Origin of the sequence: Trujillonella endophytica, assembly GCF_900110555.1 — a bacterium.
GTDB classification, from domain to species: domain Bacteria; phylum Actinomycetota; class Actinomycetes; order Mycobacteriales; family Geodermatophilaceae; genus Trujillonella; species Trujillonella endophytica.
This window is the reverse complement of record NZ_FOEE01000008.1, coordinates 1-113,562: the sequence shown is the minus strand read 5'-3', so window position 1 is coordinate 113,562 and position 113,562 is coordinate 1. Positions and strand designations below refer to the sequence as shown.

Annotated in this window: 107 protein-coding genes and 2 riboswitches (1 of these 109 only partly in view); of the genes, 45 read left to right on the top strand and 62 right to left on the bottom strand. The window is 75.3% G+C overall.

All coding sequences use genetic code 11. The features are described 5' to 3' along the window. A protein-coding gene (locus tag BMY88_RS13835) for a C40 family peptidase (protein WP_091944289.1) crosses the window boundary here: on the bottom strand, window positions 1-1,074 show its 5' portion. 30 nt of this gene lie to the left of the window's left edge; only the first 1,074 of its 1,104 coding nucleotides appear in the window; the start codon lies at window positions 1,072-1,074; the stop codon falls past the left edge of the window. A gap of 16 nt (window positions 1,075-1,090) precedes the next feature. After that, a riboswitch (cyclic di-AMP (ydaO/yuaA leader) is annotated at window positions 1,091-1,235 on the bottom strand. Window positions 1,236-1,614: 379 nt separating this feature from the next. On the opposite strand from BMY88_RS13835, the gene BMY88_RS13830 reads away from it, so the two are divergent. After that, the gene (locus tag BMY88_RS13830; protein WP_244524689.1) at window positions 1,615-2,559 is read left to right on the top strand and encodes a YhjD/YihY/BrkB family envelope integrity protein; all 945 of its coding nucleotides are present in this window, start codon (window positions 1,615-1,617) and stop codon (window positions 2,557-2,559) included. Here the strand turns inward: BMY88_RS13830 and BMY88_RS13825 are convergent. The 5 genes from BMY88_RS13825 to BMY88_RS13805 all read right to left on the bottom strand — a co-directional run bounded on the left by BMY88_RS13825 (window position 2,504) and on the right by BMY88_RS13805 (window position 7,713). Beyond that, complete coding sequence (locus tag BMY88_RS13825; RefSeq protein WP_091944286.1) at window positions 2,504-4,591, bottom strand: HelD family protein; 2,088 nt, start codon at window positions 4,589-4,591, stop codon at window positions 2,504-2,506. The two genes, BMY88_RS13830 and BMY88_RS13825, sit on opposite strands and share 56 nt — an antisense overlap. A 211-nt stretch (window positions 4,592-4,802) precedes the next feature. Next, entirely contained in the window at window positions 4,803-5,465 is a 663-nt protein-coding gene (locus BMY88_RS13820; RefSeq protein WP_091944283.1) for an acVLRF1 family peptidyl-tRNA hydrolase, read from the bottom strand. A 40-nt stretch (window positions 5,466-5,505) separates the two neighbouring features. Further along, window positions 5,506-6,675, bottom strand: coding sequence for an MFS transporter (locus BMY88_RS13815; RefSeq protein ID WP_091944280.1), 1,170 nt, complete (start codon window positions 6,673-6,675; stop codon window positions 5,506-5,508). A gap of 196 nt (window positions 6,676-6,871) precedes the next feature. Further along, entirely contained in the window at window positions 6,872-7,387 is a 516-nt protein-coding gene (locus tag BMY88_RS13810) for an SRPBCC family protein (RefSeq protein ID WP_091944277.1), read from the bottom strand. Continuing rightward, window positions 7,384-7,713 carry an ArsR/SmtB family transcription factor gene (locus BMY88_RS13805; RefSeq protein WP_211435644.1) on the bottom strand — a complete coding sequence of 110 codons (330 nt, stop codon included), beginning with the start codon at window positions 7,711-7,713 and terminating at the stop codon, window positions 7,384-7,386. Before BMY88_RS13805 ends, BMY88_RS13810 begins: the two co-directional genes overlap by 4 nt. Before the next feature lie 227 nt (window positions 7,714-7,940). Between BMY88_RS13805 and BMY88_RS13800 the strand changes: the two genes are divergently transcribed. Continuing rightward, window positions 7,941-8,897 (top strand): NAD(P)H-dependent flavin oxidoreductase, encoded by a 957-nt coding sequence (locus BMY88_RS13800; RefSeq protein ID WP_091944713.1) that lies wholly within the window; start codon window positions 7,941-7,943, stop codon window positions 8,895-8,897. Window positions 8,898-8,904: 7 nt separating this feature from the next. On the opposite strand, the gene BMY88_RS13795 is transcribed toward BMY88_RS13800, so the two are convergent. The 3 genes from BMY88_RS13795 to BMY88_RS23870 all read right to left on the bottom strand — a co-directional run bounded on the left by BMY88_RS13795 (window position 8,905) and on the right by BMY88_RS23870 (window position 10,668). Next, entirely contained in the window at window positions 8,905-9,597 is a 693-nt protein-coding gene (locus tag BMY88_RS13795) for a DsbA family oxidoreductase (RefSeq protein ID WP_091944275.1), read from the bottom strand. A gap of 83 nt (window positions 9,598-9,680) precedes the next feature. Further along, window positions 9,681-10,058, bottom strand: coding sequence for an FKBP-type peptidyl-prolyl cis-trans isomerase (locus BMY88_RS13790; protein WP_091944272.1), 378 nt, complete (start codon window positions 10,056-10,058; stop codon window positions 9,681-9,683). A 109-nt stretch (window positions 10,059-10,167) separates the two neighbouring features. Further along, complete coding sequence (locus tag BMY88_RS23870) at window positions 10,168-10,668, bottom strand: hypothetical protein (RefSeq protein ID WP_091944269.1); 501 nt, start codon at window positions 10,666-10,668, stop codon at window positions 10,168-10,170. A 168-nt stretch (window positions 10,669-10,836) separates the two neighbouring features. Between BMY88_RS23870 and BMY88_RS13780 the strand changes: the two genes are divergently transcribed. Beyond that, window positions 10,837-12,561 (top strand): glycoside hydrolase family 13 protein, encoded by a 1,725-nt coding sequence (locus tag BMY88_RS13780; protein ID WP_091944266.1) that lies wholly within the window; start codon window positions 10,837-10,839, stop codon window positions 12,559-12,561. Between the two features lie 49 nt (window positions 12,562-12,610). Here the strand turns inward: BMY88_RS13780 and BMY88_RS13775 are convergent, their stop codons facing one another. From BMY88_RS13775 to BMY88_RS13765, 3 genes are all read right to left on the bottom strand, one after another. Then, a complete protein-coding gene (locus BMY88_RS13775; protein WP_091944263.1) occupies window positions 12,611-13,528 on the bottom strand; it encodes an alpha/beta fold hydrolase in 918 nt (305 codons plus the stop codon). Window positions 13,529-13,642: 114 nt separating this feature from the next. Further along, the gene (locus tag BMY88_RS13770) at window positions 13,643-14,917 is read right to left on the bottom strand and encodes an acyl-CoA dehydrogenase family protein (protein WP_091944260.1); all 1,275 of its coding nucleotides are present in this window, start codon (window positions 14,915-14,917) and stop codon (window positions 13,643-13,645) included. Window positions 14,918-15,056: 139 nt separating this feature from the next. Next, complete coding sequence (locus BMY88_RS13765) at window positions 15,057-17,072, bottom strand: acetoacetate--CoA ligase (protein WP_091944257.1); 2,016 nt, start codon at window positions 17,070-17,072, stop codon at window positions 15,057-15,059. 200 nt (window positions 17,073-17,272) lie between these two features. On the opposite strand from BMY88_RS13765, the gene BMY88_RS23865 reads away from it, so the two are divergent. From BMY88_RS23865 to BMY88_RS13750, 3 genes are all read left to right on the top strand, one after another. Beyond that, complete coding sequence (locus BMY88_RS23865) at window positions 17,273-18,139, top strand: hypothetical protein (protein WP_091944254.1); 867 nt, start codon at window positions 17,273-17,275, stop codon at window positions 18,137-18,139. A gap of 89 nt (window positions 18,140-18,228) precedes the next feature. After that, a complete protein-coding gene (locus tag BMY88_RS13755; RefSeq protein WP_091944251.1) occupies window positions 18,229-19,407 on the top strand; it encodes a hypothetical protein in 1,179 nt (392 codons plus the stop codon). A 133-nt stretch (window positions 19,408-19,540) separates the two neighbouring features. Then, on the top strand, window positions 19,541-19,942 hold the full coding sequence (locus BMY88_RS13750; RefSeq protein WP_091944247.1) for a DUF2237 family protein: 402 nt from the start codon (window positions 19,541-19,543) through the stop codon (window positions 19,940-19,942). Between the two features lie 116 nt (window positions 19,943-20,058). Here BMY88_RS13750 and BMY88_RS13745 read toward each other — a convergent pair whose 3' ends face one another. The 3 genes from BMY88_RS13745 to BMY88_RS13735 all read right to left on the bottom strand — a co-directional run bounded on the left by BMY88_RS13745 (window position 20,059) and on the right by BMY88_RS13735 (window position 23,314). Then, a complete protein-coding gene (locus tag BMY88_RS13745) occupies window positions 20,059-21,282 on the bottom strand; it encodes an HNH endonuclease (protein ID WP_244524688.1) in 1,224 nt (407 codons plus the stop codon). Window positions 21,283-21,467: 185 nt separating this feature from the next. Next, window positions 21,468-21,722 carry a DUF167 domain-containing protein gene (locus BMY88_RS13740; protein WP_091944241.1) on the bottom strand — a complete coding sequence of 85 codons (255 nt, stop codon included), beginning with the start codon at window positions 21,720-21,722 and terminating at the stop codon, window positions 21,468-21,470. After that, the gene (locus tag BMY88_RS13735) at window positions 21,719-23,314 is read right to left on the bottom strand and encodes an APC family permease (protein WP_244524687.1); all 1,596 of its coding nucleotides are present in this window, start codon (window positions 23,312-23,314) and stop codon (window positions 21,719-21,721) included. Before BMY88_RS13735 ends, BMY88_RS13740 begins: the two co-directional genes overlap by 4 nt. A 203-nt stretch (window positions 23,315-23,517) precedes the next feature. Between BMY88_RS13735 and BMY88_RS13730 the strand changes: the two genes are divergently transcribed. The 3 genes from BMY88_RS13730 (at window position 23,518) to BMY88_RS13720 (ending at window position 26,668) form a co-directional block, all read left to right on the top strand. After that, window positions 23,518-24,630, top strand: a complete 1,113-nt coding sequence (locus BMY88_RS13730; protein WP_244524686.1) for a FecCD family ABC transporter permease — start codon at window positions 23,518-23,520, stop codon at window positions 24,628-24,630. 77 nt (window positions 24,631-24,707) lie between these two features. Beyond that, window positions 24,708-25,799: a FecCD family ABC transporter permease gene (locus BMY88_RS13725; protein ID WP_091944707.1), complete on the top strand. Its 1,092-nt coding sequence runs from the start codon at window positions 24,708-24,710 to the stop codon at window positions 25,797-25,799. Then, window positions 25,796-26,668 (top strand): ABC transporter ATP-binding protein, encoded by an 873-nt coding sequence (locus tag BMY88_RS13720; RefSeq protein WP_170861105.1) that lies wholly within the window; start codon window positions 25,796-25,798, stop codon window positions 26,666-26,668. Before BMY88_RS13725 ends, BMY88_RS13720 begins: the two co-directional genes overlap by 4 nt. 60 nt (window positions 26,669-26,728) lie before the next feature. On the opposite strand, the gene BMY88_RS13715 is transcribed toward BMY88_RS13720, so the two are convergent. Then, window positions 26,729-27,670, bottom strand: coding sequence for a siderophore-interacting protein (locus BMY88_RS13715; RefSeq protein ID WP_244524685.1), 942 nt, complete (start codon window positions 27,668-27,670; stop codon window positions 26,729-26,731). An 87-nt stretch (window positions 27,671-27,757) separates the two neighbouring features. Then, on the bottom strand, window positions 27,758-28,714 hold the full coding sequence (locus BMY88_RS13710; RefSeq protein ID WP_244524684.1) for an EamA family transporter: 957 nt from the start codon (window positions 28,712-28,714) through the stop codon (window positions 27,758-27,760). A gap of 135 nt (window positions 28,715-28,849) precedes the next feature. Here BMY88_RS13710 and BMY88_RS13705 point away from each other — a divergent pair, with 135 nt between their 5' ends. The 10 genes from BMY88_RS13705 (at window position 28,850) to BMY88_RS13660 (ending at window position 38,390) form a co-directional block, all read left to right on the top strand. Further along, window positions 28,850-29,230 (top strand): hypothetical protein, encoded by a 381-nt coding sequence (locus BMY88_RS13705; protein ID WP_091944232.1) that lies wholly within the window; start codon window positions 28,850-28,852, stop codon window positions 29,228-29,230. An 87-nt stretch (window positions 29,231-29,317) separates the two neighbouring features. Next, window positions 29,318-30,199 (top strand): mechanosensitive ion channel family protein, encoded by an 882-nt coding sequence (locus tag BMY88_RS13700; protein WP_091944699.1) that lies wholly within the window; start codon window positions 29,318-29,320, stop codon window positions 30,197-30,199. Then, window positions 30,196-30,726 carry an Rv3103c transmembrane domain-containing protein gene (locus BMY88_RS13695; protein WP_091944228.1) on the top strand — a complete coding sequence of 177 codons (531 nt, stop codon included), beginning with the start codon at window positions 30,196-30,198 and terminating at the stop codon, window positions 30,724-30,726. Before BMY88_RS13700 ends, BMY88_RS13695 begins: the two co-directional genes overlap by 4 nt. A gap of 64 nt (window positions 30,727-30,790) precedes the next feature. Then, a riboswitch (SAM riboswitch) is annotated at window positions 30,791-30,905 on the top strand. 41 nt (window positions 30,906-30,946) lie between these two features. Beyond that, on the top strand, window positions 30,947-32,239 hold the full coding sequence (locus BMY88_RS13690) for a bifunctional o-acetylhomoserine/o-acetylserine sulfhydrylase (protein WP_091944225.1): 1,293 nt from the start codon (window positions 30,947-30,949) through the stop codon (window positions 32,237-32,239). 1 nt (window position 32,240) lies between these two features. Next, entirely contained in the window at window positions 32,241-33,377 is a 1,137-nt protein-coding gene (metX, locus tag BMY88_RS13685) for a homoserine O-acetyltransferase MetX (protein ID WP_091944221.1), read from the top strand. Window positions 33,378-33,553: 176 nt separating this feature from the next. Further along, window positions 33,554-34,528, top strand: a complete 975-nt coding sequence (locus BMY88_RS13680; protein ID WP_091944695.1) for an isopenicillin N synthase family dioxygenase — start codon at window positions 33,554-33,556, stop codon at window positions 34,526-34,528. Between the two features lie 46 nt (window positions 34,529-34,574). Beyond that, the gene (locus tag BMY88_RS13675) at window positions 34,575-35,165 is read left to right on the top strand and encodes a helix-turn-helix domain-containing protein (protein WP_091944219.1); all 591 of its coding nucleotides are present in this window, start codon (window positions 34,575-34,577) and stop codon (window positions 35,163-35,165) included. 75 nt (window positions 35,166-35,240) lie between these two features. Further along, complete coding sequence (locus tag BMY88_RS13670; protein WP_091944216.1) at window positions 35,241-36,410, top strand: substrate-binding domain-containing protein; 1,170 nt, start codon at window positions 35,241-35,243, stop codon at window positions 36,408-36,410. Further along, the gene (locus BMY88_RS13665; protein ID WP_091944213.1) at window positions 36,407-37,519 is read left to right on the top strand and encodes a mandelate racemase/muconate lactonizing enzyme family protein; all 1,113 of its coding nucleotides are present in this window, start codon (window positions 36,407-36,409) and stop codon (window positions 37,517-37,519) included. Before BMY88_RS13670 ends, BMY88_RS13665 begins: the two co-directional genes overlap by 4 nt. 1 nt (window position 37,520) lies before the next feature. After that, window positions 37,521-38,390 (top strand): NAD-dependent epimerase/dehydratase family protein, encoded by an 870-nt coding sequence (locus tag BMY88_RS13660; RefSeq protein ID WP_244524683.1) that lies wholly within the window; start codon window positions 37,521-37,523, stop codon window positions 38,388-38,390. Window positions 38,391-38,408: 18 nt separating this feature from the next. Here the strand turns inward: BMY88_RS13660 and gdhA are convergent, their stop codons facing one another. Then, a complete protein-coding gene (gene gdhA, locus BMY88_RS13655; protein WP_091944210.1) occupies window positions 38,409-39,758 on the bottom strand; it encodes an NADP-specific glutamate dehydrogenase in 1,350 nt (449 codons plus the stop codon). 95 nt (window positions 39,759-39,853) lie between these two features. Continuing rightward, the gene (locus tag BMY88_RS13650) at window positions 39,854-40,435 is read right to left on the bottom strand and encodes a gamma carbonic anhydrase family protein (RefSeq protein ID WP_091944207.1); all 582 of its coding nucleotides are present in this window, start codon (window positions 40,433-40,435) and stop codon (window positions 39,854-39,856) included. Window positions 40,436-40,491: 56 nt separating this feature from the next. Between BMY88_RS13650 and BMY88_RS13645 the strand changes: the two genes are divergently transcribed. Continuing rightward, the gene (locus BMY88_RS13645) at window positions 40,492-41,055 is read left to right on the top strand and encodes a YdeI/OmpD-associated family protein (RefSeq protein WP_091944203.1); all 564 of its coding nucleotides are present in this window, start codon (window positions 40,492-40,494) and stop codon (window positions 41,053-41,055) included. Here BMY88_RS13645 and BMY88_RS13640 read toward each other — a convergent pair whose 3' ends face one another. The 6 genes from BMY88_RS13640 to BMY88_RS13615 form a co-directional block, all read right to left on the bottom strand. Further along, window positions 41,056-42,063, bottom strand: a complete 1,008-nt coding sequence (locus BMY88_RS13640; RefSeq protein ID WP_091944200.1) for a C40 family peptidase — start codon at window positions 42,061-42,063, stop codon at window positions 41,056-41,058. Between the two features lie 429 nt (window positions 42,064-42,492). Next, window positions 42,493-42,795, bottom strand: coding sequence for a hypothetical protein (locus BMY88_RS13635; protein WP_091944197.1), 303 nt, complete (start codon window positions 42,793-42,795; stop codon window positions 42,493-42,495). Window positions 42,796-42,981: 186 nt separating this feature from the next. Beyond that, window positions 42,982-44,370 carry a metallopeptidase TldD-related protein gene (locus BMY88_RS13630; protein ID WP_091944194.1) on the bottom strand — a complete coding sequence of 463 codons (1,389 nt, stop codon included), beginning with the start codon at window positions 44,368-44,370 and terminating at the stop codon, window positions 42,982-42,984. 103 nt (window positions 44,371-44,473) lie between these two features. Then, window positions 44,474-45,988 carry a TldD/PmbA family protein gene (locus tag BMY88_RS13625; RefSeq protein WP_091944191.1) on the bottom strand — a complete coding sequence of 505 codons (1,515 nt, stop codon included), beginning with the start codon at window positions 45,986-45,988 and terminating at the stop codon, window positions 44,474-44,476. A gap of 138 nt (window positions 45,989-46,126) precedes the next feature. Next, a complete protein-coding gene (locus BMY88_RS13620) occupies window positions 46,127-47,056 on the bottom strand; it encodes a DUF559 domain-containing protein (RefSeq protein ID WP_091944187.1) in 930 nt (309 codons plus the stop codon). A gap of 145 nt (window positions 47,057-47,201) precedes the next feature. After that, window positions 47,202-48,500 (bottom strand): amidohydrolase family protein, encoded by a 1,299-nt coding sequence (locus BMY88_RS13615; RefSeq protein WP_091944184.1) that lies wholly within the window; start codon window positions 48,498-48,500, stop codon window positions 47,202-47,204. Window positions 48,501-48,570: 70 nt separating this feature from the next. On the opposite strand from BMY88_RS13615, the gene BMY88_RS13610 reads away from it, so the two are divergent. The 3 genes from BMY88_RS13610 to BMY88_RS13600 are packed head-to-tail and all read left to right on the top strand — an operon-like array spanning window position 48,571 to window position 50,539. Further along, window positions 48,571-49,245 (top strand): DedA family protein, encoded by a 675-nt coding sequence (locus BMY88_RS13610; protein ID WP_091944181.1) that lies wholly within the window; start codon window positions 48,571-48,573, stop codon window positions 49,243-49,245. After that, a complete protein-coding gene (locus BMY88_RS13605) occupies window positions 49,242-49,913 on the top strand; it encodes an HAD-IA family hydrolase (protein WP_091944177.1) in 672 nt (223 codons plus the stop codon). The genes BMY88_RS13610 and BMY88_RS13605 overlap by 4 nt, the downstream gene beginning before the upstream one ends. Beyond that, the gene (locus BMY88_RS13600) at window positions 49,910-50,539 is read left to right on the top strand and encodes an alpha/beta hydrolase family protein (protein WP_244524682.1); all 630 of its coding nucleotides are present in this window, start codon (window positions 49,910-49,912) and stop codon (window positions 50,537-50,539) included. Before BMY88_RS13605 ends, BMY88_RS13600 begins: the two co-directional genes overlap by 4 nt. Window positions 50,540-50,591: 52 nt before the next feature. On the opposite strand, the gene BMY88_RS13595 is transcribed toward BMY88_RS13600, so the two are convergent. From BMY88_RS13595 to mftF, 7 genes are all read right to left on the bottom strand, one after another. Further along, window positions 50,592-51,602 carry an SRPBCC family protein gene (locus BMY88_RS13595; protein WP_091944174.1) on the bottom strand — a complete coding sequence of 337 codons (1,011 nt, stop codon included), beginning with the start codon at window positions 51,600-51,602 and terminating at the stop codon, window positions 50,592-50,594. Window positions 51,603-51,700: 98 nt separating this feature from the next. Next, window positions 51,701-52,558, bottom strand: coding sequence for an FAD binding domain-containing protein (locus BMY88_RS13590; protein WP_091944171.1), 858 nt, complete (start codon window positions 52,556-52,558; stop codon window positions 51,701-51,703). Beyond that, window positions 52,555-55,047 (bottom strand): xanthine dehydrogenase family protein molybdopterin-binding subunit, encoded by a 2,493-nt coding sequence (locus tag BMY88_RS13585; RefSeq protein WP_091944168.1) that lies wholly within the window; start codon window positions 55,045-55,047, stop codon window positions 52,555-52,557. Before BMY88_RS13585 ends, BMY88_RS13590 begins: the two co-directional genes overlap by 4 nt. Continuing rightward, window positions 55,044-55,532 carry a (2Fe-2S)-binding protein gene (locus BMY88_RS13580; RefSeq protein WP_170861104.1) on the bottom strand — a complete coding sequence of 163 codons (489 nt, stop codon included), beginning with the start codon at window positions 55,530-55,532 and terminating at the stop codon, window positions 55,044-55,046. The genes BMY88_RS13585 and BMY88_RS13580 overlap by 4 nt, the downstream gene beginning before the upstream one ends. Window positions 55,533-55,689: 157 nt before the next feature. Continuing rightward, window positions 55,690-56,961 carry an MFS transporter gene (locus BMY88_RS13575; RefSeq protein WP_244524681.1) on the bottom strand — a complete coding sequence of 424 codons (1,272 nt, stop codon included), beginning with the start codon at window positions 56,959-56,961 and terminating at the stop codon, window positions 55,690-55,692. 75 nt (window positions 56,962-57,036) lie between these two features. Then, a complete protein-coding gene (locus BMY88_RS13570) occupies window positions 57,037-58,347 on the bottom strand; it encodes a GAF domain-containing protein (RefSeq protein ID WP_091944163.1) in 1,311 nt (436 codons plus the stop codon). An 80-nt stretch (window positions 58,348-58,427) separates the two neighbouring features. Further along, window positions 58,428-59,810, bottom strand: a complete 1,383-nt coding sequence (gene mftF, locus BMY88_RS13565) for a mycofactocin biosynthesis glycosyltransferase MftF (protein WP_244524680.1) — start codon at window positions 59,808-59,810, stop codon at window positions 58,428-58,430. Between the two features lie 213 nt (window positions 59,811-60,023). Here mftF and BMY88_RS13560 point away from each other — a divergent pair, with 213 nt between their 5' ends. Further along, window positions 60,024-61,031, top strand: a complete 1,008-nt coding sequence (locus BMY88_RS13560) for an iron-siderophore ABC transporter substrate-binding protein (protein WP_091944158.1) — start codon at window positions 60,024-60,026, stop codon at window positions 61,029-61,031. 112 nt (window positions 61,032-61,143) lie between these two features. Here the strand turns inward: BMY88_RS13560 and mftE are convergent, their stop codons facing one another. After that, window positions 61,144-61,839, bottom strand: coding sequence for a mycofactocin biosynthesis peptidyl-dipeptidase MftE (gene mftE, locus BMY88_RS13555; protein WP_091944155.1), 696 nt, complete (start codon window positions 61,837-61,839; stop codon window positions 61,144-61,146). A gap of 90 nt (window positions 61,840-61,929) precedes the next feature. Then, complete coding sequence (locus BMY88_RS13550; RefSeq protein WP_170861103.1) at window positions 61,930-63,240, bottom strand: multidrug effflux MFS transporter; 1,311 nt, start codon at window positions 63,238-63,240, stop codon at window positions 61,930-61,932. A 221-nt stretch (window positions 63,241-63,461) separates the two neighbouring features. Between BMY88_RS13550 and BMY88_RS13545 the strand changes: the two genes are divergently transcribed. Continuing rightward, entirely contained in the window at window positions 63,462-63,941 is a 480-nt protein-coding gene (locus BMY88_RS13545) for a pyridoxamine 5'-phosphate oxidase family protein (protein ID WP_091944152.1), read from the top strand. Between the two features lie 38 nt (window positions 63,942-63,979). Here the strand turns inward: BMY88_RS13545 and BMY88_RS13540 are convergent, their stop codons facing one another. The 5 genes from BMY88_RS13540 to mftA all read right to left on the bottom strand — a co-directional run bounded on the left by BMY88_RS13540 (window position 63,980) and on the right by mftA (window position 67,445). Beyond that, entirely contained in the window at window positions 63,980-64,813 is an 834-nt protein-coding gene (locus tag BMY88_RS13540; RefSeq protein WP_091944149.1) for a mycofactocin-coupled SDR family oxidoreductase, read from the bottom strand. A 10-nt stretch (window positions 64,814-64,823) separates the two neighbouring features. Next, window positions 64,824-65,639, bottom strand: a complete 816-nt coding sequence (locus tag BMY88_RS13535; protein ID WP_091944146.1) for a mycofactocin-coupled SDR family oxidoreductase — start codon at window positions 65,637-65,639, stop codon at window positions 64,824-64,826. Window positions 65,640-65,756: 117 nt separating this feature from the next. Next, entirely contained in the window at window positions 65,757-66,995 is a 1,239-nt protein-coding gene (gene mftC, locus BMY88_RS13530; protein WP_091944143.1) for a mycofactocin radical SAM maturase, read from the bottom strand. Next, window positions 66,992-67,315, bottom strand: coding sequence for a mycofactocin biosynthesis chaperone MftB (gene mftB, locus BMY88_RS13525; RefSeq protein ID WP_091944140.1), 324 nt, complete (start codon window positions 67,313-67,315; stop codon window positions 66,992-66,994). Before mftB ends, mftC begins: the two co-directional genes overlap by 4 nt. A 10-nt stretch (window positions 67,316-67,325) precedes the next feature. After that, the gene (gene mftA / locus BMY88_RS13520; protein WP_091944137.1) at window positions 67,326-67,445 is read right to left on the bottom strand and encodes a mycofactocin precursor MftA; all 120 of its coding nucleotides are present in this window, start codon (window positions 67,443-67,445) and stop codon (window positions 67,326-67,328) included. A 127-nt stretch (window positions 67,446-67,572) separates the two neighbouring features. On the opposite strand from mftA, the gene mftR reads away from it, so the two are divergent. Beyond that, window positions 67,573-68,178 carry a mycofactocin system transcriptional regulator MftR gene (mftR, locus tag BMY88_RS13515; RefSeq protein WP_091944134.1) on the top strand — a complete coding sequence of 202 codons (606 nt, stop codon included), beginning with the start codon at window positions 67,573-67,575 and terminating at the stop codon, window positions 68,176-68,178. A gap of 162 nt (window positions 68,179-68,340) precedes the next feature. On the opposite strand, the gene BMY88_RS13510 is transcribed toward mftR, so the two are convergent. The 3 genes from BMY88_RS13510 to BMY88_RS13500 form a co-directional block, all read right to left on the bottom strand. Continuing rightward, window positions 68,341-69,558, bottom strand: a complete 1,218-nt coding sequence (locus BMY88_RS13510) for a cysteine desulfurase-like protein (RefSeq protein WP_091944680.1) — start codon at window positions 69,556-69,558, stop codon at window positions 68,341-68,343. Window positions 69,559-69,697: 139 nt separating this feature from the next. After that, a complete protein-coding gene (locus tag BMY88_RS13505; RefSeq protein WP_091944130.1) occupies window positions 69,698-69,901 on the bottom strand; it encodes a hypothetical protein in 204 nt (67 codons plus the stop codon). A gap of 35 nt (window positions 69,902-69,936) precedes the next feature. Continuing rightward, window positions 69,937-71,349 carry a bifunctional 3-(3-hydroxy-phenyl)propionate/3-hydroxycinnamic acid hydroxylase gene (locus BMY88_RS13500; RefSeq protein ID WP_091944127.1) on the bottom strand — a complete coding sequence of 471 codons (1,413 nt, stop codon included), beginning with the start codon at window positions 71,347-71,349 and terminating at the stop codon, window positions 69,937-69,939. A gap of 157 nt (window positions 71,350-71,506) precedes the next feature. Between BMY88_RS13500 and BMY88_RS13495 the strand changes: the two genes are divergently transcribed. Beyond that, the gene (locus BMY88_RS13495) at window positions 71,507-72,634 is read left to right on the top strand and encodes an NDMA-dependent alcohol dehydrogenase (RefSeq protein ID WP_091944123.1); all 1,128 of its coding nucleotides are present in this window, start codon (window positions 71,507-71,509) and stop codon (window positions 72,632-72,634) included. A gap of 62 nt (window positions 72,635-72,696) precedes the next feature. Here BMY88_RS13495 and BMY88_RS13490 read toward each other — a convergent pair whose 3' ends face one another. Continuing rightward, window positions 72,697-74,397 carry an AMP-binding protein gene (locus BMY88_RS13490; protein WP_091944120.1) on the bottom strand — a complete coding sequence of 567 codons (1,701 nt, stop codon included), beginning with the start codon at window positions 74,395-74,397 and terminating at the stop codon, window positions 72,697-72,699. Window positions 74,398-74,545: 148 nt separating this feature from the next. Here BMY88_RS13490 and BMY88_RS13485 point away from each other — a divergent pair, with 148 nt between their 5' ends. After that, complete coding sequence (locus tag BMY88_RS13485; protein WP_244524679.1) at window positions 74,546-75,415, top strand: LuxR C-terminal-related transcriptional regulator; 870 nt, start codon at window positions 74,546-74,548, stop codon at window positions 75,413-75,415. Window positions 75,416-75,490: 75 nt separating this feature from the next. Here BMY88_RS13485 and BMY88_RS24150 read toward each other — a convergent pair whose 3' ends face one another. From BMY88_RS24150 to BMY88_RS13445, 8 genes are all read right to left on the bottom strand, one after another. Further along, window positions 75,491-77,392 carry an AAA family ATPase gene (locus tag BMY88_RS24150; RefSeq protein ID WP_244524678.1) on the bottom strand — a complete coding sequence of 634 codons (1,902 nt, stop codon included), beginning with the start codon at window positions 77,390-77,392 and terminating at the stop codon, window positions 75,491-75,493. Between the two features lie 85 nt (window positions 77,393-77,477). Further along, entirely contained in the window at window positions 77,478-78,617 is a 1,140-nt protein-coding gene (locus tag BMY88_RS13475) for an NDMA-dependent alcohol dehydrogenase (protein ID WP_091944117.1), read from the bottom strand. A gap of 150 nt (window positions 78,618-78,767) precedes the next feature. Continuing rightward, window positions 78,768-79,478, bottom strand: a complete 711-nt coding sequence (locus tag BMY88_RS13470; protein ID WP_091944114.1) for a hypothetical protein — start codon at window positions 79,476-79,478, stop codon at window positions 78,768-78,770. A gap of 130 nt (window positions 79,479-79,608) precedes the next feature. Further along, window positions 79,609-80,235: an MOSC domain-containing protein gene (locus BMY88_RS13465; RefSeq protein ID WP_244524677.1), complete on the bottom strand. Its 627-nt coding sequence runs from the start codon at window positions 80,233-80,235 to the stop codon at window positions 79,609-79,611. A gap of 51 nt (window positions 80,236-80,286) precedes the next feature. After that, window positions 80,287-81,408, bottom strand: a complete 1,122-nt coding sequence (locus BMY88_RS13460; RefSeq protein ID WP_091944110.1) for an XdhC family protein — start codon at window positions 81,406-81,408, stop codon at window positions 80,287-80,289. Window positions 81,409-81,506: 98 nt separating this feature from the next. Next, window positions 81,507-82,589 carry a vWA domain-containing protein gene (locus BMY88_RS13455; protein WP_244524676.1) on the bottom strand — a complete coding sequence of 361 codons (1,083 nt, stop codon included), beginning with the start codon at window positions 82,587-82,589 and terminating at the stop codon, window positions 81,507-81,509. A gap of 91 nt (window positions 82,590-82,680) precedes the next feature. Next, complete coding sequence (locus BMY88_RS13450) at window positions 82,681-83,592, bottom strand: AAA family ATPase (protein WP_211435642.1); 912 nt, start codon at window positions 83,590-83,592, stop codon at window positions 82,681-82,683. A 137-nt stretch (window positions 83,593-83,729) separates the two neighbouring features. Beyond that, entirely contained in the window at window positions 83,730-84,653 is a 924-nt protein-coding gene (locus tag BMY88_RS13445; RefSeq protein ID WP_091944104.1) for a DUF2382 domain-containing protein, read from the bottom strand. A gap of 367 nt (window positions 84,654-85,020) precedes the next feature. Between BMY88_RS13445 and BMY88_RS13440 the strand changes: the two genes are divergently transcribed. Together BMY88_RS13440 and BMY88_RS13435 are read left to right on the top strand one after the other, a co-directional pair. Continuing rightward, a complete protein-coding gene (locus BMY88_RS13440; protein ID WP_091944101.1) occupies window positions 85,021-85,830 on the top strand; it encodes a DUF3097 domain-containing protein in 810 nt (269 codons plus the stop codon). 60 nt (window positions 85,831-85,890) lie between these two features. Then, window positions 85,891-87,336, top strand: coding sequence for a hypothetical protein (locus BMY88_RS13435; protein ID WP_139220472.1), 1,446 nt, complete (start codon window positions 85,891-85,893; stop codon window positions 87,334-87,336). 47 nt (window positions 87,337-87,383) lie between these two features. On the opposite strand, the gene BMY88_RS13430 is transcribed toward BMY88_RS13435, so the two are convergent. Then, window positions 87,384-88,214 (bottom strand): aldo/keto reductase, encoded by an 831-nt coding sequence (locus tag BMY88_RS13430; RefSeq protein WP_428978320.1) that lies wholly within the window; start codon window positions 88,212-88,214, stop codon window positions 87,384-87,386. A gap of 75 nt (window positions 88,215-88,289) precedes the next feature. Continuing rightward, window positions 88,290-89,570: an MFS transporter gene (locus BMY88_RS13425; protein WP_091944664.1), complete on the bottom strand. Its 1,281-nt coding sequence runs from the start codon at window positions 89,568-89,570 to the stop codon at window positions 88,290-88,292. Window positions 89,571-89,733: 163 nt separating this feature from the next. Here BMY88_RS13425 and moaA point away from each other — a divergent pair, with 163 nt between their 5' ends. The 4 genes from moaA to BMY88_RS13405 all read left to right on the top strand — a co-directional run bounded on the left by moaA (window position 89,734) and on the right by BMY88_RS13405 (window position 91,900). Beyond that, on the top strand, window positions 89,734-90,777 hold the full coding sequence (gene moaA / locus BMY88_RS13420; RefSeq protein WP_211435641.1) for a GTP 3',8-cyclase MoaA: 1,044 nt from the start codon (window positions 89,734-89,736) through the stop codon (window positions 90,775-90,777). A gap of 1 nt (window position 90,778) precedes the next feature. Next, the gene (locus BMY88_RS13415) at window positions 90,779-91,030 is read left to right on the top strand and encodes a MoaD/ThiS family protein (RefSeq protein WP_091944091.1); all 252 of its coding nucleotides are present in this window, start codon (window positions 90,779-90,781) and stop codon (window positions 91,028-91,030) included. A gap of 83 nt (window positions 91,031-91,113) precedes the next feature. Then, window positions 91,114-91,314 (top strand): hypothetical protein, encoded by a 201-nt coding sequence (locus BMY88_RS13410; RefSeq protein WP_091944087.1) that lies wholly within the window; start codon window positions 91,114-91,116, stop codon window positions 91,312-91,314. 94 nt (window positions 91,315-91,408) lie between these two features. Further along, on the top strand, window positions 91,409-91,900 hold the full coding sequence (locus BMY88_RS13405; RefSeq protein ID WP_244524675.1) for a GAF domain-containing protein: 492 nt from the start codon (window positions 91,409-91,411) through the stop codon (window positions 91,898-91,900). Here the strand turns inward: BMY88_RS13405 and BMY88_RS13400 are convergent. From BMY88_RS13400 to BMY88_RS13375, 6 genes are read right to left on the bottom strand one after another with little or no spacing between them, the layout of a single operon-like run. Beyond that, entirely contained in the window at window positions 91,897-92,307 is a 411-nt protein-coding gene (locus BMY88_RS13400) for a molybdenum cofactor biosynthesis protein MoaE (protein ID WP_091944080.1), read from the bottom strand. The genes BMY88_RS13405 and BMY88_RS13400 overlap by 4 nt on opposite strands. Continuing rightward, the gene (locus BMY88_RS13395) at window positions 92,304-92,882 is read right to left on the bottom strand and encodes a nucleotidyltransferase family protein (protein WP_091944077.1); all 579 of its coding nucleotides are present in this window, start codon (window positions 92,880-92,882) and stop codon (window positions 92,304-92,306) included. The genes BMY88_RS13400 and BMY88_RS13395 overlap by 4 nt, the downstream gene beginning before the upstream one ends. Before the next feature lie 12 nt (window positions 92,883-92,894). Next, window positions 92,895-93,947 carry an ABC transporter ATP-binding protein gene (locus tag BMY88_RS13390; RefSeq protein ID WP_091944075.1) on the bottom strand — a complete coding sequence of 351 codons (1,053 nt, stop codon included), beginning with the start codon at window positions 93,945-93,947 and terminating at the stop codon, window positions 92,895-92,897. Then, window positions 93,944-94,753 (bottom strand): ABC transporter permease, encoded by an 810-nt coding sequence (locus tag BMY88_RS13385; RefSeq protein WP_091944072.1) that lies wholly within the window; start codon window positions 94,751-94,753, stop codon window positions 93,944-93,946. Before BMY88_RS13385 ends, BMY88_RS13390 begins: the two co-directional genes overlap by 4 nt. Further along, a complete protein-coding gene (modA, locus tag BMY88_RS13380; protein WP_091944069.1) occupies window positions 94,750-95,529 on the bottom strand; it encodes a molybdate ABC transporter substrate-binding protein in 780 nt (259 codons plus the stop codon). The genes BMY88_RS13385 and modA overlap by 4 nt, the downstream gene beginning before the upstream one ends. 44 nt (window positions 95,530-95,573) lie before the next feature. Then, window positions 95,574-95,966: a TOBE domain-containing protein gene (locus tag BMY88_RS13375; protein ID WP_244524674.1), complete on the bottom strand. Its 393-nt coding sequence runs from the start codon at window positions 95,964-95,966 to the stop codon at window positions 95,574-95,576. A gap of 145 nt (window positions 95,967-96,111) precedes the next feature. On the opposite strand from BMY88_RS13375, the gene BMY88_RS13370 reads away from it, so the two are divergent. From BMY88_RS13370 to BMY88_RS13355, 4 genes are all read left to right on the top strand, one after another. Further along, complete coding sequence (locus BMY88_RS13370; RefSeq protein WP_091944063.1) at window positions 96,112-97,218, top strand: DUF2786 domain-containing protein; 1,107 nt, start codon at window positions 96,112-96,114, stop codon at window positions 97,216-97,218. A 62-nt stretch (window positions 97,219-97,280) separates the two neighbouring features. Beyond that, window positions 97,281-98,981, top strand: a complete 1,701-nt coding sequence (locus tag BMY88_RS13365; RefSeq protein ID WP_244524673.1) for a RecQ family ATP-dependent DNA helicase — start codon at window positions 97,281-97,283, stop codon at window positions 98,979-98,981. A 94-nt stretch (window positions 98,982-99,075) separates the two neighbouring features. After that, a complete protein-coding gene (locus BMY88_RS13360; protein WP_091944055.1) occupies window positions 99,076-100,722 on the top strand; it encodes a carbamoyltransferase family protein in 1,647 nt (548 codons plus the stop codon). Window positions 100,723-100,771: 49 nt separating this feature from the next. Further along, window positions 100,772-101,983: an acyl-CoA dehydrogenase family protein gene (locus tag BMY88_RS13355; RefSeq protein WP_091944052.1), complete on the top strand. Its 1,212-nt coding sequence runs from the start codon at window positions 100,772-100,774 to the stop codon at window positions 101,981-101,983. A gap of 49 nt (window positions 101,984-102,032) precedes the next feature. Here BMY88_RS13355 and BMY88_RS13350 read toward each other — a convergent pair whose 3' ends face one another. Then, a complete protein-coding gene (locus tag BMY88_RS13350) occupies window positions 102,033-102,227 on the bottom strand; it encodes a hypothetical protein (RefSeq protein ID WP_091944049.1) in 195 nt (64 codons plus the stop codon). A gap of 191 nt (window positions 102,228-102,418) precedes the next feature. On the opposite strand from BMY88_RS13350, the gene BMY88_RS23860 reads away from it, so the two are divergent. Continuing rightward, on the top strand, window positions 102,419-103,621 hold the full coding sequence (locus tag BMY88_RS23860) for a fibronectin type III domain-containing protein (protein ID WP_091944046.1): 1,203 nt from the start codon (window positions 102,419-102,421) through the stop codon (window positions 103,619-103,621). Between the two features lie 7 nt (window positions 103,622-103,628). Here BMY88_RS23860 and BMY88_RS13340 read toward each other — a convergent pair whose 3' ends face one another. After that, the gene (locus BMY88_RS13340) at window positions 103,629-105,242 is read right to left on the bottom strand and encodes an LCP family protein (protein WP_091944044.1); all 1,614 of its coding nucleotides are present in this window, start codon (window positions 105,240-105,242) and stop codon (window positions 103,629-103,631) included. A gap of 244 nt (window positions 105,243-105,486) precedes the next feature. Here BMY88_RS13340 and BMY88_RS13335 point away from each other — a divergent pair, with 244 nt between their 5' ends. From BMY88_RS13335 to BMY88_RS13320, 4 genes are all read left to right on the top strand, one after another. Next, window positions 105,487-106,413, top strand: a complete 927-nt coding sequence (locus tag BMY88_RS13335) for an acyl-ACP desaturase (RefSeq protein WP_091944041.1) — start codon at window positions 105,487-105,489, stop codon at window positions 106,411-106,413. 67 nt (window positions 106,414-106,480) lie between these two features. After that, on the top strand, window positions 106,481-107,281 hold the full coding sequence (locus BMY88_RS13330) for an exodeoxyribonuclease III (protein WP_091944039.1): 801 nt from the start codon (window positions 106,481-106,483) through the stop codon (window positions 107,279-107,281). Between the two features lie 8 nt (window positions 107,282-107,289). Then, window positions 107,290-108,054 carry a peroxide stress protein YaaA gene (yaaA, locus tag BMY88_RS13325; RefSeq protein WP_091944036.1) on the top strand — a complete coding sequence of 255 codons (765 nt, stop codon included), beginning with the start codon at window positions 107,290-107,292 and terminating at the stop codon, window positions 108,052-108,054. Window positions 108,055-108,213: 159 nt separating this feature from the next. Next, window positions 108,214-110,835, top strand: coding sequence for a SpoIIE family protein phosphatase (locus BMY88_RS13320; protein WP_342008934.1), 2,622 nt, complete (start codon window positions 108,214-108,216; stop codon window positions 110,833-110,835). 12 nt (window positions 110,836-110,847) lie between these two features. On the opposite strand, the gene BMY88_RS13315 is transcribed toward BMY88_RS13320, so the two are convergent. Next, complete coding sequence (locus tag BMY88_RS13315; RefSeq protein ID WP_091944033.1) at window positions 110,848-111,504, bottom strand: FMN-dependent NADH-azoreductase; 657 nt, start codon at window positions 111,502-111,504, stop codon at window positions 110,848-110,850. A gap of 115 nt (window positions 111,505-111,619) precedes the next feature. Between BMY88_RS13315 and BMY88_RS13310 the strand changes: the two genes are divergently transcribed. Both BMY88_RS13310 and BMY88_RS13305 read left to right on the top strand, forming a co-directional pair. After that, the gene (locus tag BMY88_RS13310; RefSeq protein ID WP_091944031.1) at window positions 111,620-111,985 is read left to right on the top strand and encodes a winged helix-turn-helix transcriptional regulator; all 366 of its coding nucleotides are present in this window, start codon (window positions 111,620-111,622) and stop codon (window positions 111,983-111,985) included. 17 nt (window positions 111,986-112,002) lie between these two features. After that, window positions 112,003-113,412, top strand: a complete 1,410-nt coding sequence (locus BMY88_RS13305; RefSeq protein WP_091944653.1) for an amidase — start codon at window positions 112,003-112,005, stop codon at window positions 113,410-113,412. Window positions 113,413-113,562: the final 150 nt, after the last annotated feature.

Genomic DNA, 113,562 nt, shown 5'->3' with positions numbered 1-113,562 from the left:
GCCGCCCATCGCGTCGACGGGGGCGACCTTGACGACGTCCCCGGACGTCGGCGCGTGCACCATCTGGCCGTTGCCGATGTAGATGCCCACATGGCTGACCGGGCTGTAGAAGAAGACCAGGTCACCGGGCTGCAGGTTCGCCCGGGAGACCGCCTGGCCCATCTGCGCCTGCAGGCGGCTGGAGTGCGGAAGGCTGATCCCGGCGGCCCGGAAGGCGTACTGGGTCAGGCCGGAGCAGTCGAAGGCGCGCGGCCCGCCGGCGGCCCACACGTACGGCTTGCCCCGCTGCGCCATCGCGGTGTCCAGGACCGTCTGGACGGCTCCGCTGCCCCCGACCACCGGGCCGGACGGTGCCGCGGCCGCCGGCGCGGGCTCCTCGCGCTCGTCTCGGCTGGCCGCGGTCTCGGCGTGCGCGGCGGCGGCGGCCGCGAGGGCGGTCTGCCGCTCGGCGGCGCTGAGCCGGTCGAAGTCCGCGCGGTACTCGGCGATCTCGGCCTCGAGCGCGGCCTGCTGGCCCGCGACCGCGTCGTAGGTCTGCTGCGCCAGGGCCGCGGCCTGGTCGGCGGTGGCCCGGGCGGCGGCCGCGGCCTCGCTGGTCGCGACCGCACCGGCGAGGATGCCGTTCTGGTGGTCGGCCACCATGTCGAGGACGCTGACCCGGTCGACGAACTCGTCGGCGGAGTCGCTGGTCAGCAGCGCCTGCAGGGACCCGCCGCTCTGGCCGGTCCACGCGCTGCGGGCGACGCCCCGCACCTGCTGCTGGGCGCCGGCCACCTGCGCCTGTGCCTGGTCGGCGGCGGCCGCCGCCTCGGCCGCCTGCGCCTGCAGGGCCGCCAGCTGCTCGCGCGCCTCGTTGAACTGCTCGGTGACGACCTCGAGGTCGTGCCCGCGGGCCGCCATGAGCTCGGCGGCCTCGGAGGCCGTGGCCGGCTCCTCGGCGGCAGCGGAGCCGGGGACGAGTGCCACGCCGAGGGCGACCCCCACCGACGTGGCGAGCAGCACCGCCCGGCGGAGGACGGCGGCGGGGCCGGGGCGGTGGGCGCGCGCGGGGAAGGCGCGAACAGGGGTCGCCATGGTGCGGGCGGCACTCTCTTTCTCCGACGGCCGCCTACCGGGTTAGCTGACGGGTTCGGGCGGGAGTTCGCCCGGCGCCCGCGGCGGACCGCGTGCGCTACACCCCGGGACTACCTGGGTCCCCGGCCCGGCGTTCCCCGAAGGGTCGGCCGGCTCGACGGCGTCCGGAGGGTGTCACCCATGTCAGTGACGCAGCGCCCCCTCGGACACACAGACCGTAAGGGCCGTTATGGCGACGTGACAATCACCAGCGTGTAATTCGTTCGCTCACCGTGAGCGACCGACCCCGGGTGGCCATGGGGGCTGGTCAGACGGCACGGCGCTGACCAGCACGGACGGCGCACTCGCCGCGCACGACCCCGGTCCGGCCGCGCGATCCTCTCGGGTGACGCTCGCCACCGGTCGCGGAAACCGGCACGCGCGTTTGCCGGGCCGGTCCGGCGCGCACCCAGCGGTCATGCGCATCCCGCGGAGGACGCCGGCCCGCGCCCTCGTCCCGGCGCGCTCCGGAACGGGCGGGCCGCCCTTCCCGACCCCCGGGTGCGACGGCTGAGCGGCCCGCTTCCCGCCGCCCCGGCTCCGCCGCCCGCGCGGACCCCCTGGTCCCGCGCCCGGGTCGCCGCGGAGACCGGGTACCTCGCGGCGTCCGTGCAGCGCCGGCTGCGTGGCCGCGACCTCGCGCTGATCGCCGCGGGACTGACCTTCTACGCCGGCATCGCCGTCGTCCCCCTGCTGCTGGTCGCCGTGCGGCTGACCGGCTGGGTCGCCGGGGCCGACGAGGTCTCCCGGCGGACCGACGGCCTCACCGCGATCCTGCCGTCGCAGCTGGGCGCCCCCGGGGTGGTGCGCGACCTGGTCGACGCCGGCCTCGGCATGGACGTCCTCGGCCTCCTGCTCGCCGTCCTCCCCCTGTCGCTGTACGGCGAGGGGCTGCGGCGGGCCCTGCTGCGCTTCTCGTCCCGCCGCGACACCCTGACCGGCTGGCGCGGCCGGCTGCTGGGGCTGCCGCTGGTCCTCGTCACCCCCCTGCTGCTGTATCCGGTGCTGCTGGCGGCCGACGGGATGGCGTCGCTGGCCGAGCAGCCCGGAGCCGGCGCGGCGATCGGGCGGTTCGCCCTGGGCTACTACTCGGTTCTGTTCGCGCTCACCGTGCCGCTCGCCTGGGGCTACCGGGTCGTGGCGGCGGGCCGGCTGGGGTGGACGGCGCTGGCCTGCGGGGCGCTGTTCACGGCCGCCTGCCTGTCCGGATTCCTCCAGGGGCTGGTGCTCTTCCTGTCGCTGCCGCTGGACCTGGGCGCGCCGTTCGGCGGCCTTACCCCGGTGGGCGCGGCGGTCGCCATCGCGCTCTGGCTGTTCCTGCTGCACCTGGTGCTGCTCGGCGGCTGGCTGGTCACCCAGGCCCTCGACGAGCGGATCACCGCCGGACGGCTCAGCTCGCCAGCGGCTCCGGCAGGTCTCCCCGGTGCAGCACCACCAGGCGGCTGACCGCCCGCGTGAGGACGACGTAGAGCCGCTGCAGCCCCCGTGGCTCGGCGGCCACGATCGCCGCCGGATCGACCACCACCACGGCGTCGAACTCCAGCCCCTTGGCCAGGCCGGCCGGGACGACGGCGAGCCGGCCGGCCGCGGCGCCGTCGTCGGCCAGGGGCTCCGCGGGCAGCCCGGCGGCGCACAGCCCGGCGGTCACCTCCGCCACGGCCGCGTCGCCGCAGACGACGCCGACCGAGCCCGGCGCGGCCACCAGCTCGCGGACGACGTCGGCGAGCGGGCCGGCCAGGTCCGCCACCGGCCGCAGCGCGAGCGCGCCCGGGTCCCGGCGCACCGCGGTCGCCGCCGGCAGCCCCGGCGCGATCACCGGCAGCAGCCGGTTGGCGAAGTCGAGCACCTCCCCGGGGACCCGGTAGCCACGCGTCAGCGGCCGGACCGCGGTGCCCGGCCGGCCGAGACCCCGCAGGGTCGGCGCCCAGTCCCCCGTCGCCCCCGGGCCGGTCGCCTGCGCGAGGTCGCCCAGCACGGTCAGCGATCCCGCGGCCAGGCGGCGGGCGATCGCGCGGCACTGCATCGCCGACAGGTCCTGCGCCTCGTCGACGACGACGTGCCCGTAGCCCCCGGTCCGCTCCAGCAGGCCCGCCACCTCGTCGACCAGCACCGCGTCGGCGGGCGACCAGGGCGCCGTCCGCACCGAGCGCGGCGCCACCGGCCACCGCAGCGCCGCCTGCTCGGCCTCGTCGAGCACGCCGCGCGCGGCCCGGGCGAGCAGCGCGGGATCGGCCAGGAGCTCGCAGACGAGCGCCGCGGCGTCGCGGGCCGGCCAGACCGCGTCGCAGAACGCCCGCACCTCGGGGCTGCGGGCCGCCCGGGCCGTCTCGGCGTCGGTCGGGCTGCCGCCCGCCTCCTCCTTCTGCCGGCGGGCGTCCTCGGCCAGGGTCAGCGCCAGCCGCTCCCGGCCGGCCGCGTAGTGCAGGACCAGCTGGTCGTCGTCCCCACGGCCGCGCCGGCGCAGGTCGTCGACGTAGCGCTTGAGCCGCTCCACCGGTACCCGGTAGCGGCGCCCGGCGAGCGGCACCTGGACGTCGTCGGCCGGCTTGGCGATCGCTCCCCACAGCGCCCGGTGCAGCACGGCGGCCATCCGCTCGTCGCCCTTGAGCGCGGCCACCGGGTCCGGATCCGCCGCGCGCACCGGCACCCGGGCGGTCAGGTCGGCGACCGTCGTCTGCTCGACGTCCACCTCGCCGAGGGTCGGCAGCACCTGCTCGATGTAGCGGAGGAACGCCCGGTTGGGGCCGACGACGAGCACGCCCGTGCGGGCCAGCTGCCCGGCGTGCGTGTAGAGCAGGTACGCGGCCCGGTGCAGGCCGACCGCCGTCTTGCCGGTGCCCGGGGCGCCCTGGACGCAGACCGACTCGGTCAGCGGCGCGCGCACGATCTCGTCCTGCTCGGGCTGGATGGTGGCCACGATGTCGCGCATCGGGCCGCTGCGCGGGCGCTCGATCTCCTCCCGCAGCAGCCGACCGCCGCCCTCCTCGCCGGCCCCGAGCAGCTCGTCCTCGAAGCCGGTCAGCTCCCCGCCGTCGAAGCCGAAGCGACGGCGGCGCACCAGGCCCTGCGGATCGGCGACCGTGGCCCGGTAGAACGGCCGGCTCATCGGCGCGCGCCAGTCGATGACCACCGGCTCGCCGGCCGCGTCGCGGACGTGCCGTCGGCCGATGTGGAAGGTCTCGACGCCGCCGGCGGAAACCTGGCTGTCGCTGCGGGAGCCGTCGGTGCGGGAGCCGCCGGTGCGGGAGCCGTCCGTGCGGGAGCCGTCCGTGCGGCCGAAGAACGCCGGGACGCCCGGGTCCTCCGCCAGGGCGCGCAACCGCTCGGCGCGCGCCGCGCCCAGCCGCTCCGAGGCCCACGCGTCCCCGCCGGCGTCGACCACGGCCGCGGCGGCGGCGCGCATCCCGGTCAGGCAGGCGGCGGCGCGGTGGAGGTGAGCGCGCTCGGCGGCGAGGACGGAGTCGGGCGTCACGGTCACGCCCTCGTCCTACCGGACGCACCGCCCCGGCGCGTCCCCCCGCCCCCCATCCCGGTGCAATTCCGCGCTTCTGCCCGGTGCAATTTCGCGCTTCCGCGCGGTGCAATTCCGCGCTTCCGCCCCGGTGCAATGTCGCACTTCCGCGCGGTGCAATTCCGCGCTTCCGCGCGGTGCAGAAGCGCGGAATTGCCCGGGGGGACGGGAGCGGGGATCAGGTGTCGCCGGGCTCGCGGATGTGGACGGCGACCGCGCGGAACTGCTGCGGGGTCTCGAGCAGCACCGCCTTCGTCGGCTCCCCGACCTCCAGCGGGGCGAGGCGGGGCAGCGCGGCCAGGGCGCGCAGGCGGGGGTCGGCGAGCACGTCGTCGACGAGGCCGCGGTCGCCGCCGGGGGCCACCGCGTCGAGTCCGGCCGCGTGCGGGAGCAGCACCCGCGCGGCGGTGTCCGCGGCGGAGGACACCACGGCGGCCGTCTGGTTGTCCCGCCGCCGGGCGAAGCGCTGCTGCGACCAGCCACCGGCCGCCGTCCGGCCCTGCACGAGCCGGCTGTCGACCTTGGAGACGACGAGCTCCGGGCCGGCGAACACGCCCACCGCCCAGCGCCCGCGCCGCACCAGCAGGACCGCCACCCGCCGCGGACGCCCGGCCGCCGCGGTGAACGACGCCAGCAGCGGCGCCTCGGGCACCCAGCCGAACGGGGCGCGCAGCGTGACCGCGGTGCCGTCCGCGCAGGCCACCGCGAGCGCGTCCCCGTCGGCGTGGACGTCGGTGAACGCCCCGTGCCGGGTCGCCACGCCGTCCAGCCACCGCCCGAGCCGCTCGGGCGGAACCCCCAGCCGGCGACCCCCACCCGCGGCGGGACGGGCGCGCGTCATCCGCGGCCGCGGACCCCGGGGACCGGCTCCGCCGCCCTGCTCATCCGGCCAACACGGACGGCGCCTCGGCGGCCTCCGCGGGCACCACCAGCAGCCGCTGGAACGCCGCGACGACGCCGGCCGCCACGGCCGCCGGGACGATCGCCACCAGGAAGGAGGCGTTGGCCCCGAACTCGTCGACGACGAGGCCGGCCAGCGAGGCACCCACCGCCACCCCGAGCCCCAGCGACGTGCCGATCCAGGTGAACGCCTCGGTCACCGCCGACGGCGGCACGAGCAGCTCGGCCAGCGTGAAGGAACTGATCAGCGACGGGGACAGCGAGATCCCGGCGACGACGACGAACGGCACCATCACCCACACGTTCTGGATGAACAGCAGCGGGACGATCAGCAGCGTCAGCACGACGAGCACCACGGCGAGCCGGCGGTTCAGCGGCGTCCGCCAGTGCACGGTGCCCCAGCCGATGCCGCTGACCATCGAGCCGACCGCCAGCCCGGCGATGAGCACGCCGGACAGCGACATGGCCTCCTGCTCGTCGGCGAACGCGACGAGCGCGATCTCCAGGGTGCCGAGGATGGCGCCGACCGCCGCGCCGACGACGAACAGCACCCGCAGACCGGGCGTCCGGATGGCCGCGGGGCCGTTGCTGCTGACGTGCCCGTGCGGCGGCGGCTCGGTGCGCCGCTGCGCGCTGAACAGCAGGCTGCCGACGACGGCGAGGACGAACGCGGTGACGACGCCGGAGGTGGCGTGGCCGGTCGTGGACAGGAAGGTCACGAGCACCGGGCCGACGATGAAGACGAACTCGTCGACCACCGACTCCATGGCCAGGGCCGCGGGTAGCCGCGCGGTGCCGCGCAGCAGGTGCGTCCAGCGGACGCGGATCATCGACGACACCGGCGGGATGCAGGCACCGGCCAGCCCGGCGAAGACGAACACCGTCCAGGCCGGCCAGTCCTGCTTCACGGCCGCGAGGAAGGCCACCCCGGACGCGGCGAACACCGCCGTCACCGGCAGCAGGATGCGGCGCTGCCCGAAGGTGTCGGCCAGCCGGCCCAGCCATGGCCCTGCGGCCGCCGTCGTCACGGCCCCGGCCGCGGCGACGGCGCCGCCGAAGCCGTAGGAACCGGTCTCCGCCGCGACCAGGAGCACGCAGCCCAGCCCCACCATCGACAGGGGGAGCCTGCCGATGAAGGCGGCCAGAACCATGGGGACGGCATGCGGTGTCCGCAGGACGTGCAGGTAGGGAGACACGCGCAGGAACCCGTCGTGTTCAAGGGGAAGGGATCCCCGCCACGCTAACCCACGCGCCCCGTCGGGGCCGCCGGACACGGGCGGTGCCGGACGCCCCGGAACCGGAACCAGAGGTGCCCGGCGCCGTGCCGGACGCCCGGCCCGCTGCCGGTCAGCTGCCCTGGACGGCGTACCCCGGGCCGACCGCGGCGAGGAACGCGTCCCAGTCGGCCGGCACCTCGGCCCCGGTGAGGACGCCGTGCAGCCGGTCGAGGTACCAGTGCCAGCCGGCGGCGACGTCGGTGAGGAAGCCGGCGTCGGTGTCGGCCGGCAGGACCTGGGTGAAGGTCAGCGTCGTCGTCCCGCCGTCCTCGGCGAGGTCCAGCTCCACCCGCCAGCCCATCCCGTCGAGCCACTGCAGGACCAGCCGGCGCGGCGGGTCGCACTCCTCGATGCGGACCGGCTGGCTCGGCGCACCCTCCTCGGCGTCCATGCTGAACGCCCCCTCGGCGCCGGGCCCCGTCCCGCCCTCGTAGCGACCGATCCACCGGGCCGTGCGCTCCGGCTCGGTCAGCGCGGCCCACACGTCCGCCGCCGGGTCCGGCCACGAGCGGCGGAAGACCAGCCGCCGCCGCCCGTCGGGGTCGGTGCTGATCCGGCCTCGACGCTCGTCGGGCACTGCGGTCATCGGGTCTCCTCCCGGGTCGCCGCCCGCCGTCCGCGGGCGATCTCGGTGTCCAGTGCGTCCAGCCGTCGCGCCCACAGGTCCCGGTAGGGCTCCAGCCAGGCGTCGAGCTCGCGCAGCGGCGCCGTCTCCAGGGCGTAGAGGTGGCGCCGCCCCTCGACCCGGGCGCTGACCAGACCGGCCTCACGCAGCACCCGCAGGTGCCGGCTGACCGCCGGCCGGCTCACGGGGAACCGGCGGGCCAGGTCGCCGGCCGCGATCTCCCCGCCCGCCAGCAGGGCGACGATCTCCCGCCGGGTGGGGTCGGCGAGGGCGCCCAGCGTCTGCACGACCCGATGTGTAACACATCGCTGACACGTTCGGCTCGCGCGGTCGCCCCGCGACGGCCCCGGGAAGGGAGCGGCCATGACCGTCACCGATCCCGACGTGCCCGACCCGCTCGACGACCCCCGCACCCTGTAGGCCGACCCCCGGCGCGCTGCGTGACGGATCGATCCGTCCGCCTCTGCGGCCGCCGACGGCTTCCCGGGTGCGGCCGTACGCCACGATGGGCGGCGTGATCCAGACCTCGCTCACCCGCTCGTTCGGTCTCACCACGCCGGTCGTCGGGGCACCGATGGCCGGCGTGGCCGGGGGCGCGCTCGCCCGCGCGGTGTCGGCCGCCGGCGGGCTCGGGATGATCGGCGTCAGCGGCGCGGTCCCGACCGAGTACGTGACCGAGCAGTGCGCGATCGCCGCCGGCCTGCCGTTCGGCGTGGGCCTCATGGCCTGGGTCCTGCCCGATCGCCCGGACCTGCTCGACGCGACGATCGCCGCCCGCCCGGCCCTGGTGTCGGTGTCCTTCGGCGACCCCTCCCCCTGGGCGGACCGCCTGCACGCCGCCGGCATCCCCGTCGCCGTCCAGGTCAACACCACCGCCGACGTGCACCGGGCCGTCGCCGCAGGCGCCGACCTCCTGGTCGCCCAGGGCACCGAGGCCGGCGGCCACACCGGACACCGCGCCACCCTGCCGCTGCTGCAGGAGGCGCTCACCCTCACCGACCGGCCGGTGCTCGCCGCGGGCGGCATCGCGACCGGTTCCGGCATGGCGGCCGCGCTCGTCGCCGGGGCGGCCGGGGTGTGGATCGGGACCGCCCTGCTCGCGTGCCCGGAGGGGCTGGGCACCCCCGCGGCCCGGGCGCGGGTCTGCGGGGCGTCCGGCGACGACACCGTGCTGACCCGCGCCTTCGACGTCGCCCAGCGGCTGGCCTGGCCGCAGCGCTGGCCGGGGCGGGCGCTGACCAACGTCTTCAGCCGGACCTGGCACGGCCGGGAGGACGAGTTGCTGGCCGACGACGCCGCCTCGCAGCGGGTCGTGCAGGCGCGGATCAGCGGCGACCTCGACCAGGCGCCGGTCTACGCGGGCGAGGCGGTCGGGCTGGTCACCGCGGAGCGCTCGGCGTCCGACGTCGTCCGGGAGCTCGACGCCGGGGCGCAGCGGGCGCTGCGCGCGGCGGCGGACCTGCTGGCCTGAGCGGCGGTCAGACCGCGCAGGTGCCGTCCGCGCAGCCCTCGGCGGCGGGAACGGTGGCGAGCGGGTGCGCCTCGGCCCAGGCCCGGTCGAGCAGTTGCAGCAGCAGCTCGGCCGGCTGCGCGCCCGCGGCGCCGTAGCGGCGGTCCACGACGAAGAACGGCACGCCGGTCGCGCCGAGCGCCCGGGCCGTGGCGATGTCCTCCTGCACGGCGGCGCGATGGCGGGAGTCGGCCAGCGCAGCGCGGACCTCGGCGTCGTCCAGGCCGACCTCGACGGCCAGGGCCGCCAGCGAGTCGACGTCGAAGACCGAGCGGCCCTGCTCGAAGTGGGCGTGCAGCAGCCGCTCCTTCATCGCGGCCTGCAGCCCGTGCTCCGCGGCCAGGTGCAGCAGCTCGTGGGCGAGGAGCGTGTTGCCGCTGACGCCGTCGGCCAGGTCGTAGTGCAGGCCCTCACCGGCGGCGGTCTCCTCGACGTGCCGCATGGTGACGCGCATCTCCTCGACGCTGCGGCCGTACTTGGCGGCCAGCGCCGGCAGCGTCGCGTGCGTCTCGCCCTCGGGCACGTTCGGGTCCAGCTGGAACGACCGCCACACGACCTCGACCTCGTCGCGGTGGGCGAACCGCTCCAGGGCGGTCTCCAGCCGGCGCTTGCCGATGTAGCACCACGGACAGACGACGTCGCTCCACACCTCTACGCGCACCCCGCGGCCAACCACGACCGCGGCCCCGTCATTCCGGGCCGGACCGCCGGGGGACGACCCTCGTCGTCCCCCGGCGGCTGCGGTCAGCGGACGCCGACGAGGTCCACCACGAACACCAGGGTGGCGCCGGGCTTGATGACCCCGCCGGCCCCGCGGTCGCCGTAGGCCTTGTGCGCGGGGATGGTCAGCCGGCGCCGGCCGCCCACCCGCATCCCCTGCATGCCCTCGTCCCAGCCCTGGATGACCATGCCGACGCCCAGCCGGAACTCCAGCGGGTCGCCGCGGTCCCAGGAGGCGTCGAAGGTCTCGCCGGCGTCGTGGGTCACGCCGACGTAGTGGGCGCTCACCAGGCTGCCGGGCGTGGCCTCGGGTCCGTCGCCGACGACGATGTCCTCGACGACCAGGTCGGCCGGGGCCGGGCCCGTGGGTGGGTCGACGTCCGGTCGGGTCAGCTCGGCCACGGTTCTCCCTCCTGTACCGGGGAGGTCCCGGCACCGCGCTCCATCCAAGCAGCGCCGGCCCGAGCCGGCAGGTGGGCACCGAGGGAGATCCGTGCCCGCGGCCGCTGCGTCAGCCGTCGGTGGCGAGCACCAGGCTGAAGCCGCCGTCCTCGGACTCGATCTGCCAGTACAGCTCCCCGCTCTGCCCGGCCAGGATGGGCTCGCCCAGCCCGTCCTCCGTGCGCTCCGCGGCGTATCCGGCGGGCAGGTTCTCCTCGTAGTAGGCGAAGAGCTCCTCCTCGCCCAGCGGGGAGGCGTAGTTCGCGTACTCCTGGCCGCCGTTGCCGGTGCCGCCGGTCTCGCAGAGGGTGGAGTCCGCGGGCGGCTCGGGGAAGTCATCGGGCAGGAGCTCGACGTCGGCGATGTCGGCCACCCCGAACGCGGTCGGGAAGGCCTCGGCGCACTCCTCGGGCGCGCCGGTGTCCGTGCCGGTCCCGCCGTCGTCGACCGCGCCGACGCCCCCGCCGGAGGCGCCGGTGCTGTCGTCGTCGTCCGATCCGCAACCGGTCAGCAGGAGGGCGGCGGCGAACAGGCCGGCCGGCAGGGCACGGCGCAGGGCAGGGCGGGACATGGATCTCCTCGGTACGGCTGGTCCCCGCGGGCGATCGCGCGCGGGGCGGAACGTCGGTCCGACATTCGGACCGGCGGGAACGTAGTGGGGGTCGCGGACGGCGTCACCCCCTTCGCGCGCGGATCGGGCGCGGATGCGACGGGCTGCCGGGCGTGCTGGGCTGGGGGCATGACCGGCGAGCAGCAGCGGGAGGGCCGGGAGCCGGCGTGGTGGACCAGCGCCGTCGTCTACCAGGTCTATCCGCGGTCGTTCATGGACTCCGACGGGGACGGCGTCGGCGATCTGGGCGGCGTCCTGCAGCGGCTGGACCACCTGGCCGACCTCGGGGTCGACGTCCTCTGGCTCTCCCCCGTCTATCCGTCGCCGCAGGCCGACAACGGCTACGACATCAGCGACTACACCGCCGTCGACCCGCTCTTCGGCGACCTGGCGACGTTCGACCGGCTGGTGGCCGACCTGCACGCCCGCGGGATGAAGCTGCTGATGGACCTGGTGGTCAACCACACCAGCGACCAGCACCCCTGGTTCGTCGAGAGCCGCTCGTCGACCACGAACCCCAAGCGGGACTGGTACTGGTGGCGGCCGCCGCGGGCGGGGATGGCGGCCGGCGCCCCCGGCGCGGAGCCGACCAACTGGCAGTCGTTCTTCTCCGGCCCGACGTGGGAGCTCGACGCGGCGACCGGCGAGTACTCCCTGCACCTGTTCGACCGCCGCCAGCCGGACCTGAACTGGGAGAACCCGCAGGTCAGGGCCGCCATCTACGAGATGATGCGGTGGTGGCTCGACCGCGGGGTCGACGGCTTCCGGATGGACGTCATCAACATGATCAGCAAGGACGTCGCCCCCGACGGGTCACTGGCCGACGGGCCGCCGCTGCCGGGCTCGGCGCTGGGCGACGGCTCGGCGTCCTACCTCTGCGGGCCGCGGATCCACGAGTTCCTGCAGGAGATGCACCGCGAGGTCCTCGCCGGGCGCGAGGGGGCGTTCCTCACCGTCGGGGAGATGCCGGGCGTGACGGTGCAGCAGGCGCGGCTGTTCACCGACCCGGCGCGCGCCGAGGTGGACATGGTGTTCCAGTTCGAGCACGTCGGCCTGGACCACGGGACGTCGAAGTGGGACGTGCACCCGCTGCGGATCCGCGACCTCAAGGCCTCGTTCGGGCGCTGGCAGGCGGGGCTGGCCGACGTCGGCTGGAACTCCCTCTACTGGGACAACCACGACCAGCCGAGGGCGGTCTCGCGCTTCGGCGACGACTCCCCGCGCCACCGGCGCGACTCGGCGACCTGCCTGGCCACGCTGCTGCACCTGCACCGCGGCACGCCCTACGTCTACCAGGGCGAGGAGCTGGGGATGGCCAACTTCCCGTTCACCTCGCTCGAGCAGTTCCGGGACGTCGAGTCGCTCAACCACCACGTGCACGCGGTCTCTGCCGGAGCCGACCCGGCCCACGTCCTGACCGCCCTGCGCGCGATGAGCCGGGACAACGCACGCACCCCCGTGCAATGGGACGCCTCGCCGAACGCCGGGTTCACCGACGGCACGCCCTGGATCGCCGTCAACCCCGACGCCGCGGAGTGGAACGCCGAGGCGCAGCGGCGGGATCCGGCGTCCGTGCTCGCGCACTACCGGCGGCTGATCGCGCTGCGGCACTCCTCCGCGGTCGTCGCGGTCGGCGACTTCACCATGCTGCTGCCCGAGCACGAGGAGGTGTACGCGTTCACCCGCTCCCTGGAGGGGGAGACGCTGCTCGTCGTGTGCAACCTCGGCCGCACGCCGTACGAGCTGGCCGGCTTGCTGCCCGAGGCGGCCGACGCGGAGCTCGTCCTCGGCAACCTGCCCGACGCCGGTCCCGAGCTGCGCGCATGGGAGGCACGGGTGCTCCGGCTCCCCTGACGGCCCCGCTGCCCCCGCCGAGAGCGGTGGGGGCAGCCGGGACCCTTGCTCAGGCGTTCCAGGGCAGCGTGGTGGCCACCCCGGCCTCCTTGCCGTCGATGAAGTCGATGAACGTGGGGCCCGCCAGCTTCCAGGCCTGGAAGATGCCGCCGGTGCCCGCCTCGCGGTCCCGCCCGCCCTGCTCCCAGGCGTCCTCGGGCCACGGCGGCTCGATGATCCGGGAGCCCTTGATCAGGGTGTGCACCTGGAAGGCTGTCTTCACCGGGTGGTCGTGGTCGTCGCGCCCGGGCCGGATGATCAGCGTGGGCACCGAGATCTCGCCGAACTCCCAGTCCGGAACGCCGGGGATGGCCTCGTTCGGCTTGGGGATGAACGCGTCGAGCCAGCGGTCCATGACCCGCTCGAACTCCTCGGCGCCGATGGCGCGCAGGCGGTCGGCGTTGCGGGGGTTGGCGGCGACCAGGTCGCACCAGCCGCCGGCGGGGCCGCCCAGCTCGATGACGCCCTCGATGCCCTTGCTCCGGACGGTGCGCAGCTCGTTGAGGATGTAGACCCCGGCCAGCGACATCGTGCTGAAGTTGCCGCCCACGATGTTCCACAGGCCCAGCCGGCTGACCTTCTCCGGGTACATCAGCGCGAAGATGACCGAGTCGCGGGCGCCGCCCGAGCCACCGAGCTTGACGACCTTCTCGATGCCCAGCTCCTCCAGCAGCAGCCCGAGGGTGTGCGCGCGCATGTGCGACTCGGAGCGTCCGTAGACCTGGATGTCGGAGGCGCCGCAGTTGGGGCGGTCCCACAGGAGGACACGCTTGCCCCCCTCGGCGATCGCCTCGGCGAGCTCCCGGACGCCCGGGTAGTCCTTGCTGAACCGCCCGCCGGGCGTCAGTACCACCACCTCGCCGTCCTCCGGACCCACGAACTCGTGGACCACGATCCCGCCGTTGACCTCGACCTCTGCCACCTGCACCGACCCCTCACTCCGTCGTGACGACCGCAGCGAGCATGACCTTGCACTGGGTGCACTGTCCAGGCCGGGGTCCGGGAGCGCCGGCCCCCGCGCTGCCGGTGCCCCGCGGGCCGGTCAGGTCAGCGGGGAGCGGGGCAGCATGCGGTCGCTGATGATCCGCTTCTGGATCTCGCTCGTGCCCTCGAAGATCGTGGTCAGCCTCGCGTCGCGCCAGTGCCGCTCCACCTGCCGCTCGGTGGTGTAGCCGTTGCCGCCGTGCAGCTGCATGGCCTGGTTGGTGACCCGGACTGCCATCTCGGTCGCCTCCAGCTTCACCATGGCGGCCTCCCGCTCGCAGGGGACGCCGAGGTCGAGCAGGTGCGCGACCTGCCGGTAGAACGCGCGGCTCTGCTCGATCTGCGCGGCCATCTCGGCGATCGCGAAGCGCAGCGCCTGGAAGTCGGCGATGGGGTGGCCGAACTGCTCGCGCTCCTGGAGGTACAGCACCGAATCCTCGAGCGCGGCGCGGGCGAGGCCGACGGCGCGGGCGGCGGTGTGCACCCGTGCGGTGTCGAGGAACTCCTTGGCCTTGCGCATGCCGGCCCGCGCGGCGTCCTCCCCGTCGCCGTCGGCCGCGTTGGCGTCGTCGAGCATGTTCCCGGCCGGGATCCGGACGCCGTCGAACGTGAGGTCCCAGGTGAGGAAGCCGTGGTAGCCCACCTTGTCGATCGGGTGGCCGGACAGGCCCGCGGGGAACTCGCCCCGCCGCTTCTCCAGCAGGAGGTTCGTCAGCCCGCGTGAGCGCGGCTCCCCGTCCTCGGCGTCGCGCTCGCGGACCAGCACCTGGATGAAGTCGGCCGCCTTGGCGTTCCCGCACCAGCGCTTGTGCCCGGTGACCACCCACTCGTCCCCCTCGCGGACGGCGCGGGTGGTGACGCCGGCCAGGTCGGAGCCGGCGTCGGGCTCCGACAGCGCGATGGCCCCGATCCAGTCGCCGCGGGCGCTGCGGCGGAGGAGCTCGGCGCGGCGGCCGGCGTCGGCGAGCGTGGTGCCCAGGCCCTGCGCGCGGGCGAGGATGCTCGCGGTGCTCATCCAGGCGCGGGCCAGCTCCTCGGAGACCATGCAGTACTCGAAGACGCCCAAGCCCAGGCCGCCGTGCTCGGCGGGAACGGTGATCCCGAAGTAGCCGAGCTCGGCCAGCCGCTGCAGCAGCGAGGCGGGGATCTCGCCCTTCTGCGGATCCAGCTCGTTGGCGACCGGCAGGACCTCCTCCAGCGCGAAGCGGCGGGCCTGCAGCTGCAGCCGCTCCCGCTCGGGGGTGTGCCACGGCGGCAGCAGCTCCGGTGGGCGGGCCTCCTGCGGCGCGGTCGTCCCGGTCGTCTCGGAACTGGCGCTGTCGCTCGACGTCATCGTCGCTCGCTCCCTGCTCGGCCGGCGGTGCTCGACACCCTGACCGCCGGGCATGCCCCCCGGGCGTCGTCGTCACCCGTGGTCGAGAGGGAGATCACGATCGCCTGCGTCGGCGGGTCACCGGCGGGGTCCCCGCGGATCAGCGCGCCGCGCGCTCGCGGGCCAGGGCGAGGTAGTGCTCCACCGCGGACGGGTCGTCGACGGCGCCGGGATTGACGGCCCTGTGCGGGTCCACGCCCTGGAACAGCCGCTTGAGCGGCACCTCCAGGCGCTTGCCCGTGCGGGTGTGCGGCACCGCCGGGACGGCGATCACCTCGTCGGGCACGTGCCGCGGGCTGGCCTGGCTGCGGATCGCCTCGCGGATGCGGCCGACGAGGGCCTCGGTGAGCTCGGCTCCGGGGGCGAGCTGGACGAACAGCGGCATCCAGTAGCCGCCGTCGGGCTCCTCGACGCCCAGGACCACGCAGTCGGCGACCTCGGGGATCGGCTCGACGGCGGCGTAGATGTCCGCCGTGCCCATCCGCACGCCGCCGCGGTTGAGCGTGGAGTCCGAGCGCCCGGTGATGATGCAGGTGCCCCGCTCGGTGACCTCCAGCCAGTCGCCGTGCCGCCAGACGCCGGGCCAGGGCTCGAAGTAGGCCTCGCGGTAGCGGCTGCCGTCGGGATCGGCCCAGAAGTAGAGCGGCATCGACGGCATGGGCTCGGTGATCACGAGTTCGCCGAGCTCGCCGACGACGGGCCGCCCCTCCTCGTCCCACGCGGCAGCCGCGACGCCGAGCATGGGGCGCTGGAGCTCGCCGGCGGTCACCGGCAGCAGCAGCGAGCTGCCGATGAAGCCGGTGGCGACGTCGGTGCCGCCGGACAGCGAACCGAGGAAGACGTCGGGCGCCACCGCGTCGTAGACCCAGTGGAAGGCCGCCGTCGGCAGCGGCGAGCCGGTGGAGCCGATCGCGCGGACGCGGGACAGGTCGTGCGCCTCGCCGGGGCGGATGCCGGCCTTCTCGCAGGCCGTCAGGTAGCCGGCGCTCGTGCCGAGGTAGGTGATCCCGGTGCGGGCGGCGAGGGCGAACTGGGCGTCCACCGAGGGGTACGCCGGGGCGCCGTCGTGCACGACCACCGTCGCGCCGACCAGCAGCGCCGAGGTGGCGATGTTCCACATGATCCAGGCGGTCGAGGCGTACCAGTAGAAGCGGTCGCCCGGGCGGACGTCCCCGTGCAGCGCCAGCTGCTTGACCTGCTCGAGGACGACGCCGCCGTGCCCGTGCACGATCCCCTTGGGCAGCCCCGTGGTGCCGGAGCTGTAGACGATCCACAGCGGCGCGTCGAAGGGCAGCGGCTCGAACCGCGGCTCCTGCTCGTCGGCGACGGCGTCGGCCCAGGCGAGCACCCGGCCGGGGCCGACGTCCGGGCGCCCGCCGGGCGGCTCGTCCGGGAAGAGCCGGGGAACGGTGATCGTCGCGCGCAGGCTGGGCAGCGCCGCGCGCAGTTCGGCCACGACCTGGCGCCGGTCGTGCGGGCGGCCGTTGAAGCGGTAGCCGTCGACGGCGACCAGCACGGTCGGCTCGATCTGCGAGAAGCGGTCGAGCACGCTGCGGGTGCCGAAGTCCGGCGCGCACGAGGACCACACCGCGCCGATCGACGCCGCGCCGAGGAAGGCGACGACCGCCTCGGGGACGTTGGGCAGGTAGCCGGCGACCCGGTCGCCCCGCCGCACGCCGAGGCGGCGCAGCGTCGCGGCGAAGGCGCCCACCTGCCCGCGGAGCGACGACCAGGAGATCTCGACCGGCGCGCCGTCGCCCGCCAGCGTCTCCTCGGTGACGGCGATCAGCGCGGGCTCAGCGTCGGTCGCGTGCCGCAGCGCCTGCTCGGCGTAGTTGACCGTCGTCCCGGGGAACCACTCCGCGCCGGGCATCTCGCGACGGGGGAGCACGCGGTCGTCGGGCACGCCGGAGAGGACGCCGCTCCAGTCCGCGACCTCGGCCCAGAACTGGTCGAGGTGCTCGACCGACCAGCGCCACATGCGGTCGTAGTCGAGGGGATGGCCGAGGTCGAGGCCGCGCCGCTGCCGGACCCGGGCCGCGAAGTCGGCCAGCCGCGTGGCAGCGATCGACTCGGGGGTAGGCCGCCAGAGGACATCGGGCTCGCTTCCGATCACGACGGCACCTTGCCATCCCACCCCACACGTTTCACGTGGCACAGCGCCCGCATCTGCCCCGACCACCGCGCACTCCGATGACAGGGGGTGATCGGACTTTTCTCGATCCACCGCATCGGGCGATAGGTACCGGCGCGCGCAGGCCGCCTGTCGGGGTCACTCTTCGAAGTGGATCAATCACGCAGCGGCGAGGAGTCGGGATGCGCGGACGCGGAGGCTGGGCCCCCGGGCTCCGTCGCGCCCTCGTCCGGGGCCTCGCCGTCGCCGGGTTCGGGGCCGGGCTGTGGCTGGCCGGGCAGGTCGGCGGGAGCGCGTCGGCCGAGGAACTCCCGGCCTCCGACCCGCTGACCGGGACGGTCGCTGCCGTCGTGCACCTGACCGGCGCGGAGGACCTGACGGGCGTGGTCGCCGAGGCACTGCCGGTGGCCGACCTGCTGCCGCCCGCCGTCCGGTCTGTGGTCGGGGTGCTGCCGCCCGCTGTCCGGCCTGTGGCCGACGGCGTGGTCGACGGGGTGCTCACCGCCGCGGCCCCGGTCCTCGAGGCGGTGGCCGAGCCCGTGCTCGCCGTCCTGGACCGCACGCCCGCCGCGCCGGTGGTCGGCGCGGTGGTCCGGCCGGTCCTGGGTGCGGTCCTCGAGTTGCCCGGGGTCGTCGCGACGCCGCCTGGCGTTCCCGCCCCTCCGGCGGCTGCCGCCCCGGCTCCTGCATCGGCGACTGCATCCGCGCCGGCGGCGGGCGCTCTGCCGCCGCTCGCGTCGGCGGCCTCCGCCGCCGGCGCAGGCGCCCCCCTCATCGGCGTCTCCTCCGCCGCCGTCGCGCTGACGGGTGAGGCCCTCGCGCCGCCCCCGCCGCCCGCGCAGCGGCCGCTGCCGACCGGTCCCTCGACACTGCCGCCGGTCGGTCCGGCGCCGTCGTCGGCCGGGGCGGGGGCGGGCACGGACCTGCCGCCCACGGCCCTCCCGTCCCACGGCACGACCGGTGGGGCGGCGCTGCTCTGTGGCGTCGCCGGAGCCGACGTCCCGCCGTCCCTCGACACTCCCGAGGACCCCGCGACCTCTCCCGACTGAGTGCGGCGCCGCCGGCCCGTGTGCCGGCGCAGCGCCACTCCCCGCCGTCCTGCCGGACCGGGGACCCACTCGTCAGGAGAGGTACTGCCATGAACACCTGGATCCGTCGCGGCCTGGAGGCCGCGCTGCTCACCGGGGGCCTGTGGGCCGTCGGAACGGGGGTCGCGTCCGCGGACGACGGCCTCGACGTCACCGTGCCGGTCACCGTGACCGGCAACGCGCTCGCCGTTCTCGGCGACGTCCCCGCGCCGGGCATCGACCTGCCGGCGCTCACCGCCGACGTCCGCGTCGACCTCGGCGGTCTGTCCGCGTCCGTGCCGGTGACCGTCGGCGGCAACGGTGTCGGCCTGCTGGGGGCGACCGCGACGCAGGCGCCCGCATCGCCACCGGTCGCGGAGCCCGCCGACGTCAGCGTGCCGGTCACCGTCGCCGGAAACGCCGTGGGTGTGCTCGGCGAGGCCGCGGCGTCCGGCACCGCTCCGGCGCCTGCCGGCAGCGACGGCGGCCTGCTCGGCATCTCGCTGCCCGTCACCGTGTGCGGCAACGGGATCGGCGCGCTGGGCGACGCCTCGGGCGCCTGTGTCGTCGTTCCCGGTGCCCCCACGGGAGGTCCGGCGGCCGGCGGGTCCGGCACGGGTGGCTCGCTCGCAGAGGTGGAGGTGCCGGTGACCGTGTGCGGCAACGGGATCGGCGCGCTGGGCGACGCCTCGGGCGCCTGCGCCGTCACTCCCGGTGCTGCCGGCACGGGAGGCCCGGTGGCCGGCGGTTCCGGCACGGGTGGCTCGCTCGCGGACGTGCAGGTGCCGGTGACCGTTTGCGGCAACGGCGTCGGCGCACTGGGTGACGCCTCGGGCGCCTGCGCCGTCGCCCCCGGTGCTCCCGGCACGGGAGGCCCGGGCACCAACGGCCCGGGGGTCGACGTCGACGTCCCGGTGACCGTCTGCGGCACCGGCGTCGGGCTGCTCGGCAGCGGCGGGGGAAGCTGCAGCGCAACCGGTCCCGGCACCCCGAGCACGCCGAGCACCCCGGGGACTCCCGGGACGCCCGGCACCGCGGTGGGCGCCGCGCAGCCGGCGGTCCTCGGCGGCCCTGCGAGCGCCGTCTGGGCCGGGGCGGCTTCGGGTGGCCCGGCGCTGACCGGCGCCGCCGAGCTGGCCTACACGGGGGCCGATCTCGACGGGATGCTGCTGATCGCCGCGCTCTGCCTGGTGGCCGGGCTCGGCACGGTGGCGGGCTCCCGTCGCCGGGAGGCGGCCGGCACCGCCTGACCGCACACGGGCCGGCGGCCGGGCCCTGCGGGGGTCCGGCCGCCGGTCCGGCGGACCCGGCCGCCCCGCACTAGGTTCTGCACCGTTCGGCGGTAGCCGCCGGCGACGGACACGAGCGGGCGGTGAGCGGGCCATGAGCGGTCCCGACGGGGAGCGCAACGTGCTGGGCGGTCCGCTGGAGCCCTGCGGCACCCAGCCGCTGACCGGGTTCTACCGGGACGGGTGCTGCAGCAGTGGCCCGGACGACCTCGGCCGGCACACGGTCTGCGCCGTCGTCTCGGCGGAGTTCCTGGCCCTGCAGCAGCAGTTGGGCAACGACCTGAGCACCCCGCGGCCGGAGCACGACTTCCCGGGACTGCAGCCCGGGGACCGGTGGTGCGTGGTCGCGGTGCGGTGGTTGCAGGCCTACCAGGCGGGCGCCGCGGCAGGCGTCGTGCTGGCGGCGACGAACGAGCGCGCCCTGGAGGTCGTCCCGCTCGAGGCGCTGCGGCAGCACGCCGTCGACGTCCCCGACGACATCAGCGGCCTGAGCTAGGCGGCAGCAGCGAGGCCGCTGCGACTGGGCCGGACCCATCCACCCGAATCGGGCGCGCGCCTGCGGCCGCCCACCGTGATGGTGGGCGGCTGCGGCGGTGCGGTGCGGAGCGGCGGTCAGACCCCGGCGAGCAGAAGTGGCCCGGTGTCGATCAAGGGCTCGCGGGACGTGTCGTCATGGCCGATGAGGGGGTCCTCTGGCGGCAAGCGGTGGGGGATGAGGATCTCGGTGCCGTCGGGGCGACGGGTGCGCCAGGTGCCGTCCGGTCGGCGTTCGATGCGGTAGCCGTGGTGGACCTTGGCGTGGTGGCGTTCGCAGAGGGAGGCGAGGTTCTCCAGTTCGGTCTTGCCGCCGAAGGCCCAGTGCAGCAGGTGATGGGCCTCGCACCACCACGGCGGGGCGGTGCAGCCGGTGAACACGCAGCCGTTGTCGCGCAGGTCGACCGCGCGGCGCAGGTGCCGGTCGACCACCCGGTGTTCGCGGCCCAGATCGCGCAGCACCCCGTCGGGGCCCAGGACGATGCGGGCCACGTCGGAGTCACACGCCAGCCAGCGGGCCCGGGCGGCCGAGAGCAGCGCGCCGAAGTCCAGCTGCCCGGCACCACGGCCCACGTCCGGGTCGACCAGGGCGTCCAGGCCGACGATCGCGCCGATCTGCGGCTTGCGGGTCCGCAGCACCGGCAGCTCGCCGCCGGCCAGGGCCAGATCCGACAGCTGGACCAGCGCGTCGCCGTAGCGCTGGCGGCGGGTGCGGTCGTCGCCGGCGGTGCGCGAGGTGGCGGCGATCGGCTCGATCGCGGCCTTGACCTTCGCTCCGCCCACGGCGTCGAGGTGGAAGCGGCCCGACACCGACCCGTCGGCATGGGTGGTCATCGTGAACTCCCGCTCGACGGCGGGATCGGGCTCGGGCCCGTCGGGATCCAGCTGCGCCAGGTACCGCTCCACGGCCTCGCCCAGCTTCGCGAACGGCTGGCAGGTGGCGACGGTGGCCAGGGCGGCATCGATCCGGCCGACGTCGATCCCGGCGTCGGCGGCCTGCCCCAGCCGCCGGGGCGTGACCGCCTTCGCCGCCTCGGTCACGTGCTCACCGGTCACCGCCCCCGCGGCGTAGGCGGCCTCCACCGCCGGCAGGTGCGCCAGCGCCCGGCCGTGCGCCACCACCCGCGCCGCCGCCGCCGGAGCCATCCCGGCATGCCCCACCAGCCAGGACGTCATCGACCGCAGGCCGTCGCGCTCCGGCAGCTGCCGCGCATCGGCCACCCGCACCAGCCGCGTCAACTCCGCCGCCGCCCGATTCACCGCCACCAGCCCGTCCCGCACCCGCCCGGCCAACTCGTCCAACCCCAATCCGAACAGATCGGCGCCCGGCTCTCTTATCGAACACATGTACGAAGAATAGCCGCCGGCACCGACAGAAACCGCAGGTCAAGGAGCCTGTGGACAGTGCGCGAGCCTGTGGACGGATTTCCCGGAATCGCCCTCGCCGCCCTGCACGATCTGCGCCATGCACACCACCCACGGCAGCGTCACCCGAGCAGCGCCGCCACCGCCGCCTCGAGACCGTCCGGCACCGCGATCACCTTCGTCCGGCTCGTCGCCCCGGTCACCAGTTCGACGTCCCGCCGGCGCAACCCGAGCGCCTCGGCGACCGCGGCCAGCGCGGCCTCCGTCGCCCGCCCGTCCACGGCCGGCGCCGACACCCGGACGACGAGTGCGCCGTCGTGCGAGCCCCCGACCGCCGTCCGGCCGGCGCCCGGCCGCACCCGCACGGTCAGCCTCACGGCCGGTCCGGCACGACCGGTCCGTCCGGCCCATCCGGCCCGTCCGGCCCGTCCGGCACGACAGGCACGACCGGCCCGTCCGGCCCGACCGGCCCGACCGGCCCGACCGGCTCATCCGCGACCCCCTTGGCCACGCTCGGCCGCTCCGACCAGAACCGCGGGCACACGAAGCGCCACACGACCATCACCACGACGCCGACCAGCATGATCAGCACGCCGATCACCAGGGGCGGTCCCAGGCCGAACCACGACGTCGCCAGCTCCGAGTTCGCCGGGTCCGCGAGGTCCACGACCGACTCCACCAGCAGCCAGGCCAGCAGCGCGGAGCCGATCAGGGGGCCGAGGCCCACGAGCAGGAACGTCCGGGCGCTGGTCAGCAGCAGGCGCCGGTAGAACACCACGCACGCCAGCCCCGTCAGCGAGTAGTAGAAGGCGATCAGCAGCGAGAGCGCGGTGAGCGAGTCGAAGAGGGCGTTCTCGCTGACCAGCGTCATGAGCACGTACCAGACGGCGGCGATGCCGGCGACCCACCACGTGGACACGTCGGGCGTGCGGAAGCGGGGATGCACGCGGGCGAAGGCGCGGGGCAGCGCGGCGCGGCGGGCCATGGACAGGCCGGTCCGGGACGCCGGGATGATCGTCGTCTGGGTGGAGGCCAGCGCCGCCGTCGCCACGGAGAGGAGCAGCACCCAGTCCCAGCCGCCGAGCACGTCGGTGCCGAGCATCGCGAAGAGGAACTCCTCCTCCCCCTCGTTGGCCGTCAGGTACCCGGTGCCGGAGAACGCCAGCACCGCGTACGCCACCGCCACGTAGGTGATCAGCAGGACGACGGTCGACCAGATCGCAGCCCGGCCGGGTGCGCTGGCCGAGTCCTGGGTCTCCTCGTTGAGGTTGACCGCGGACTCCCACCCCCAGTAGGCGAAGACCCCGAGCAGCAGACCACCGGTGAGCGCCGCCCCGCCCTCGCCGAACGGGTCCAGCCAGGACAGCGACGGGGTGAGCCCGCCGTCCAGCCCGTCGCCGGCCAGCGACCGCCAGAGGGCGACCACCGCGAAGACCAGCAGCGCGCCGACCTGCGCGAGGATCAGCGCGTTCTGCACCCGCGCCGACAACTCCGTGCCGAGCACGCAGATCGCCGTCATCCCGATGATCACGACGACGACGAGCGCCACCACCCACGGCGTCGACGCCGCGACCGAGTCCAGCCCCACCATGAGCAGGCCGAACCGGACCGCGGTGTCGGCCAGCGACCCGACGACCAGGACGCCGGTCATCGTGATCGCCCAGCCGCCGATCCACCCCAGCCACGGCCCCATAGCGCGGGTGACCCACGAGAACGTGGTGCCGCAGTCCTGGTCGACCTTGTTCAGGTAGTGGAACGCCGAGGCGATCAGCGCCATCGGCACGAACGAGGCCAGCAGCACCCCGGGGGCGTGCACGCCGACCAGCGCCACGACCGGGCCGATGATCGCCGCCAGCGAGTAGGCGGGCGAGGTGGAGGCGAGCCCGATCACCAGCGCGTCGAGGAACCCGATCGCATCGGGCCGCAGCCCGACCGGCGCCTCACCGGGCCGGGACGACGTCGCCGTCACCGGGCTCCCCGAGCCACCACTGCGCCTCGCTGCATCCTGCTGCCCCCCGCCACGGTCGGACCGATCTCGACGGGACATCCTCCCCGCCGGGATCGGCCGCGGGCCGGAGGGTCCAGAAGCGGGGAACCGGCAGTAAGGTGAGGCTTGCCTGAGATTCAGGCGTGCGTCGCCTGCCCTCGTCCGCCACCCGCACAGGAGTCCCCGTGAGCGCCGGAACCGACGCACCGGCGCCCGCGCCCGCGCCCGTGACCGTCGCGACCACCGTCGCGACCACCGTCGCGGCCCCCGGCGCGGCCCGGCGGCGCGGACTCTTCCGGGGCGCCGGCGGCCGCGCCGTCACGCTGCTCGTCCTGCTCGCCCTCGTGGTCGTGGCCGCCGCACTCAGCGTCGCCGTCGGGTCGCGGTCGATCCCCCTGGGCACGGTCTGGGAGGCGCTCACCGACCCGCATCTGGGCACCGACGAGGCGGTGATCATCCGGGAGCTCCGGGTGCCGCGCACGGTGCTGGGCATCCTCGCCGGGCTGGCCCTCGGCGCGGCGGGCGCCCTCACCCAGGGCCACACGCGCAACCCGCTGGGCGACCCCGGCCTGCTGGGCGTCACCGCCGGCGCCTCGTTCGCGGTCGTCCTGTCCATCTGGCTGCTGGACGTCGGCTCACCCTCCGGCTACGTCTGGTTCGCGTTCGCCGGCGCGCTCACCGGCAGCGTCGTGGTGTTCGCCCTCGGCTCGGCCGGACGCGGCGGCGCCACCCCGGTGACCCTCGCCCTCGCCGGGGCGGCGGTCACCGCCCTGCTGTACGCGCTGGTCCAGGCCGTCCTCGTCAGCGACCAGGACACCCTGGACGGGTTCCGGTTCTGGGTGGTCGGGTCGCTGGCCGGCCGCGACTCCGACGTCGCCGGCCAGGTCGCCCCCTTCATCGTGCTGGGCCTGCTGCTGGCGCTGCTCAACGCGCCCGCGCTCGACCTGCTCGGGCTCGGCGAGGACGTCGCCCGCGGCCTCGGCCAGCGGGTCTGGCTGGCCCGGCTCACCGGCCTGGCCGGGGTGACGCTGCTGTGCGGTGCCGCCACCGCCGCCTGCGGGCCCATCTCGTTCGTGGGACTGGTCGTGCCGCACGTCGTCCGCGCCCTCACCGGCCCCCGGCACCGGTGGCTCGTCCCCTGCTCGGCGCTACTGGGCGCGGTGCTCCTGCTGACCGCCGACGTCCTGGGCCGCATCCTCGCCCGGCCCGGCGAGGTCCAGGTCGGCATCGTCCTGGCCTTCATCGGCGCGCCGTTCTTCATCGCCCTGATCCGCCGTCGCCGGCTGGCCGGCCCGTGACCGCAACGGACCCGACCGCAACGGACCCGACCGCGACGGACCCGACCGCGACGGACCCGACCGCGACGGACCGGGCGGTGGCCGCGACGGAGGAGCGCCCGGCGGTCGCCCCCCGCGGCCGCGGGACGACGGTGGTCCGGGTCGGCCCGGTGTCGGGCCGGATCCGCTGGCGGCATCTGGTCGTGCCCCTCGTGGCCGCGGCGGCGCTCGTCGTCGTCAGCGCCGTCAGCCTGGGCCGCGGGGACTACCCGATCGCGGTGAGCGAGGTGCTGCGCACCCTGGTCGGGCTGGGCGAGGGCACCTCGGAGTTCATCGTGCTGGAGCTCCGGGCCCCGCGGGTCGTGGTCGGACTGCTCGTCGGCGCGGCCTTCGGCCTGGCCGGGGCGCTGTTCCAGACCTTCGCCCGCAATCCCCTGGCCTCCCCGGACGTCCTCGGCATCACCCAGGGCGCGTCGGTCGGCGCGGTCGCCGCGATCGTGCTCAGCGGGTCGACGACGACCGGCGAGCTGCTCGGCGGCCTCGGCATCCCGCTGGCCGCGCTGCTCGGCGCGCTCGTCGCCGGGCTGCTGCTCTTCGTGCTGGCCTGGCGGGCCGGGATCGAGGGCGTCCGGCTCGTCCTCGTCGGCATCGCCCTCTGGTCCCTGGGCAGCGCGACCGTGGAGTACCTGCTCACCCGCGCCGAGATCTACGACGCCGCGGCCGCCTACGTGTGGATCACCGGCTCGCTCAACGCCCGCACCTGGGACCACGCCGTGCCGCTCGCCTGGGCCCTCGCCCTGCTGCTGCCGCTGGCGCTCGCCGCCTCGCGCTCGCTGGCGGCGCTGCAGTTCAGCGACGACACCGCGCGCGGGCTCGGCGTCCGCCTCCCTCTGGCACAGGGCGCCGTGGTGCTGATCGCCGTCGTGCTGACCGCCGTCGCCGTCGCCGCTGCCGGGCCGGTCGCCTTCGTCGCGCTGATCGTCCCGCAGATCGCCGTCCGGCTGACCGGCGGATCGCGGCCTCCGCTGCTGGCCTCCGCCCTGCTCGGCGCCCTGCTCGTGGCCGGTGCCGACCTGCTCACCCGGACGGTCCTGCCGGCCGCGCTGCCCGTCGGCATCATCACCGCCGTCGTCGGCGCCCCCTACCTGATCTGGCTCCTCGTCCGCGGAAGGCGGCGATCGACCCTGTGACCACCCACCTCGCCGACCTGACGAAGACCCCCGGCCCCCGACCGGGAGCCCCGGACGGACCGGTCCGCCTCGCCGCGGAGGCCGTGCGCCTGGCCTACGACGACCGTGTCGTCGTCCACGACCTCGACCTGGCCCTCACCGAGGGGTCGTTCACCGCGATCGTCGGGCCGAACGGCTGCGGCAAGTCCACCCTGCTCAAGGCGCTGGGCCGGCTGCTCCGGCCGGCGTCGGGCCAGGTCCTGCTCGACGGCCGGGCGATCGCGAAGACGTCGACCCGGGAGGTGGCGCGCGTGCTGGGGCTGCTGCCCCAGACCCCTACCGCACCCGACGGCCTCACCGTGGCCGACCTCGTCGCCCGTGGCCGGCACCCGCACCAGAGCTTCCTGCGCCAGTGGTCCCGGGACGACGAGCTCGCCGTCGCCGAGTCCCTTGCCTGGACCGACATGACCGAGCTGGCCGACCGCCCGGTCGAGGCGCTGTCGGGCGGCCAGCGGCAGCGCGCCTGGATCTCCATGGCCCTGGCCCAGGGCACCGACCTGCTGCTGCTGGACGAGCCGACGACCTACCTCGACATGGCCCACCAGATCGACGTCCTCGAGCTGGTGGCGCGGCTGCACGCCGAGCGCGGCCGGACGATCGTCGTCGTCCTGCACGACCTGAACCTGGCCGCGCGGTACGCCCAGCGGCTCGTCGCGATGCGCGACGGCGTACTGGTGGCCTCCGGCACGCCGTCCGAGGTGCTCACCGAGCAGCTGATGGCCGACGTCTTCGAGCTCGAGGCGCGCGTCGTGCCCGACCCGGTGGCCGGCACCCCGATGGTCGTCCCGGTCCGCCGCCTGCACGGCCCGAAGCTGCCGGCACCGGCCTAGGAGACACACCCCGCGTCGCGGCGACCAGGACGCGGGGGGAGCTTCCTGTGCCGCACGAGCTCAACTCGCGACGCCGAGCCGCCAGTAGCCCATGAACGCGACCTCGTTGCGCGGCACGCCCAGGTCGGTGACCAGGTGGCGGCGCAGCTGCTTCACCACGCCGGCCTCGCCGGCCAGCCAGGCGTAGCAGCCGGCGGTCGCATCGGGGTCGGGGACCTCCCACAGCGGCTCCGCGTCCACGTCGACGTCCTCCACGTCGGGGTGCGCGCCGGAGCCGACGATGCCCAGCTCGCACAGCGCCGCGTGCACCGCCGGGACGAGGAGCTCGCCCCGCGCGCGACCCGCCCGCGGCAGCCACCGCACGGTCACGCCCGCGGCGACGTCGAGCTCCTGCGCGTCGCCGGCCTCGGGGATTTCCAGCAGCGCGACGACGCGGCGCCCGGGAGCCAGGCACTCGAGGATGGCGCCCACCGCGGGGACCGCCGTCTCGTCCGCGGCCAGCAGCAACGTGTGCGCGGTGGCCGGTGGAGCCCACTCCACACCCCACATCCGCCCCGCGCCGGGCCGGTCGGGGCCCAGCAGCACGAGCCGGTCGCCAGGGACGGCCGCCGCGGCCCACGCAGCGGCCGGGCCGGCGTGGCCCTCGCCCACGCCGTGCAGGACGACGTCCACGTCGAGCTCCGCGCGGTCGGGCCGGGCCGCGCGCACCGTGTACGTGCGCAGGAACGGCCGCACCTCGTCGGGCATCGCGCAGTAGGCGGCGTACCAGTCGGCGCCGCCGACCATCAGCCCGCTGATGTCGGTGCCGGGCCGGGGCAGCACGAACTTGATGCGCTGGTCGTCACCGGCGGCGCCGAAGCCGGCCAGCTCGGGGCCGCCCAGCGTCAGCCGGACGATGCTCGGGCCCAGGCGGCGGGTGCCGGTCACGACCGTGTCGTAGAAGCGCCAGCCGGGCGCCTCGACGGGGTCCGCCACCTGCACGTCCTCGACAGTGGTCGTCACGAGCGGTCCCCGATCCTCGGCGCCGACCCGGGCGGACGGCGGATTAGGCGAGGCTAACCTGCACGACTGCCGGAGGGAATCCCCGGATCAGGTCGGCGCCACCTCGGGCACGTGCGGGGCGTCGGGCGACCGCCGGGCCGTCTGCGCCAGGGCGATCCCGGTGAGGACGACCAGCCCACCCAGCACCTGCCAGCCGGTGAGCACCTGCTCCACCCACAGCCAGGCGACGATCGACGCGAAGACCGGCTCGATCGTCGCGACCAGGCCCGCCGTCGTCGGCGGCAGGTGCCGCAGGGCGCCGATCGACAGCCAGAACGGCAGGATCGCCCCGCCGACGACGATGAAGGCGACCAGCACGCCCAGGGGCACCTCGTGGGCGCCCAGGGACACCGGGACCGGTTCGCCGAGCACGCCGGCGTCGAAGTCCCACCACGGCGCGGCCGCCGACCAGAACAGCGCGGCCGCGACGAAGCTCCAGCAGGTCAGAGCCACGGGGTCGCGGGTGGTCGTCCCGCGCTCGCCCATCAGGTAGTAGGTCGCCAGGCAGACGGCGGCCCCCAGTGCGGCCGCGATCCCGGTCGCGGAGAGCGAGCCGCCGCCCTCCCACACCTGGGCGACCAGCAGCAGCCCCGACAGCGACAGCCCCAGCGCCGCCCACAGCCGGCTGCGCACCCGTTCCCCGCGCACCAGCCACACGTACAGCGCGATCAGCACCGGTGCGGTCATCTCGAAGACGAGGGCGATGCCCACCGGAAGGCGGTCGATGGCGACGTAGTACAGGAACTGCGTGAGCGCCACGCCGACGATGCCGAAGGCCACGAGGAACGGCACCTCGCGCAGGGTCAGCCGCAGGCGCGCCGGGGAGACCACCGCGAGGACCGCCAGCAGCCCGAGCGCCGCCCCCGTGCACCGGAGCGCCACCAGCCGGGTGGGCTCCACGCCGGCCTGCAGGGCCAGCGTCGACACGGTGCCGTTGATCCCGAACAGGGCGGCGGCGCCGATGGTGGCGGCGTAGCCGAGGCCGGGACGGACGGCGGAGGGCACCGCCGGACGGTAGTCCCCGTACCCGGCCGTGCCCCCTACCCACCCCGGTGTCGCTACCCGGCGGCAGGGCGAACCCATCGGCGGGTCGTCCTCCGGTCCGATGCGCTCCGCGCGCGCAGCAGGGACCCTCGGTCCGTGACCTCCCCGCGCCCGCCGTGGTCGCCGCGCCGGCGGCGCACGCTGCTCCTGCTCGGGCTCGCCGCCGTCCTCTTCGGGCTGGCCGGCGTCGCCCTGCCCGCGCAGTACGGCCTCGCCGCGGTCTACCTCTCCGGGCTGGCCGTGTTCCTCGGCCTCGTCGCGGTCGTCGTCTTCGTCGCCGTCCCCGGGCCCGGCACGGTCGACGTCCTGCTGCGCTCGCTCACCGTCTCCGGTGCCGTGCTGGTCGTGAGCTGCCTGCTGGTGCTCTCCACCGCCGGCGAGCCGCTGCGCTGGCTGTGGGTGCTCGTCGCGGTCGCCGCCGCCGCATGGCTGGCGACGGCGCTGTGGCTCACCCGCCGGGACGGCCCGGCCGGCTGACCGCCGCCCGTGGGGCCGGACTGGCCCGTCCGGCGACGGGACGGAAGGGTGGACGCCGAACTCCCCCACGTCGACCGAGAGGACCCCGTGCAACCGCTCGAGGACCTGCTGGAGTGGCTGGCGGGCCACGGCCTGGAGATCGTGCTGATCGTCCTGGCATCCGTACTGCTCGCCCGGCTCGTGTCCTGGACCGGCCGGAAGATCACCGACGACATCGACCGGCGCTCCACCGGCGGCGACGCGCTCGTCCGCTCCGAGGCCGCCAAGCACCGGCACTCGCTGACCCAGGTGGTCACCTGGACGCTGATCGTCCTGATCTACGCGGTCTCGGTGTTCTTCGTGCTCGACCGGCTCGGCGTGCCCGTCACCGGGCTCGTGGCGCCGGCGACCGTGCTCGGCGTCGGCCTCGGCTTCGGCGCCCAGCGGATCGTCGGCGACGTCCTGGCGGGGTTCTTCATCATCACCGAGCGGCAGTACGGCTTCGGCGACGTCGTCTCCATCCAGGTGGTCGGCGGCGGTGACCCGGCCACCGGCACCGTCGAGGACGTCACGCTGCGGATCACCCGGCTCCGGTCGCCCGACGGCGAGGTGGTCACGCTGCCGAACGGGCAGATCGTCAAGGTCGTCAACCTGTCCCGCGACTGGGCCCGCGCGGTCGTCGACGTCCCCGTGCCGACCAGCGTCGACGTCAACCAGGTCAACGACATCCTGCGGGGCGTGGGGCGCGAGGCCTTCGCCGATCCCCGCCTCAAGCCGCTGCTGCTCGACGAGCCCTCCGTCATGGGCGTGATGAGCCTGGGGCTGGACGAGGTGAACGTGCGGATGGTCGCGCGGACCCTGCCGGGCAAGCAGTTCGAGGTCGGCCGGGACCTGCGGTCCCGGGTGGTGCTGGCCTTCCGCCGCCAGGGCCTCAGCGTGCCGACGCCGGCCGCCGGGCCGGCCCCGACCGGCACCGGGGACGACGAGTGACGCCCCCCGACGGGCCGCCGCCGCCCGAGGAGCCCACCCGCACCATGCCGACCGCCCCCGCGCCCACCGTGACCACGGCACCGGCCGAGGGCCCGCGCCGCTGGTGGTCGGGCATCCCGCGCCGGCTGGGCCGCGCCCGCACGTCGACCGTCGTGCTGGTCGTCCTGTTCCTCGCCATCGGCCTCCTCTACCTGTACGTGCGGCCCGAGACCGACCCCGCACCGGCGGGCGACACCCGCGAGGCGCCGGTCGTCCCCGCCACGGAGACCACCCCGGCCCCCGAGCCGGCGACCGAGCCGACTCCCACGTCCGTGCCGACGACGGAGCCGACCACCACGGGCGGCGACGAGGAGCCGACACCGACGGAGGACGGCGAGCCCTCGAGCGATCCCTCCGGCGAGCCCACGACGACCGGCGACGGCACGGGCGGGCAGGGCGACGAGGAGGAGTCGGAGGCGCCCACCACCAGCCGCTCGCCGACGACGACCCGCCCCTCGACCGGCGGGAGCAGCGCGCCGACGTCATGATCGCCCGGCCCCCACCCGAACCCCTGTGACGCCTGGGGCGGGTGAGCGGATATCTTCTGGGCAGGCTTCCGAGAGGCAGTGACAAGCACCTGGCTGGCTGCCCGGCAACCTCCACTCCGTCGAGGTGCTCCAGGGGAAGAGCCGGTCGGACGGCGCCCGCCGCCCGGCAAGACGGAGTTCCGGTGCGCCGCCGGGTCTCCCGACGAGAGGAGACCGGCGCATGACCGACCCCCAGAGCTGGAGCTTCGAGACCCGGCAGATCCACGCCGGCACGAGCCCCGACCCGACCACCGGCGCCCGCGCGCTGCCCATCTACGCGACGACGAGCTACCAGTTCCGCGACGCCCAGCACGCCGCCGACCTGTTCGCGCTCGCCGAGATGGGCAACATCTACACGCGGATCATGAACCCGACGCAGGACGCGCTCGAGCAGCGCGTCGCGTCGCTCGAGGGCGGCGTGGCCGCGCTGGCCGTCGCCAGCGGCCAGGCCGCCGAGACCCTCGCGATCCTCAACCTCGCCGAGGCCGGCAGCCACATCGTCGCCTCGGCGTCGCTGTACGGCGGCACGTACAACCTGCTGCACCACTCGCTGCCCAAGCTCGGCGTCACGGTGTCCTTCGTCGAGGACCCCGACGACCCGGAGAACTGGCAGTCCCTGGTCCAGGAGAACACCAAGGCCTTCTACGCCGAGACGATCGGCAACCCCAAGGGCGACATCCTCGACATCAGCGCCGTCTCCGAGGTCGCGCACCGCAACGGCGTCCCGCTGATCGTGGACAACACGATCGCCACGCCGTACCTGATCCGGCCGATCGAGTTCGGCGCCGACATCGTCGTCCACTCCGCCACCAAGTACCTGGGCGGCCACGGCACCGCGATCGCCGGCGTCATCGTCGACTCGGGCAACTTCGACTGGACCAGCGGCAAGTTCCCCGGCTTCACAACCCCGGACCCGACGTACCACGGGGTCGTCTATGCCTCCCTCGGTGCGCCGGCGTTCGCCCTCAAGGCGCGCGTGCAGCTGCTGCGCGACCTCGGCCCCGCGATCAGCCCGTTCAACGCGTTCCTCGTGGTGCAGGGGATCGAGACGCTGTCGCTGCGCATGGACCGGCACGTGCAGAACGCGCTGAAGGTGGCGCAGTTCCTCGAGGGGCACGACGCCGTCGACCGGGTCAACTACCCGGGCCTGGAGTCCTCGCCGTGGCACGCCGCCCAGCAGAAGTACGCCCCGAAGGGCGCGGGCGCCGTCCTCACCTTCGAGCTGCACGGCGGCGTCGAGGCCGGCAAGCGCTTCGTCGACGCGCTGGAGCTGCACAGCCACGTGGCCAACATCGGCGACGTGCGCAGCCTGGTGATCCACCCGGCGTCGACGACGCACTCCCAGCTCACCCCCGAGGAGCAGCTGACCACCGGCGTCACCCCGGGCCTGGTCCGCCTCGCGGTGGGCCTGGAGGGCATCGAGGACATCATCGCCGACCTGGAGGCCGGTTTCCGCGCCGCCAAGGAGGCGTGACGTGGCGGGGGTCCGGGGTGCCGGACCGGCGCCCCGGACCCCCGCCCGCACCGGCGGCTGGCGGGACGGCGACCCGGTCGGCTCCCGGCTGTTCTGCCAGCTGGACACGGTCCTCGACGGCCCGCTGGCCCTGGAGCGCGGCGGCGTGCTGCCCGGTGTGCGCGTCGCCTACGAGACGTGGGGCGAGCTCGCCCCCGACGGCGGCAACGCGGTGCTGGTCGAGCACGCCCTCACCGGCGACAGCCACCTGGCCGGCCCGGCCGGCCCGGGGCACCCCACGGCCGGCTGGTGGGAGGGCCTGGTCGGCCCCGGCGCCCCGCTGGACACCGACCGGCTGTTCGTCGTCTGCGCCAACGTGCTCGGCGGCTGCCAGGGCAGCACGGGACCCTCGTCGACCGCACCGGACGGCGCCCCCTGGGGATCACGCTTCCCGGCCGTGACGGTCGCCGACCAGGTCGCGGTGGAGGCGGCCCTGGCCGATGCGCTCGGCATCCGCCGCTGGGCGGCCGTGCTGGGCGGCTCGATGGGCGGCATGCGCGCCCTGGAGTGGGCCGTCGCCCACCCCGACCGGGTCGCGAGCCTGTTCTTCCTGGCCTCCGGCGCGGCGGTGACCGCCGACCAGCTGGGCACCCAGACCACGCAGCAGACCGCGGTCCGCGTCGACCCGGCCTGGGCCGGCGGCGACTACCTCCCCGGCCCCGGCCCCGTCGCCGGGCTCGGCGTGGCCCGGCGGATCGCGCACCTCACCTACCGCAGCTCCGTGGAGCTCCAGGAGCGGTTCGGCAACCGGACGTCCGCTACCGGTCGGTTCGAGGTCGCCTCCTACCTCGACCACCACGCCGACAAGCTGGCCGTCCGCTTCGACCCGGCCAGCTACGTGGTGCTCACCGAGACGATGAACACCTGGGACGTCGGTCGCGGCCGCGGGGGCGTCGACACGGCCCTGGCCCGGGTGACCGCGCGCGCCGTGGTCGCCGGCGTGGACAGCGACCGGCTCTACCCCCTGGAGCTGCAGCAGCAGGTCGCCGACGGCCTCGGCGTCCCGCTGCGGGTGATCGGGTCCCCGTACGGGCACGACGGGTTCCTCATCGAGATCGACGCCGTGGGCGCGCTGGTCCGCGAACTCCTCGGCACCTGACCCGAGACCCGCGCCGCGGGCGCGACGGCCTGACCCGAGACCCGCGCCGCGGGCGGGACGGCCTCGCGCGAGGCCCGCGCCGCGGGCAACGCGACGGCCTCGCGGCGGCTACGGCGGCGCAACACGACGGGCGCACAGTGCCGGGGCACCGACGCCGCCGCGACCTGGAGATCACCGTGCCCGAGCAGACCGTTCCGCTCGTCGACCTGACCGACTGGTACACCGGAGACCGGGGGGCACGCCGGCGCATCGCCGGGGAGGTCGACCGGGCGCTGGCCGACATCGGCTTCCTGCTCGTCACGGGGCACCGGCTGTCACCCGGCCTCCTGGACGGCGTCCGCGCGGAGGCGCGCCGGTTCTTCGCCCTCCCGGCCGAGGCCAAGGCGGGCTACGCGTGCCGGGTGGGCGGCCGCGGCTGGATCCCCCCGGGGGCCGAGTCCAACGGCGCCTCCGAGGGGCTGGAGACCGCCCCCGACCTCAAGGAGTCCTGGACGTTCGGGCAGGACGCCCTCCCGGACCGGCTGGCCGGCACGGGCGAGGAGGGCTGGTACGCCCCCAGCGTGTGGCCGGCCGAGGTGCCGGGCCTGCAGGCCGCCGGCCGCGCGTTCGGCGCCGCGGCCGATGCCCTGGCCGACACCCTTCTCGCGGTCTTCGCCGAGGCCCTCGCGCTGCCTCCGGACTTCTTCACCAGCCGCTGCACGCAGGCGCCCTGGACGGTCAACCTCAACTGGTACCCGCCGCGCGCCGCCCTCGCCGGGGTGGCCGACGACCAGTTCCGGATCGGCCCGCACTCGGACTTCGGCACGCTCACCCTCCTCGACCGGGAGCCCGGGGCCGGCGGCCTGCAGGTCTGCACCCCCGACGGCGAGTGGGTGGACGCCCCCTTCGTCCCGGGTGCGCTCACCGTGAACACCGGGGACCTCCTCGCGCGCTGGACCGGGGACCGCTGGCGCTCGACCATGCACCGCGTGCTGCCGCCGCCGGCCGCCGTCCCCACCGAGGAGCTGCTCTCCCTGGTCTTCTTCCACGAGGCCGAGCCCGACGTCGTCGTCGAGACGCTGCCCACCGCCGCCGCGGGGCCCACCGGCTACGAGCCCGTGACCGCGGGTGGCTTCCTCCGCTCCCGGCTCGCGTCCATCTCCGTGGCGTAGGGGCCGCCACGGCAGCCCGGCGGCGGACGTGCGGCACGATGGATCCGTGGCCGAGGGGCGCGGGACGGGCGACGACCGGCTCGGCCGGCGCATCCGCGACCGGCGGCGCAGTCAGGGCCTGACCCTCGTGGCCCTGGCGGAGCGGGCCGGCCTCTCCCAGCCGTTCCTCAGCCAGCTCGAGCGCGGCCTCGCCCAGCCGAGCATGGCCTCGCTGCACCGGCTGGCGCGCTCGCTGGGGACGTCGACGCCGGCCCTGATGGCCGAGGCGGGAACCGACGCCGACGAGACGCGGGTGAGCCTGGTGCGCGCCGGGACCGGGACCACCGTGCACCACGACGGCGGGTCCACGCGGTCGCTGGTCGAGGGCCGCGCGGGTCTGCTGCCGCTGGAGTTCACGGTCACCAACCCCGAGTTCGACGACTACTACTCCCACGCCGTCGCCGAGGTGCTGTACGTCCTCGCCGGCCGGATCGAGGTCGACCTGGGCGGCGACGGGCGGCACGAGCTGGGCCCCGCCGACTGCCTCTACTACGGCGGCTCGGTGCCGCACCGCTTCCGGCTCGTCGGCGCCGGCCCCGCCCGGGTCCTCGTGGTCCAGCCCGGGGGGCCGCCGGCGCGGACGGGACCGGAGAACTGACCTGGCGGAAACCCCGGCGAAATCCCTCGCCGCGATATTGACGCCGTCAATATCGCGTTCCCCGAGGAGTTCGTCATGCGCCTGCCCCGTTCCCGCGCCCTGCCGGCCGCCGCCCTCGCCGGCGTCCTGACCCTCGCGGCCTGCGGCGGATCGGACGACGACGGCTCCGGCGAGGCGGTGGGCGGCGACGGCGCCCTGTCCGCCTGCCCCGCCACCGTGGTGCTGCAGACCAACTGGTTCCCCGAGCCGGAGCACGCGGCCGCCTACCAGCTGATCGACCACGACCGGGCCGAGCCCAACCCCGACAACGGCATCTACTCCGGGCCCGCGGTCGCCGACGACCGGGTGACCGTCGAGATCCGCGCCGGCGGCCCGTTCATCGGCTTCCAGACCAACAGCGCGCTGCTCTACACCGACCCGGACATCCTGCTCGGGATGGTCGACACCGACGAGTCGGTGCGGCTGTCGGCCGAGCTGCCGACGCGGGCCGTGGTGACCCCGCTGCAGATCACGCCCCAGATCCTGCTGTGGGACCCGGAGAAGTACGACTTCGGCTCGTTCGAGGAGATCGCCGACAGCGACGCGACCGTCCTGTACTTCGAGGGCCAGACCTACATGGACTACCTCGTGCAGCAGGGCTGGGTGCGCCAGGACCAGCTGGACGGCTCCTTCGACGGCGCCCTCACCCGGCTGGTGCTCGGAGAGGACGTCGTCATGCAGGGCTACGTGACCCAGGAGCCCTGGCGCCTGGTCAACGACACCCCCGAGTTCGCCCGCGAGATCGACTTCCTCTCCCTCGACGACGCCGGCTACCGGATCTACCCCTCCGCCTGGGCCGGGATCCCCGAGACCGTCGAGGAGAACTCCGACTGCCTCGCCCAGCTGGTGCCCCTGCTGCAGCAGGGCCAGGTCGACTACATGGCCGACCCGGAGCCGGTGAACACCGCGATCTCGGACTACCTCACCGACATCGACCAGTTCTTCCAGATCACGCCCGAGCGGGCCGACGCCATCACCGACTCGCTGAACGACGACGGCATCGTCGCCGACGGCCCCGACGGCGTGCTCGGCTCGTTCGACCCCGACCGCATGAGCGAGATGACCGACCTGCTGACCGGCGTCTTCGCCGACCTCGACGTCGAGCTGGCCGACGGCCTCACCCCCGAGGACCTCTACACCAACGAGTTCATCGACGAGTCGATCAGCTACGACCCGGCACAGTTCGTCAGCCCGAGCGGCCGGTGAGCCCCGGCCGCGGCATGCGGATCACCGGCATCGAGTCCTTTCCGCTCCGGCTGACGACGGCGCAGCAGACCATGACGTTCTTCGTGGTCCGCGTGAGGACCGACGAGGGCCTGGTCGGGCTGGGCGAGGCGTGCGACAGCTTCGGCGTCTCGCACCCGACCGTGCTCGCGTCGATCGTGGACGACGTCTACGCCCCGCTGCTGCTGGGGGCGGAGCTCTCCTCCGTCGAGGCCGTGCTCGACCCGGTCCACCGGGCGACCCGGCGCACGCTCGGCGACCGGGGCGTCGCCGGGCAGGCGCGCAGCGCCCTGGCGATCGCGCTGGCCGACCTCTGTGCCCGGGCCGCCGGCCGGTCGGTCAGCGACCTCACCGGCCGGGTCCGGGACCGCATCCGGGTGTACGTCGGCAGCAGTCCCTTCCTGGAGTCGGGCCCGGCCACGCAGCACCTGGAGCGGCTGGGGCCGCTCCTGGACCGGGGCGTCGACATGGTGAAGATGCGCGTGGGCCTCGACTGGGCCCGCGCCATGGACGTCCTGGCCGACCTGCGGGGACTGCTCGGCGACGGTGTCGAGATCGCCGTCGACGGGAGCGAGTTCTTCACGCTGCCGCAGGCGGTGGCGATCGCCGAGCGGCTGCACGAGGTGGGGGTCACCTGGTTCGAGGAGCCGCTGCCGCACGACCAGCACGAGGCGATCGCCCGGCTGGCCGACCGGGTCGCGGTGCCCCTGGCCTACGGGGAGCACTTCTCCTCGCCGGCCGCCGCCCTGGACGCGCTGGTCGCGGGCGAGATGACCGTCGTCCAGCCCGACGCCTCCATCGCGGGCGGCATCGAGGCGGCCCGCTCCATCGCGCGCACCGCCGGCGAGCGCGGCGCCCGGGTGGCCTGCCACCACCACGCGGGGCTGGTGTCGGTGGCGGCCAACCTGCACGTGGCGGCGTCCTCGGCCGCGGTGGACGTCTTCGAGTTCCCCTTCCACCTCGATCCCCTCCTCGCCCCGGCGTTCGGCATCGACGCCCTGGTGGACGGCGCCCTGCCGGTGCCGACGGGGCCGGGGCTCGGGGTCACCCTCGACGAGGACTTCCTCGCCGCGCACCGGCTGGCCTGCTGACGTGGCCGGGTCGCTGCGGGTGCTGGTCACCGGGGCGCGGGGAAAGGTCGGGTCCGCCGCCGTCGAGGCCCTGGCTGCGCGCGGGCACCGGGTGGTGGGCACCGACCTCGCCGTCCCCGACTACGACCCTCCGCCGGGGTCCGTCCCCTACGTGCGGGCCGACCTCACCGATCTCGGCCAGGCGCTGTCCGTCGTCCGGGACGTCGACGCGGTGGTGCACACCGCCGCCGTCCCGCGGCCGGGGCTGGACCCGGGGCCCACCGTGTTCACGACCAACGTGGCGATGACCGCGCACGTCGTGGAGGCCTGCGCGCTGAACGGGGTGCGCCGGCTGGTCAACCTGTCCTCCGACAGCGTCTGCGGGATCACCTGGGCCCGGGACCCGGCGCCGCCGGTGCGGCTGCCGATCGACGAGGAGCACCCCGACCGCCCCGAGGACCCGTACGCGCTGTCCAAGCAGGTCTCCGAGCTGCTCTGCGACGGGCTGGTCCGGCGGAGCTCCTGCACCGCCGTCTCGCTGCGGCCCACCTGGGTGCTGACGCCGCGGACCTACGCGGCCTCGCTGGGGCCCTTCCGGCGGGACCCGGAGCTGCGCAGCCCGATGTTCTGGTCCTACGTCGACGTGGCCGACCTCGCCGGCCTGATCGCGCTGGCCGCCGAGTCCACCACCCCGGGGCACGAGGTGGCCTACGCGGCGGCCGCCGACAACGGCACCGGGCGGGACCTGCGGGCCGCGGCGCTCGCCGTCCACCCCGGCCTGGAGGTGCGGCCGCTGCCCCGGCCCGACGCGTCGGCCATCAGCAGCGCGAAGGCGGAGCGGCTGTTCGGCTGGCGGCCGACCCGGAGTTGGCGCGACGTCCCGGACGCCTGACCCGCGCCGGCCGCCGCCTCAGATCAGGCCGTGGGCGTGCACCGCCTCGGCGACCTCCAGGAAGCCGGCGACGTTCGCGCCCAGCACGAGGTCGCCGGGGGCGCCGTACTCCTCGGCCGTGGCGTGGCAGCGGGCGTGGATCGCCCGCATGATCGCCTCCAGCCGCTCCTCGCTGTGCTCGAAGGTCCAGCGGTCGCGGGAGGCGTTCTGCTGCATCTCCAGCGCCGACGTCGCCACGCCGCCGGCGTTGGCGGCCTTGCCGGGGGCGAAGGCGACCCCGGCCTCCTTGAGCACGCGGACGGCGTCCGGCGTGGTCGGCATGTTGGCGCCCTCGACGACGTACCGGCAGCCGTTGCGCGCGAGGGTGGCGGCCGCGTCGGCGTCCAGCTCGTTCTGCGTCGCGCTGGGCACGGCGACGTCGCACGGCACGTCCCAGATGCTGCCGCCGGACACGAACGACGCCGAGGACACCCGGTCGGCGTAGGCCTCGACCCGCTCCCGCTCGACCTCCTTGACCTGCTTGAGCACCGCGAGGTCGATGCCCTTCTCGTCGACGACGTAGCCGCTGGAGTCCGAGCACGCGACGACGGTGCCGCCGAGCTGGTGCACCTTCTCGATGCCGTAGACGGCGACGTTGCCCGAGCCGCTGATGACCACCCGGCGGCCGTCGAAGGACTCCCCTCGGGCCTTCATCATCGCGTCGGCGAAGAAGGCGGCGCCGTAGCCGGTGGCCTCGGTGCGCACCAGCGCGCCGCCCCAGCCCAGGCCCTTGCCCGTGAGCACCCCGGACTCGTAGCGGTTGGTGATCCGCTTGTACTGGCCGAACAGGTAGCCGATCTCGCGAGCGCCGACGCCGATGTCCCCGGCCGGCACGTCGGTGTACTCGCCCAGGTGCCGGTACAGCTCGGTCATGAACGACTGGCAGAACCGCATCACCTCGGCGTCGGAGCGGCCCTTGGGGTCGAAGTCCGACCCGCCCTTCCCGCCGCCGATGGGCATGCCGGTCAGCGCGTTCTTGAAGACCTGCTCGAAGCCCAGGAACTTGACGATGCCCAGGTTCACCGACGGGTGGAAGCGCAGACCCCCCTTGTACGGGCCGAGCGCGGAGTTGAACTCGACGCGGAAGCCGCGGTTGATCTGCACCTCGCCGCTGTCGTCCTGCCACGGCACGCGGAAGATGATCTGCCGCTCGGGCTCGCAGATCCGCTGGACGGTCTTCATCTCGGTGTACTCGCTGTGCCGGTCCAGCACCACGGCCAGCGACTCGAGCACCTCCTTGACCGCCTGGTGGAACTCGGTCTCCCCCGGGTTGCGCCGCAGGACCTCCTCGTAGATGCCCTGCACCCTTGCAGGTACCTCGTCGCCCACCACGCGCTCCTCGCATCGTCCGCTCGAACGCCGTCGACGGTACGGCGGTGCCCCGGGCGCCCTGCCGGGGGAGCGATTTCGCGCGCGAAATTCCCCTAGTTGTCGGGGGCGTCGCCGGGGGTGGGGCCGGCCGCCGGCAGCCGCCCGCGGACGACGGGGCGCACCCGGCGGGCCGAGGGCAGCCGCTCGCTGTAGGACAGCGCGTTGCCGCGGATGTGCAGCAGGTCGTCGTCGGTCGTCTGGCGGACGACCTTCGCCGGCACCCCCGCGATCACCGAGCCCGGCGGGAACTGCTTGCCCTGCGTCACGACCGCGCCGGCCGCCACGATCGACCCCGACCCGATGTGCGCGCCGTTCATCACGATGCTGCCCATGCCGACCAGGACGTCGTCCTCGATCCGGGCGCCGTGCAGCACCACCCGGTGCCCGACGGTGACCCCGGTGCCCACCACGAGCGGGAAGCCGGGGTCCGAATGCAGCGTGCAGCCGTCCTGCACGTTCGAGCCCGCGCCGATCTCGATCACCTCGGCGTCGGCCCGCAGCACGGCGCCGTACCAGACGCTCGCCGCCGGCCCGAGCGTGACCGCGCCCACGACGACCGCGGTCGGCGCCACGAACGCCTCCGGGTCGATCCGCGGTGCACCGAAGTCCAGTTCCCCGATGTAGTTCTCCGCCACACCCCCACCCCAGCACAGGGCGCCCGGTGTCGCACCCCTCGGGCAGACTCCCCGCCGTGACGCTGCCGACCGACCTCCCGGTGCTCGCCTTCCCCGACCAGGCGGCGCTCGAGGCCTGGCTGGAGGTGGAGGGGGCCACGGCCCCGGGCCTCTACGTGCGGCTGGCCAAGAAGGGCTCGGGGATCGCGTCGGTGACCTACGCCGAGCTCGTCGAGAGCTGCCTGTGCTTCGGCTGGATCGACGGCCGCTCGAACCGGCTCGACGAGGCGACCTACCTGCAGCGCATCACCCCCCGGCGGGCCCGCAGCGTCTGGTCGCAGAAGAACGTGTCCGCCGTCGGGCGGCTGCTCGAGGCGGGCCGGATGCGCCCGGCCGGGCTCGCCGCGGTCGAGGCCGCGCAGGCCGACGGGCGGTGGGAGCGCGCCTATCCCGGCAGCGCGGACATGACGGTCCCCGACGACCTGGCCGCGGCACTGTCCGCCGTCCCCGGCGCGGCCGAGGCGTTCGCGGCGCTGAACGGCGCCGAGCGCTACTCCGTCCTCTGGCGGGTGCACAACGCGGCCACCCCGGAGACCCGCGCCCGGCGGATCACCGCGGCGGTGCAGGCGCTGGCGCCCTGATCAGAGGATGCGGCGGGCTCCGGCGTAGCCGCGCATGTCCACGCTGGTGACGGCGACCGGCTGGCCGAACGTGCGGGCGTGCACCATCTGGCCGTTGCCGATGTAGATGCCCACGTGGCTGACCGGCGAGTAGAAGTAGACGACGTCGCCGGGCTGCAGCTCGCCGCGCGACACGGCCACGCCCATCCCCGCCTGCGCGCGGCTGGAGTGCGGCAGCGAGACGCCGGCAGCGGCGTAGGCGAACTGGGTCAGCCCCGAGCAGTCGAAGCCGTTCGGACCGGACGCGCCCCAGACGTAGGGGTCGCCGACCTGGGCCAGCGCCGCCGCGACGACCGCTCCGGCGGCCTCCGAGGGCGGCGGGGCCAGCGATGTCGGCACGTCCAGCACGGGGCCGGCCAGCGAGACGGTGACCGCGGCGCGCTCCTGCGCGGAGAGCCGGGTGAAGTCGGCCTCGTACTGGTCCACGCGGGCCTGCACCTCGGCCTGCTGCTGCTCGAGCGTGGCCAGCGCGGCCTCGGCCTCCGCCGCGGCGGCCTGCGCCTGGGACTGGGCGGCGGCCGCCTGCTCCCGGGCGGCGGACACGGTGACGAGCAGGCTGTCGGTGTGGGCGGCGATCATGTCGAGGGTCGTCATCTGCTGGACGAAGTCCTCGGCGGAGTCGCTGGTCAGGAACGCGGCCACGCCCGACGTGGGGCCCGACGTGTAGCCGGTGTGCGCGATCGCGATCAGCTGCGGCTCGTAGCGGGCGACCTCGGCCTCGGCGGCCTCGGCGACGGCGCGCGCATCGGCGGCGACCCGCTGCAGCTCGGTCACGGTCAGCTCGGCCTGGTGCACCTGCTCGTCCAGCTGGGTCAGCTCCTGGCCGGTCTGGGCGACCAGGTCGGCCGCCTCGTCGGCGGTCGTCGGCGCGGCCGTGGCGGACGTCGGGCCCAGCACCACGGCGATGGCGGCGGCGGTCGCGAGCACGGCACCGGCCCAGCGGCGGCTCGTCGTCCGGTTGCGCTGCATCGTCAGCTCCTCGTGTGCATCGCGCGCCGCCCGGGGAAGGGGCGGTGGGTCGCGCGTCCACGACGGACAGTAAGGACGACGTGTCGACACGTGATGAGGGCACGCGGGCCGGGGGCTGGGCAGCCGACCCCGCCCGTCACATCCGTCCCGGGAGGGTGCGGGCGTCGCAGTGGCCGCCGGGATCTGTCGGTGCTCGGCGGTACCGCCCGGTCAGCGGGGCGGGGTCGACCGGGCCGAGATCGCCACGAGTGGTGGCGCCTCGGCGGGCGTGCGGTCAGCGCGCGGATCTGTCGCGCGCCTGCGGACCCGGCCGACCCCGCGCAGAAGCGCGAAATCGCCCCGGGGCAGAAGCGCGGAATCGCCCCGGGGCAGCAGCGCGAAGTTGCCCCCGGGCAATAGTGCGAAGTTGCCCCGGGGAGAAGGGGGGGCTCAGCCGGCCAGGGGCTCCTGCGCCTCGAGGGCGGAGACCTGGTCGAAGTCGCGGATGACGGCGGAGAGCTCGTCGGCGGTCCACGCCTCGCAGCAGTCGCACCCACCCTCGCGGTAGCTGACCAGCCCCAGCCGGCCCCCGGCCTGGTCCTCGTCGATCGCGAGGTGGCCCGCGGACGGGTGCCGGTGGCAGGTGCACGCGGACGCGCACAGGCCCAGGCCCCACCCCGAGACGACGACGGTGCGGCCGTCGTCCCACACCTGACCGATCTGGAAGACCGACGGCTTCTGCGTCCTGCTCATCGGGAAGGCTCCCCTCGACGGCCCCGTCATGGGGCCCGCGTGCTGGTGCCGGGAAAAAATATCCCCGTGCCCCGTTTCAACGGCACGCAGGCGCGGTAACTGAAGCCCTTTTCACCGTGAGGCAGCGCACCGACACCACCCGTCACACCTGTGCCACCGGACCCGGGCGGACCGGTCCGTCCTGGCTCAGCTGGCGGGCGAGACCGAGCTCATGTGGAAGTCCGGCACCCGGACCGCGGGCATCGCGGCGCGGGTGAACCAGTCGTTCCACTCCCGGGGCAGGGTCCGCTCGGTGCGCGAGGCCTGCGTGATCCGGCCGAGCAGGTCCACGGGCGACTCGTTGAACCGGAAGTTGTTGACCGCGCCGGTGACCTCGCCGCCCTCGACCAGGAAGACGCCGTCCCGGGTCAGGCCGGTGAGCAGCAGCGTCTGCGGATCGACCTCGCGGATGTACCAGAGGGTCGTCAGCAGCAGGCCGCGATCGGTGGACGCGACCATCTCCTCGAGGCTGGCCGTCGCGTTCGGGTCCTCGAGGATCAGGTTGTCGACGGCGGCCGTGGCCGGTGCGGTCGTCCGCAGCGCCCATGCCCGCGGGCGCACGAGGTTGGTCAGCACGCCGTCGGAGATCCAGTCGACCGCCGGGGTCGCCATGCCGTTGTCGAAGACCGAGGCCGCCCCGGAGGAACCGCCGACGACCTGGAACGGCGCCGACTCCAGCCCGGGGGCGTCCGGATCGCTGCGCAGCCTCAGCGGCAGCGCGGCCAGCCGCTCGCCGATCCGGCTGCCGCCGCCGGCCTTGGCGAAGACGTTGCGGCCCTCGTCGGCGTCGCGCGCCTCCATCGTCCAATAGGCGTAGATCATCAGGTCGCTGACCGCCGACGGCGGGAGCAGCGTCTCGTAGCGGCCCGCGGGCAGGTCGATCCGCCGACGGGACCAGGCGAGCTTGCGCTCGACCTCGGCGGCCAGCCCGGCGACGGACACGTCGAGGAAGTCGCGGGTGCCGACGCCGGCCCACACCGAGCGGCTGAAGTCGCTGCTCTTGCCGTTGAGCTCGACCCGGCCGGTGGGCTGGTCGTGCCGCAGCCGCAGCCCGGTGGAGGAGCCGAGGTAGGTCGTGGACAGGGAGTGCTCGGCGTAGCCGAACAGCAGGTCGTCGCGGTCGCGGGCCCGCCCGAAGGCCTCGCCGAGGGCCGGCGCGAATTCCTCGAAGACGCCGATGGAGGTCTCGGCCGGATCGGCGTCCCAGTCGCCGGAGCCGGGCGGGGCGTCCGACACCAGCGGGACGGCATCCTCGGCGGGTCCGGCGTCGCGCGCGGCCTGCTCGCTCGCCGCGACCAGCTCGGCGATGTCCGGCGTGCCCGAGCGGGCGACCGTGCCCGCGGCCATCCCGGCGCCGCCGTCGACGAAGGAGATCACCACGACCTGCCGCGACCGCATCGCGCCGTTGGTGGTGAGGCTGTTGCCCGCCCAGCGGAGGTTGGCCTCGGAGCTGTCGACGACGTAGGCCACCTGCCCGTCGGCGGACGACGCAGCCAGCGCCTGCTCGACGAGCTCCTGCGCGCGGTACCGACTCACTCTGTTCCCCGTTCGCTCACGCGCGGCGCTCCGCTCCTCGGTCGCTGTCCCCCGCAAGCGGGAGGTGCCCCCAGCCTGGGGCGGTGCTCACGCCGCTGACCGCTCACCGGCCGCCCTCCTGCACCGTGTTGAGGATGGAGACGCCCTCGAACAGCGCCGAGGGGCATCCGTGGCTGACGGGGGCGACCTGGCCGGGCTGGGCCTTGCCGCAGTTCAGCGCCCCGCCGAGCACGTAGGTCTGCTCGCCGCCCAGCGCCCGCATCGACCCCCAGAAGTCCGTCGTCGTCGCCTGGTAGGCGACGTCGCGCAACTGTCCGGCCAGCTTCCCGCCCTCGATCCGGTAGAAGCGCTGCCCGGTGAACTGGAAGTTGTAGCGCTGCATGTCGATCGACCAGCTCTTGTCGCCGACGACGTAGACGCCGCGGTCCACGCCCGCGATCAGCTCCTCGGTGGAGGGCCCGCCCGCGGCCGGCTGCAGCGACACGTTGGCCATCCGCTGCACCGGCACGTGCCGCGGGGAGTCGGCGAAGGCGCAGCCGTTGGACCGCTCCATCCCGCGCAGGCGCGCCATGTTCCGGTCGACCTGGTAACCCACGAGGACGCCGTCGCGCACGATGTCCCACCGCTGGGCCTCGACGCCCTCGTCGTCCCAGCCGACCGACGCCAACCCGTGGACGGCGGTGCGGTCACCGGTCACGTGCATGAGCTCGGAGCCGTAGCGCAGCGACCCCAGCTTGTCGACGGTGGCGAACGAGGTGCCGGCATAGGCGGCCTCGTAGCCCAGCGCCCGGTCCAGCTCGGTGGCGTGCCCGACCGACTCGTGGATGGTCAGCCACAGGTTCGAGGGGTCGACGACCAGGTCGTAGCGGCCGGCCTCGACGCTCGGCGCCTTGGTCTTCTCCCGCAGCAGCTCGGGGATCTCGGCGAGCTCGCGGTCCCAGTCCCAGCTGCCGCCGGTGAGGTACTCCCAGCCGCGGCCGACCGGCGGGGCGAGGGTGCGCATGCTCTCGAACGCGCCGGTGGCCCGGTCGACGGTGAGCGCGGTGAACTGCGGGTGGATGCGGACCCGCTCCTGGCGGGTGCGGGTGCCGGCGGTGTCGGCGTAGTACTTCTGCTCCTTCACCGCCGTGCAGCCCGACTGCACGTGCTCGACGCCGTCGGCGGCCATCAGCCGCTCGGACAGCTCGGTGAGCAGCGCCGTCTTCTCCCCGTCGGGCACGGTGAACGGGTCGATCTCGTGGTCGGAGACCCAGACGGCGTCCGGGTACACCGGCTCGGGGGCGAGCTCCACCCGGTCGCTGCTCAGCGCCGCGGAGACCCGGGCGACGGCCACGGCCTCCTCGGCCAGCCGCACCGCCTCCGCCGCGGTGAGGACGACGCCCGCGGCGAAGCCCCAGGTGCCCTCGTGCACCACGCGGACGGCCAGCCCGAGGTCCTCGCCGTCGGCCAGGCTCTCCAGCCGGGCGTCGCGCAGGCTGATCGACTGGGTGCGGATGCGCTCCACCCGGATGTCGGCGTGCTCGCAGCCGAGGTCGACCGCACGGGTCAGCGCGGCGTCGGTGAGCGCGGAGAGCGGGAGGGCGAGGAAGGACGCGTCGACGTCGCGGGGTCCGGCCACGACGCCCTGTCTACCAGCCGACCGGCCGGGTCCGCCCCCGCCGCGAGGGCCGTCCCGCCCGCTGCTGACCGGGGCTGCCGGGGAGCGATCTGCCGGGCACTGTGCGCCAGGTGACCGGTTTCGGCCTGGAACGGGCACTCAGCGCACACCGTGCGTGGCGGCGAGCGCGAGCCGGGTCCGGTAGACCGCAGCGATCTCCGCTCGGCAGGCGGCCGGCTCCCGGGTCAACCGGCGGTAGCTGAACCGGAGCACGAGCCATCCCAGAGCAGCGAGCGCGGCGTCCCGGCGCAGGTCCCGCTCCCGTTGCTCGGCGCTGCCGTGGAAGGCGGCGCCGTCCAGCTCGACCGCGAGGCGCACCTCCGGCCAGGCCACGTCGAGGTCGGCGTGCGTCCCGGGCAGCTGGACCCGGTGCTGCTGCCGGTAGGGCGGGAGTCCCGGTACGTCCAGCACGTGCAGCACGCCCCAGATCTCCAGCTCGCTCTGCGCCCCGGCGGCGACCAGGCTCACGAGCTCGAACAGCAACCCCCGGCCGGGCAGCTGCGGCCGGCGGGTCAGCTCCCGTCGCAGCTCCGGCACGTCGGACCGTCCGGTGCGGACGGCGGATATCGCGGCGGCCCGGACCTCCCGGACGGCAGCGGCGGACCCGCCGTCCTGGTGTGCGGCGCCCCACGCGTCCACGACGCTGCGAGCCGGTGCCGTGACCGGGAGCCCCCTGCGCGTCCGCGGCGACAGGCCGGTGACCCGGTGCACGTCGAGCCAGTCGACCGGCTCGGGCGCGCGACGGCGGGCGTCGATCGCGACGTGCACCCGTCCGTCCGGCTCGGCGAGGTCCCAGAGCGCCAGCGCGGAGGCATGGCTCAGCACGCCGCGCGTCGAGAGGGCGGCCGCCACCGCGCGCGTGCGCCACCGGCCGGCGTCCTCGGGCAGGACGACGACGTGCGGGAGAAGTTTCAGCAGCCGCCCCTCCCGGACCCAGCGGGACACGCTCGTCGAGCCCGTGCGGGCGGCGACATCGGAGATCCGCATCGCGCCGTCCGCCCCGACGATGCTGCGCAGATCGACCACCATGGCCGCAGCGTGCGGCCCCCGCAGCGGGCGAGGAGGCGCCGCGACGGACCCGTGGACAGACGCTCATCCTGTGGACGACACGGGCACTGTGCGCCCGGTGACCGGAAACCGGTCGGAACGGTCACGGATCGCACACTGCTCGTGCTCAGGGGCGGGCGAGGCGGGCCGCTCGCTCGGTGACCTCGATCCGCAGGGCCTCGGCGTCCACGGTCGTGCACTCGCCGCCGGCCACGACCTGCCGGCCGCCCACCCACACGTCGCGCACCAGCCGCGAGGCGCCGGACCAGACGAGGTGGGTGATCACGTCGGCCGGGTCGCCCACCGGCTCGAAGGCCAGGTCCCGGGTGTCGACGTGCACGAGGTCCGCGCGCCGGCCCACCTCGAGCCGACCGAGGTCGGGGCGGCCGATCGCGTCCGCGGCCGCCCCGGTGGCCAGCCACAGCGCCTCGGCGGCGGTCAGCGCGGTCGCCGACGCCTCCCGCAGCCGGGCCAGCTGCGCCGCCAGCCGGGCGTCGGCCAGGAGGTCCAGGCCGTCGTTGGACGCCGGCCCGTCGGTGCCCAGCCCCACCCGGATGTCGCGGTCGAGCATGTCCCGCAGCCGGGCCACGCCGCTGGCCAGCTTCGCGTTGCTGGCCGGGCAGTGGGCGACGGCGACGTCGTACTCGCGCCACAGCTCGAGGTCGCCGTCGTCCATGTGCACGCAGTGCGCCGCCAGAACCCGGCCGCCCAGCACGTCGTGCGCCGCGAGCAGCGCCGGCACCGACAGCCCGTGGGCCGCGAGCAGGTCGCCGCCCTCGGTCGCGGTCTCGGCGACGTGCAGGTGCAGCAGCAGGCCGCGATCCCGCGCCAGTCCCGCCGCCTCCCGCAGCAGCGGCAGCGGCACCGTGTACGCGGCGTGCGGGCCCAGGCCGTACTCGACGGTGCCGTCGTGCGGCGCGGTGCCGGCCAGGTCGACGGCGGCGGCCAGCTGCTCCTCCAGCGGCGGCATGCCGGGCAGCGGGACCAGTGGGGTCGCGATCACGGCGCGGGCCCCGGTGCGGCCGACCGCGGCGGCGATCCGCTCCGGGGAGAAGTACATCTCCACGCTCGTGGTCACCCCGGCCCGCAGCAGCTCCGCCGAGGCGGCGGTCATAGCCACCTCGACGTCGTCCCCCGTCAGCCGCGCCTCGCGGGGCCACATCACCTCACCCAGCCAGCGGTCCAGCGGCAGCCCCTCGCCCTGGCCGCGGAACAGCACCATCGGGGCGTGCGAGTGCGCGTTGACCAGGCCCGGCAGGAGCACGCCGGGCAGCGCGACGACCTCGGCGTCGCCGGCCGGCGGGGCGTCGGCGGCCGGACCCACCCAGGTCACCAGACCGTCGGCGACGTCGACCACGGCGTCCGGGACGACGGTGCCGGATCGGTCCCCCACGACGACGGCCCGGGCGGTGAAACGTTGGAACATGGCGGCACGCTAGCCCCACGCGCCCCGCCGGCCCGGCCGACACCCGTGACGGCGCCGTTACCGTGGAGCCATGTCCTTCCTCGCCGCCGTCAGCTCCGACGAGGGTGGTCTGACCGCATGGCTGCTCGACCTCGTCGACACCCTCGGGCCGATCGGCGTCGGCTTCGCGATCCTGCTCGAGACGGTCATCCCGCCGATTCCCAGCGAGGCCGTCCTGGGAGCCGCCGGGGTGCTGATCGAGACCCCGCTGGACTTCTTCCTGGTCGTCTTCTGCGCGACCGTGGGCTCGGTCCTCGGAGCGGTCTTCTTCTACTACATCGGCCGGGCGCTCGGTCCCCGCCGGTCGCACGCCTTCCTCGACCGGCTGCCGCTGGTGGAGACCGAGGACGTCGACAAGACCTTCGAGTGGTTCGAGCGGCACGGCCGGGCCGCGGTGTTCTTCGGCCGGATGGTGCCGATCGTCCGCAGCTTCATCTCCGTGCCGGCCGGTGTCGTGCGCATGCCCTTCGGCCAGTTCCTGCTCTACACGACCGGCGGCAGCCTGATCTGGAACTCGGTGCTGGTCACCCTCGGCTGGCTGGCGCGGGACTTCATCGAGGCGAACCTGCACTACCTGGACTACGTCGTCGTCGCCGTCGTGATCCTCGCCGTGGTCTGGTTCGTCTACCGCAAGGCCACCGGCAAGCTCCGCCGTCCGCCGACCGCGGGCGCGGACCTCCCGGTGGACGAGCGCGACCAGGCATGACGCCCCGCCGCCCCGAGGTGGTCGCCCTCGACGTCAACGAGACCCTGCTCGACCTCGCCCCGATCCGCGCGGGCCTCGTCGAGCACGGCGAGCGACCGGAGCTCCTGGCCACCGTCTTCGCCCGCACGCTGCTCACCGGCTTCGCGGCGGCCACCACGGGCACGTGGTGCCGCTTCCGCGACGCCTTCGACGCCGCCCTCGCCCAGCTCACCGACCTCTCCCCCTCCGTCCGCAGCGGGATCGCCGACAGCTTCCTGGACCTCACCCCGCACCCCGACGTCGAGGCGGCGCTGCGCCGGCTGGTCGAGGCCGGCGTCCGGGTCGTGACGCTCACCCACGGCTCCCCCGGCGTCGCCGAGGCCGGCCTGGAGCGCGCCGGGATCGCGCCGCTGGTCGAGCGCTCCCTGTCCAGCGAGCTCATCCGGGCCTGGAAGCCGGCCCGGGAGGTCTACCTCTGGGCCGCCGGCGAATGCCGCGTCGAGCCGGCCGCGATGGCGCTGGTCGCCGCCCACGGCTGGGACGTGCACGGCGCGGTCCGGGCCGGGCTGACCGGCGTGTGGTTCCCCCGCGAGGAGCGCAGCTACCCGGCCGTCTACGACCCCGCCGCGCTGGTGGCAGCGGACCTGGGCGGCGCCGTCGACGCGCTGCTCGCCCTCCCCGCATCGTGACCGTCGAGATCCCGACCCCGCACGGCCCGGCGCGGGTGCACGCCGACGAGCCGCCGTCGGGCGTCCACGGCACCCTGGTGCTCGGCCACGGCGCCGGCGGTGGCGTGGAGTCGGTCGACCTGGCCGCCGTCTCCCGGGACGCCGCCGACGCCGGCTGGCGGGTGCTGCGCGTGGAGCAGCCCTGGCGGGTCGCCGGCAAGCGCGTCGCCCCGGCCCCGCCGCGGCTCGACGAGGGCTGGACGGCGGTGCTCGGCGCCCTCCGCGACGGCGGCCGGCTGGCGGGTCCGCTGGTGTTCGGGGGCCGCAGCGCCGGCGCGCGGGTGGCCTGCCGGACCGCGGCCGCCCTCGGCGCGGACGGCGTCCTGGCGCTGGCGTTCCCGCTGCACCCGCCGGGCCGGCCCGAGAAGAGCCGCGCCGACGAGGTGACCGCGGTCGAGGTGCCGCTGGTCGTCGTCCAGGGCGAGACCGACGCGTTCGGGGCACCGGCCGACGTCGCCGCCGCGCTGCAGGGCCGGGCCACGGCCTCGGTCTACGCGGTGCCCGGCGACCACTCGCTCAAGAAGAACCCCGACCTCGTCGCCGCGGCCGCCCTGGCCTGGCTGGACGAGGTCCATCCCAGGCGGTGAACGGAGTCGCTCGGTGCCGGTTCCCGGCACCGAGCGACTCCGATCGGTACGACTAGCGGCGGCGGCGCCGACGGCGGCGCAGGACGATGCCGAGGACGAGCAGCAGCGCGGCCACCCCGGCCAGCGGCTGGGCGTAGCGGGTCAGCGCCGCTCCGCCGGCGACCTCGAGCAGGTCGATCGGCTCGGGCTCGGCGACCGGCGGCCGCACCGTGGACGGCGAGCTCTTCGCCGGGGCGCCGGTGGCCGGCCGCGCGGGCGGGGCGCTGGGGCCCGACGGCGGGCCGCTCGGCCGGCCGCCGGACACGCCTGCCGCCGGGGCTGACGTCGCCGCGGCAGGCGCAGCGCCGGCCACAGCGGCGGGCGCCGTGTCGGTCGCCGCGGGGGCCGCCTTCTTCGCCGGCGCCTTCTTGGCCGGGGCCCGGCCGCCGGCACCGGTCGCGTCGGTGGCCGCTGCCGCGGTCTTCTTCGCCGCCGTGCCGGCCTTGCGGGCGGTCTCGGCGGCCGCGGTGTCCCCCGGCGTCTGCTCGACCGAGGCGGCCACCTCCTCGGCGGCGCCGCTCACCGTGGCCGCGGCCGTCGCCGCGGCGCTCTCGGCGCGGTCGGCGTCGCCCTGCGCGTCGCCCTCGCCGAGCTGGGCGGCGAGCTTGTCGGCGAACTGCCCGAGCAGCTTGTTGCCGACGTCGGTCATCACGCCGCGGCCGAACTGCGCCGGTCGGCCGGTGATGTTGAGGTCGGTGAGGACGTCGACCCGGGTGACCGAGCCCTCGGCCGCGAGCGTCGCCGTGACGACGGCGGCGGCCGTGCCGTTGCCGCGCTGGTCCTTGCCCCGGGCGTCGATGACCGCGCGGTGGGCGGCCTCGTCCTTCTCCACGAACGACGCCTTGCCCTGGTAGGTCAGGTTGATCGGGCCGAGCTTGACCTTGACCCGGCCGGTGAAGTCGTCACCCGTGACGGAGTCCAGCGCCGCGCCGGGCATGCACGGCGCGATCCGCTCGATGTCCAGCAGCACCCGCCAGGCCTCGTCGATCGGAACCGGGACGGTGAACGAGTTCTCCAGCTGCACGGGTGCGACCTCCTGATGGTGGACGGCTCGGCCGGCCCGTCCGGAGGAGGACGGACCGGCCGAGCCGGTGGAACGCGGGTACCGGGTTGTGTCGAACGCTACAGCCCGGCGGCTGCCGAGACCGCTCTCCGGGTGAGCACCTGGGCCAGGTGCTCACGGTAGTCCGCCTGGGCGTTGAGGTCGCTGCTCGGACTCGTGCCCTCGGCGGCCGACCGCGCCGCGTCGGCGATGGCCTCGGCGGTGACCGCCGCCCCGGCCAGGGCCGCCTCGGTGGCCCGCGCCCGCAGCGGGGTCGGGCCCATGTTGGTCAGCCCGATCCGCGCCTCCGCGATGTGCCCGTTCTCCCGGCGCACCGCCGCGGCCACCGCCACGATCGACCAGGCCTGCGCCACCCGGTTGAACTTCTCGTAGCGCACCCCCCACGAGCCGGTCAGCTTCGGGACGCGGATCTCGACGAGCAGTTCCCCCTCCTCCAGCGCGGTGGTGAGGTAGTCGACGAAGAAGTCCGAGGCGCCGACGGTCCGCCGTCCGTTCGGGCCGGCGAGGACGAACTCGGCGTCCAGCGCCAGCGCCACCGCCGGCAGGTCGCCGGCCGGGTCCGCGTGGGCCAGCGCCCCGCCGAAGGTGCCCCGGTGGCGCACCTGCCGGTCGGCCACCGTCTCCGTCGCCTCGGCGATCAGGGGGGCGTGCTGCGCGATCAGCGGGTCGGTGATCACGTCGTGGTGCGTGGTCATCGCGCCGATGACGAGGACGTCCCCCTCCTCGCGCACCCCGCGCAGTTCCGTCACCCGCGTCAGGTCCACGACGGTCTCCGGCGCGGCCAGCCGCAGCCGCATGACGGGGATGAGCGACTGCCCGCCGGCGAGGATCTTGACGTCCTCGCCGCCGGCGGCGATCGCCTGCAGCGCCTCGTCGACCGTCGTCGGCCGCTCGTAGGCGAAGGGTGCGGGGATCATCGGTCGCCTCCCAGCTCCGACGCCGGCGTGGCGACGCCCGCGGTGGACTCGGTCTGCGCTCCGCCGTAGGCGTTGGTGCCGGCGGTCGCGCGCGCCCCGCCGTCCCCGCCGGTGCGGATCGCCCGCCAGACCCGTTCGGGTGTCAGCGGCATCAGGATGTCGGAGACGCCGAGGTGCCGGACGGCGTCCAGCGCGGCGTTCACGACCGCCGGCGTGCTGGCGATGCAGCCGGCCTCGCCCACACCCTTGGCGCCGATCGGGTTGCCCGGGGCCGCGTGCACCGTGGTGGCGGTGTCGAAGTGCGGCAGGTCCGCGGCCGTCGGCACCAGGTAGTCGACGAAGGAGCCCGTCGTCAGGTTGCCGTCGGCGTCGTAGACCGCCTCCTCGTACAGCGCCTGCGCGATGCCCTGGGCCAGGCCGCCGTGGATCTGCCCCTCGACGATCAGCGGGTTCACGATCGTGCCGACGTCGTCGACACAGGCGTACTTGCGGATCTTCACCATGCCGGTGTCGGTGTCGACCTCCATCGCGCACAGGTGGGTGCCGTGCGGGAAGGAGAAGTTGACCGGGTCGAAGGTGGCCTCCGCGTCGATCGAGGGCTCGATGTCCTCCGGGTAGTTGTGCGCGGCGAACACCGCCAGCGCGATCTCCTGGATGCCCACCGTGGCGCCCGGCGTTCCGCGGACGGCGAACTTCCCGTCGGCGAACTCCAGGTCGTCCTCGCTGGCCTCCAGCAGGTGCGCGGCGACCTTGCGGGCCTTGGCGACCACCTTCTCCGCGGCCTTCACCACGGCCGTGCCACCGACCACCAGGGAGCGGGACCCGTAGGTGTCCATGCCCCGCGGCGAGATGGCGGTGTCGCCGTGCAGCACCTCGACGTCCTCGAACGGCACGCCCAGCTGGTCGGCGACCAGCTGGCTCCACGCCGTCTCGTGGCCCTGGCCGTGCGGCGTGGAACCGGTGACGACCTCGACCTTGCCGGTGGGCAGCATCCGGATCGACGCCGACTCCCACCCGCCCGCCCCGTAGGAGAGCGAGCCGAGCACCCGGGAGGGGGCCAGCCCGCACATCTCGGTGAAGGTGGAGAAGCCGATGCCCAGCTGCACCGGGTCACCGGACTCCCGGCGGCGCTTCTGCTCCGCGCGCAGCTCGTCGTAGCCGAGCAGCTCGAGCGCCTCCCGGGTGGCCTGCTCGTAGTCGCCGCTGTCGTACTCGAGGCCGGCGACCGTCGTGAAGGGGAACTCGTCGGCCTGGATCCAGTTCTTCCGCCGCAGCTCCAGCGGGTCCATGCCCAGCTCGACGGCGAGCTCGTCCATGATCCGCTCGACGGCGAACGTCGCCTCCGGCCGGCCGGCGCCGCGGTAGGCGTCGGTGGGCACCTTGTTGGTGAAGACGCCGTCGCATTCGAAGCGGTAGGCCGGGAACTTGTAGATGCCGGGGAACATGAACGCGCCCAGCGCGGGCACGCCGGGCGTGATGAGCCGCAGGTAGGCGCCCATGTCGGCCAGCAGGCGCACCCGCAGGCCCTTCACGTTGCCCTGGCGGTCGCTGGCGATGTCGATGAACTGCACCTGCCCGCGGCCGTGGTGGGCGGCCATCAGCGACTCGCTGCGGGTCTCGGTCCACTTCACCGGCTTGCCGAGGCGGCGGGCCAGCAGGAGGCAGAGGATCTCCTCCGGGTTGACCTGGAGCTTGCCGCCGAAGCCGCCGCCGACGTCGGGCGCGATCACCCGCAGCTTGTGCTCGGGGATGCCGGTGACCATCGCGGCCATGACCCGCAGGACGTGCGGGACCTGGGTGGCCGACCACATCGTGTAGTTCTCGCCCTGGGGCTGGACGACGACCGACCGCGGCTCCATGAACGCCGGGATCAGCCGCTGCTGCACGAACCGCCGGCTGACCACGACCTCGGCGTCGGCGAAGGCCTGCTCGGTGTCGGCGCCCGTGCCGGCGTCGCCTGCGTCGAAGACGAAGTGGTAGCTGGTGTTGGACGCCAGCTGGTCGTGGACCAGGCCCGAACCGTCGGCCACCGCCTCCTCCAGGTCGAGGACGGGCGGCAGCAGGTCGTAGTCCACGTCGACGAGCTCGACGGCGTCCGTCGCGGCGGCCTTCGACCGGCCGACGACGATCGCGACGGCCTCGCCGACGTGGTTGACCTGGTCGACGGCGATCGACGGGTGGCCGGGGTTCACCATGTCGGGCGTGACCGGCCAGGCGCAGGGGATGGAGCCCTGCTCTTCGGCCAGGTCGCGGCCGGTGAACACGGCGACGACGTTGGGTGCCTGCTGAGCAGCGCTGACGTCGACGGCCGTGATCCGGGCGTGCGCGACGGGGCTGCGCACCACGGCCAGGTGCAGCATCCCGGGCAGGACCATGTTGTCGGTCCAGGTCGTCCGGCCGGTGATCAGCCGGGCGTCCTCCTTGCGGCGGCGGGGCTGACCGACCTCCTTGGCCGGTGCGACCGCGGCGGCGTCCTCGGTGACGGTCATGCCTGGCCTCCTGTCGCGCCCGACATCTCGCCGGCGGCCTGCTGCACCGCGCGGACGATGTTCTGGTAGCCGGTGCACCGGCAGAGGTTGCCCTCGATGCCCTCGCGGATCTCGGTCTCGCTCGGGCTCGGGTTCTCCTTGAGCAGGTCGATCGAGGCCATGATCATCCCGGGGGTGCAGTAGCCGCACTGCAGCCCGTGCATCTCGTGGAAGGCCTTCTGCACCGGGTGCAGGGCGCCGTCCCCTCCGGCGATGCCCTCGATGGTGGTGATCTCGCTGCCGTCGGCCTGGACGGCGAAGACGGTGCACGACTTCACGGCCTCGCCGTCCAGGTGGACGGTGCAGGCACCGCAGTTGCTGGTGTCGCAGCCGACGACGGTGCCGACCTTGCCCAGCGTCTCGCGCAGGTAGTGCACCAGCAGGGTCCGCGGTTCGACGTCGTCGCTGTACGACGCCCCGTCCACCCGCACGTTGATCGACGTCATGCGCATCCTCCGCTTCGTTGCAGATCCCGACGCCACGCCGGCTCGGCCGGGCGCTGGTCGGAGTCTGTCAACGGGGGAGTGACTCAGGCCACACTAAGTTCGCGCGGTCGCGGCCGAAGGGCTGCGTGGACGACGTCCGCCCAGGTCAGCGGACGGATCAGGACGTTGCAGCGGGGTTGCACTCGAGGACGGGACGCCGGGCCGCGGCGACGGACCGCGTCTCCCGGCGCTGCAGGAGCGCCGACCAGCCGAGGGCGAGCAACCCGACGACGGCCAGCCCCGCGCCCACCAGCGAGGGCGCGGTGTAGCCGGCCCCGGCGGCGATGACCAGGCCGCCGAGCCACGCGCCGAGGGCGTTGGCGGCGTTGAGCGCCGAGTGGTTGAGCGCGGCGCCGAGCATCCGGGCCTCGGCGGCGACCGCCATCAGCCGCAGCTGCAGGCAGACGACGAGCACCGAGGCGGCGACGGCCACCAGGAACACCACGAGGAACAGGGTGGCGCCGGTCGTCGTGGCGGCGGGCACGAGCGCCAGCAGCACGCCCATGCCGACGACGGCGCCGAGCAGCGAGCGGAACAGCGCGACGTCGGCGAGCCGGCCGCCCATCACCGTGCCCGCGACGCCGCCCACCCCGTAGGCGAACAGGACCCACGGGACCGCGCCCCGGGAGAGCCCGGTGGCCTCGGTGGCCAGCGGCGCGACGTAGCTGTAGAGGGCGAACATGCCGCCGAACCCGACGACGCCGACGGCGAGGGTGAGCAGCACCTGCGGACGGCGCAGCGCCCCGAGCTCGGTGGCGATCGACGCGCCGGGTGCGGCCGGCACCCGGGGCACGGCGGTCGCGACGGCCGCGAGGGTCGCCACCGCGAGGACGACGACGGCCCAGTACGCCGACCGCCACCCCAGGTGCTGGCCCAGCCAGGTGGCCGCCGGCACCCCCGCGACGGTGGCGACCGACAGGCCGAGCATCACCGAGCTGACCGCCCGGCCCCGCTGCTCGGGAGCGACGAGGGAGGCGGCCACCAGGGAGGCGACGCCGAAGTAGGCGCCGTGCGGCAGGCCGCTGACGAAGCGGGCGAGCAGCAGGGCGCCGTTGCCGTCGGCGGTCGCGCTGAGCACGTTGCCGGCGAGGAAGGCCACCATGAGGCCGAGGAGCAGCCCGCGCCGGGGCAGCCGCGCGCCCAGGGCGGCGATCACGGGCGCGCCGACGACGACGCCGAGCGCGTAGGCGGAGATCACGTGGCCGGCGGTCGGGATGTCCACGCCGACGCCGTCGGCGATGTCGGGGAGCAGGCCCATCGTGACGAACTCGGTGGTGCCGATGGCGAACCCGCCCATGGCCAGCGCGACGATCGCGACGACGACCCGGCGGCGGCGGTCGGGCGACGTCCGGGAGGCGGGTGGAACGGACACGTCGACGGCTGCACTCACGTGCACAGGCCAATGCCGGCGGACCCGGCGCGCATTCCCCCAGGCGCGTCCCTGTGGCGAGCGTCAAGTGGCGGGTCAGGTGGCGAGGTCGCCCCGGCGGAGCCGGCCCAGGTGCGCGGCGACCGCCGCCTGTCGCGCGGAGCCGGGCGGCAGCACCTCCCGGCAGGCCTGCCAGACCGCCACGTCGGCCCGGGCCTCCGGCAGGCGGCTGTAGCGCAGCAGCAGCTCGGGACGGCGGCCCGTGAGCACCGCCCGCCGCAGCCGGTGGGCCAGCCGCTCGCGCGCCGCGGCCACGCCGGGAGCGGTCGAGCGGGGCAGCACCGCGCCGGGGTAGCGCTCCAGGGCGTCGGCGACCGCGCCCAGGTCCAGCAGCCGGCGCACCCGGTCGAGGTCGGTGTCCAGCCGGCCCAGCAGCCGGTAGGGCCGCGAGCCGATCAGGTGGGCGCCGACCAGCCGGCGCAGCCGGGAGAGCTCGGCCCGGACGGTCACCCCGGCCGTGTCGCCGCGGTGGCACTCGGCGGCCAGCTGCTCCGCCGTCCGCCCCTCGCCGGCGGCGGCCGCCTCGGCCAGCAGCAGGAGCAGCTCGGAGTGGCGCAGCGACAGCTGCACCGGCCCCGACGGCAGCACCAGGCGGGCGCGGTCGCGGCCGAGGACCTCCAGCCGCGGCGCGGGCCGGGCCGCCGCGGGGGGCGGGGCGGGCCGGGTCTCCAGGTCGGCGCGGTGCAGCCACCGCAGCTCGGCCTCGACGGCGGCGGCCGTGGCCCGGACCAGCGTCAGCATCTGCGGGCTGGCCACGTGGTCGCCGCCGGTGACGTCGATCGCGCCGAGCAGCTCGCCCGTGACGGGGGAGTGCACCGGGGCGGCCGAGCAGCTCCACGACTGCACCGGGCGGCGGTAGTGCTCCCCGCCGTAGAACTGCACGGCGTGGTCGAGGGCCAGCGCCGTGCCGGGGGCGTTCGTGCCGGCGACGTCCTCGGCCCAGCGGGCGCCCTCGACGAAGTTCATCCCGGCGGCGCGGCTGCGCAGGCGGGGGTCGCCCTCCACCCAGAGCATCCGGCCGGCGGCGTCGGTGACCGCGACGATCATCCGGTCGTCCTCGGCGTCCTCCACCAGCAGCCGCCGGATCACCGGCAGGACCGGCGCCAGGGGATGCGCCGCCCGGTAGGCCTCGAGGTCGTCGTCGAGGAGGTCGACCGGCGGCGCCACGCCGTCGGGGTCGACGCCGTTGCCCAGGCTGCGCCGCCAGGACTCCCAGACGACGCTGCGCACCTGCCGCGGCGGCCCGGCCGACGACGTCACCAGCGCCTCGTGGGCGGCCCGCAGCCGGCGGGCCAGCGCCGGGTCGGGCCGCCCCTCGGGCAGCGCGAGCCACGGGGACGCGGTCACCGTCTCGCACCCGGGCAGTGGCTCATGTCACGGCCATGGTCCCCGGTCCGGCGGCCGGGCACCAGAGCAGCGGTCGCAGGTCAGATCCGCGGCGGGCGCGCGGGCAGCAACGCCCGGCCGCTGCGCACCCGCAGCGCCCCCGCCCAGAGGCCCGCGCCGTACGCGAGGTCCTCGGCCCGGCGCGCGGCCACGAAGGTTCCCGGCCCCACCGCGCGCCGGTGCGGCCACCAGGCGGCGAGCCCGTCGGCGACCGCGATCCCGGCCACCAGGACCCGCACCCGGCGGGAGAGCAGGGCGCCCGCGACCGCCACCGGCCAGTGGTGCCGGGTGGCCGCGCGGGCCAGCGTGCGCGTCGCCGTCGCCGTTCCGCGCAGCACCAGCCCGGCGGCGAGCGCGGTCGGCGGCCGGCCACCGGGCGGCGTCATCCGCCGGGCCAGCCGCACGGTCGCGCCGGCCAGCACGCCGGCCGCGGCGACGCGCCCCGGCGCCCGCCCGGCCAGCGCGAGCGCGAGCGCGGCCCCCGCCCAGCCGGTGACGACGACCGGCGCCACCGCCGCCCCGTGCCGCTGGGCCAGCAGGGCCGCACCCGTGCCGTAGAACGCCCGCCGGCGCAGCCACGACCCCACCGACGCCGGGTGCTCGTGGGCGACCTCCGCCGCCGGCTCGTAGCGCACCCGCCACCCCGCGGCGAGCAGCCGCCAGACCAGGTCGACGTCCTCGGCGACCCGCATCGACTCGTCGAAGCCGTCGCCGAGCGCCTCCCGGCGGGCCAGCAGCGCGGCGCTGGGCACGTAGGAGACCGCGGCCAGCGGCCGGACGGCGGCCGGACGGGGTCCCATGTCCAGCGCGCTGACCGCGGCCTCGTAGGCGGCCAGCCCCCGGGCCGGGGCGTGCAGGGCCACCACCCGGGGTGCCACGAGCGCCAGGCGCGGATCGCCCAGGTGCCGGCGCAGCGGGGACAGCCATCCGGCGCGGGGCACGCAGTCGGAGTCGAGGAAGGCGACCAGCGGGGTGCGCGCGGCCCGCAGGCCCCGGTTGCGGGCGGCGGCCGGGCCGAGGGAGGTCTCCTCCCGCAGCACCTGCGCCCCGCCCGCGGCGGCGACCGCGGCCAGGGCGGCGGGATCGGCCGAGCCGTCGTCCACCACGAGGACGGGCAGGGCGGCGGTGGCCGGGTCGGCGCGGAGGGCGGCCAGCAGGCGGGCGACACCGGCGGCCCGGTCCCGGACCGGGACGACGACGGTGACCGCCGTCCCGGGGTCGGGGAGGACGGCCGGGTCGGGATGGGCGATGCCGCTGTCCAGCAGCCGGCCCGCCAGCGCCGCCGACGCCGCGTCCACCACCGCCAGCCGGTCCCCGGCCAGCAGCTCGACCGCGCGCGGGCGCAGGCGCAGCAGCCGGGACGGCGAGCCGCCGAGCAGCGCCGTCCCGCCGTCGCGGCGGCGCACCCCCGCGTCCAGCCGCACGGTCCATCCGTCCGGCAGCCGGCCGGCCGGGGCGGCGGGGACGTTCAGGCGCCGCCGCCGGGCACGCGGGCGCTCGCGACCACCCGCAGCGGCGGGCATCCGACGACCAGCCACCCCTCGGGACGCACCCGCCGAGCCTAGCGACGCCCGTGATCCCCCCGTGACCGGCCGATGGTTAGGTGAGCCTTCCCTTTCCTTCGTCGAGGAGTACGCATGTCGTTCCGCACCCCCACCCGCGCGGCCGCCCTCGTGGCCGCCGCCGCCCTCGTCCTCACCGCGTGCGGCGACGACGACGACACGCAGTCGGGCGGCGGCGACGGGGGCTCGGCGTCGTCGTCCGGCTCCTTCCCCGTCACGATCGAGACGGCGTTCGGCGACGTGACCATCGACGAGGAGCCGACCCGCGTCGTCGCGCTCGGCTGGTCCGACGCCGAGACGGCGCTCGCGCTGGGGGTCGAGCCGGTCGGTGCCACCGACTGGCTCGGCGTCGGCGGCGACGACGGGCTGGGCGACTGGGTCGAGGTGACCTACGCCGAGGACCCGGAGCTCGTCGACACGCTGGAGCCCAGCGCCGAGGCGATCGCGGCCCTGGAGCCCGACCTCATCCTCGACACCCGCTCCGACGGGACGCAGGAGCGCTACGACCTGCTGAGCCGGATCGCACCGACCATCGGCCAGCCCGAGGGCGTGGGGCCGTACCAGACCACCTGGCAGCAGCAGCTGGAACTCGTGGGCCGGGCGCTGGGCCGCGCCGAGGAGGCCGGGCAGCTGCAGGCCGACCTCGAGCAGCGGATCGCCGACGCCGAGGCCGGGCACCCGGAGTTCGCCGGGGTCGAGGTCGCCGTCGCCGCCTACACGTCCGAGGGCTTCGGCGCCTACGTCCGCGGCGACGGTCGGGTCGACTTCATGGAGGCGCTGGGCTTCGTGAACGCGCCGGCGGTCCAGGCCGAGGCCGGGTCGAACTTCTTCATCCCGGTCAGCGACGAGCAGGTGTCCCTGCTGGACTCCGGCCTCACCGTCGTCTTCCCGATCTCCGTCGAGGTCGGCGACATCACCGGCAACCCGCTGTGGGGCACGCTGGCGTCGGTCCGGGAGAACCGCGCCATCGTCCTCGAGGACCCGAACCTGGCCAACGCCTTCTCCGCCGCCTCGGTCGCCGGCATCACCTACGCCCTGGACAGCGCCGTGCCGCTGTTCGCGACGGCGCTCGCCGCCGGCTGAGCCCGCTCTCGGCACGACGATGATCAGGTGACCTGATCGCCGAGCGTCCTCCCTCACCTCCTGCGGTGAGGGAGGACACTCTCGGATCAGGTGAGCTGATCGTGGCCTCAGCTCAGTCCCGGAGCCGGCCCGAGACGTCGACCCGCCACGCTCCGGCCGCCGCGACCAGCCGGTCGGCGAGGCCGGCCAGCAACTCCGCACCCTCCGCGGCGCTGGCCCCCGCCGGGTCGCCCAGGACGCCGTTCGGGCTCACCGGCGCTACCCCCTCGGCGCGCAACCGGGGCAGGAGCTCCGCGAGGGGCGTCGTGTCCCCCGCCTCCGCCCGTGACCCCAGCACCCACTCGGGTTCCACGTGCAACATCAGCGACGTCTCGGTCCGGCCGGCGTGGGCGTCCCCGCCGGGCACCCCGCAGGGCCACCAGGCGACGTCGCGCCCCTCCGACCGCAGCAGCGCCCCGGCGGAGCGCAGCGCGTCCAGGTTGCCGCCGTTGCCGTTCACCAGCAGCACCCGCCCCGCCCAGCGGCAGGCCGACCGGCCGTACTCGACCAGCAGCCCCGTGAGCGCCTCGGTGCCCAGCGAGATCGTGCCCGGGAAGCCCTCGTGCTCGCCGCTGGCGCCGTAGGCCAGTGCAGGGGCCAGCAGCGCCGAGTCGATCCGGTCCACGGCCGCGTCGGCGACCGCCCCGGCGACGGCCGTGTCGGTGAGCAGCGGCAGGTGCGGCCCGTGCTGCTCCACCGCACCCAGCGGCACCAGCAGCAGCGCCGACTCGGGCAGGTCCGGCCAGGTCGCGGCCGCGAGAGAACGCACCGCGGAAGCCTAGTGACGCCGCCCGACGGCGGCCCCGGTGCAGGGACCCGCCGCGAGCTCGCGAGTGGCGGGGGGCACCGGGGCCCGTTTTCAGTGGGCGACGACGAACGCGGCGTCCTCGTCGTCGGAGGGGTCGGGCAGCTGCCACGGCCGCACCATCGTGACGAGGACGACGAGCGAGAGCACCATCGCCACGACCACGATCACGCCCATCGCGAGCGCGTCGTTGCCCAGGACGCCCACCATCGGGGCCACCGCGGCGCCGACGACGAACTGCACCGCGCCGAGCAGGGCGGCGGCGGTGCCGGCCGCCTCGCCGTGCCGGGAGAGCGCCAGCGCCGGGGCGTTGGGGAGCCCGAGCCCGGCGAAGAACAGCACGACCCACATCGGCAGGGCCACGGCCCAGATGCTGCCCGTGTCGAGCACCGCCAGGACGACCAGTGCGACGCCCGCGACCGCCCCGCCGACCGTCGAGGCCAGCAGGATCTGCCCGGTCGCCCAGCGCTTCAGGAACACCGGGTTGAGCTGCGTGGCCACGATCAGCCAGATCGCGCCGGCGCCGAACAGGAGCCCGAACTCCTGCTCGTCGAGGCCGAACTCGTCCTGGTAGACGAAGGCCGCGCCCGAGACGTAGCTGAACAGCCCGGCGATGACGAGGCCGCCGACCAGCACGAGCCCGACGAACACCCGGTCGCCGAACAGCCCCCGGTAGCTGCGCAGCGTGCTGCGCACGCCCACCGGCACGCGGCGTTCCACGGGCAGGGTCTCGCGCAGGACGAACCAGCCGACGACGACGAGCAGCAGCCCGAACGCCGCGAGGATGACGAAGACCCCGCGCCAGGTGGTGAACCGCAGCACCTCGCCGCCCAGCGTCGGCGCCAGCACCGGGAACGCGCCGATGACCAGCATGATCCGCGAGATCATCGTGGCCGCGGCCCGGCCGTCGTAGAGGTCGCGGATCACCGCCATCGCGATGACCATCCCCGCCGCCACGCCGACGCCCTGCAGCACCCGCAGGGCCCCGAGCACGGCGACGTTGGGGGCGACGAGCACCAGCAGCGAGGCGACGACGTGCAGCGCCGTGCCGAGCAGCAGCGGGTTGCGCCGGCCGACCGCGTCCGAGAGCGGGCCGATGACGATCTGGCCCAGGCCCATCCCGACGAGGGTGCCGGTGAGCGTGAGCTGCACCGCCGACGACGTCGTCATCAGGTCGTCGGCGACCGTCGGCAGGGCCGGCAGGTACATGTCGATGGTGAGCGGGCCCAGCGCGACGAACGCGCCGAGCGTGAGCGCGGTGCGGGCCATGCCGGGCGGCGCGGGGGCCGGGCCGACGGCGGGGGCCGGGCCGGCGGGGTCCGCCGTGGCCGTGGCCGTGGTCGGCCGGTCGTGCGTCGTGGTCACGCGAGCGCTCCTGGGTCCGGTTCGTTCCCCGGGGGCGCTGCGCTCCCGGCTCGTTGGGGGCCAAGGGGACGAACGGCCCCGGCATTCCCGACTGCCGCGCGTCGCTGCGCAGTTTCTCGTATGCCTTTCGGTTGCCCCCTCTTGGTACCCGCTCCGAGCCCGCGTGTCACGCACCCCCCGGCGGGGCACCGCCGGCACGGACCATCGACGGAAGGACGCGCATGAGCACCGAGGACACCCGCAGGGTCGCCGAACTGATCAGGGGCGAACGTTTCGGCTTCCTCACCACGACGACACCGACGGGCACGCTGACCAGCCGCCCGATGACGCTGCAGGAGGTCGACTTCGACGGCGACCTGTGGTTCTTCGCCGAGCGCGGGGCGGAGTGGCTCGACCACGTCCGCGTCTCACCGCAGGTCAACGTCGGCGTCGGCTCCGGCGGCACGTGGGTGTCGCTGACCGGGCAGGCCACGGTGGTGGACGACGTGGCGAAGAAGAAGGACCTGTGGAACGGCGGGGTGGAGGCGTGGCTGCCCCAGGGCCCGGAGGACCCCTCCGTCGTCCTCGTGCGGGTCGACGGCGACACCGCGGAGTACTGGGACAGCCCCGGCGGCCGCCTCGCCACCGCCTTCAGCTTCGTGAAGGCCAAGGCCACCGGCGAGCGGATCGACTCGGGCGAGAACGCGGTCGTCGACCTCTGATCGCTCCGGGGGCGGCGTACCCGCGCCGCCCCCGCGGCCTACTTGACGGTGTACCCCGCGTCGACCGGCAGCGTGACGCCGGTGATGTAGCGGGCCTCGTCGGAGACGAGGAAGAGCACCGCGTTGCTGATGTCGCGCGGCTCCACCCACGGCACCGGCAGCGCGTTGGTCGACCGGAAGATCGGCTCGGCGCCCTCCCGCGTCGGGTTCGGGTTCTCCGGGTCGAACAGCCCCCAGGTCTTGGGATTCATGATCATCTGGGTGTCGACGCCGGTGGGGTGCACGGAGTTGACGCGGATGGACTGCGCGGCGAACTCGTTGGCCAGCGTCCGCATGATCCCGACGACGCCGTGCTTGGCCGCCGTGTAGTGGACCGTGTTCGGCGTCCCCTTCAGCCCCGCGGTGGAACTGGTCAGCACGATCGACCCGCCCCCGGCCTCGATCAGGTGCGGCAGCCCCGCCCGGCAGGTGTTCCAGACGCCGGTGAGGTTGATGTCGATCATCTCCCGCCACGCGTCGTCGCCGACCTCGAGCGCGGGCTGGATCTCGAAGACACCGGCGTTGGCCAGCACGATGTCCAGCCGCCCCAGCTGCGCGACGCCCTCGGCGACGGCCGCCTCCAGCGCGCCCCGATCGCGGACGTCGGCCTTGGTCGCGACGATCCGCCGGTCCAGCGCCTCCACCTGCCGGACGGTCTCGGCCAGGTCCTCCTCCGTGGCGGGCGGGTACATCTCGATCGTGGGGATCGGCCCGCAGAGGTCGACGGCGATGACGTCGGCGCCCTCCTCCGCCAGCCGGAGCGCGTGGCTGCGCCCCTGGCCGCGGGCCGCCCCGGTGATGAACGCGACCTTGCCCTGCACCCGCCCGGCCACGGCCCCTCCCCTACTTGGCGGTGAAGCCGGCGTCGACCGGCAGTGTCACGCCGGTGACGTACCGGGCGTCGTCGCTGACGAGCCAGACGATCGCGTTGCTGATGTCGACCGCCTCGAGCATCTCCACCGGCATCAGGTTGGTCATCGCCCCGGCGACGGTCGGGTCCTCCGCCAGCCACTTCTGCATGAAGTCGTTGACGACCATCGGGGTGTTCACCCCGGTCGGGTGGACGGTGTTCACCCGGATTCCCTGCGGCCCCAGTGTCATGGCGTAGGAGCGCATGAGACCGACGACGCCGTGCTTGGCGGCCGTGTAGCCCTGCCCGCCCGGGGAGTCCCCGCCGATCCCCTTCAGGCCCGCGGTGGAGCTGGTGATCACGATCGCCCCGCCGTCGCCCTGCTCGACGAGCACCGGGGCCGTCGCCCGCAGCGTGTTCCAGACCCCGGTCAGGTTGACGTCCACGACGTCGGCGAACGCCCGGGCCGGGTCGTCGTCGGCACCCATCGGCGCGATGCCGGCGTTGGCCAGGACGATGTCCAGCCGGCCCAGCTGGGCCACGCCGTCGGCGACGGCCCGCTCCAGGGCGCCCAGGTCGCGGACGTCGGCCCGGCTGGCCACGATCCGCCGGTCCAGCGCCTCGACCTCCCGGACCGTCTGCTCCAGGTCCTCCGGGGTGGCCATCGGGTAGGGCACCGAGTCGATCTGCGCGCAGATGTCGACGGCGACGATGTCGGCCCCCTCCTGAGCGAGCCGGACCGCGTGGCTGCGCCCCTGACCTCGTGCGGCGCCGGTGATGAACGCGACCTTGCCCTCGAGCTTGCCCATGCGGCGCCTCCTGCTCAGCAACCCGTGACCTGGATCACACGCTAGGCGCGGGCCCGAACGACGTCCACCCCCGCCCGGCGGTGCCGGACGGGGGTGAGGACGTGCGGGGAGGGCCGGTCAGGCCATCCCGGCCAGCGGCGACTCGTCGCAGAGCTTGGCCGGGATCGACGGGAAGCCCAGAAGGGTGGGCTGGCCGCGCACCGGACCGCTGTGCGAGTGGTCGATGTGGCTCTTCGGCGCGACGCGCTCGCTGTCGCGGGCCGCCAGGGCGCTCTCCCCGTACCCCTGCACGCACTCGGGGTCGGGGCCGTCCAGGGGCAGGCCGGTGAAGAACTTCGCGGCCATGCACCCGCCCCGGCAGGCGTCGAAGTGGGCGCACTTGGTGCACGCGCCGCCGGTCTGCGGGCTGCGGAGGTCGGCGAAGAGCTCCGACTGCTGCCAGACCCGCTGGAAGCCGCCCTCGTCCCGGACGTTGCCGGCCAGGAAGTTCTCGTGGATGGCGAAGGGGCACGCGTACACGTCGCCGACCGGGTCGATCAGGCACACCACGCGGCCGGCGCCGCAGAGGTTGAGCCCCGGCAGGGCCTCGCCGAACGCCGACAGGTGGAAGAACGAGTCGCCGGTGAGCACGTTGTCGCCGTTGGCCAGCAGCCAGTTGTAGAGGTCCCGCTGCTGCGCCTGGGTGGGGTGCAGCTGGTCCCACACATCGGCCCCGCGGCCCGACGGGCGCAGCCGGGTGATCCGCAGCTGGGCGCCGAAGGAGTCGGTGAGCGCCTTGAACGCGTCGAGCTGCCCGGCGTTCTCCCGGGTGACGACGACCGAGACCTTGAAGTCCTTCATCCCGGCCTCGGCCAGGTTCTCCAGGGCCCGGGTGGCGGTGGCGAACGAGCCGGCGCCGCGGACGCGGTCGTTCACCTCGGCGGTGGCGCCGTCGAGGGAGATCTGCACGTCCACGTAGTCCGTGGCCGCGAGCTGCGCGGCGCGGGCCTTGTCGAGCTTGATGCCGTTGGTGGAGAACTTCACGCCGACCTGGTGGTCGATCGCGTAGTCCAGCAGGTGCCAGAAGTCCGGCCGCACGGTCGGCTCGCCGCCGCCGACGTTGACGTAGAAGACCTGCATGCGCTGCAGCTCGTCGATGACGCCCTCGGCCTCGGCGGTGGACAGCTCGCGCGGGTCGCGCCGCCCGGACGACGACAGGCAGTGCACGCACGCCAGGTTGCAGGCGTAGGTGAGCTCCCACGTCAGGCAGATCGGCGCGTCGAGGCCGTACTCGAACTGGTCGATCAGCCGGCCGCCGACGGGGCGGTCGGGGCGGACGGCCGGTGCGGCGGGACGGGAGGGGAGGACGGCGGTCATGCGGGCAGCTCCCTGCGTTCGATCATCTGCGAGCGGGCGAGGTCGGCCAGCGCCTTCACGTAGGCGGGACGCTGCGCCTCGGGGACCTCGCAGGCGGCGAGCGTCGCGTGCACGCTCGGGTGCTGCTCCAGCGCCTCGACGACGCTGACCAGCAGCTTCGACTTCAGGAACGACAGCTTGCGGTTCCCGAAGTGGTACACGAGCGCCCCGAACGGCTCCGGGCGCATCGCCACCGACCGGGCCCGCTGCCAGGCCAGATCGGGGTCGAACGCCCCTGCGGACTCGTCCCGGATCACGGCAGCGGGCTCGGCGGAGGTCACGAGGTCGGGCTCAGTAGACGCCGCACATGCCGTCGATGGAGACCTCTTCGACGAGGGTCTCCTCGACCAGCGCCTCCTCGGCAACGGCAGCGGTCTCGTTCTCGGTGCTGACGGTGACCTGCTCGGGCATGACGCCTCCTCGGGATGGGGAACCTGGGTCGCCTGCGAACGCTAGGTGACACCGGGTGCCACAGGCAACCGGGTGAAGACGACGAGCGCCGGTTCCCGCGACGGACCGACCGGTCCAGGATGGACGCGTGACCGCCGTCCCCACCGATCTGCGTGCCGACACCCGCGCGCGCCTCGAGCGCGTCGCCCTCGACCTCTTCGCCGCGGAGGGCTTCGAGCGGGTGACCGCCGACGAGATCGCCGAGGCGGCAGGGATCAGCCGGCGCACCTTCTTCCGCTGGTTCCCGACCAAGGCCGACGTCGTCTGGGGCGACTTCGCCGGGCACGTGGCGCGACTCGAGGCCCGGCTGGCCGCAACCGCGCCCGAGCAGCCCGTGCTCGCCTCGATCTGCGCCGCCTACCTCGAGGTCAACGACTACCCGCCGGAGCAGCTGCCGGTGCTGCGCCAGCGGATGCGGCTGATCCTCGGCGAGCCGGCGCTGCTGGCGCACTCCCAGCTGCGCTACGCCGAGGTCGACCGGGTGGTCGCCGCGCACGTCGCCCGTCGGACCGGTGTCGTCCCGACCGCCCTGGTGCCGCGGCTGGTCGCCACGAGCACCCGCGCCGCCGCGACCACGGCGTTCGAGGTGTGGCTCGCCGGCGGCACCCCGCTGGACGCCGGGCTGCGGCGGGCGTTCGACGAGCTGGCCGCCGGCTTCCCCGCCCTGCTGACGACGCACCGCCCCGGCCCCTGACCCCGGGCAATTCCGCGCTTCCGCCCCCGGGCAATTCCGCGCTTCCGCCCCGGGGCAATTCCGCGCTTCCGCCCCGGGGCAATTCCGCGCTTCCGCCCCCGGGGCAATTCCGCGCTTCCGCCCCGGGGCAATTCCGCGCTTCTGCACCGGCGGCGGGGGCGGTCAGGCGGCCAGCAGCTCGGTGAGCCCGGCGAGCAGGCGGCCGACGTCGTCGTCGCTGGTGTAGGGCGCCATGCCGATCCGCAGCCCGCCGGCGTCGCCGAGGCCGAGCCGCCGGGCCGGCTCGATCGCGTAGAAGGAGCCGGCCGGGGCGTTGACGTCCCGCTCGGCCAGCCCGCGGGACAGGTCGGCGGCCGGGTGCCCCTCGGCGGTGAGCAGCAGCGTCGGCGTCCGGTGCCGGGCCCGCGACCAGAGGGTGACGCCGGGCAGCTGCGCCAGGGCGTCCTCCACGCGCACCCGGAGCCGGTCCTCGTGCGCCTCGACGGCGGCCAGCCCCCGCTCGAGACTCGCCCGCCGGTCGCCGTCCGGCCCGCCGGAGCCGGATCCGCCCAGCCCGGCCAGGAAGTCGACGGCCGCCGTCGTCCCGGCGAGCAGCTCGTAGGGCAGGGTCCCCAGCTCGAACCGCTCGGGGACGGCGTCGGTGGAGGGCAGGAGCTTGTCCGGGTGCAGGGTCTCGAGCAGGGCCGGCGCGGCGATCACGCAGCCGAGGTGTGGACCGAGGAACTTGTACGGCGAGCAGGCGTAGAGGTCGGCCCCGAGGGCGGCGACGTCGACCGGCGCGTGCGCGGTCAGGTGCACGCCGTCCACGTAGGTCAGCGCCCCGGCGTCGCGCGCGAGGGCGGTGATCGCCGGGACGTCGGGCCGGGTGCCGATGAGGTTGGAGGCGCCCGTGACGGCGACCAGCCGCGTGCGCCCCGACAGCACCGCGGCGACGGCGGCGGGCTCCAGCTCCCCGGTCTCCGGGTCGAGGTCCGCCCAGCGGACCGTGGCCCCGCGGGCGGTCGCGGCCTGCACCCACGGCCGCACGTTGGCGTCGTGGTCGAGCCGGCTGACCACCACCTCGTCGCCGGGGCCCCAGCCGGCGGCGAGCGTGCGGGAGAGGTCGTAGGTCAGCTGGGTCATGCTGCGCCCGAGGACGACGCCTCCCGGGTCCCCGCCGACGAGGTCCGCCACCGCCGCCCGGGCGGCCACCACCACCGCGTCGGCGTTGCGCTCCGCGCGGGTGAGCCGGCCCCGATTGGCGATGGGGCTGGTCAGCGTGGCGGCGACCGCGGCCGCCACCTGTTCCGGCACCTGCGAGCCGCCGGGGCCGTCGAAGTGGGCGGCCCCGTCGCGGAGGGCGGGGAACGAGGACCGGACGGCGTCGACGTCGTAGCTCACGCCGTCCAGCATGCGCGGTGCCGACCGGGCGCGGGACTGACGGCGATATCGCCGTTCTGCCCCGTGCAGAATCGCTCTTCTGCACGGGGCAATTTCGCGCTTCTGCACGGGGCAGTTCCGCGCTTCCGCGCGGGGAGGCTCAGGTCCCGGCGACGTTGCCCAGTCCGCCGCCGCCGGCGAACTCGCTCGCGAGGGCCATCGGGTCGACGCCGAGCTCGTCGAGGACGCCCCTGTGCTCGTGGATGTCGACCTGGTCGGGCAGCTCACGATCGGCGCGCTCGGCGGCCGCGTCGTCGCCGCGGGTGCGGAGGAGGTCCAGGATCTGGGACTTGTCGGTCTGCATACCGGAACCCTTACCCGTGCCGGCCCGCTCCACCCTCACTCCGCGGATCGGATGATCCGGTCCGGCCGGACGACGACGCTGCGGGCGCTCCCGAGCCACCCGGCCAGGCCGCCGTCGACGTCGGTCACCTCGATCCGCCGCCCGGCCGCGTGCACCACCAGCCCGTTCCCCGCCCGCCCCAGCACCGCCGTGCCGGTGCCCAGGACGTCGTCGACCGGGCAGCGCCGCCCGTCGACGGCGACCTGCGCGCGCGGGAGCAGCGTGCCCGCCAGCCGCCGACCGGCCGGTCCGGAGCGCTCCACGAGCGGCCCCGGGCGCAGCGGCGGCGTGCGACTGTCGGTCGCGAGGGCCGCCGCCGCGGGGATCCGGGTGACGCCGGCGAGCACCCCCCGGCGCACGACACCGGCGGCCCGCCCACCCCCGGTCATCAGCGCGCCCAGTACCCCGGCCAGCCGGATCAGCGAGCGGGCATGGGGGGCGCGCTCGGCCTGGTGGGTGTCCAGCAGCGTGTCACCGGCCGCCCCGGCCAGGACGGCGGCGAGCTTCCAGGCGACCTGGTGCGCGTCGCGCAGCCCCAGCCCGAGGCCCTGCCCGATGAACGGCGGGGTGAGGTGGGCCGCGTCGCCGGCCAGCAGCACCCGCCCGGCGCGCCAGCGGTCGGCCACCTGCGCCCGGTAGACGTACTCGGAGCTGCGCAGCACCTGCGCCCGGTCGGCACCGAAGGGAGCGAGCAGGGAGGCCAGCGGGAGGTCCGCCGCGCGCTCGCCCGGCGCCAGGCGGGCCTCGAGGCGGTACCGGTCCCCCGCCACCGGCATGAACGTGGCCGCGCGGGCGGGGTCGCAGACCTGGTGCACGCCGGGCCAGACGGGCAGCGGGCCGTCGGCGCGGAGGTCGACGACCAGCCAGCGGTCGGCGCGGCCCAGGTCGCGCATCCGGGCGCCGATGAGCCGGCGCACCGTGCTGTTCGCGCCGTCGCAGCCGAGCACCGCGGACGCCGGGACGGACCGGTCCGCTCCGCGCACCGTGACCCCGTCGCCGTCCACCGCCAGGCCGGTCACCTCGGCCCCGACCTCCACCCGGACCAGCGGCTCGGCGTCGACCGCGGCCCGCAGCAGGTCCTCCAGGTCGGGCTGGTGGAACATCGACGCCTGCGGCCACCCGTGCCGGCCCGCGCCGGCGGCACGGCCGAACTCGGCCAGCACCCGGGCCCGCCCGTCGAGCAGGCGCAGCCCCCGCGCCGGGCGGCTGATCCGCAGGAACTCCTCGACCACACCGGCGTCGGCCAGCGCGCGCAGCGCCTCGTCGTCCAGGTGCACCGCCCGGGGCGAGCGGTACGGGGCGGGGTGCCGCTCCAGCACCAGCACCGGCAGCCCGCGGCGGGCCAGGAGCAGCGCCGCCGTCAGCCCCACCGGCCCGGCGCCGACCACGACCACCGGGGCACCGGACACCGGGTCAGTCTGCGCAACGCTGCACGACGTTGCACTGCCGGCGCCTCGGTTTGACGCCCCCGCCCTCCCTGCTGAGGCTGTGACGCGGAGCACTCCGCCGACGGCGGAGCTGCCGGAGCGCCCGTCGACGACGACGGGCCGGCGAGAGGACGACGACGTGAAGACCAAGGGCGCGCTGCTGTGGGGTGTCGGCGAGGAGTGGTCGATCGAGGAGATCGAGCTGGGTGACCCGCGCGAGGGCGAGGTCACGGTCCAGCTCGCCGCCTCCGGGTTGTGCCACAGCGACGAGCACCTCGTCACGGGTGGGACCCCGGTCGCGTTCTACCCGGTCCTCGGCGGGCACGAGGGCGCCGGCGTCGTCACCAAGGTGGGTCCGGGGGTGACCGGGCTGAAGGAGGGCGACCACGTGGTCACCGCCTTCATCCCCGCCTGCGGTCAGTGCCCGCCCTGCTCCAAGGGGATGCAGAACCTGTGCGACCTGGGCGCCAGCCTGCTCGCCGGGACGTCGATCTCCGACGGCAGCTACCGGGTGCAGGCCAAGGGCAAGGACGTCATCCCGATGTGCCTGCTCGGCACGTTCTCGCCCTACATCACCGTGCACGAGGCGTCGGTGGTGCGGATCGAGCCCGACATCCCGCTGGAGGTCGCCGCGCTGGTCGGCTGCGGGGTCACCACGGGCTGGGGCTCGGCGACCAAGGTGGCGAACGTCCGTCCCGGCGAGAACGTCGTCGTCATGGGCGTCGGCGGGGTCGGCATGAACGCCGTCCAGGGGGCGGCCGCCGCCGGCGCCAAGCGGGTGTTCGCGATCGACCCGGTGGCCCAGAAGCGCGAGTGGGCCATGGAGATGGGCGCCACGCACGCCTTCGCCAGCATCGAGGACGCCACGGCCGAGATCAACGAGCTCACGTGGGGCCGGATGGCCGAGAAGGTGATCATCACCGTCGGCGACATCCAGGGCGAGGACGTCGCGGCCGCGCTCAGCGTGACGGGCAAGGGCGGCCGCGCCGTCGTCACCGGCATGGGCAACGCGGCCAACATGGACGTCAAGCTCAACCTGTTCGAGCTGGCCCTGCTGCAGAAGGACCTGCAGGGCGCCATCTTCGGCGGCCTGTCCCCGCGGTCGGCGATCCCCGAGCTGCTCTCGCTCTACCAGGAGGGGCAGCTCAACCTGGACAGCCTGGTGACGACGAAGTACTCGCTGGAGGACGTCAACTCCGGCTACCAGGACATGCGCGACGGCAAGAACATCCGCGGGATGATCATCTACACCGACGCCGACCGCTGACCGGCCGGGGTGGGGCCCCACCCGGGCCCCACCCCGGGCCCCACCCCGGGCCCCACCGCGCGTCAGGCCCGCAGCTCGGGGAAGTCGCCGTCCGCGAACTCGGTGTCGCTGCCGGCCGGCGCCAGCTGCTCCTCGCGCTGCCGCAGCTCGACCCGGCGGATCTTCCCGGACACGGTCTTGGGCAGCTCCGCGAACTCCAGCCGGCGGACCCGTAGGTAGGGCGCGAGCCGGTCCCGGGTGTGCCGGAACAGCGCCAGGGCCGTGTCGGCGGTGGGCTCCCAGCCCGGCGCCAGCGTCACGTACGCCTTGGGAACGGCGGCCCGCACCGGGTCGGGCACCGGGACGACGGCGGCCTCCACGACGGCCGGGTGCTCGATGAGCACGCTCTCGAGCTCGAACGGGCTGATCTTGTAGTCGCTGGCCTTGAAGACGTCGTCGGTGCGCCCCACGTAGGTGATGTAGCCCTCCGCGTCGCGGGTCGCGACGTCGCCGGTGTGGTACCAGCCGCCGGCCATCGCCTCCGCGGCGCGCTCGGGATCGCCCTGGTAGCCGGTCATGAGGTTCAGCGGCCGCCGGGAGAGGTCGAGGCAGATCTCGCCGTCGTCGCCGGGCTGTCCGGTGACCGGGTCGACCAGCACGACCGGCACCCCCGGCAGCGCCCGGCCCATCGAGCCGGGCTTGACGACCGATCCCGGGGTGTTGCCCACCGCGGCCGTCGTCTCGGTCTGGCCGAAGCCGTCGCGCAGCGTCAGCCCCCAGTGCCGCTGCACCTGGTCGATGACCTCGGGGTTCAGCGGCTCCCCGGCCGCGAGCACCTCCCGCAGGGCGCCGGGCCCGCCGGAGAGGTCGGCCTGGATGAGCATCCGCCAGACCGTCGGCGGGGCGCAGAACGTGGTGACGTCCGCACCGCGGATGCGGTCGAGCATCGCCGCGGCGTCGAAGCGGCGGTAGTTGGCGAGGTACACGGTGGCCTCGGCCGCCCACGGCGCGAAGAAGCAGCTCCAGGCGTGCTTGGCCCAGCCGGGCGAGCTGATGTTCAGGTGCACGTCGCCGGGGCGCACGCCGAGCCAGTACATCGTCGACAGGTGGCCCACGGGATAGCTGACCTGGGTGTGCTCGACCAGCTTGGGCCGGCTGGTGGTGCCGCTGGTGAAGTACAGGAGCAGCGGGTCGGTGGCCGTCGTCCCCGGGTGCCCGAGCGGCTCGTCCGGCGCGGTGGCCGCCTCGGCGTAGGGCGCCCAGCCGGCGACGGCGTCCCCGACGACGATCCGCCCGTAGTCGCCGGGGACCTCGGCGAACTTGGCGGCGTCCGCGGCATTGGCGACGACGTGCCGCGCCCCGCCGCGGCCGATCCGGTCGGCGAGGTCCGCCGGGCCCAGCGCGGTGGTGGTCGGCATGATCACCGCGCCGAGCTTCATCACGGCGAGCATCGACTCCCACAGCTCGACCTGGTTGCCGAGCATGAGGACGACGCGGTCCCCCCGGCGCACCCCGCGGTCGCGCAGCCAGGCGGCGACCTGGTCGGAGCGGCGGGCCAGGGTGTCGAAGGACCAGCTGCCCTCGGTGCCGTCCTCCTCGCTGATCACCAGCCCCGGCCGGTCGACGCCGCGCGCGACGACGTCGAACCAGTCGACGGCCCAGCTGAACGGCCCGTCGACCTCCGGCCAGCGGAACTCGGCGACGGCCCGGGCGTGGTCTCCGCGGAGCGCCAGCAGCTGGTCGCGGGCGGCGCGGTAGCGGGCGGTGGCGGAGCTGTCGGACATGGGTGGAGGTCCCCTCTCGTCGTCGTCGGCATCCTGTGCCGAGGCCGGCGCCGGCCACCACCCCCGGTCGCGCCTGCCCGGCCCCTGCGGCGGCGGACCTGCGCTAGCGTGACCGGGGTCACAGACCGGCGTCCGGGAGGAGCAGCCCGTGTCCCTCCCGGCGACCGCCCGGCCCGACGACCGCGACGCGCTGCGCACGGCGGTCCGCGAGGTCTACGCCTCGTCGGGGATGGGCGTCGTCTTCGCGGGGCCGGTCCGCACCGCCCGCGGCGGTGCGGTGATCCGGATCGGCGAGCTGGTCGGCGCACGGACGACGCACCTGCGGGGCCTGGAGGTGCGCGCCGGCGCGGGGCTCGGCGGCCGCGTGCTCGCCGAGGCCCGGCCGGCGGGCGTGGAGGACTACTCGGGCTCACCGGACATCACGCACGAGTACGACGGGCCGGTGCTCGCCGAGGGGCTGTGCACCGTGGCCGCCGTCCCCGTGCTGGTGGCCGGTCGGCCCCGGGCCGTCCTCTACGCGGCCTCCCGCGAGCGCGGCTCGGTCGGCGACCGCGTGCGCGACGCCCTCGCCCGGTCCGCCCGGCGCATGGCCGCCGAGCTCGCGATCCGGGACGAGGTCGACCGCCGGGTGGCGCTGCTCGCGGCCGCCGCTCCCGGCCCCCGGGCGGACGGCGACCCGGCCCGCTGGGAGGAGGTCCGCGCCGTGCACGCCGACCTGCGGCTGGCCGCGCAGGACATCGCCGACGAGCCCCTCCGGCACCGGCTGCTCGAGGCCTGCACCCGGCTGGCCGCGCTGGGCACCGCCGCGCCGACGCCGGACCGGCCGCACCTGTCGGCGCGCGAGCTCGACGTGCTGGCGCAGGTGGCACTCGGCTGCAGCAACCGCGAGGTCGCCGGGCGGCTGTCGCTGCGCCCGGAGACCGTGAAGAGCTACCTGGGTGCCGCGATGACCAAGCTCGACGCGCACACCCGCCTGGAGGCGGTCGTCACCGCCCGGCGATGGGGGCTGCTGCCCTGAGGGTGGGCGGGGCCGGCGCGCATCGCGGGTGCCGCCGCACCGGTGATCCACGTGGAACACCCGCAGCGCGGCCGATCAGCCCAGCAGGCGGGTGAGGGCGGGGCCGAGGTCGCGGACGGAGCGCACCATCTCCGCCGTCCCCCCGCCGCGGGCGGCGAGCGCGCGGGCGGCCTCCTCGGCCTCCGGCGTCGGCAGCGGGCAGAGGACGTGCAGCCGGTCGATGCCGGCCAGTGCCGTCTCCGGGGGGTCGCCGGTGGTGTGCAGGCAGTCCGACAGCAGGACGGCGACCCGCTCGTCGGCGACCGCGGGCAGCAGCTGGGCGCGGACCGCCCGCAGCGCGCCCGCGAGGTCGGTCATCCCGTGCCCGCGCAGGGCCACGAGGTGCCGCACCAGGTCCTCGGGCGCCCGCCGCTGGCCGTGCCGCTGCACCACGTCGACCTCCCGGCCGAAGGTGAGCACGCTGGTCTGCAGCCGCTCGTCGGCGGTGAGCACCACCCCGGCGGCGGCCACCGCGGCGATGGCGACGCCGAGGCCGGTCATCGAGCCCGAGGTGTCGACGGCGAGGCAGACGGCGCGGCGGGCCCCGGTCCAGGTGCGGGTGACGAGGTCGTCGGGGGCGAGGGCGCGGCCCGGGTCCCAGCGGTCCAGGGTGCGGTCCAGGTCCAGGTCGCCGTCCCCCCGCCGGTCCGGGACCAGCCGCCGGGTGCCCCGGGTCCGGGTCCGGCCCACCCGGCCGACCTGCACGAACACCCGCGCCGCCACCCGCTGCGCCGCCGCGCGCAGCTCCCGGTCGGTGGCCGCGGCCAGATCGCTGAGCAGGGCCGCGGCGGCGTCGGCGTCGGTGGCCATCAGCGCCGAGAACGCCTCCTCGTCGAACTCCCCGACCTCCGGGCTGACCTCGGCGAAGGCCTCGTGCCGGGCGGCCATCTCGCGCCGTCCGGTCTGCCGCCGGGCACCGCCGGCGCGGCGGTCGCGGCGCAGGGAGGACGCGGACTCCGGGCCCGCCTGCGCCGCAGGCGGGCCCTCACCTTTTCCCTGGCCACCCCCGGGCTCGGGCTCGCCGGGCTCCGCCGGCTCGGCCGGGTCCGCCTCCGGGGGCGGCCCGTCCTCCGGCCAGATCTCGTCCAGCAGGTCGTCGATGACCGCCTCGGCCGTGCGCTCGACCCCGTCGGTCACCCGGATGCGGCCCGACAGCGCGGCGTGCGCGGCGTCCCGCGCGGTCTCGCGCGCCCCGGCGGCGTGCAGCCCCGCCAGGCCGCGCATCTCCAGCAGGCCGCCCAGCAGCAGCACCAGGTCGATGGCTCCGCGCACCGAGGAGCCCATCCGCACGTCCCGGTGCTCGCGGGTGGCCCGCACCAGCCGCACGGCGAGCGCGGTGAGGTCGGCCGGGGCGGCGGTGACCGCGCCGGTGATCGACCGCTCGGCCGCGGCGTCCTGGTACCCGAGCACCACCCGGCACATCCGGTCGGCGATGGCCTGCCCCACGCGGGCGGTGCCGATGGCGTCGAAGGGGTTCATGGCCGCGATCAGCCGGAACCCGGCGGCCGCGCGCACGTGGCCCAGCCGCGGCACGGTGATCTCGCCCTCGGTGAGCACCGTGATGAGGACGTTGAGCGTCTCCTCGGGGATGCGGTTGAGCTCCTCGAGGTAGAGCAGCCCCGACCCGCGCATCGCCGTCAGCAGCGGGCCGTCGGTGAAGCTCTCCGGCACGTAGCCCGCGGCGAGCACCGCGGCCGGGTCGTACTGGCCGATCAACCGGGCCGGGGTGAGCTCGGCGTTCCCCTCGACGAAGACCACCGACTGGCCGACGTCGGCCGCGATCGCCCGCAGCAGGGTGGACTTGCCCGTGCCCGGTGGCCCCTCCAGGACGACGTGGCGGTTGGTGCGCAGGGCGACGGTGAGCACCTCGCGCTCGCGGCGCAGCCCGATGACCGGGTGGGGGGCGCCGTCCACCGGCGCCGGGCTGGCCTGGGTCACGCGGCCCCTCTCGTCCGGAACGGGATCTGCACGCTCGGAGCCCATGGTGCGCCGGAGGCCCCGAGCGCGCAGATCCCGCGGGTGGTCAGGCCGGTGCACCCTCCAGCGGCGCGGTGTCGTAGCGGACGACGCCGCGGATGTTCTTGCCGTTGACCAGGTCCTCGTACCCCTGGTTGACCTGGTCGAGCGTGTAGGTCTGGGTGATCAGCTCGTCGAGCTTGAGGTCACCGGACTGGTAGAGCTCGACCATCTTCGGGATGTCGTGGAAGGGGTCGCCGGAGCCGAACAGGCTGCCCTTCACCGTCTTCTCGAACAGCGTCAGCATCGCGCTGTTGAGCTCGATGTTGGTCTTGGTCGGGTCGGCCAGGCCGGTGATGACGGCGACGCCGCCCTTGCGGATCGTGTTCACCGCGTCGCCGACCACCTTCGCGTCGACGACGCCCACGGTGATGATCGCCTTGTCCGCGCCGACGCCCCGGGTCAGCTGCTGCACCAGCTCGTGGGCCTCCTCGGCGGTCTCGCAGCTGTGGGTGGCGCCCAGCTGCTCGGCGGCCTCCCGCTTGTTGGGCAGCGGATCGACGGCGACGACGTTGCGCGCCCCGGCGAGGGCCGCGCCCTGCACGCTGTTGATGCCGATCCCGCCGATGCCGTAGATGACGATCGTGTCGCCGGGCTCGGTGGCCGCGGCGTGCACCGCCGAGCCCCAGCCGGTCGGCACGCCGCAGCCGATGAGCACGACCTTGTCCAGCGGCAGGTCCGGGTCGACCTTCACCGCCGAGTTCTCGCTGATCACGGCGCGCTCGCTGAAGGTGCCGAGCATGCACATGCCGCCGTAGTCGGCGCCCTTGTCGTCGTGGAACCGGTAGGTGCCGTCGGCCAGCATCCCGTCGAGGATGGTCGCCCCCATGTCGCAGAGGTTCGACTTTCCGGTCGAGCACCAGCGGCAGTGGCCGCAGACCGGCAGGAACGAGCAGATGACGTGGTCGCCGGGCTGCAGCCGGGTCACCCCGGGGCCCACCCGCTCGATGATCCCGGCGCCCTCGTGGCCGCCGACGATCGGGAAGCGCGGCACGATGTCGCCGTGCCGCAGGTGCTCGTCGGAGTGGCACAGCCCGGCGGCGACATAGCGGATGAGCACCTCGCCGGCCTTGGGTTCGTCGAGCTCCAGCTCGACGATCTCGAACGGCTCACCGACGGCGCGGAGTACGGCTGCCCTGGTCTTCATCGACCCTCCAGTCCCCGGCCCCGGCACGGGCACCGGACGAGCTACGGACGCGATCCGGCGGGGACACCGATCGCGTCCGTGCCGGGCCGCCATCGTGGGCGCGGGGGCGGGAGCGCGGCCACCCCCGGACGGGGGTGCGGGCGGGGCCGGTCAGCCGGCGAGGCTGCTCAGGTCGAGGAACTCCGCCGGCGCCTGGATCGGCGGGACGACGCCGAACTCGCTCAGCCGCATGATGCCGGCCTGCAGCCCGGTCCGCTCCAGCTCCAGCGGGTACGGCGTCCCCTCCGAGGCGATGCGCATGACCGCGCCGTCGGCGCTGCGGACCTCCCAGACCGGCTGCCCCTCGAGGTTCCCGGTGGTGACCTCGGCGCCGTCGGCCCCCTCGGCGGGCCGGCGGAACTCCGTGACCACCCGGGCCAGCGTCAGGACGCCCAGGGCCGCGCCGCCCTCTGCCGGCGCCAGCACCCAGACGCCCTCCAGCTGGGCGACGGCCGCGGGCGGCAGCTCCTGGGCGGCCCAGAACGCGGCGTCGGCCTGGACGTAGGCGTCCCCGCCGACGACGACGACCTGCACGGTCGCCCCCGCGACGGTGAGGCTGCCCGCGGCGTCCTCGCCGATCAGCTGGAGGTCGACGTCGGTCGTGCCCTCGCCGACGGGAACCGTGCCCTGCAGCCGCACCGACCCTGCCTGCGCCAGCGCGTCGGCGGCGGCCGTGATGAGCTCCGGCCCGCTCTGCACGCCCGCGGTCGGGCTGCTGGACAGCGGGGTGAAGCTCCCGTCGTCGGCGGAGTCGTCCCCACAGGCGGTGAGGGTGAGGGCTGCGGCACCCGCGAGGGCGAGGGCGAGGGCGCGGACGCGCATGGACCATCCGTTCGTCGTCTGGGCCGGCGGCGCGCCGGCCGCGCCATGGTCCCTCAGCGCGGCGGGGTCCCGGGGGGCTTGTCCCCCGTCCGGGTAGCCGTCAGCCGCCGAGTAGGGGCGTGGGGAGGCCTTACCCGAGAGTTCCGTTGCCCGGCGCCGGTCGGGCTCGGACGGCGGGCCGCACCACCTCACCGGCGCGGGCGGGGTCGAGCTCCACGGCGGAGTGCAGCACGGCCGGGCCGACGCGGAGGACGCCGTCGGACAGCGCGGCGCAGCGGACGCCGCCCCGGCCCCGCAGCCCGCGGTGCGCGCCGGGCGCCAGGACGACGTCCATCCAGGCGCACGGGTTGGCCGGGCGGCCGCCGCGCAGCCGCACCGGCCCCTCGCCGCAGTCGAGCGCGAACTCGACTCCCCGCAGCGCCTCGACCTCCGCCCCCCGCAGGACGACGGTGCGCCGGGTCGCCGCGGCGTCGAACGCCGGCACGCCGAGCTCGGCGGCGAGCGCGTCCAGCGACTCGACGGCCAGCACGGTGAGCGCGGCATCGCGATGGGCGGCCTTCCCGGCGTAGCGGTCGCCGACGACGCCGTGCCCCGCCCGGACCTCGGCGCGGTCGACGCGGTCGGCGGCCGGGTCCGGTACCGCACCGGACGGCCGCCCGTCGTAGCGGTGCACGGCCGAGACGACGAGCGCCACCACCTCGACGTCGTACCGGTGCGGGAGACCGACGTCGATCATCGGCGGGTGGCCGGCCGCCACGCCGGTGGGCTCGACCGCTCGCCGATGATCAACAGGGAGCGGGGGCCTGCATCAGCGGTCCGCCGTCCGGTGGATCGGGCCGTCGACGCCGGTCAGCCGCTCCCCCGAGCCGCCCCACCGGCCGGCGATGATCTCGGCCGCGATCGACACCGCGGTCTCCTCCGGCGTGCGCGCGCCGAGGTCGAGGCCGATCGGCGAGGAGAGCCGGCCCAGTTCCTCCGCGGTCATCCCGGCCTCGCGCAGCCGCTCCATCCGCTCGTCGTGCGTGCGCCGCGAGCCCATCGCCCCGACGTAGGCGACCGGCAGCCGCAGCGCGACCTCCAGCAGCGGCACGTCGAACTTCGGGTCGTGGGTCAGCACGCACAGCACCGTGCGCTCGTCGATCCGACCGGCGTCGACCTCGGTCTGCAGGTAGCGGTGCGGCCACTCGACGATCACCTCGTGGGCGTCGGGGAAGCGCTTGGGCGTGGCGAACACCGGCCGCGCGTCGCACACGGTGACGCGGTAGCCGAGGAACGCGCCCACCCGTGCGACGGCGGCGGCGAAGTCGATGGCGCCGAACACCACCATCCGCGCGGCGGGGGCGAAGGAGTTGACGAAGAGGGTGAGGTCGTCGCCGCGCCGCTCGCCGTCGTGCCCGACGTGCAGCAGCCCGGTGCGGCCGGCGGCGAGCATCCCGCGGGCGTCGGCCGCCACGGCGTCGTCGATCCGCTGCCCGCCGAGCGTGCCCGAGGCGCGGTCGGGCCACAGGACGAGCCGCTTGCCGAGCCGGTCCTCCGCCCCCTTCACGCAGGTGACGACGGCGACCGGCTCGTGCCGGCCCACCGACACCGCGATGTCGCCCAGCTCGGGGAAGGACTCGCGCGACACCTGCTCGACGAAGACGTCGAGGATCCCGCCGCAGGTCAGGCCGACGGCGAAGGCGTCGTCGTCGCTGACCCCGTAGCGCTCCAGCGTGGGGACGCCGGTCTCGACGACGTCCCGCGCCTCCTCGTAGACCGCGCCCTCCACGCACCCGCCGGAGACGCTGCCGACCGCGGTCCCGTCGGGGCCGACCAGCATCGAGGCGCCCGCCGGTCGGGGGGCCGAGCGCCAGGTGGCCACGACCGTTCCCATGCCGACGGTCTCCCCGGCCTGCCACCAGCCCACCAGGTCGTCCAGGACATCACGCATGTCGGAGGACCCCCTGCCCCCCACCACTGGCGAGCTCGCGGCGGGCCCCTGCAGGGGGCCACCAGGGCGCGCGTCGTGTACCGATGGTCGTAGATCTCTCACGCACGGGCGATCACTCCTGTGAGCTCCTCGAACGCGGCGAGGCTGTGCCCCGCCACGAAGGCGTCCAACGACGGCAGGGCCGCCCGCATGCCCCCGGTCAGCGGCTCGTACCCGATCCGGCCCTTGTGCGGATTCACCCACACCACGGCGTACGCGAGCCGGCGCAGCCGCGCCATCTGCTCGGCCAGCAGGCCGGTGTCGCCCCGCTCCCACCCGTCGCTGCAGACCACGACGATCGCCCCCCGCGCGGTGCCGCGCTGCCCCCACCGGTCGAGGAAGGCCTTGAGCACCTCGCCCAGCCGGGTGCCACCGGACCAGTCGGGGATCGCCGCGCCGCCGGCCGCCAGCGCCTTGTCGGGGTCGCGCAGCCGCAGCTCGCGGGTCACCCGGGTCAGCCGCGTGCCGATCGTGAAGACCTCGGTGGCGGCGGGGTGCGCGCGGACGGCGGCGTGCGCGTAGCGCAGCAGCGCGTCGGCGTAGGGGCTCATCGAGCCGGAGACGTCGATCAGCAGCACGACGCGGCGCGGGCGGGGGCGGGCCCGCCGGTGGAGCAGCCGCGCCACCTCGCCGCCGTCGCGCAGCGCGCGGCGGACCGTGCGGGAGGCGTGCACCGACCCGTGTGCGCTGGGCCGCCGGCGCCGCGAGGGCCGCATGGGCGACGCCGGCCGCAGCAGGGCGAACAGCCGCCGCATCTCCTCCCGCTCGGCCACGGTCAGCTCGGCGACGTCGCGGTGACGCAGCACCTCGTCGGCGCTGGCCTGCCCGGCGACGTCGGAGGGGTCGTCGTCCCCGCCGTCGGCGCTGCCGGCCTCCAGCGGCGCCGAGGACGAGACGACCACCTGGGTCCGGTCGGCCGGCGCCGGCCGCAGCCGGGGCGCCTCGCCGGAGAACCAGGCGGCGAAGGCGGCGTCGTAGCGCTCGAGGTCGTCGGGGCCGCTGCACAGCGTCAGCCGGCCGGCCCAGTAGACGGCGGAGGCGTCCAGGACGTCGAGGGCGCCGATCGCGGCCAGCATCGCCTCGACCCGGTCCGGGGAGGCGGCGACGCCGGCCGCGCGCAGGGTGCGGGCGAAGCCGAGCACGGTGCTGACGACATCCCGCTCCCCCGAGGCAGAGGAAGCTTTCCCCGCGTCCTGACCGTCGTCGGCAGGGGGAAAGCCTCCTATGCCTGGTTCAGCCGCCACCGAAGAGCGCCCCGCGGGCCAGGGAGTGCACCCGGTCGGTGTCCTCGCGGTACTTGAGCACCGCGCCCAGGGTCCGCGCGGCGAGGTCGGGGTCGAGCTCGCGGGCGCCGAGCGCGTGCAGCGCGCTCGCCCAGTCCATCGCCTCGGCCACGCCCGGCGGCTTGACCAGGTCCAGGTCGCGCAGCCTCGCCGTCGCCGCCGCGACCTCCCGGGCCAGCCGCTCGGTCACCTCGGGCAGGCGCGAGCGCAGGATCGCCACCTCGCGGTCGAAGTCCGGGTGCTCCAGCCAGTGGTAGAGGCAGCGGCGCTTGAGGGCGTCGTGCACCTCGCGGGTGCGGTTGGAGGTCAGGATCACCAGCGGCGGGATCTCGGCCCGCACGGTGCCCAGTTCCGGGATCGAGATCGTGAAGTCCGACAGGACCTCGAGCAGGAACGCCTCGAACTCGTCGTCGGCGCGATCGACCTCGTCGACCAGGAGCACGCTCGGCGAGTCCTCCAGCGCCTGCAGCAGCGGGCGGGCCAGCAGGAAGCGGCGGTCGTAGAGGGAGGACTCGAGGGCCTCCGTGTCCACCGCGGCGTGCGCGGCCTCGGCGGCGCGCAGGTGCAGCAACTGCCGGCCGAAGTCCCAGTCGTAGAGCGCCTGGCTGGCCTCCAGGCCCTCGTAGCACTGCAGCCGGTAGAGCGGGCGGCCGGTCACCTCGGCCAGCGCCCGGGCCAGGGCCGTCTTGCCGACGCCTGCCTCGCCCTCCAGGAACAGCGGCCGACGCATGACCAGCGCCAGGTAGGCGGCGGTGGCCAGCCCCTCGTCGGGCAGGTAGCCGGTGGCACGCAGCGCGTCGGCGAGCGCCTCGGGTCCGGCAAACCCGACCGACGCCTGCAGCGGCACCGTGGTCTCAGTCACGATCCGAGCATCCCACCTGCGCGGTCCCGGCACGCGACAGCGGCCGGGCCCCCCACGCAGGTGGCCGGCCGGGACGAGTCCTCGGCCGGCCACCGCCGTGTCGGAGCCCGGCCGCTGCCGGGTACCAGTGGAAGAGGTCAGCCGACGTGGCCGTCCCGGTCCCGGTCGAGGGCGTCCTTCGCCTTCCGGCCGGTCCGGCCGGTGCCCTCGGCGCCCTCCATCTCGATCTGCTCCTTGCGCACGGTCTCGCTCACCGTCTCCTGCCCGGTGACCGTCTCCGTGTCCAGGCGGACGCGCTCGACCGGCACGGCCTCCTTGGCGACGACGGGGCGCTCGGCGTGCAGCACGACCTCGTGCTCCTCCTCGGAGATCGCCGGACCGTCCATCGCGCGGCCGGCATTGCCCTCGGTGATCGGCTCGCGCTGGACCCGGACCTCCTCGTGGGAGACCGGCACGGTCTCGGTCACGTTCTCCGAGACGACGTACTTGCGCAGCCGGGCGCGGCCGACCTCCTCGGAGCGGGTGCCGACCGTGAGCCGCTCCTCCGAGCGGGTCATCGCGTCGTCCGTGGTGGGCCCGGACGTGTCGTGACCCACGGCGCCGCGGGTGCCGGTGTCACGGGTGCCGGTGTCACGGGTGTCCGTGCGCCGGGTGTCCGTGCCCGCCGCGGCCATGCCGGCGGTCGACTGCGTGGTCTGCCCTGTGGTCCGGGTCGTGTCGGTGGTGCGGGTGGTGTCGGTCGTCCCACCGGCGCCCATGCCGTAGTACCGGTAGAGCTCCTGCTCCTCCTGGGGGGAGAGGTGCCCGTCGGTGTCGATCTTCGGCGCGTCCTTCACCCGGTCCTTGCTCACGGGTACGCGGACGCCGTCGTTGGTCAGGTCCGCGTCGCGGATCGGGACGAACGACTCCTTGGTGCCGAACAGGCCGGTGCGGACGGTGACCCACTCGGGCTGGCCGGTCTCGTCGTCGAGGTAGACCTCCGACGCCGAGCCGATCTTGCTGCCGGACTCGTCGTAGACGTCCTGGCCGATCACTCGGCTGATGCTCTCGGTGCCGATCATCGTGGTGTCGCTCCCATCGCTGTGGTGTTCACGGGACTTGTCGAGCCGTCGCTGTGTTCACGGGACTGTCGAAGCGGTCGATGCAATGGGTTGCCTCAGCGGAGATCACGAAACGGAATCGGTCTGATCGACACGCCCGGGGACCACCGTGTCCGGCCCGCGGGGCAGCGGGCCGACCCCCACCCGGTACGGCCGAGTCCGCTGGTCACCGAGGGGTCTGCCGCCCCCGGTCACGAGCCCGGACGGCTCCGTGCCGGTCCCGCGCCTTCCGTCACCCACGGTGAGATGCTCGCGTCCCGGGCGTGTCGCAGGTCACGCCCCGGCGCGCCGTCCCGGCCTCGGGCCGACCCCTGCACAGACTCGGGGGGTGCCAGCTCGCTCTCCCTACGACAACCTCGTGCACCCGCGGACGGTGAAGAAGCCGTCCCCGACGGTGGAGGCGGAACGCGATCTCGTCGTCGAGGACCCCAGTTCGGGGTTCGTCGGCGCCGTCGTCCGCTGCGAGAAGGACGTCGTCCACCTCGAGGACCGGTTCGGGAAGGTGCGCGCCTATCCGCTCGGTCCGGGGTTCTGGGTGGACGGGCGCCCCGTCGTCCTGGTGCGCCCGAAGCAGAACGCGCCGTCCGGGCCGCAGCGCAGCGCCTCGGGGTCGACCTACGTCGTGGGCGCCCGGGCGCGGGTGGCTCGCGAGGGGCGGGTGTACGTCGAGGGCAAGCACGACGCCGAGCTCGTGGAGAAGGTGTGGGGCCACGACCTGCGCATCGAGGGCGTCGTCGTGGAGCCGCTGCACGGCGTCGACGACCTGCCCGGGATCGTGCGCGAGTTCCGGCCGTCCTCGGGGCGCCGGCTCGGCGTCCTGGTCGACCACCTGGTGACGGGCTCCAAGGAGTCCCGGATCGCCGCCCAGATCACCGGGGAGCACGCGCTGGTCGTCGGCCACCCCTTCATCGACATCTGGCAGGCGGTGAAGCCGTCCGTCGTCGGGATCAAGGCCTGGCCGACCGTGCCGAAGGGCGAGGACTGGAAGACCGGCGTCTGCCGGCGGCTGGGCTGGGAGGACGACACCGGCTACGTCTGGGCGCAGCGCATCCTCGCCCGCGTGAAGGTCTGGACCGACCTCGAGCCCGAGCTGATCGGCCGGGTCGAGGAGCTCATCGACTTCGTGACGACGGAGTGATCGGAGTCGCCCGGTGACGCTTTCCGACACCGGGCGACTCCGTTCGGGCACCATGCGCGCGTGACCTCACGGGCCAGGGTGCGGACGGCGCTGCTGGCCACGGTCGTGGTGACCTCGTGCCTGGCCGGGTGCGGCTCCGGGGCGGACGCACCCGACGGTCCCGGACCGGCGGGTGCCGGGCCCGAGCGCCCCGGCGCAGGCGATGACGAGCTCGTCGTCGACGCTCTCCCGCTCGACGCCCCGGTCGTGCTGGACCCGGTCCCGGACGGCCTCCGGCTCGAGCAGGTGGGCATCGCGCCTCCGAACACCGTCCCCCAGGACTTCGAGCCGTCCCGCGCCACCCTGTACGGCGATCCGGCGCTGGCCGACACCCTCGATGGGCCGGTCCTGCTGGTCGGGACGAGCTCGGGCTCGGCGCAGATCGGCGGACCGGGACGCGACGTGCCCGGTGAGGAGGTCGACCTCGGCGGGCGGACCGGGAAGGTGGTCCGCGACGCGGACCGCACCTGGGTCGTGCTCGAGGGGAACGACTTCGTGGAGTTCGTCGTCGGGCGCGGGATCGACGAGGACGATCTCGTCGCGGCGGCGCGCGGAGCCGACTTCGCCTCCGCCACGGCGACGCTCGCGCCGGACGCCGTCCCGGCCGGGCTGGAGCCACTGGTCGCCGGCGGCCCGCCCGACGGGCCCGGGGCAGGACCGGGCGAGTACCTGTCCCTCCGGGGGGACTCCGCGTGGATCGCCGTCGTCGCGGTCCGCGCCGATCCGCGCCTCGCGGCGCTGTGGGGGTTCTGGGTCGACGACGCCACCGGCACCGTGGTGCGCGCTGAGCCGGGCTCCGTCGGCGTCCTGCGGGGGACCTACCTGGGTGGCCCGGCGGCCCCGGGACGGGTGTGGGCGGAGGACGGCATGGTCGTCGCGGCCGTCGTGACCCTGGACGGGGCCGGCGAGGGGGAGGCGCTGCTCGACCAGGTGGTGGAGAACCTCCGCGTGGGCACCGCCGAGGAGTTCGAGGCCATGCGCCGGCTGGTCCTCGACCGGCCGCCGACCCCCGACGAGCTGGGCTGCGGTCTGGACGGCGGGTTCGTGAGCGGAGCAGGAGGCGACCGCCGCTGGGCCTTCGCCCTGGCCCCCAACTCCCTGGCCGGCCTGGACGAGTGGACGACCTGCTACATGGAGTTCACGAACGGCTCCGGCGGCGGCGGGACCATCTACCCGCCGCCACCGGTGGGCGAGCTGGTCGTCGAGGTGAACGGCTCGACCGACCTCGGGACCGGTACCGGCTACACGATCCTGGGCGGCGTCGCCCCGCCGGGGACCGCCCGGGTCACGGTCACCACCGCCGACGGGCGGACGCTGGAGGCGCAGCTCGCCGACGTCGGCCCGCGCCCCGGCGAGCGGGTGTGGGGAGCGTTCGACGCACGGCCCCCGCTCCCACCCGGCGGCCCGCCGCTCACCGTGACCGCCTACGACGCGGCCGGCGCCGTCCTGCGCAGCGTGCCCGGGTAGCGGAGTGCCGCAGCGCAGGAAAGCTGCGCTGCGGCACTCCGCTCGGCTCAGCGGGGCACGTAGTCGAACGTGTCCGGGTCCGGGCCGGTGCGCTCGTGCCGGTCGAGGGCGGTGATGGCGGTCATCGCGTCGGAGTCGAGCTCGAAGTCGAAGAGCGCGAAGTTCTCCTCCATGCGGCTGCGGGTCACCGACTTGGGGAAGACGACGTCGCCGCGCTGCACGTGCCACCGCAGCACGACCTGCGCCGGCGTCCGCCCGACGCGCTCGGCCACCTCCACGATCGCCGGGTCGTCGAGCACCTTGCCCTGCGCGATCGGGGACCAGGCCTCGGTGACGATCCCGTGCTCGGCGCCGAAGGCCCGCAGCTCGTCCTGCGCGAGGTAGGGGTGGACCTCGATCTGGTTGACCGCGGGCCGGATCTCGGTCTCGGCGAACAGCCGGCTCAGGTGCGGGGCGTGGAAGTTGGAGACGCCGACCGCCCGGCAGCGGCCGCTGCGGGAGATCTCCTCCATCGCCTTCCAGGTCTCCACGTAGTCGACGTCGATGGTCGGCAGCGGCCAGTGCACGAGGAACAGGTCGAGGGAGTCGAGACCCAGGTCGGCCAGCGTGCGGTCGAAGGCGCGCAGGGCGTCGTCCCGCCGGTGGAAGCCGTTGTTGAGCTTGCTGGTCACGAAGATCTCGTCGCGCGGGATGCCGGAGCGGCGGACGGCCTCGCCGACCCCCTTCTCGTTGCGGTACATCTCGGCGGTGTCGATGTGCCGGTAGCCGATCTCCAGCGCGGTCCCGACCGCGTCGGCGGTCTCCTCCGGCGGGATCTGGTAGACGCCGAAGCCCAGCTGGGGGATCTCGACGCCGTTGTTCAGGCGGATGGTGGGCACGGTTGCCACAGGGGTCCTCTCGGTCTCGCGGTGGGGCACGCGACCGCGGCCGCGTGCCTCCTTCCGTCCGCGCCGCTACCCCGCGGCCTGGCGCTCAACCGGCGCCTCGGGTGAGGCCTGCGGCACCTCGCCGTCCGCCCCGGGGCCGCCGGCCGCCGGGGTCCGCAGCAGCGGCGACCCGACCAGGGCGAGGACGCCGCCCAGCGCCGCGGCGAGCGCCGGGACGGCGAAGGCGTCCTGGGCACCCCAGGCGTCGACGGCCGCGCCGGCCAGCGCCGCCCCGAGCGTGACGCCGCCGATGAGCCCCGCCATCGTCCAGGTCAGCGCCTCGGTCAGGCTCGCCCGGGGCACCCGCGACTCGACCAGCGAGGCACCCGAGACCAGGGTCGGCGCGATGGCCATCCCGCCCAGCAGCGCCGCCGGCATCAGCCACGACAGCGAGCCCACGACGAACAGCAGCTGTCCCGCGACCCCGAACAGGACCGAGCAGGCCACGAAGCGGGCCGCCAGCGTGCCGGGCAGCCGCAGCAGGCCGTAGACCAGCCCCGCCAGGAGGCTGCCCACGGCGAACATCGCCAGCACCAGCCCGGCCGACGTCGGCGAGCCCTCCTCCTCCGCGAAGGCGACCACGACGACGTCGATCGCCCCGAACGTGATGCCGACGCCCAGCGAGGAGACGGCGACCACGATCACGGGCGCGGTGAGGATGCCCGACTTCTGCCGGGGTCCGCCGGTCCGCACCGGCTGCGGCGGCGGCTGGCTCTCCCGCTGCCCGCTCAGCGCCCAGCCACCGACCACGCCGGCCAGCAGGCCGGTGAGGAAGCCGGCCGGGGGCGTCACCAGCGAGGCCAGCACCGTGACCAGCGGCGGGCCGACGACGAAGACGACCTCGTCGACGACGGACTCGAACGCGAACGCCGTCTGCCGCTGGCCCGCCTCGGGCAGGGCGTGCGCCCACCGCGCCCGCACGAGGGAGCCGACGTTGGGCGACGCCCCGCCGGTCGCCGCCGCGAGCACGAACCAGGTCCACTGCGGCGCCCCGGCGACGACCACGGCGAGGAACGCCAGGCCGGTGACCGCGAGGGCGACCATCGCCACGCGCAGTACCCCGCCCTGCCCGCGCCGGTCGACGAGGCGCGCCCACAGCGGCGAGGCGAGTGCGAAGGCCGCCGCGAGGGTGCCGGAGACGGCGCCGGCGAGGGCGTAGCTGTCGGTCTCGGCCTCGACGAGCAGCACGGTGCCCAGGCCCAGCGTGGAGGCGGGCAGGCGCCCGATCCAGCCGGCGAGGGCGAAGGCCCGGCTGCCCGGGACGGCGAAGAGGCGGGCATAGGGGGAGAGGACGGTGCGGGGCGACACGGAGTTCTCGCGCTTCCTGGCCACAAGCGAGTGCGGGAAGGGGCCCGCCGGGCTCTCGGGTGACCGGGCGACGGTAGCAAGGCCACCCTTAGTTCCGCGGCCGAGTTTGCGACGGCATCACGCTTCCGGCGGCACGTGGCCGTTCCCGCACTACATTCGGGTCGTGACCTCGCCGACCCCGCTCCCCACCCCGGTGGTGCGCCCCACCCCGGGCAGTGGCGGGCTGGTCGACCGCTACGGCCGCACGGCGACCGATCTGCGGGTCTCGCTGACCGACCGGTGCAACCTGCGCTGCACGTACTGCATGCCTCCGGAGGGCCTGGACTGGCTGCCCAAGGTCGAGGTGCTCACCGACGAGGAGATCGTCCGGCTGGTCCGGATCGGGGTGGAGCGGCTCGGCATCCGCGAGGTGCGCTTCACCGGCGGGGAGCCGCTGCTGCGGCCCGGCCTGCCCGGGATCGTGGCGGCGGCGACGGCGCTCACCCCCCGCCCCGAGGTCAGCCTGACCACCAACGCCATCGGCCTGGCACGGATCGCCCCCGCGCTGGCCGAGGCGGGCCTGGACCGGATCAACGTCAGCCTGGACACGGTCGACCCGGCCCGCTTCAAGCAGCTCACCCACCGCGACCGGCTGGACGACGTGCTGGCCGGCCTGGCCGCCGCGCAGGCCGCCGGGCTGACCCCGGTGAAGGTCAACGCCGTCCTGCTGCACGGCATCAACGACGTCGACGCGGTGCCGCTGCTGGACTTCTGCCTGGAGCACGGCTACCAGTTGCGGTTCATCGAGCAGATGCCGCTGGACGCCCACCACGCCTGGACCCGCGGCCGGATGGTGACCGCCGAGGACATCCTCGAGCGGCTGTCGACCGCGCACACGCTCACCCCCGACACCGAGGAGCGCGGCTCGGCCCCGGCGGAGCGCTGGCTGGTCGACGGCGGCCCGGCCACCGTGGGCGTCATCGCCTCGGTGACCCGCTCGTTCTGCGGCACCTGCGACCGGACGCGGCTCACCGCCGACGGGCAGATCCGCAACTGCCTGTTCGCCCGCGAGGAGTCCGACCTGCGGACGGCGCTGCGATCCGGGGCGACCGACGACGAGCTGGCCGACCGGTGGCGGGTCGCGACGCTGGGCAAGCTGCCCGGCCACGGCATCGACGACCCCAGCTTCCTGCAGCCGACCCGGCCGATGTCGGCGATCGGGGGCTGACGTGAGCAGCGCCCCCGTCACCGTGCGCTACTTCGCCGGCGCCCGCGCCGCGGCCGGCGTCGACAGCGAGGCGCGGACGGCCGCGACGCTCGAGGAGCTCGTCGGCCAGCTGGTCGACGCCCACGGCGACCGGCTGGAGCGGGTGCTCACAGCCTGCTCGTTCCTCGTCGACGGCGCGGCAGCGCGCGACCGGCACGCCGCACTCGCGCCCGGTGCCGTGGTCGACGTGCTGCCCCCCTTCGCGGGAGGATGACGCAGGACCCCCTGCCCCACCACTCGCACGCTCGTGGCGGACCCCCGCGGGGGGCCGCGGTCCGCAGGAGGGAAGAGAGCCCCATGAGTGTCTTCGACAAGGCCAAGGCCAAGGTCGAGCAGCTCTTCGGCCGCGCCGAGCAGCTCTACGGGGAGTCGCACGGCGACGCGGCGGCCACCCTCGACGGCGAGGCCCGCCGCATCGAGGGCGAGGTCGACGAGGAGACCGCCGAGCGCGAGGCCCACCACCGCCCCGACGACGACGGCCTCGCCGGCGCCCGCTGAAACCCCGGCCAGGCTCCGACACGGCTCCGGTGGTGAATGCCCCGGCGCGGTCTGGGTAACGACCTCCGGTATGGCTCATCCAGGGATCGCGGACATGGCGCCCTGGCGCGACTGGTCGGCCGCCGCCAGCGGCGCTCTGGAGTACCTGCACACCCATTCGTCCTGGGACGCCTGGCTGGTCACCCGCGTGGTCGGGGACCGGCAGGTGGTCCTCTGTGCCCGGCCGATGGGGGCGGTGCGCCCCGGGGCCAGCCTGCCGTGGGCGGAGAGCTTCTGCCGGCAGATGGTCAGCGGCCAGGCGCCCCGGATCGCGACCGTCACGGCCGCCGTCCCCGAGTACGCCACCCGGACCCTGCCCAACGGGATGGCCGTGGCGGCCTACATCGGCGTGCCCGTGGTCGGCCCGGACATGGAGCTCTTCGGCACGGTCTGCGGGGTCGGCGCGCGGGCGCGCCCGCTGAGCGCGACCCGGGACCTCCCGCTCGTCGAGCTGGTGGCCCGGCTGCTGAGCTCCCTGCTCGCGGCCGGGATGGACCCGGGTCCCGCGCCGGAGCCGCTGCCCGACCACCTGGCGGCGCCCCGCTAGGGGCAGGCCACCCACTCCTCCTCGCCGTCGGTGAAGACCTGCCGCTTCCAGATGGGCAGCCGCTTCTTCACCTCGTCGACGAGCTCGGCGCAGGCGGCGAACGCCGCGCCGCGGTGGGCCGCGCTGACCGCGCAGGCCAGGGCGACGTCGCCGATGCCGAGCAGGCCGATGCGGTGGGAGACCGCGACCGCCTGGACGCCGGGGCGGGCGGCGAACTCCCGCGCCAGCTCGACGATCACGTCGCCGGCGCTGGGGTGCCCGACGTACTCCAGCTCGGTCACCGAGCGCCCGCCGTCGTGGTCGCGGACGACGCCGGCGAAGGAGACCACCGCGCCGGCGGCCTTGTCGGCCACCGCGTCCTCGTGCTCGGCCACCGAGAGGGGCTCGTCGACCACGCGCGCGATCACGGCGCCGACGGTACCCCGCCGGGTGGCACGTCGAGGTCGACCGGATCGGCCAGGCCGGTGCAGTCGACCTCGACGACCTCGTGGTCGGCCAGGTAGCGGCGGGCCCCCTCGTCGCCGGTCGCGGTGGCGGCCACCCCGGCCCAGTGGTCGCGGCCGAGCAGCACCGGATGGCCCCGGACGCCGTCGTAGACGGCGGTCGCCAGGGCGCCGCGGGCCCCGTGCGCCGCCACCCGCTCCAGCGCCGCCGGGGTCATGCCCGGCATGTCGACGAGGGTCACGAGCACGGCGTCGACCTGCGCCGGCCACGAGCGCAGCCCCTCCAGCCCCGTGCGCAGGGAGGAGGCCATGCCCGTCTCCCAGTCCGGGTTGGCCAGGGCGGTGGCGCCGGCGAGGTCCGCCGTCCGCCAGACGTCGACGGCCCGGGCACCGAGGACGACGAGCACCGGGTCGCAGACCGCCCGCGCCGTCCGCACCGCGCGCTCGACCAGCAGGCTGCCCTCGTAGGAGACCAGCGCCTTCGGCATGCCGTAGCGGCGGCCGCCACCGGCGGCCAGGACGAGGGCGGCGATGCTCATGCCACCACCCTCTCAGCGCGCGTAGACCGTGACCTCGGAGGCCTTGACCGTGGCCCACAGCTGCATGCCGGGCGCGAGGCCGAGCTCGGCGAAGGCGGCGGCGGTGACGTCGGCCAGCAGCGGCACCTCGCCGTCCAGTTCGCAGCGCACGGTCGCGCCGTGCGGGGTCGCGCCGGTCAGCCGGACCGGCCAGGTGTTGCGCGGGCTCCCCGCGGGGCGCTCCGGCCACAGGGCCACGGACTCGGGACGGACGGCGACGAGGACCGGGCCGGCGGCCTGCTCGGCGACCGCCACGCGCCCTCCGCCGTCCAGCCGCACGGAGGTGCCCTCGCCCGTCCCGGGCAGCAGCGCCAAGCCGACCAGCCGGGCCACGTAGTCGGTGCGCGGGCGGCGGGCCACCTCCGCGGGCGGGCCGGCCTGCACGACCCGGCCGTCCTCGACCACCAGGACCCGGTCGGCCAGCGCCATCGCGTCGACCGGGTCGTGGGTGACGAGCACGGTGGCGCCCCCGAACGCGCCGAGGTGGCGGCGCAGCTCGGCGCGCACCGTGAGCCGGGTGCGCGCATCCAGCGCCGACAGCGGCTCGTCGAGCAGCAGCAGCGCCGGGTCCCCCGCGAGCGCGCGGGCCAGGGCGACGCGCTGCGCCTGCCCGCCCGACAGCTGCCCCGGGCGGCGGGCGGCGAGGTCGCCCAGCTCCACGCGGGCCAGCCACTCCGCGGCGCCGGCCCGGGCCTCGCGGCGGCCGGCCCCCCGGGTGCGTAGCCCGAACGCCACGTTGTCGAGCACGGTCAGGTGCGGAAAGAGGAGATAGTCCTGGAACACCATGCCCAGCCGGCGACGGTGTGCGGGCAGGTGCACGCCGGCGGAGACGTCGTCCCAGGGCTCGCCGTCCACCTCGACCCGGCCGCCGTCGGGCGGCAGCAGGCCGGCCAGGACCCGCAGCAGCGTGGACTTGCCGGCGCCGTTCGGGCCGAGGACGGCGAGCACGCTCCCGGCGGGGACGTCGACGGCGAGTTCCACGTGCACCGCGCCCCGCCGGACCCGGACGTCGGCGGCGAGGCTCACGGCACGGCCCCCGCGCCCGAGCGACCCAGCCAGCGGCCCCGCAGGAGCAGCAGCGTGGCCAGCGAGACGGCGAGCAGCACCAGGGAGAGGACGATCGCCGCCTCCGGGTCCCGCTGCAGGGCCAGGTAGACGGCCAGCGGCATCGTCTGCGTCGTTCCCGGGAAGTTGCCGGCGAAGGTGATGGTGGCGCCGAACTCGCCCAGCGCCCGCGCCCAGCACAGCACCGCGCCGGCCGCGATGCCGGGCGCCACCAGCGGGAGGGTGACCCGGCGGAACGTCGTCCACCGGTCGGCGCCGAGCGTGGCGGCGGCGTCCTCGAAGCGGGCGTCCGCGGCCCGCAGCGCGCCCTCGACGCTGATCACCAGGAACGGCATCGCGACGAACGTCTCGGCGATCACGACGGCGGTGGTGGTGAACGGGATGGTGATCCCGAACGCCTCGTCCAGCCAGCGACCGACGATGCCCTGCCGGCCGAGGACGAGGAACAGCGCGACGCCGCCCACCACCGGGGGCAGCACGAGGGGCACGGTGACCAGCGCCCGCAGCAGGCCCCGGCCGCGGATCCGCGAGCGGGCCAGCACCCAGGCCAGCGGCACGCCGAGCACCAGGGAGACGGCGGTGGCGAGGGTGGCCGAGACCAGCGACAACCGCAGCGCCTCCCCCACGCCCGGGGCGGTGAGCTGGGGCCAGAGGCCGCTCCAGGGGGTGCGGACCAGCAGCCCGACCAGCGGCAGCACCAGGAAGGCCACGGCGACCACCGCCGGGATCAGCAGCGGAGCCGGGACGCTCCGCTCGGCGCGGCTCACGGCAGGCGGAAGCCGGCCGCGGACAGGGCCGCCTGCCCGTCGCCGGAGCGGAGGAGCTCGACGAAGGCCCGCGCGGCGGCGGGGTTGGGCGCGTCGGCCAGCACGCAGACGGGGTAGTCGCTGACGGCGTCCTCGGCCTCGGGGACGGCGATGCCCTCGACGTCGTCCCCGGCCGCGGCGACGTCGGTGGCGTACACCAGCGCGGCGTCGACCTCGCCGAGCTCGACCTTGGTGAGCGCGGCGCGCACGTCCTCCTCCAGCGTGTCGGGGGCCGCCGGGACCCCGGCGGCGTCGAGGACCTCCTCGGCCGCCGCACCGCAGGGCACCTCCGGCGCGCAGAGGGCGAGCGTCAGCTCCTCGCGCGCGAAGTCGGCCAGTCCGGTGACGCCGCCGGGGTTGTCCGCCGGCACGGCGATCTCGAGCACGTTGGCGGCGAACACCTCGGGCTCGCCGTCGGTCAGCCCGGCGTCGGTGACGACCGCCATCTGGTCGGGATTGGCCGAGGCGAAGACGTCGGCGGGGGCGCCCTGCGTGATCTGGGTGGCCAGCGCCGAGCTGCCGGCGAAGGTGAAGCGCACCTCGAGGCCGGGATGGTCGCCCTCGAGCCGCGCGCCGAGGTCGGTGAAGACGTCGGTCAGCGAGGCGGCCGCGAGCACGGTCAGGGTGCCCCCGAGCCCGCCGCCGTCCGACCCGCCGCCTCTGCCGCCGCCGTCCGTTCCGCAGCCGGCGAGCAGCGCGACCGCCAGCGCGGTCGCGCCGATGTCCCGGATCCGCATGCGCGGGAGACTAGCGGGTGGAGGTTCCGCAGGTGCGGAACCGGCTACGGGACGTCGACGCTCACCTGGGTGGCCTTGACGGTCGCCACCGCCCGCACGCCCACCTCGAGGCCCAGGTCGTCGGCGGCCTCGCGGGACATCAGCGAGACCAGCCGGAACGGGCCGGCCTGGATCTCCACCTGCGCCATCACCGTGTCCCGGACGACGCGAGTGACGATGCCGGCCAGCCGGTTGCGCGCGGACGAGGAGCGCGTGGCGCCGGGCTCCGGGGCCTCGTGCAGGCCGGCCGCGACGCCCGCCAGCGCCTCGCCGTCGATCACCGCGGGACCGCCGGCCTCGCGCCGCGCGGCGAGCCGCCCGCTGTCGATCCAGCGGCGGACCGTGTCGTCGCTGACGCCGAGCAGCTCCGCCGCCTCGGCGATGCGGTAGGTGGCCACGGCGGGACGGTAGCCGCCGCTCGCCGGCCACGAGCGGCGCCGGGAGGCCGGCGCCCGGGAAGCACTGCCGCCGATCTGTGGACGGCGCGCCGTTCTCCACAGGCCCGCCCGCTCCGTGTCGGCCCCGTGCCGCAGCCTGCTCGTCATGAGTCGCGAGCAGTTCCTGGACCCCCGCCTCCTGGACGCCGTCGCCGATGCCTGGGAGCGGGGGTGGCGGCCGGCCGATCTCGTGCACGCGGTCGGCCGCTCGGCGCCCTCGCTGGCCGGCCTCGCGGCCGCGGTCGCCGTGGCCAGCGTCGAGCTGCTCGGGGCGGAGCGGGCGGTGCCCGCCGAGTGGGACGCGCAGGTGCACGAGGTCCGGCGGCAGGCCCGGGGGGCGACGGCGCCGGGGGACGACGTGCACCAGCTGTGGCTCCAGGTGCGGCTGCTGCCACCCCTCCCCCGGCTCGCCGAGGTCCCGTCCCGGTGGCCCCCGCGGTCTGTCGGCGGCGCCCGCGAGGCGGCCGCTCCCGGGCACGTCGCGGGCGCGGGCGCCGCCGCGCGGGCCCTGCGGCGCATCCGGGCGCTGCTGGCGAAGGCCGAGTCGACCGACTTTCCGGAGGAGGCCGAGGCGCTCACCGCGAAGGCCCAGGAGCTCATGGCCCAGCACGCGATCGACGCCGTGCTCGTCGCGGCGGCCGCGACCAGCCGCCCCGGCGGCCCCGGTGCGGCGGCTCCCGAGGTGGCGGAGCGGCGGATGCACCTCGAGGCGCCGTACCTGGACGCGAAGATGCACCTGGTCAGCGCGGTGGCGGAGGCCAACGGCGTCCGGACCGCGTGGTTCGCCTCGCTGGGCATCGCCGTGCTGATCGGGATGCCCGCCGACCTGGACGCGGTCGAGCTGCTCGTCACCTCGCTGCTCGTGCAGGCCGGGCGGGCCGTGCAGGCGGCCGGCCGGCACGGGGGCGCGCACTCCCGGTCCCGCGGCTTCCGCCGGGCGTTCCTGCTGGCCTACGCCGTGCGGGTCGGGGAGCGGCTGGAGGCGGCGCACCGGACCGGGACCGCCGACGCCACCGCGGCGGCGTCGGCGCGGGGCACCGACCTGGCACCGGTGCTCCGCGACCGGGAGGCCGCCGTCGCCCGGACGTTCGACGACCTCTTCCCCCGGCTGCGCCGGCGCCGGACCACCTCGGTCGACCGGACCGGATGGCTGTCCGGGCGCGCCGCGGCCGACGCCGCCGACCTCGCCCGCCGGCGACCACTGCCGTCCTGAGCGCCGGCGCGGGTCGACCGGCGCGTCGTTTGCCGATCTCGCCCTCCGGGAAGCGGCACTCGGTGCCACCGAGCAGCCCTGCGGGGAAGACCGTCACCGCCCGCCGCCTCCGGGAGGTCGCCCGCGATCTCCTCGGCTTCACGGAGTTCCGCCCCGGCCAGGAGGAGGCCATGCGGTCGGTGCTCTCCGGCCGGGACACCCTCGGCGTCCTGCCCAGCGGCGCCGGCAAGACCGCGGTCTACCAGATCGCCGGCCACCTCCTGGACGGACCGGTGGTCGTCGTCTCCCCGCTCATCGCGCTGCAGCGGGACCAGGTCCAGCGCCTCACCGTGATCGAGGGGCTGACCGGTCGACCCGCCCAGCTGAACTCGGCGATGTCCGCCGGCGATCAGCGCGCGGCGCTCGAGGGACTGGTGGACGGAACGGTCCGCTACCTCTTCCTCGCGCCGGAGCAGCTGGCCAAGCCGGAGGTGGTCGAGGCCGTCGCCGCAGCCGCCCCCGCCCTGTTCGTCGTCGACGAGGCGCACTGCGTCTCGGCCTGGGGGCACGACTTCCGCCCCGACTACCTCCGCCTCGGCTCGGTCGTCGAGCAGCTGGGCCACCCGCCCGTGCTCGCCCTGACCGCGACCGCGGCCCCGCCCGTGCGCGCGGAGATCGTGGAACGGCTGGGCATGCGCGATCCCGCCGTCGTCGTCGCCGGGTTCGACCGGCCGGAGATCCGGCTGGAGGTCGAGCAGCACGCCGACGCGTCCGGCAAGCACCAGGCGGTGCTGGACCGGGTGCTCGCCGAGGTCGGCGACGGGCACGTGCCGGGCATCGTCTACAGCGCCACCCGGAGGGGGACCGAGGAGGTCGCGGCCGACCTGGCCGAGCGCGGCCTGCGGGCCCGCGCCTATCACGCGGGCCTGAACAAGGCGGAGCGCGAGGACACCCAGCGTGCCTTCATGACCGACGAGCTGGACGTCGTCGTCGCCACCACGGCGTTCGGCATGGGCATCGACAAGCCCGACACCCGCTTCGTCGTGCACGCCGAACCGGCCGACTCGGTCGACAGCTACTACCAGGAGATCGGCCGGGCGGGCCGGGACGGCGAGCCGGCGCTCGCCGTCCTGGTCTACCGCCAGGAGGACCTGGGCCTCCGCCGGTTCTTCGCCGCCGGCGCCCCCGTGGAGGAGGAGCTGCAGCAGGTCGCCGGCCTGGTCGCCGCCGCACCGGCCGCCGGACTCGAGGACGGCGTGGAGATCAGGGACCTGCGCGAGGAGACCGGCCGGGGAGCCACCCCGCTGGCGCGGGACCTCAACCTGCTGGAGCAGGTGTCGGCCGTCGTGCTCGACGAGGAGGGCGCCGCCCACCCCGCCGACGGCGCCCCGAGTCCCGCCGCCGCCGCCGCGGCCGCCCGCGAGCTGGCCGAACACCACGAGCGGGTCGACCAGAGCCGGGTCGAGATGATGCGCGGCTACGCCGAGACCACCGAGTGCCGGCGCCAGTTCCTGCTCGGCTACTTCGGCGAGCAGCTGGAGAAGCCCTGCGGCAACTGCGACAACTGCACCGCCGGCCTCGCCTCCGAGCGGTCCACCGCCGGCGAGGGGAACGACCCCTTTCCCCCGCAGTCGCCCGTGGAGCACGCCGAGTGGGGTCCCGGCATCGTGATGCGCGTGGAGGACGACCGCCTCGTCGTCCTCTTCGAGGAGGTCGGCTACAAGACGCTCGGGCTGGCCGCCGTCCTGGGCAACGACCTGCTACGGCCGCGCAGCCCCGCCTGACCCCGCCCCGGCGGCCGCTCGGCCTGCGCGGCGGAGCCGACGACCCGATCATCCAGGCGGGAGCCGGGGGCAGCCGGGCGGGAGGAGTGCGGGCGTGAAGGTGCTGGGGATCAACGCGATCTACCACGACCCGGCGGCGGCACTGGTCGTCGACGGCCGCATCGTGGCCGCCGCGGAGGAGGAGCGGTTCAGCCGGCGCAAGCACGGCAAGCGTCCGCTGCCGTGGAGCGCGTGGGAGCTGCCCGAGCTCTCCGCCGCCTGGTGCCTGGCCGAGGCGGGACTGCGCCCCGAGGACCTGGACGCCGTCGCCTACTCCTTCGACCCCGCCCTCATGGGCACCCCCGAGGAGTCCGGGCTGGACGACCCGGGTGACGCCATGCGGAAGATGTACGCGGAGAGGGCGCCGGAGTTCCTCGCCCACGCCCTGCCCGGCCTCGACCCCGCCAGGGTGCGGTTCGTCAAGCACCACGTGGCGCACGCCGCCTCCGCGGGCCTGGCCGCCCCGACCGCCGACAACTCCGTGCTCGTCCTCGACGGCCGCGGGGAGGCGCACAGCCACCTGGCCGGCCGGTACACCGACGGGCAGCTGGAGATCCTTGCCGGCCAGGCCCTGCCGCACTCGATCGGCCTCCTCTACGAGGAGCTCACCGACCACCTCGGGTTCCTGCGCAGCAGCGACGAGTTCAAGGTCATGGCCATGGCCTCCTACGGCACGCCGCGCTTCCTCGGCGAGCTGTCGGAGCTGATCGTGGCGACCGACGACGGCGGGTTCCGCACACCGAGGATCGACTTCTCCGACTACGCGCCGCGGCTCACCCGGGGCGAGGACTGGACCGCAGGGCACGCCGACCTCGCCGCGAGCGTGCAGCGGCGCGTCGAGGAGGTGCTCCTGGACCTCGCCCGCTGGCTGCACGAGCGCACCGGCGACCGCACGCTCGCCCTCGCCGGCGGCGTCGCCCTCAACTGCGTGGCCAACACCCGGATCTTCAGCGAGACCCCGTTCGAGCACGTCTGGGTGCAACCGGCCGCGGGCGACGCCGGGACCGCGCTGGGCAGCGCCCTGCACGTGGCCCGGGGCCTGGGCGAGACCACCGAGCCGATGCCCGGCGCCGACCTCGGCCGCGGCTGGTCCGACGAGGAGATCCGGGCCCGGCTCGACACCGCGGCGATCGAGTACGAGCGCCCGCGCGACGTGGCCGACGCCGTCGCCCAGGTGCTGGCGGAGAACGGGATCGTCGCCTGGTTCCAGGGCCGCAGCGAGTTCGGCCCGCGGGCGCTCGGGCACCGCTCGCTGCTCGCCCACCCCGGCCACGAGGCCAACCTCGAGCGGATGAACGACGTGAAGGGGCGCGAGCAGTTCCGGCCCGTGGCCCCGATGGTGCTGGCCGAGCGCGCCGCGGAGATCTTCAGCCGCGGCCCCCTCCCCTCGCGCTACATGCTCTTCGTCCACGACGTCGCCGAGGAGTGGGCGGAGCGCATCCCGACCGTCACGCACGTGGACGGGACGGCGCGCATCCAGACCGTGGACCGGACCGAGGAGCCCCTGGTGGCCCGCATGCTGGAGTGCTTCGAGCGGCGCACCGGCCTGCCCGTCGTGGTGAACACGAGCCTCAACACCGCCGGCCGCCCGATGGTCGACGACCCGCGCGACGCGCTGGAGTGCTTCGGCTCCGCGCCGGTCGACCTGCTGGCCATCGGACCGTTCGTCGTCCGGCGACGGCGCCCGACCCTGCCCGGCTGACCCGGCCCCCCACTGTGCCGACCGCCACATCCCCCTCTACGGTCCGCTCATGGACTTCGCCCTCTCCGCCAAGGCCGAGGACGTCAGCGCCCGCGCGTGGGACTTCATGCGCGAGCACGTGTTCCCCGCCGAGCCGGTCTACGACGCGTGGCGTGCCGAGCGCGGTCACGACGACCACGCCCACCCGCCGGTGCTCGAGGAGCTCAAGGCCGAGGCCCGCCGGCGCGGGCTGTGGAACCTGTTCCACCACGAGCTCGGCGGCCTGAGCAACCTCGAGTACGCCTCCGTCGCCGAGATCACCGGCTGGTCGCCGGTGATCGCCCCGGAGGCGATGAACGTGGGCGCGCCCGACACGGGCAACATGGAGACGCTGATGCTGTTCGGCACGCCCGAGCAGAAGTCGCGGTGGCTCGAGCCGCTGCTGGAGGGCGAGATCCGGTCGGGCTTCGCCATGACCGAGCCCGACGTCGCCTCCTCGGACGCCCGCAACATCCAGACGTCGATCGTCCGCGACGGCGACGAGTACGTGATCAACGGCCGCAAGTGGTGGACCAGCGGGGCGGCCGACGAGCGGTGCCAGATCTTCATCGTCATGGGCAAGACCGACCCCGAGGGCGCCCCGCACCGGCAGCAGTCGATGATCCTGGTGCCCCGCGACGCCCCGGGCCTGGAGATCGTGCGGCACCTGCCGGTCTTCGGCTACCAGGACCAGCACGGCCACTCCGAGCTGCGCTTCACCGACGTGCGCGTGCCGGTGGGCAACCTCCTGGCCGGCGAGGGCGACGGCTTCATGATCGCCCAGGCCCGCCTCGGCCCCGGTCGCATCCACCACTGCATGCGCGCCATCGGCATGGCCGAGCGCGCCCTGGCCCTGATGGTGGAGCGGACCAAGAACCGGGTCGCCTTCGGCAGGCCCCTGGCCGAGCAGGGCACGGTGCGCGAAGCGATCGCGCTGTCGCGCATCGAGATCGACCAGACGCGGCTCTACGTGCTCAAGACCGCCGACCTGATCGACAAGTTCGGCGCCAAGGGGGCCAAGACCGAGATCTCCGCGATCAAGGTGGCCGCACCCCGTGTCGCCCTCGACGTGATCGACCGTGCCATCCAGGTGCACGGGGGCGCCGGGGTCAGCAACGACACGGTGCTCGCCCGGTTCTACGCCAGCGCGCGCACCCTGCGGATCGTCGACGGACCGGACGCCGTCCACATCCGCGGGATCGCCAAGGATGAGCTCGCCCGGGAACGCCCCTACACGGGCTGACGCGCGCCGTGCCGGGTGCGGTCCGCTCCACCGCGGGTCGATCCCCGGCTCAGCGGGGCCTCGCCCGGCGCAGGAGGAGGGTGCCGACGGCCGCCAGCAGCACCCCGACCGCGAGCTGGGCCACGCCCACCACCTGCCGGTCGCCGGCGAACCAGGTCGGCGACGACACCACCAGCACGGCCGCGACGCCCAGGAGGAGCAGCCCCACGAGCCGCTCCCTGCGCGGATCCCCGCCCAGCGGCATGACCACTCTCCTCCCGCCGGCTCCCGGCCGGAACGCGCTGCGCCGGCCCACCGGCCGGACGCGCCGCAGCGTCTCAGACCGGTAACACCTCCCGTCGCCCGGGTTCGACCCTCCGAACGGTGACGTAGCGTCACGATCTGTCCGTCGTCGACACGGAGCGTGTCGACGGTCGCCGGCGACGAGGGGGTCCCATGAGCGATCCGTACGGCCAGCCCGCCTGGGGTCCGCAGCCCGGCTGGCAGCCCCAGCCGGCGTGGGGGCCGCAGCCGCAGCCCCCGGCGCAGCAGCAGCCCACGCAGCCGCCGCCCCAGCCCGGCTGGGGGACCCCGCAGGATTCCGGACACCCGGGCTGGGCCACCCCGAACGCCGGGTGGAACCCGCCCCCGCGCCGCTCCCGCACGGCGCTGTGGTGGTCGCTGGGCATCGCGCTGCTCGCCGTGCTGGTCGCCGCGGGGGTCACCGTCTTCCTGCTGACCCGTCCGGTCGAGCCGCCGACCGGGGTGGCGGCCGCCAACGCCGACGCCGGCGTGACCGTCACCTGGGAGGCGGCCGAGGACGCCGACCGCTACGAGGTGCACCGCGGCGACGACCTGCTGGGGACGACGGCGGAGACCACGTACGTGGACGCGCAGGCGCCGGGCGGCACCGAGGTCCGCTACGCCGTCACCGCGCTCGACGACGACGGCGACCGCTCGGACCGGGTGGAGAGCGACGCCGTCGTGACCCCCCTGGACGCGCTGACCGAGATCAGCGCGAGCACCACCGAGGACGACGTCGACCTGGAGTGGGAGGCGGTCACCGGCGCCGACCGGTACGAGGTCACCCGCGACGGCACGCTGCTCGCCGACGACCTGACCGGGAGCCCGTACCGGGACGAGGACGTGCCGCTGGGCGACCACGACTACGAGCTCACCGCGGTCGACGAGGACGGCGACGGCAGCCAGACCTCCATCGACGTCAGCGCCTTCTCCCCCGGGCCGTGGATGGACGCGCACGAGATCGCGCTGGCCTTCCCCGAGCTCGTCCCCGCCGAGCCCGGCGGCACGTCCTGGCAGGACTCCACCTGCGACGAGGGAACGCCGACGAACGGCGCCGCCGTCGTGGCCTGCGCCTACCCCAACGGCCTCCGGCTGACGGTGCTGCAGTTCCCGGACACCGCCGCGCGCGACGTCGAGGTCGGGGCCGCCCGTGCCTTCGGCGGCCCGGCGACGACGTGGTCCTACGGCGACGGCCCCGCCGAGGGCGACCTCGTCCTCAGCCCTGCGGGGCCGGCCACCTGGCGCTACATCACGTTCTACGACGGCGAGCTGTCGTCCTACGTGCTGCGCGTGGACTGGGACGGGCACAGCCAGGAGGAGCTCGACGCGGTCTGGTTCGCCGAGGCGCCCTTCTGAGCCCGCGTCAGTCGGCCTGGTTCGGCGGTTCCCCGGCCTCCAGCGCGGCCGCGGCCTGCACGGGGTCGTAGGCGCAGGCGTTCCCGATGTCGGCCACCGGCCCCACGGGCACCTCGCCGCCGGGCGGGGGGTCGGTCGCGGTCGGGTCGGTCGGGTCGGTCGGCTCCGGGGTCGTCGTCCCCGGGGAGGAGGAGTCCGGCGACAGCGCGGCCAGCACGATGAAGCGCATCGCGTCGTAGTTGGGATAGGCCGGGTTGATGACCGTGTTGTCGAAGACGACGCTGGTGACCTCTCCCTCCTTGACCTTGTCGCCGAGGTCGACGAAGTCCTGGAGGGCCGAGCGGGGGATGTCGGTGCTGAGGATGTCGCGCGTGGCGGCCGCCAGCTCCTGGTAGTCCCGCAGCAGGGTGATGGGGTCGGCCTCGTCGATGATCGCGTCGATGACGCAGCGCTGGCGTTCCATCCGCAGGTAGTCCGACAGCCCGTAGCGGCCGCGGGCGAACGCCAGCGCCCGCTGGCCGTCCATGTGCTGGTCGCGACCGGGCTCGATGTAGTCGTCCGGGAGTTCCCCGCCCTCGATGCCGTTGATCGGCACGTAGTAGTTCACGTTCACCGTGATGCCGCCGAGGGCGTCGACCAGCCGGGCGAACCCGTCGAGGTTGACCAGCACGAAGTAGTCGATGTCCAGCCCGAGCGCCTCGCCGACGCCGAGCTTGAGGAAGTCGGCGCCCGGGTCGTCGGTGGGCCCCAGGATGTCGGGGTACATGGCCGGCCCGTTGCGGTAGACGGCGTTGAGCAGGCTCTCGCTCTCGCTGCCGGCGTCGAACCCGTCCGGGTAGACCTCCGCCAGCGGGCTGTCCTCCGGGAAGGGCAGGTCCTCCAGGTTGCGGGGCAGGCTGAACAGCACGGTGTCCCCGGAATCGGTGTCGATGCTGGCGACGACGACGGTGTCGGTGCGCACCCCCTCGCGGCCCTCGCCGCCGTCCCCGCCGAGGAGCAGCACGTTCACCCGCTCCTGGTCGCCGAACGGGTCGGGCTCGTCGACGACGGTGGCCGACTCACGGTCGTCGGCGAAGACCTCCTCGATCAGCTCGGTCTGCGCGACCGCCACCTGGCCGACCAGGTAGGCCGGATAGCCGACGGCGGCGACGAGCGCGACGACGAGCAGCCCCCCGACCGCGTGCCGCCCCCACGAGGCCGGCCGCGGCATCAGGACGCGGTAGCCGACGATCACCACGGCCACCCACAGCACCGCCACCGCGACCACCCCCGCCAGCAGCCAGCGCAGCTGCCCGGGGTCGACGGCGATGCCCACCGCCGTCCGGCGGCCCGCGGTGACCAGCCAGACCGCGGCACCCACGAGCACGAGGAAGGCGGCGAGGACGGCGAGCCCGGTGCGCCGACGACCCGCGGCGAGGAGCCCGCTGCCGGGGACGACGGCGTTGGCGACGGTCAGGGCGAGCGCCGCGCCGAACCCCCGCGGACGGGCGGCGGCCCCGTCCCCGGATCCCGCGGCGGCGCGGGCACCCCACCGCGACCGTGACGACCCCGCTCCCGGGACGGGTGGCAGCGCGGCCCGGGGGGACCCGATCGGCCGGGTCGCGTCGTCGGCGTCCGTCACGAACGCGCGCCTCCGCGCCGGCTGCTCATCCCGCCATGGTCCCATCCGGTCGCCACCCGGGGGCATTCGTGGACCCTGCGCAGCGGATGCCATCCGATCGGCGTACGGCCAGCTCCGACCAGGTGTGACGGGCGCCTCACGGGGAACACCAGCGGACGTGCGACGGTGAGACGGGGATGCACGAGGGCCGCTCCTGCGGCCCCCGGCTCGAGAGCCGCCCGCGCCGAGACGACCGGAGTCCGCTGTGACCACCTCTCCGCACGCCGCCCTGCTGACCGAGCTCGAGCCCGTGGTGGCCGACAACCTGGACCGGCACCTCTCCCTGGCCAAGGAGTGGCATCCGCACGACTTCGTCCCGTGGTCGGAGGGGCGCGACTTCGCCGCCCTCGGCGGCGAGGACTGGTCGCCGGAGCAGTCGCGGCTCGACGAGACGGCGCGGGCGGCGATGATCACCAACCTGCTGACCGAGGACAACCTGCCCAGCTACCACCGGGAGATCGCCACCCGGTTCGGCCGCGACGGCGCCTGGGGGCAGTGGGTGGGCCGCTGGACGGCCGAGGAGAACCGGCACGGCATAGCGCTGCGCGACTACCTGCTGGTCACGCGCGGCGTCGATCCCGTCGCGCTCGAGCGCGCCCGGATGGACTACATGACCAGCGGGTACGACTCCGGGGACAAGAGCCCCCTGGAGGCGCTGGCCTACGTGTCGTTCCAGGAGTTGGCGACCCGCGTCTCGCACCGCAACACCGGCCGCGCCACCGGTGACCCGATCGCCGACAAGCTGCTCGCCCGCATCGCCACCGACGAGAACCTGCACATGGTCTTCTACCGCAACCTCATGGCGGCGGCGTTCGACATCGACCCCGACCTGTCCATGCAGGCGGTGACCACGGAGGTCGTGGGCTTCGCGATGCCGGGCGCCGGCATGGCCGGGTTCCGCCGCATGTCCACGCTCATCGCGAAGGCCGGGATCTACGACCTGCGGCTGCACCACGACGAGGTGGTCAGCCCGGTGCTCCGGGCGTGGCGGGTGTTCGAGCGCACCGACCTCGGCGCCGCCGGCGAGAAGGCGCGCGAGGAGCTGGCAGAGTTCGTGACCGGCCTCGACGCGGCCGCCTCCCGGTTCGTGGAGAGCCGGGAGCGGGCCCGCGCCCGCGTGGCCGCCCGCTGACCCGACCGGGAGCCGGCAGCCGACCGGGAGCCGGGGGCCGACCGGGCCACTCGTAAGCTCGGCGTCCGTGCGACTGGCCACCTGGAACGTGAACTCGATCCGCTCCCGAGCCGACCGGGTGGTGGCCTGGCTGCAGCGATCGGACGTCGACGTCGTGGCGCTGCAGGAGACCAAGTGCCGCGACGAGCAGTTCCCCGAGGATCGCTTCCGGGAGCTGGGCTACGAGGTGGCGCACGTCGGCCACTCGCAGTGGAACGGGGTCGCCCTGCTCTCCCGGGTCGGCCTGTCCGACGTGCAGGTGGGCTTCCCCGGCATGCCGTCCTGGGCGGCCAAGGAGGGCCTCGACCCGGCGCCGGAGGCCCGCGCCCTCGGCGCCACCTGCGGCGGGGTGCGGGTGTGGAGCCTGTACGTCCCCAACGGCCGCCAGCTCGGCGATCCGCACTACGACTACAAGCTGGCCTGGCTCGAGGCGCTGCGCGTCGCCGCCGGCGGCTGGCTGATCGACGACGCCGAGGCGCAGGTCGCCCTCGTCGGCGACTGGAACATCGCCCCGCAGGACGACGACGTGTGGGACATGTCGGTCTTCGCCGACTCGACGCACGTGACCCCCGCGGAGCGGGAGGCCTTCCGCGCCGTCGTGGAGGCCGGCTACGCCGACGTCGTCCGCCCGCACACCCCCGGCCCCGGCGTCTACACCTACTGGGACTACACGCAGCTGCGCTTCCCCCGCCGCGAGGGCATGCGCATCGACTTCGTCCTCGGCTCCCCGGCGCTGGCCCGGCGGGTCTCCGGCGCCCGCATCGACCGCGAGGAGCGCAAGGGCAAGGGCGCCAGCGACCACGCCCCCGTGATCGTCGAGCTCGCGTAGGTCCCGTCGTGCTCGTCCTCCTGCCCCCCTCGGAGACCAAGCACCCCGGCGGGGCCGGGGCGCCCCTGGACCTGTGCTCCCTGAGCGCGCCGGAGCTGACGCCGGTGCGCGCGCGGCTGGTCGGCGCGCTGATGGACCTGGCCGCGGACCCCGCCGCCGCCCGCGAGGCGCTCGGGCTGTCGCCGGCGCAGGCCGGTGAGTTGGCGCGGAACGCAGCACTGCGCACGGCGCCGACGCTGCCCGCCCTGGAGCGCTACACCGGCGTCCTCTACGACGCCCTCGACGTCCGGTCGATGACGCGGGCCCAGCGCGCCCGGGCCGACCGGCGGCTGGCGGTCGGCTCGGCGCTGTTCGGCCTCGTGCGCGGCACCGACGCCATCCCGGCCTACCGGCTGTCGGCCGGCACCGGTCTGCCGGACCTGCCCACCCTGCGCACGCTGTGGAAGCCCGTGCTGGGCCCGCTGCTCGCCCGGTCCGGGGAACTGGTCGTCGACCTCCGGAGCGGGTCCTACCAGGCGCTGGCGCCGGCGGCCGGAGCCGTCACCGTCGACGTGCTCAGCGAGCGTCCCGACGGCTCCCGGTCGGTCGTCAGCCACTTCAACAAGGCACACAAGGGCCGGGTCGCCCGGCTGCTGGCGACGACGACGGCGGAGCCGGCGGACGTGGTCCGGCTGCGCGCCCTGCTGCGCCGCGCCGGGTTGCACGTGGAACACGACGGGGGCAACCGGCTGACCCTCGTCGTCCCGGCCGCCGAGGTGGTGCGGCGGGCCTGAACCGCTCGGTGCTCACCCTCCGTAGATCTGTGGACATTTTCCGTTGCGACCGTTGCCCGCAACGGTTCGGCGTGTCATAACTGTGTCGTCCTCGCGGAACCGGAGCAGCCGATTTCCCGATGCGGACACGTGCCCCGCCCGCTGGGGCGGAGGAGCAGTGTGCACGGCACCGCGACGCCCGAGCCCGCCGCAGACGTGCGGGCCACCGCCCGCGCCGCGGCGGCCCTGCGGTCGGACGTCCCGCGCATGCGGGCCGCCACCCGGCTGCGCCCGGCCGACGCCGGCATCCCCGGCCTGGACCGCATCGCGGGGCTCGCCGCCCGCCTGCTCGGCGCGCGGTCGGCGCAGGTCTCGCTGATCGACGACGTCCTCCTCGTCGCCGGTGGCGCCGGCGACGCCGCGCCGGCCGTCGGCACCGAGGTCCCGGTCGAGGAGTCGTTCTGCGGGCTGGTCGCCGCGGGGCGCTCGCCCCTGGTCGTGCCGGACGCCGCGGCCGACGAGCGGGTCCGCGACCTGCAGCGGGTGGCCGGCGGGGAGATCGACACCTACCTCGGGACGCCGGTCACGACGTCGGACGGCGCGGCCGTCGGCACGCTGTGCGTCTTCGACAGCGCGCCCCATGCCTGGACCGAGGCGGACGCCGGTGTCCTCGCCCAGCTCGCCGCCTCCGTCACCACCGAGCTCGAGCTCGCCGCGCTGGTGCGCGAGTACGAGCAGGTGCGGCTGGGCTGGCGGCTGGCGATCGAGGCCGGCGGCGTGGGCGCGTTCGACTGGGACCTGCGCACCGGCGAGCTGAACTGGGACGACCGGCTGACCGCCATCTTCGGCTACTCCCCCGACGAGTTCGACGGGACCGTCGAGGCGTTCAACGCCCGGGTGCACCCCGCCGACCTGCCCCGGGTGTCCGAGGCCCTCAAGCACGCGATCGACGGCCTCGGAGAGTTCGAGGCCGAGTGCCGCGTGGTCCTCCCGCCCGGGGAGACCCGCTGGGTGCAGGCCCGCGGTCGCACGCTCGCCGACGCCGACGGCACCGCCGTCCGCCTCCTCGGCGCGGCCTACGACACGACGGACTTCCGCACCGAGGATGCCCGGGTGAGCCGGGTCCTGGAGGCCATGCCGGCCGGCTTCTACTCCCTGGACCGGGACTGGCGGTTCACCTACGTCAACGCCGAGGCCGAGCGGCTGCTGTGGCACTCCCGCGACGAGCTGCTCGGCGAGACGTTCTGGGACGCCTTCCCGGCTGCCGTCGACAGCACCTTCGAGGAGCACTGCAGGAGCGCCGTCCGCACCGGGCGGCCCGCCGCCTTCGACGCCTACTACCCGCCGCCGCTGGACGGGTGGTTCGAGCTGCGCGTCTGGCCGAGCCCCGAGGGCCTGTCGGTCTACTTCGTCGAGGTGACCGAACGCAGGGCGGTGCAGGCCCGCGCCGAGCGCACGGCGCAGCGGCTGGCGCTGCTGACCCAGGTCAGCGCCGAGCTCGCCGGCACGCTCGACGCCCAGGTCGCCACCTCCCACCTCCCGCGGCTGGTCGTCCCGGCCCTCGCGGACTGGTGCATCGTGTCGCTGGTCGACGACGAGGGCCGCATCCGCGACGTCGGCCACTGGCACGCCGACGAGGCCCAGCGCGCCCTGGTCGCCCGCTACGCCGAGGTCCGGCTCGACGCGATGCCCGCGACCGCGCCGGTCGGGCGGGCCCTGCTGTCCGGGGAGGCCGTGCACGCCCGCCGCCGCGAGGTGCTGGCCGTGCTGCCGCCGGGGGCCGCGCGCGACGCGCTGGCGCTGCTGGACCCCGAGGGCGGGGTGGCCCTGCCGCTGCGGGCCCGCGGGCGCACCCTCGGCGTCCTCACGCTGTTCTTCCGCCGTGGCTGGACGCCCCGCCAGGAGGACCTCGCCACCGCCCAGGACGTCGCCGACCGGGCCGGCCTGGCCCTGGACAACGCCCGCCTCTACCGCCAGCAGCAGCAGCTCGCCGAGGGCCTCCAGCGCAGCCTGCTCACCGAGCCGCCCGAGCCCGACCACGCCGAGATCGCGGTGCGCTACCTGCCGGCGGCCGAGGCGGCCCGGGTGGGCGGGGACTGGTACGACGCCTTCCTGCAGCCCTGCGGCGCGACGATGCTGGTGATCGGCGACGTCGTCGGCCACGACACCGCGGCCGCCGCCGCCATGGGTCACCTGCGCGGGCTGCTGCGCGGCATCGCGACCTACAGCGACGCCCCGCCCGTGGAGGTGCTGCGCGGCCTCGACGCCTCCATGGCGGTGCTCGGCACCGACGTGCTGGCGACCGCCGCCGTGGCCCGGCTCGAGCAGACCGACGACGAGCTGGCCCGCGGCGTCACCCGGCTGCGGTGGGCCAACGCCGGCCACCCGCCCCCGCTGATCGTGCAACCCGACGGGAGCGTCGCCGACGTCGCCACGTGGCACGGCGACCTGATGCTCGGCGTGGACGCCGGGGCGGTGCGCCGGGAGTCGGTGGTCACGCTGGACCGCGGAACGACCGTGCTGCTCTACACCGACGGGCTCGTGGAGCGGCGCGACTCGGACCTGGACGCCGGCATCCTCCGGCTCCGCGCGACCCTCACCGAGCTCGCCCACCTGCCGCTGCAGCAGCTGCTGGACGAGGTGCTGGAGCGCCTGGTCGACGGCCGCCCCGAGGACGACGTGGCGCTGGTCGCCGTCCGGCTGCACTCCCAGGACCGTCCCCGGCCGCCGGAGGCCGGACCCAACCGGGTGCCCGAGGCGATCCCGGCCGAGGGCGCTCCCGGGAGCACGGCCTCCGGCTGACCCGTCGGGGGCTCAGGCGGCGGCGGGCCGGGCGACGAGCAGGTGCGGGGCGTGCGCGGCGGCCTCGCGCTCGGCGGCGGCCTTCAGCTCGGCGGCGACGTCGGTGAAGGCGTCGAGGGCCGGGTTGACGCCGACGAGGGTGAACTCGCGCTCGACGACGCGCAGGTCGAGCTGCCAGACGTCGGCGAGGATGCGGCGCAGCCACGAGGTGGAGTGGTCCCAGCCCTCGCGCGGCGTGCCGGCGGAGTAGTTGCCGCCCCGGACGGTGACGAGGACGGCGGAGCGGCCGGCGAGCGGCGGCTCCGCGCCGGGGCCCATCCGCGGGTCGGTGAGCACCAGGTCCACCCAGGTCTTGACGTGCTGGGAGACGCCGAAGTTGTACAGCGGCACGGCGAACAGCAGGGCCTCGGCGTCGAGCAGCTCGTCGGTGAGCGCCGTCGCGAGGGCGACCGCCTCGGCCTGCTCGGGGGTGCGCTCGGCGGCGGGCAGGCCGGTGCCGGTGACGGCGGCGGCCCAGGCGGTGGCCGGCACGGGCTCGGTGCCGACGTGGCGGCGGACCACGGGCGCCGTCGGGTCCTCGGCCCGCCAGCCGGCCTCGACGATGTCGGCGATCTCGCGGCTGGCCGAGCCCTCGACGCGGATGCTGGCGTCCAGACGGAACAGGGACATGGCGACTCCTACTCTCGTATGCCTAGCTGCTAGTTCGAAGCTGGTGCTTCGGGAAAGCTAGCACTTCGATTCGAGAAGTGCACCGGGAGAGGGGTCAGGCGCCTACGATGACCGCGTGTCCGAGGAGCTCCTGCACACGCCCCAGGCGTGCGACGACGCGCTGACCCGCGCGTTCGGGTTCCTCGGCAAGCGCTGGAACGGCCTGATCATCGGCGTGCTGACCGGCGGGCCGGCCACCTTCAGCGGGCTGCGGCGCGCGGTCGGCGGGATCAGCGACTCGGTGCTGTCGGACCGGTTGACCGAGCTGGCGGCGGCGGGCCTCGTGCACCGCGCGGTCGAGGCCGGGCCGCCGGTCGCCGTGACCTACGAACTCACCGAGGCCGGCGGGGCGCTCATGCCCGTGCTCGACCAGCTCGCCGCCTGGGCGCGCACGAACCTGCCGGCCGGGCAGTGCGCCGCGGAGGCGACGGCCGCGGGCTGACGTGGCAGCCTCGCCCGATGACCGCCGACGAGGAGCTGTGCCTGCGCCCGGCCACCGAGCTCGCCGCGCTCGTCCGGGACCGCGCCGTCTCGGCCCGGGAGCTGCTCGAGGTCCACCTGGCGCGCATCGAGCGCCTCGACCCCCGGCTCAACGCCATCGTGACGCTCGACCCCGACGGCGCCCGCGCCGCGGCCGACGCCGCCGACGCGGCACTCGCCGCGGGCGATCCGGTCGGCCCGCTGCACGGCCTGCCGGTGGCACACAAGGACACCCACCTCACCGCCGGGATGCGCACGACGTGGGGCTCCCCGGTGCACGCCGACCACGTGCCCCTGCGCGACGAGCTCGTCGTGGAGCGGCTCCGGCGGGCCGGGGCGATCCGGGTGGGCAAGACCAACACCCCCGAGTTCGCCGCCGGCTCGCACACGTTCAACACGCTGTTCGGCGTCACCCACAACCCGTACCGGCACGGGCTGTCGGCCGGCGGGTCCAGCGGCGGTGCGGCGGCCGCCCTCGCCGCGGGGCTGGTGCCCGTCGCCGAGGGCAGCGACATGGGCGGGTCGCTGCGCAACCCGGCGGCGTTCTGCGGCGTCGTCGGCCTGCGCCCCACGCCGGGCCGGGTGCCCACCTGGCCCACGGCGATGGCGTGGACCCAGCTGTCCGTGCAGGGGCCGATGGGCCGCACCGTCGCCGACGTGGCGCTCGTCCTCGGCGCCGTCGCCGGCCCCGATCCCCGCGTGCCCATCTCCCTGGAGCACGAGGACGCCGGACCGCTGGGCGCCGGGGACCTCACCGGACGCCGGGTGGCCTGGGCGCCGGACCTCGGCGGCCGCGTGTCCGTCGACCCGGCCGTGCGCGCGGCGCTGACCCCGGCCGTCGGCGTCGTCGAGCGGCTCGGCGCGACCGTCGAGGAGGCCTGCCCCGACCTCGACGGCGCCGACGACGTCTTCGGCACGCTGCGCGCCTGGCTCTTCGAGGCCACCTTCGGCGAGCTGTGCCGCCGCTCCCCCGAGCTGGTCAAGGAGGCGATCCGGTGGAACGCGGAGCTGGGTGCGCGGCTCACCGGGGCGGACCTCGCGTTCGCCGAGCAGGAGCACACCCGGCTGTTCGAGCGGGTCGTCGAGTTCTTCGAGCGCTACGACGTCCTCCTGGCGCCCACCACGCAGGTGCTCCCCTTCCCCGTCGAGCAGGAGTACCCGACCGAGATCGACGGGGTGGAGCAGACGGACTACCTGCAGTGGATGCGCTCCTGCACGCTGATCAGCCCCACGGGCTGCCCCGCGCTGTCGGTGCCGGCCGGGCTGACCCCCGACGGCCTGCCCGTGGGACTGCAGATCATCGGGCCGCCGCGGGCCGACCGGCGGGTCCTCGAGGTCGGGCACGCGTTCGAGCAGGCCCGCGGTCCCCTCCCCGCCCCCGCCCTCTGACCGCTTCTACGCTTCTCTACCGCTCCCGCTAGAAACCCCCAGACGCCCCTACCCCGGCAACTTCGCGCTTCCGCCCCCGGGCAACTTCGCGCTTCCGCCCCCGGGCAACTTCGCGCTTCCGCCCCCGGGCAACTTCGCGCTTCCGCCCCC

What these genes read in the sequence shown, in the direction of transcription:
- BMY88_RS13475 (WP_091944117.1), bottom strand. Translation starts at nt 78,617, where the DNA reads ATGAAGACCAGGGCAGCCGTACTCCGCGCCGTCGGTGAGCCGTTCGAG.
- BMY88_RS13405 (WP_244524675.1), top strand. Translation starts at nt 91,409, where the DNA reads ATGGCGCCCTGGCGCGACTGGTCGGCCGCCGCCAGCGGCGCTCTGGAG.
- BMY88_RS13620 (WP_091944187.1), bottom strand. Translation starts at nt 47,056, where the DNA reads ATGGTGGTCGATCTGCGCAGCATCGTCGGGGCGGACGGCGCGATGCGG.
- mftC (WP_091944143.1), bottom strand. Translation starts at nt 66,995, where the DNA reads ATGACCGCCGTCCTCCCCTCCCGTCCCGCCGCACCGGCCGTCCGCCCC.
- BMY88_RS13615 (WP_091944184.1), bottom strand. Translation starts at nt 48,500, where the DNA reads ATGTTCCAACGTTTCACCGCCCGGGCCGTCGTCGTGGGGGACCGATCC.
- BMY88_RS13815 (WP_091944280.1), bottom strand. Translation starts at nt 6,675, where the DNA reads ATGGTTCTGGCCGCCTTCATCGGCAGGCTCCCCCTGTCGATGGTGGGG.
- BMY88_RS13780 (WP_091944266.1), top strand. Translation starts at nt 10,837, where the DNA reads ATGACCGGCGAGCAGCAGCGGGAGGGCCGGGAGCCGGCGTGGTGGACC.
- BMY88_RS13315 (WP_091944033.1), bottom strand. Translation starts at nt 111,504, where the DNA reads ATGTCCCTGTTCCGTCTGGACGCCAGCATCCGCGTCGAGGGCTCGGCC.
- BMY88_RS13470 (WP_091944114.1), bottom strand. Translation starts at nt 79,478, where the DNA reads ATGCGCGTCCGCGCCCTCGCCCTCGCCCTCGCGGGTGCCGCAGCCCTC.
- BMY88_RS13560 (WP_091944158.1), top strand. Translation starts at nt 60,024, where the DNA reads ATGTCGTTCCGCACCCCCACCCGCGCGGCCGCCCTCGTGGCCGCCGCC.
- mftA (WP_091944137.1), bottom strand. Translation starts at nt 67,445, where the DNA reads ATGCCCGAGCAGGTCACCGTCAGCACCGAGAACGAGACCGCTGCCGTT.
- BMY88_RS23865 (WP_091944254.1), top strand. Translation starts at nt 17,273, where the DNA reads ATGCGCGGACGCGGAGGCTGGGCCCCCGGGCTCCGTCGCGCCCTCGTC.
- BMY88_RS13755 (WP_091944251.1), top strand. Translation starts at nt 18,229, where the DNA reads ATGAACACCTGGATCCGTCGCGGCCTGGAGGCCGCGCTGCTCACCGGG.
- BMY88_RS13410 (WP_091944087.1), top strand. Translation starts at nt 91,114, where the DNA reads ATGAGTGTCTTCGACAAGGCCAAGGCCAAGGTCGAGCAGCTCTTCGGC.
- BMY88_RS13585 (WP_091944168.1), bottom strand. Translation starts at nt 55,047, where the DNA reads ATGACCGTCACCGAGGACGCCGCCGCGGTCGCACCGGCCAAGGAGGTC.
- BMY88_RS13355 (WP_091944052.1), top strand. Translation starts at nt 100,772, where the DNA reads ATGGACTTCGCCCTCTCCGCCAAGGCCGAGGACGTCAGCGCCCGCGCG.
- BMY88_RS23860 (WP_091944046.1), top strand. Translation starts at nt 102,419, where the DNA reads ATGAGCGATCCGTACGGCCAGCCCGCCTGGGGTCCGCAGCCCGGCTGG.
- BMY88_RS13445 (WP_091944104.1), bottom strand. Translation starts at nt 84,653, where the DNA reads ATGATCGGCACCGAGAGCATCAGCCGAGTGATCGGCCAGGACGTCTAC.
- BMY88_RS13505 (WP_091944130.1), bottom strand. Translation starts at nt 69,901, where the DNA reads ATGCAGACCGACAAGTCCCAGATCCTGGACCTCCTCCGCACCCGCGGC.
- BMY88_RS13640 (WP_091944200.1), bottom strand. Translation starts at nt 42,063, where the DNA reads ATGCAGCGCAACCGGACGACGAGCCGCCGCTGGGCCGGTGCCGTGCTC.
- BMY88_RS13590 (WP_091944171.1), bottom strand. Translation starts at nt 52,558, where the DNA reads ATGATCCCCGCACCCTTCGCCTACGAGCGGCCGACGACGGTCGACGAG.
- BMY88_RS13545 (WP_091944152.1), top strand. Translation starts at nt 63,462, where the DNA reads ATGAGCACCGAGGACACCCGCAGGGTCGCCGAACTGATCAGGGGCGAA.
- BMY88_RS13770 (WP_091944260.1), bottom strand. Translation starts at nt 14,917, where the DNA reads ATGACGTCGAGCGACAGCGCCAGTTCCGAGACGACCGGGACGACCGCG.
- BMY88_RS13610 (WP_091944181.1), top strand. Translation starts at nt 48,571, where the DNA reads ATGTCCTTCCTCGCCGCCGTCAGCTCCGACGAGGGTGGTCTGACCGCA.
- BMY88_RS13490 (WP_091944120.1), bottom strand. Translation starts at nt 74,397, where the DNA reads ATGTCCGACAGCTCCGCCACCGCCCGCTACCGCGCCGCCCGCGACCAG.
- BMY88_RS13460 (WP_091944110.1), bottom strand. Translation starts at nt 81,408, where the DNA reads ATGCGTGATGTCCTGGACGACCTGGTGGGCTGGTGGCAGGCCGGGGAG.
- BMY88_RS13395 (WP_091944077.1), bottom strand. Translation starts at nt 92,882, where the DNA reads ATGAGCATCGCCGCCCTCGTCCTGGCCGCCGGTGGCGGCCGCCGCTAC.
- BMY88_RS13580 (WP_170861104.1), bottom strand. Translation starts at nt 55,532, where the DNA reads ATGACGTCGATCAACGTGCGGGTGGACGGGGCGTCGTACAGCGACGAC.
- BMY88_RS13605 (WP_091944177.1), top strand. Translation starts at nt 49,242, where the DNA reads ATGACGCCCCGCCGCCCCGAGGTGGTCGCCCTCGACGTCAACGAGACC.
- BMY88_RS13670 (WP_091944216.1), top strand. Translation starts at nt 35,241, where the DNA reads ATGCGCCTGCCCCGTTCCCGCGCCCTGCCGGCCGCCGCCCTCGCCGGC.
- BMY88_RS13535 (WP_091944146.1), bottom strand. Translation starts at nt 65,639, where the DNA reads ATGGGCAAGCTCGAGGGCAAGGTCGCGTTCATCACCGGCGCCGCACGA.
- BMY88_RS13350 (WP_091944049.1), bottom strand. Translation starts at nt 102,227, where the DNA reads ATGCCGCTGGGCGGGGATCCGCGCAGGGAGCGGCTCGTGGGGCTGCTC.
- BMY88_RS13305 (WP_091944653.1), top strand. Translation starts at nt 112,003, where the DNA reads ATGACCGCCGACGAGGAGCTGTGCCTGCGCCCGGCCACCGAGCTCGCC.
- modA (WP_091944069.1), bottom strand. Translation starts at nt 95,529, where the DNA reads ATGCGGATCCGGGACATCGGCGCGACCGCGCTGGCGGTCGCGCTGCTC.
- BMY88_RS13370 (WP_091944063.1), top strand. Translation starts at nt 96,112, where the DNA reads ATGAGTCGCGAGCAGTTCCTGGACCCCCGCCTCCTGGACGCCGTCGCC.
- BMY88_RS13810 (WP_091944277.1), bottom strand. Translation starts at nt 7,387, where the DNA reads ATGACCGCAGTGCCCGACGAGCGTCGAGGCCGGATCAGCACCGACCCC.
- BMY88_RS13635 (WP_091944197.1), bottom strand. Translation starts at nt 42,795, where the DNA reads ATGAGCAGGACGCAGAAGCCGTCGGTCTTCCAGATCGGTCAGGTGTGG.
- BMY88_RS13690 (WP_091944225.1), top strand. Translation starts at nt 30,947, where the DNA reads ATGACCGACCCCCAGAGCTGGAGCTTCGAGACCCGGCAGATCCACGCC.
- BMY88_RS23870 (WP_091944269.1), bottom strand. Translation starts at nt 10,668, where the DNA reads ATGTCCCGCCCTGCCCTGCGCCGTGCCCTGCCGGCCGGCCTGTTCGCC.
- BMY88_RS13750 (WP_091944247.1), top strand. Translation starts at nt 19,541, where the DNA reads ATGAGCGGTCCCGACGGGGAGCGCAACGTGCTGGGCGGTCCGCTGGAG.
- BMY88_RS13820 (WP_091944283.1), bottom strand. Translation starts at nt 5,465, where the DNA reads ATGACGCGCGCCCGTCCCGCCGCGGGTGGGGGTCGCCGGCTGGGGGTT.